General features: G+C 48.7%; 105 protein-coding genes, 7 tRNA genes, 2 rRNA genes, 2 pseudogenes and 1 riboswitch (1 of these 117 running past the window's edge). Of the genes and pseudogenes, 36 read left to right on the top strand and 80 right to left on the bottom strand.

What is annotated here, in order from left to right:
• Window positions 1-183, bottom strand: partial view of a cytochrome aa3 quinol oxidase subunit II gene (gene qoxA / locus JJQ72_RS02940; protein ID WP_138225832.1) — the beginning only. Its footprint begins 798 nt before the window's first position; 183 of the gene's 981 nt are visible here — the first part of the coding sequence; the start codon lies at window positions 181-183; its stop codon lies off the left edge, out of view.
• Window positions 184-832: 649 nt separating this feature from the next.
• Here qoxA and JJQ72_RS02935 point away from each other — a divergent pair.
• From JJQ72_RS02935 to JJQ72_RS02895, 9 genes are all read left to right on the top strand, one after another.
• Window positions 833-1,780 carry a metal ABC transporter solute-binding protein, Zn/Mn family gene (locus tag JJQ72_RS02935; RefSeq protein ID WP_208202708.1) on the top strand — a complete coding sequence of 316 codons (948 nt, stop codon included), beginning with the start codon at window positions 833-835 and terminating at the stop codon, window positions 1,778-1,780.
• Between the two features lie 3 nt (window positions 1,781-1,783).
• Entirely contained in the window at window positions 1,784-2,512 is a 729-nt protein-coding gene (locus JJQ72_RS02930) for a metal ABC transporter ATP-binding protein (protein ID WP_138225834.1), read from the top strand.
• Window positions 2,513-2,515: 3 nt separating this feature from the next.
• Window positions 2,516-3,439 carry a metal ABC transporter permease gene (locus tag JJQ72_RS02925; RefSeq protein ID WP_138225835.1) on the top strand — a complete coding sequence of 308 codons (924 nt, stop codon included), beginning with the start codon at window positions 2,516-2,518 and terminating at the stop codon, window positions 3,437-3,439.
• A gap of 1 nt (window position 3,440) precedes the next feature.
• Window positions 3,441-4,325 carry a metal ABC transporter permease gene (locus JJQ72_RS02920; RefSeq protein WP_208202707.1) on the top strand — a complete coding sequence of 295 codons (885 nt, stop codon included), beginning with the start codon at window positions 3,441-3,443 and terminating at the stop codon, window positions 4,323-4,325.
• 221 nt (window positions 4,326-4,546) lie between these two features.
• On the top strand, window positions 4,547-5,995 hold the full coding sequence (gene cls, locus JJQ72_RS02915) for a cardiolipin synthase (RefSeq protein WP_138225837.1): 1,449 nt from the start codon (window positions 4,547-4,549) through the stop codon (window positions 5,993-5,995).
• Window positions 5,996-6,169: 174 nt separating this feature from the next.
• Window positions 6,170-6,955: a hypothetical protein gene (locus JJQ72_RS02910; RefSeq protein ID WP_208202706.1), complete on the top strand. Its 786-nt coding sequence runs from the start codon at window positions 6,170-6,172 to the stop codon at window positions 6,953-6,955.
• Between the two features lie 321 nt (window positions 6,956-7,276).
• Entirely contained in the window at window positions 7,277-9,673 is a 2,397-nt protein-coding gene (locus JJQ72_RS02905) for a polyprenyl synthetase family protein (protein WP_208202705.1), read from the top strand.
• 60 nt (window positions 9,674-9,733) lie between these two features.
• Window positions 9,734-10,009 carry a hypothetical protein gene (locus JJQ72_RS02900; RefSeq protein WP_208202704.1) on the top strand — a complete coding sequence of 92 codons (276 nt, stop codon included), beginning with the start codon at window positions 9,734-9,736 and terminating at the stop codon, window positions 10,007-10,009.
• A gap of 152 nt (window positions 10,010-10,161) precedes the next feature.
• Entirely contained in the window at window positions 10,162-10,437 is a 276-nt protein-coding gene (locus tag JJQ72_RS02895; protein ID WP_138225841.1) for a hypothetical protein, read from the top strand.
• Between the two features lie 287 nt (window positions 10,438-10,724).
• Here JJQ72_RS02895 and JJQ72_RS02890 read toward each other — a convergent pair whose 3' ends face one another.
• Complete coding sequence (locus JJQ72_RS02890; RefSeq protein WP_138225842.1) at window positions 10,725-11,375, bottom strand: hypothetical protein; 651 nt, start codon at window positions 11,373-11,375, stop codon at window positions 10,725-10,727.
• Entirely contained in the window at window positions 11,359-11,862 is a 504-nt protein-coding gene (locus tag JJQ72_RS02885; RefSeq protein WP_208202703.1) for an RNA polymerase sigma factor, read from the bottom strand. The genes JJQ72_RS02890 and JJQ72_RS02885 overlap by 17 nt, the downstream gene beginning before the upstream one ends.
• A gap of 255 nt (window positions 11,863-12,117) precedes the next feature.
• Between JJQ72_RS02885 and JJQ72_RS02880 the strand changes: the two genes are divergently transcribed.
• The 3 genes from JJQ72_RS02880 to JJQ72_RS02870 all read left to right on the top strand — a co-directional run bounded on the left by JJQ72_RS02880 (window position 12,118) and on the right by JJQ72_RS02870 (window position 15,127).
• Window positions 12,118-12,324 carry a hypothetical protein gene (locus JJQ72_RS02880; protein ID WP_208202702.1) on the top strand — a complete coding sequence of 69 codons (207 nt, stop codon included), beginning with the start codon at window positions 12,118-12,120 and terminating at the stop codon, window positions 12,322-12,324.
• Between the two features lie 176 nt (window positions 12,325-12,500).
• Entirely contained in the window at window positions 12,501-12,824 is a 324-nt protein-coding gene (locus tag JJQ72_RS02875) for an ArsR/SmtB family transcription factor (protein WP_208202701.1), read from the top strand.
• Between the two features lie 5 nt (window positions 12,825-12,829).
• A complete protein-coding gene (locus JJQ72_RS02870; RefSeq protein ID WP_208202700.1) occupies window positions 12,830-15,127 on the top strand; it encodes a heavy metal translocating P-type ATPase in 2,298 nt (765 codons plus the stop codon).
• Between the two features lie 31 nt (window positions 15,128-15,158).
• On the opposite strand, the gene JJQ72_RS02865 is transcribed toward JJQ72_RS02870, so the two are convergent.
• Both JJQ72_RS02865 and JJQ72_RS02860 read right to left on the bottom strand, forming a co-directional pair.
• A complete protein-coding gene (locus JJQ72_RS02865; protein WP_208202699.1) occupies window positions 15,159-16,325 on the bottom strand; it encodes an MFS transporter in 1,167 nt (388 codons plus the stop codon).
• 12 nt (window positions 16,326-16,337) lie between these two features.
• Complete coding sequence (locus tag JJQ72_RS02860) at window positions 16,338-18,326, bottom strand: ATP-dependent DNA helicase (RefSeq protein WP_208202698.1); 1,989 nt, start codon at window positions 18,324-18,326, stop codon at window positions 16,338-16,340.
• 239 nt (window positions 18,327-18,565) lie between these two features.
• On the opposite strand from JJQ72_RS02860, the gene JJQ72_RS02855 reads away from it, so the two are divergent.
• The 13 genes from JJQ72_RS02855 (at window position 18,566) to JJQ72_RS02795 (ending at window position 33,991) form a co-directional block, all read left to right on the top strand.
• Window positions 18,566-19,369 (top strand): AAA family ATPase, encoded by an 804-nt coding sequence (locus tag JJQ72_RS02855; RefSeq protein WP_138225846.1) that lies wholly within the window; start codon window positions 18,566-18,568, stop codon window positions 19,367-19,369.
• A 157-nt stretch (window positions 19,370-19,526) separates the two neighbouring features.
• Window positions 19,527-20,759 carry a carboxylate--amine ligase gene (locus JJQ72_RS02850; RefSeq protein WP_138225847.1) on the top strand — a complete coding sequence of 411 codons (1,233 nt, stop codon included), beginning with the start codon at window positions 19,527-19,529 and terminating at the stop codon, window positions 20,757-20,759.
• A gap of 233 nt (window positions 20,760-20,992) precedes the next feature.
• Window positions 20,993-23,764 carry a glycoside hydrolase family 3 protein gene (locus tag JJQ72_RS02845; RefSeq protein WP_208202867.1) on the top strand — a complete coding sequence of 924 codons (2,772 nt, stop codon included), beginning with the start codon at window positions 20,993-20,995 and terminating at the stop codon, window positions 23,762-23,764.
• A 196-nt stretch (window positions 23,765-23,960) separates the two neighbouring features.
• Window positions 23,961-24,473 carry a hypothetical protein gene (locus tag JJQ72_RS02840; protein WP_208202697.1) on the top strand — a complete coding sequence of 171 codons (513 nt, stop codon included), beginning with the start codon at window positions 23,961-23,963 and terminating at the stop codon, window positions 24,471-24,473.
• A 35-nt stretch (window positions 24,474-24,508) separates the two neighbouring features.
• The gene (locus tag JJQ72_RS02835; RefSeq protein ID WP_208202696.1) at window positions 24,509-25,426 is read left to right on the top strand and encodes a pentapeptide repeat-containing protein; all 918 of its coding nucleotides are present in this window, start codon (window positions 24,509-24,511) and stop codon (window positions 25,424-25,426) included.
• A 68-nt stretch (window positions 25,427-25,494) separates the two neighbouring features.
• Window positions 25,495-27,480, top strand: a complete 1,986-nt coding sequence (locus JJQ72_RS02830) for a DUF1430 domain-containing protein (protein WP_208202695.1) — start codon at window positions 25,495-25,497, stop codon at window positions 27,478-27,480.
• Window positions 27,477-28,097: an ABC transporter ATP-binding protein gene (locus JJQ72_RS02825; RefSeq protein WP_208202694.1), complete on the top strand. Its 621-nt coding sequence runs from the start codon at window positions 27,477-27,479 to the stop codon at window positions 28,095-28,097. Before JJQ72_RS02830 ends, JJQ72_RS02825 begins: the two co-directional genes overlap by 4 nt.
• A 19-nt stretch (window positions 28,098-28,116) precedes the next feature.
• On the top strand, window positions 28,117-28,635 hold the full coding sequence (locus JJQ72_RS02820) for a ribonuclease FAU-1 family protein (RefSeq protein ID WP_243895839.1): 519 nt from the start codon (window positions 28,117-28,119) through the stop codon (window positions 28,633-28,635).
• 937 nt (window positions 28,636-29,572) lie between these two features.
• Window positions 29,573-30,643, top strand: coding sequence for a hypothetical protein (locus JJQ72_RS02815; RefSeq protein ID WP_243895838.1), 1,071 nt, complete (start codon window positions 29,573-29,575; stop codon window positions 30,641-30,643).
• Between the two features lie 110 nt (window positions 30,644-30,753).
• A complete protein-coding gene (locus JJQ72_RS02810) occupies window positions 30,754-31,431 on the top strand; it encodes a hypothetical protein (protein ID WP_208202693.1) in 678 nt (225 codons plus the stop codon).
• A gap of 130 nt (window positions 31,432-31,561) precedes the next feature.
• Window positions 31,562-31,990 carry a hypothetical protein gene (locus JJQ72_RS02805; protein ID WP_208202692.1) on the top strand — a complete coding sequence of 143 codons (429 nt, stop codon included), beginning with the start codon at window positions 31,562-31,564 and terminating at the stop codon, window positions 31,988-31,990.
• 508 nt (window positions 31,991-32,498) lie between these two features.
• Window positions 32,499-32,855, top strand: coding sequence for a hypothetical protein (locus JJQ72_RS02800; RefSeq protein WP_208202691.1), 357 nt, complete (start codon window positions 32,499-32,501; stop codon window positions 32,853-32,855).
• The gene (locus tag JJQ72_RS02795) at window positions 32,852-33,991 is read left to right on the top strand and encodes a serine hydrolase domain-containing protein (protein ID WP_243895837.1); all 1,140 of its coding nucleotides are present in this window, start codon (window positions 32,852-32,854) and stop codon (window positions 33,989-33,991) included. The genes JJQ72_RS02800 and JJQ72_RS02795 overlap by 4 nt, the downstream gene beginning before the upstream one ends.
• Before the next feature lie 275 nt (window positions 33,992-34,266).
• Here JJQ72_RS02795 and JJQ72_RS02790 read toward each other — a convergent pair whose 3' ends face one another.
• A complete protein-coding gene (locus tag JJQ72_RS02790; RefSeq protein ID WP_481856819.1) occupies window positions 34,267-34,695 on the bottom strand; it encodes an SRPBCC family protein in 429 nt (142 codons plus the stop codon).
• Between the two features lie 639 nt (window positions 34,696-35,334).
• Between JJQ72_RS02790 and ppk1 the strand changes: the two genes are divergently transcribed.
• Entirely contained in the window at window positions 35,335-37,416 is a 2,082-nt protein-coding gene (gene ppk1 / locus JJQ72_RS02785; RefSeq protein WP_208202690.1) for a polyphosphate kinase 1, read from the top strand.
• Here the strand turns inward: ppk1 and JJQ72_RS02780 are convergent.
• The 4 genes from JJQ72_RS02780 to JJQ72_RS20400 form a co-directional block, all read right to left on the bottom strand.
• Entirely contained in the window at window positions 37,405-38,922 is a 1,518-nt protein-coding gene (locus JJQ72_RS02780) for a Ppx/GppA phosphatase family protein (protein ID WP_208202689.1), read from the bottom strand. The two genes, ppk1 and JJQ72_RS02780, sit on opposite strands and share 12 nt — an antisense overlap.
• A gap of 108 nt (window positions 38,923-39,030) precedes the next feature.
• A complete protein-coding gene (locus tag JJQ72_RS02775) occupies window positions 39,031-39,891 on the bottom strand; it encodes a formylglycine-generating enzyme family protein (RefSeq protein ID WP_208202688.1) in 861 nt (286 codons plus the stop codon).
• A gap of 107 nt (window positions 39,892-39,998) precedes the next feature.
• A complete protein-coding gene (locus tag JJQ72_RS02770) occupies window positions 39,999-40,640 on the bottom strand; it encodes a glycoside hydrolase family 11 protein (RefSeq protein ID WP_208202687.1) in 642 nt (213 codons plus the stop codon).
• A gap of 202 nt (window positions 40,641-40,842) precedes the next feature.
• Window positions 40,843-40,962: a DUF6254 family protein gene (locus JJQ72_RS20400; protein ID WP_243895836.1), complete on the bottom strand. Its 120-nt coding sequence runs from the start codon at window positions 40,960-40,962 to the stop codon at window positions 40,843-40,845.
• Window positions 40,963-41,131: 169 nt separating this feature from the next.
• Here JJQ72_RS20400 and JJQ72_RS02765 point away from each other — a divergent pair, with 169 nt between their 5' ends.
• Window positions 41,132-41,617 (top strand): pyridoxamine 5'-phosphate oxidase family protein, encoded by a 486-nt coding sequence (locus JJQ72_RS02765; protein ID WP_208202686.1) that lies wholly within the window; start codon window positions 41,132-41,134, stop codon window positions 41,615-41,617.
• An 87-nt stretch (window positions 41,618-41,704) separates the two neighbouring features.
• Here JJQ72_RS02765 and JJQ72_RS02760 read toward each other — a convergent pair whose 3' ends face one another.
• Both JJQ72_RS02760 and JJQ72_RS02755 read right to left on the bottom strand, forming a co-directional pair.
• Window positions 41,705-42,844 (bottom strand): sensor histidine kinase, encoded by a 1,140-nt coding sequence (locus tag JJQ72_RS02760; protein ID WP_208202685.1) that lies wholly within the window; start codon window positions 42,842-42,844, stop codon window positions 41,705-41,707.
• A 125-nt stretch (window positions 42,845-42,969) separates the two neighbouring features.
• A complete protein-coding gene (locus JJQ72_RS02755) occupies window positions 42,970-44,874 on the bottom strand; it encodes a PAS domain S-box protein (RefSeq protein WP_208202684.1) in 1,905 nt (634 codons plus the stop codon).
• Between the two features lie 153 nt (window positions 44,875-45,027).
• On the opposite strand from JJQ72_RS02755, the pseudogene JJQ72_RS02750 reads away from it, so the two are divergent.
• A pseudogene (locus tag JJQ72_RS02750) lies at window positions 45,028-46,188 on the top strand (MFS transporter).
• A 181-nt stretch (window positions 46,189-46,369) separates the two neighbouring features.
• Here JJQ72_RS02750 and JJQ72_RS02745 read toward each other — a convergent pair.
• From JJQ72_RS02745 to JJQ72_RS02715, 7 genes are all read right to left on the bottom strand, one after another.
• Window positions 46,370-47,179 (bottom strand): undecaprenyl-diphosphate phosphatase, encoded by an 810-nt coding sequence (locus JJQ72_RS02745; RefSeq protein WP_138225866.1) that lies wholly within the window; start codon window positions 47,177-47,179, stop codon window positions 46,370-46,372.
• Window positions 47,180-47,287: 108 nt separating this feature from the next.
• Complete coding sequence (yedF, locus tag JJQ72_RS02740) at window positions 47,288-47,515, bottom strand: sulfurtransferase-like selenium metabolism protein YedF (protein WP_138225867.1); 228 nt, start codon at window positions 47,513-47,515, stop codon at window positions 47,288-47,290.
• Window positions 47,505-48,659 carry a selenium metabolism membrane protein YedE/FdhT gene (yedE, locus tag JJQ72_RS02735; protein ID WP_208202862.1) on the bottom strand — a complete coding sequence of 385 codons (1,155 nt, stop codon included), beginning with the start codon at window positions 48,657-48,659 and terminating at the stop codon, window positions 47,505-47,507. Before yedE ends, yedF begins: the two co-directional genes overlap by 11 nt.
• Before the next feature lie 198 nt (window positions 48,660-48,857).
• The gene (locus tag JJQ72_RS02730) at window positions 48,858-50,006 is read right to left on the bottom strand and encodes a mannitol-1-phosphate 5-dehydrogenase (RefSeq protein WP_208202683.1); all 1,149 of its coding nucleotides are present in this window, start codon (window positions 50,004-50,006) and stop codon (window positions 48,858-48,860) included.
• Window positions 50,003-50,440, bottom strand: coding sequence for a PTS mannitol transporter subunit IIA (locus JJQ72_RS02725; RefSeq protein WP_138225869.1), 438 nt, complete (start codon window positions 50,438-50,440; stop codon window positions 50,003-50,005). Before JJQ72_RS02725 ends, JJQ72_RS02730 begins: the two co-directional genes overlap by 4 nt.
• A 16-nt stretch (window positions 50,441-50,456) precedes the next feature.
• Window positions 50,457-52,511 (bottom strand): BglG family transcription antiterminator, encoded by a 2,055-nt coding sequence (locus JJQ72_RS02720; protein WP_208202682.1) that lies wholly within the window; start codon window positions 52,509-52,511, stop codon window positions 50,457-50,459.
• 59 nt (window positions 52,512-52,570) lie between these two features.
• On the bottom strand, window positions 52,571-54,025 hold the full coding sequence (locus JJQ72_RS02715) for a PTS mannitol transporter subunit IIBC (protein ID WP_138225871.1): 1,455 nt from the start codon (window positions 54,023-54,025) through the stop codon (window positions 52,571-52,573).
• A gap of 668 nt (window positions 54,026-54,693) precedes the next feature.
• On the opposite strand from JJQ72_RS02715, the gene JJQ72_RS02710 reads away from it, so the two are divergent.
• Window positions 54,694-55,005, top strand: coding sequence for a hypothetical protein (locus JJQ72_RS02710; RefSeq protein WP_138225872.1), 312 nt, complete (start codon window positions 54,694-54,696; stop codon window positions 55,003-55,005).
• Between the two features lie 56 nt (window positions 55,006-55,061).
• On the opposite strand, the gene JJQ72_RS20815 is transcribed toward JJQ72_RS02710, so the two are convergent.
• The 19 genes from JJQ72_RS20815 to JJQ72_RS02615 form a co-directional block, all read right to left on the bottom strand.
• Window positions 55,062-55,427 (bottom strand): S8 family serine peptidase, encoded by a 366-nt coding sequence (locus JJQ72_RS20815; protein ID WP_481856818.1) that lies wholly within the window; start codon window positions 55,425-55,427, stop codon window positions 55,062-55,064.
• A gap of 21 nt (window positions 55,428-55,448) precedes the next feature.
• Complete coding sequence (locus tag JJQ72_RS02700) at window positions 55,449-57,248, bottom strand: M28 family peptidase (protein WP_347880716.1); 1,800 nt, start codon at window positions 57,246-57,248, stop codon at window positions 55,449-55,451.
• Between the two features lie 233 nt (window positions 57,249-57,481).
• Entirely contained in the window at window positions 57,482-57,970 is a 489-nt protein-coding gene (locus JJQ72_RS02695; RefSeq protein ID WP_208202680.1) for a cupin domain-containing protein, read from the bottom strand.
• 106 nt (window positions 57,971-58,076) lie between these two features.
• Window positions 58,077-58,811 (bottom strand): class I SAM-dependent methyltransferase, encoded by a 735-nt coding sequence (locus JJQ72_RS02690; protein WP_208202679.1) that lies wholly within the window; start codon window positions 58,809-58,811, stop codon window positions 58,077-58,079.
• A gap of 172 nt (window positions 58,812-58,983) precedes the next feature.
• Window positions 58,984-60,510, bottom strand: a complete 1,527-nt coding sequence (locus JJQ72_RS02685) for a malate:quinone oxidoreductase (protein WP_208202860.1) — start codon at window positions 60,508-60,510, stop codon at window positions 58,984-58,986.
• 338 nt (window positions 60,511-60,848) lie between these two features.
• On the bottom strand, window positions 60,849-62,003 hold the full coding sequence (locus tag JJQ72_RS02680) for an AI-2E family transporter (protein WP_208202678.1): 1,155 nt from the start codon (window positions 62,001-62,003) through the stop codon (window positions 60,849-60,851).
• Between the two features lie 225 nt (window positions 62,004-62,228).
• Entirely contained in the window at window positions 62,229-62,642 is a 414-nt protein-coding gene (locus JJQ72_RS02675; protein ID WP_138225876.1) for a winged helix-turn-helix transcriptional regulator, read from the bottom strand.
• Window positions 62,643-62,728: 86 nt separating this feature from the next.
• The gene (gene hxlB, locus JJQ72_RS02670; protein WP_243895834.1) at window positions 62,729-63,292 is read right to left on the bottom strand and encodes a 6-phospho-3-hexuloisomerase; all 564 of its coding nucleotides are present in this window, start codon (window positions 63,290-63,292) and stop codon (window positions 62,729-62,731) included.
• Window positions 63,293-63,299: 7 nt separating this feature from the next.
• Window positions 63,300-63,932 carry a 3-hexulose-6-phosphate synthase gene (gene hxlA, locus JJQ72_RS02665; protein WP_208202677.1) on the bottom strand — a complete coding sequence of 211 codons (633 nt, stop codon included), beginning with the start codon at window positions 63,930-63,932 and terminating at the stop codon, window positions 63,300-63,302.
• Window positions 63,933-64,202: 270 nt separating this feature from the next.
• The gene (locus tag JJQ72_RS02660) at window positions 64,203-65,336 is read right to left on the bottom strand and encodes an NAD(P)/FAD-dependent oxidoreductase (protein WP_208202676.1); all 1,134 of its coding nucleotides are present in this window, start codon (window positions 65,334-65,336) and stop codon (window positions 64,203-64,205) included.
• A 109-nt stretch (window positions 65,337-65,445) separates the two neighbouring features.
• A complete protein-coding gene (gene cntE / locus JJQ72_RS02655) occupies window positions 65,446-66,642 on the bottom strand; it encodes a staphylopine family metallophore export MFS transporter CntE (protein ID WP_208202675.1) in 1,197 nt (398 codons plus the stop codon).
• Between the two features lie 71 nt (window positions 66,643-66,713).
• The gene (locus JJQ72_RS02650) at window positions 66,714-67,457 is read right to left on the bottom strand and encodes an ABC transporter ATP-binding protein (RefSeq protein WP_208202674.1); all 744 of its coding nucleotides are present in this window, start codon (window positions 67,455-67,457) and stop codon (window positions 66,714-66,716) included.
• The gene (cntF, locus tag JJQ72_RS02645) at window positions 67,432-68,271 is read right to left on the bottom strand and encodes a staphylopine uptake ABC transporter ATP-binding protein CntF (RefSeq protein WP_208202673.1); all 840 of its coding nucleotides are present in this window, start codon (window positions 68,269-68,271) and stop codon (window positions 67,432-67,434) included. Before cntF ends, JJQ72_RS02650 begins: the two co-directional genes overlap by 26 nt.
• The gene (opp1C, locus tag JJQ72_RS02640; RefSeq protein ID WP_175415414.1) at window positions 68,268-69,167 is read right to left on the bottom strand and encodes a nickel/cobalt ABC transporter permease; all 900 of its coding nucleotides are present in this window, start codon (window positions 69,165-69,167) and stop codon (window positions 68,268-68,270) included. Before opp1C ends, cntF begins: the two co-directional genes overlap by 4 nt.
• Window positions 69,168-69,177: 10 nt before the next feature.
• Window positions 69,178-70,110: a nickel/cobalt ABC transporter permease gene (opp1B, locus tag JJQ72_RS02635; RefSeq protein ID WP_208202672.1), complete on the bottom strand. Its 933-nt coding sequence runs from the start codon at window positions 70,108-70,110 to the stop codon at window positions 69,178-69,180.
• Between the two features lie 23 nt (window positions 70,111-70,133).
• The gene (cntA, locus tag JJQ72_RS02630) at window positions 70,134-71,756 is read right to left on the bottom strand and encodes a staphylopine-dependent metal ABC transporter substrate-binding lipoprotein (protein ID WP_481856813.1); all 1,623 of its coding nucleotides are present in this window, start codon (window positions 71,754-71,756) and stop codon (window positions 70,134-70,136) included.
• 27 nt (window positions 71,757-71,783) lie between these two features.
• On the bottom strand, window positions 71,784-73,091 hold the full coding sequence (locus tag JJQ72_RS02625; RefSeq protein ID WP_208202671.1) for an opine metallophore biosynthesis dehydrogenase: 1,308 nt from the start codon (window positions 73,089-73,091) through the stop codon (window positions 71,784-71,786).
• On the bottom strand, window positions 73,078-73,923 hold the full coding sequence (locus JJQ72_RS02620) for a nicotianamine synthase family protein (RefSeq protein ID WP_208202670.1): 846 nt from the start codon (window positions 73,921-73,923) through the stop codon (window positions 73,078-73,080). The genes JJQ72_RS02625 and JJQ72_RS02620 overlap by 14 nt, the downstream gene beginning before the upstream one ends.
• A 35-nt stretch (window positions 73,924-73,958) precedes the next feature.
• Window positions 73,959-74,789 (bottom strand): histidine racemase CntK family protein, encoded by an 831-nt coding sequence (locus tag JJQ72_RS02615; RefSeq protein ID WP_208202669.1) that lies wholly within the window; start codon window positions 74,787-74,789, stop codon window positions 73,959-73,961.
• Window positions 74,790-75,070: 281 nt separating this feature from the next.
• Here JJQ72_RS02615 and JJQ72_RS02610 point away from each other — a divergent pair, with 281 nt between their 5' ends.
• A complete protein-coding gene (locus tag JJQ72_RS02610) occupies window positions 75,071-75,901 on the top strand; it encodes a serine/threonine protein kinase (protein WP_208202668.1) in 831 nt (276 codons plus the stop codon).
• Between the two features lie 113 nt (window positions 75,902-76,014).
• Window positions 76,015-76,224, top strand: a complete 210-nt coding sequence (locus tag JJQ72_RS02605) for a hypothetical protein (RefSeq protein ID WP_138225888.1) — start codon at window positions 76,015-76,017, stop codon at window positions 76,222-76,224.
• A gap of 253 nt (window positions 76,225-76,477) precedes the next feature.
• Here JJQ72_RS02605 and JJQ72_RS02600 read toward each other — a convergent pair whose 3' ends face one another.
• The 13 genes and pseudogenes from JJQ72_RS02600 to JJQ72_RS02540 form a co-directional block, all read right to left on the bottom strand.
• The gene (locus JJQ72_RS02600; protein ID WP_208202857.1) at window positions 76,478-77,302 is read right to left on the bottom strand and encodes a DUF368 domain-containing protein; all 825 of its coding nucleotides are present in this window, start codon (window positions 77,300-77,302) and stop codon (window positions 76,478-76,480) included.
• A gap of 126 nt (window positions 77,303-77,428) precedes the next feature.
• A complete protein-coding gene (locus tag JJQ72_RS02595) occupies window positions 77,429-77,773 on the bottom strand; it encodes an EamA family transporter (RefSeq protein ID WP_208202667.1) in 345 nt (114 codons plus the stop codon).
• Complete coding sequence (locus JJQ72_RS02590) at window positions 77,757-78,107, bottom strand: DUF2304 domain-containing protein (RefSeq protein WP_208202856.1); 351 nt, start codon at window positions 78,105-78,107, stop codon at window positions 77,757-77,759. Before JJQ72_RS02590 ends, JJQ72_RS02595 begins: the two co-directional genes overlap by 17 nt.
• Before the next feature lie 5 nt (window positions 78,108-78,112).
• Window positions 78,113-78,814: a glycosyltransferase family 2 protein gene (locus JJQ72_RS02585; protein ID WP_138225890.1), complete on the bottom strand. Its 702-nt coding sequence runs from the start codon at window positions 78,812-78,814 to the stop codon at window positions 78,113-78,115.
• Window positions 78,777-80,102, bottom strand: a complete 1,326-nt coding sequence (locus JJQ72_RS02580; protein ID WP_208202666.1) for an ArnT family glycosyltransferase — start codon at window positions 80,100-80,102, stop codon at window positions 78,777-78,779. Before JJQ72_RS02580 ends, JJQ72_RS02585 begins: the two co-directional genes overlap by 38 nt.
• Before the next feature lie 160 nt (window positions 80,103-80,262).
• Window positions 80,263-80,991, bottom strand: coding sequence for an amino acid ABC transporter ATP-binding protein (locus JJQ72_RS02575; protein WP_138225892.1), 729 nt, complete (start codon window positions 80,989-80,991; stop codon window positions 80,263-80,265).
• Complete coding sequence (locus tag JJQ72_RS02570) at window positions 80,984-82,408, bottom strand: amino acid ABC transporter substrate-binding protein/permease (protein WP_481856817.1); 1,425 nt, start codon at window positions 82,406-82,408, stop codon at window positions 80,984-80,986. Before JJQ72_RS02570 ends, JJQ72_RS02575 begins: the two co-directional genes overlap by 8 nt.
• 212 nt (window positions 82,409-82,620) lie before the next feature.
• Window positions 82,621-83,730, bottom strand: a complete 1,110-nt coding sequence (locus tag JJQ72_RS02565) for a hemolysin family protein (RefSeq protein ID WP_208202664.1) — start codon at window positions 83,728-83,730, stop codon at window positions 82,621-82,623.
• Window positions 83,731-83,811: 81 nt separating this feature from the next.
• On the bottom strand, window positions 83,812-85,125 hold the full coding sequence (locus JJQ72_RS02560) for a hemolysin family protein (RefSeq protein WP_138225895.1): 1,314 nt from the start codon (window positions 85,123-85,125) through the stop codon (window positions 83,812-83,814).
• Between the two features lie 353 nt (window positions 85,126-85,478).
• Window positions 85,479-85,673 (bottom strand): hypothetical protein, encoded by a 195-nt coding sequence (locus JJQ72_RS02555; RefSeq protein ID WP_138225896.1) that lies wholly within the window; start codon window positions 85,671-85,673, stop codon window positions 85,479-85,481.
• Between the two features lie 40 nt (window positions 85,674-85,713).
• The gene (locus JJQ72_RS02550; RefSeq protein ID WP_208202663.1) at window positions 85,714-86,892 is read right to left on the bottom strand and encodes a GNAT family N-acetyltransferase; all 1,179 of its coding nucleotides are present in this window, start codon (window positions 86,890-86,892) and stop codon (window positions 85,714-85,716) included.
• A 130-nt stretch (window positions 86,893-87,022) separates the two neighbouring features.
• Window positions 87,023-87,178: pseudogene (locus tag JJQ72_RS02545) on the bottom strand (excalibur calcium-binding domain-containing protein); the annotation flags it as partial.
• A gap of 6 nt (window positions 87,179-87,184) precedes the next feature.
• On the bottom strand, window positions 87,185-87,721 hold the full coding sequence (locus JJQ72_RS02540) for a hypothetical protein (RefSeq protein WP_208202662.1): 537 nt from the start codon (window positions 87,719-87,721) through the stop codon (window positions 87,185-87,187).
• Between the two features lie 93 nt (window positions 87,722-87,814).
• Between JJQ72_RS02540 and JJQ72_RS02535 the strand changes: the two genes are divergently transcribed.
• Window positions 87,815-88,729, top strand: a complete 915-nt coding sequence (locus JJQ72_RS02535; protein WP_208202661.1) for a phosphatidate cytidylyltransferase — start codon at window positions 87,815-87,817, stop codon at window positions 88,727-88,729.
• A 59-nt stretch (window positions 88,730-88,788) separates the two neighbouring features.
• On the opposite strand, the gene JJQ72_RS02530 is transcribed toward JJQ72_RS02535, so the two are convergent.
• From JJQ72_RS02530 to JJQ72_RS02520, 3 genes are all read right to left on the bottom strand, one after another.
• Entirely contained in the window at window positions 88,789-90,684 is a 1,896-nt protein-coding gene (locus tag JJQ72_RS02530) for a methyl-accepting chemotaxis protein (protein WP_208202660.1), read from the bottom strand.
• A 275-nt stretch (window positions 90,685-90,959) separates the two neighbouring features.
• On the bottom strand, window positions 90,960-91,379 hold the full coding sequence (locus tag JJQ72_RS02525) for a universal stress protein (RefSeq protein ID WP_138225901.1): 420 nt from the start codon (window positions 91,377-91,379) through the stop codon (window positions 90,960-90,962).
• Between the two features lie 21 nt (window positions 91,380-91,400).
• Window positions 91,401-92,867: a SulP family inorganic anion transporter gene (locus JJQ72_RS02520; RefSeq protein ID WP_138225902.1), complete on the bottom strand. Its 1,467-nt coding sequence runs from the start codon at window positions 92,865-92,867 to the stop codon at window positions 91,401-91,403.
• A gap of 175 nt (window positions 92,868-93,042) precedes the next feature.
• Here JJQ72_RS02520 and JJQ72_RS02515 point away from each other — a divergent pair, with 175 nt between their 5' ends.
• Window positions 93,043-93,585, top strand: coding sequence for a recombinase family protein (locus JJQ72_RS02515; protein ID WP_138225903.1), 543 nt, complete (start codon window positions 93,043-93,045; stop codon window positions 93,583-93,585).
• A gap of 301 nt (window positions 93,586-93,886) precedes the next feature.
• On the opposite strand, the gene JJQ72_RS02510 is transcribed toward JJQ72_RS02515, so the two are convergent.
• The 16 genes from JJQ72_RS02510 to JJQ72_RS02435 all read right to left on the bottom strand — a co-directional run bounded on the left by JJQ72_RS02510 (window position 93,887) and on the right by JJQ72_RS02435 (window position 109,671).
• On the bottom strand, window positions 93,887-96,043 hold the full coding sequence (locus JJQ72_RS02510; RefSeq protein WP_208202659.1) for a stalk domain-containing protein: 2,157 nt from the start codon (window positions 96,041-96,043) through the stop codon (window positions 93,887-93,889).
• A 108-nt stretch (window positions 96,044-96,151) separates the two neighbouring features.
• Entirely contained in the window at window positions 96,152-96,592 is a 441-nt protein-coding gene (locus JJQ72_RS02505; protein ID WP_208202658.1) for a hypothetical protein, read from the bottom strand.
• A gap of 183 nt (window positions 96,593-96,775) precedes the next feature.
• The gene (purT, locus tag JJQ72_RS02500; protein WP_208202657.1) at window positions 96,776-97,939 is read right to left on the bottom strand and encodes a formate-dependent phosphoribosylglycinamide formyltransferase; all 1,164 of its coding nucleotides are present in this window, start codon (window positions 97,937-97,939) and stop codon (window positions 96,776-96,778) included.
• A gap of 76 nt (window positions 97,940-98,015) precedes the next feature.
• A riboswitch (ZMP/ZTP riboswitch) is annotated at window positions 98,016-98,096 on the bottom strand.
• 105 nt (window positions 98,097-98,201) lie between these two features.
• Complete coding sequence (locus JJQ72_RS02495) at window positions 98,202-98,924, bottom strand: YebC/PmpR family DNA-binding transcriptional regulator (RefSeq protein WP_138225907.1); 723 nt, start codon at window positions 98,922-98,924, stop codon at window positions 98,202-98,204.
• Window positions 98,925-98,962: 38 nt separating this feature from the next.
• Window positions 98,963-99,622 carry a bacillithiol biosynthesis deacetylase BshB2 gene (bshB2, locus tag JJQ72_RS02490; RefSeq protein WP_208202854.1) on the bottom strand — a complete coding sequence of 220 codons (660 nt, stop codon included), beginning with the start codon at window positions 99,620-99,622 and terminating at the stop codon, window positions 98,963-98,965.
• Between the two features lie 22 nt (window positions 99,623-99,644).
• The gene (locus JJQ72_RS02485; RefSeq protein WP_138225908.1) at window positions 99,645-99,989 is read right to left on the bottom strand and encodes a YojF family protein; all 345 of its coding nucleotides are present in this window, start codon (window positions 99,987-99,989) and stop codon (window positions 99,645-99,647) included.
• A 107-nt stretch (window positions 99,990-100,096) separates the two neighbouring features.
• Entirely contained in the window at window positions 100,097-100,861 is a 765-nt protein-coding gene (locus JJQ72_RS02480; RefSeq protein WP_208202656.1) for an SDR family NAD(P)-dependent oxidoreductase, read from the bottom strand.
• A gap of 48 nt (window positions 100,862-100,909) precedes the next feature.
• Window positions 100,910-101,503 (bottom strand): CDP-alcohol phosphatidyltransferase family protein, encoded by a 594-nt coding sequence (locus tag JJQ72_RS02475; protein WP_208202655.1) that lies wholly within the window; start codon window positions 101,501-101,503, stop codon window positions 100,910-100,912.
• A gap of 15 nt (window positions 101,504-101,518) precedes the next feature.
• The gene (locus JJQ72_RS02470; RefSeq protein WP_138225911.1) at window positions 101,519-102,565 is read right to left on the bottom strand and encodes an ABC transporter ATP-binding protein; all 1,047 of its coding nucleotides are present in this window, start codon (window positions 102,563-102,565) and stop codon (window positions 101,519-101,521) included.
• Complete coding sequence (locus tag JJQ72_RS02465) at window positions 102,562-103,386, bottom strand: ABC transporter permease (RefSeq protein WP_208202654.1); 825 nt, start codon at window positions 103,384-103,386, stop codon at window positions 102,562-102,564. The genes JJQ72_RS02470 and JJQ72_RS02465 overlap by 4 nt, the downstream gene beginning before the upstream one ends.
• Entirely contained in the window at window positions 103,358-104,242 is an 885-nt protein-coding gene (locus JJQ72_RS02460; protein WP_138225913.1) for an ABC transporter permease, read from the bottom strand. The genes JJQ72_RS02465 and JJQ72_RS02460 overlap by 29 nt, the downstream gene beginning before the upstream one ends.
• Window positions 104,223-105,497: an ABC transporter substrate-binding protein gene (locus JJQ72_RS02455; RefSeq protein ID WP_208202653.1), complete on the bottom strand. Its 1,275-nt coding sequence runs from the start codon at window positions 105,495-105,497 to the stop codon at window positions 104,223-104,225. Before JJQ72_RS02455 ends, JJQ72_RS02460 begins: the two co-directional genes overlap by 20 nt.
• 20 nt (window positions 105,498-105,517) lie before the next feature.
• Window positions 105,518-106,642 carry an FAD-dependent oxidoreductase gene (locus JJQ72_RS02450; RefSeq protein ID WP_208202652.1) on the bottom strand — a complete coding sequence of 375 codons (1,125 nt, stop codon included), beginning with the start codon at window positions 106,640-106,642 and terminating at the stop codon, window positions 105,518-105,520.
• Window positions 106,630-108,060, bottom strand: a complete 1,431-nt coding sequence (locus tag JJQ72_RS02445; protein ID WP_208202651.1) for a dihydrolipoyl dehydrogenase family protein — start codon at window positions 108,058-108,060, stop codon at window positions 106,630-106,632. The genes JJQ72_RS02450 and JJQ72_RS02445 overlap by 13 nt, the downstream gene beginning before the upstream one ends.
• 336 nt (window positions 108,061-108,396) lie before the next feature.
• The gene (gene pcp, locus JJQ72_RS02440; RefSeq protein ID WP_208202650.1) at window positions 108,397-109,068 is read right to left on the bottom strand and encodes a pyroglutamyl-peptidase I; all 672 of its coding nucleotides are present in this window, start codon (window positions 109,066-109,068) and stop codon (window positions 108,397-108,399) included.
• Between the two features lie 93 nt (window positions 109,069-109,161).
• Window positions 109,162-109,671 (bottom strand): CYTH domain-containing protein, encoded by a 510-nt coding sequence (locus JJQ72_RS02435; protein WP_208202649.1) that lies wholly within the window; start codon window positions 109,669-109,671, stop codon window positions 109,162-109,164.
• 645 nt (window positions 109,672-110,316) lie between these two features.
• Here JJQ72_RS02435 and JJQ72_RS02430 point away from each other — a divergent pair.
• From JJQ72_RS02430 to JJQ72_RS02420, 3 genes are read left to right on the top strand one after another with little or no spacing between them, the layout of a single operon-like run.
• Complete coding sequence (locus JJQ72_RS02430; RefSeq protein ID WP_208202648.1) at window positions 110,317-111,900, top strand: ABC-2 transporter permease; 1,584 nt, start codon at window positions 110,317-110,319, stop codon at window positions 111,898-111,900.
• Complete coding sequence (locus tag JJQ72_RS02425) at window positions 111,900-112,769, top strand: ABC transporter ATP-binding protein (protein WP_208202647.1); 870 nt, start codon at window positions 111,900-111,902, stop codon at window positions 112,767-112,769. The genes JJQ72_RS02430 and JJQ72_RS02425 overlap by 1 nt, the downstream gene beginning before the upstream one ends.
• Window positions 112,751-113,380, top strand: coding sequence for a hypothetical protein (locus JJQ72_RS02420; RefSeq protein ID WP_138225921.1), 630 nt, complete (start codon window positions 112,751-112,753; stop codon window positions 113,378-113,380). The genes JJQ72_RS02425 and JJQ72_RS02420 overlap by 19 nt, the downstream gene beginning before the upstream one ends.
• Window positions 113,381-113,618: 238 nt before the next feature.
• On the opposite strand, the gene JJQ72_RS02415 is transcribed toward JJQ72_RS02420, so the two are convergent.
• The 10 genes from JJQ72_RS02415 to JJQ72_RS02370 form a co-directional block, all read right to left on the bottom strand.
• Entirely contained in the window at window positions 113,619-113,930 is a 312-nt protein-coding gene (locus tag JJQ72_RS02415) for a putative quinol monooxygenase (RefSeq protein WP_138225922.1), read from the bottom strand.
• A 103-nt stretch (window positions 113,931-114,033) separates the two neighbouring features.
• Window positions 114,034-114,110, bottom strand: a tRNA-Pro gene (locus tag JJQ72_RS02410).
• 20 nt (window positions 114,111-114,130) lie between these two features.
• Window positions 114,131-114,202, bottom strand: a tRNA-Gly gene (locus tag JJQ72_RS02405).
• 6 nt (window positions 114,203-114,208) lie between these two features.
• Window positions 114,209-114,295 (bottom strand) — tRNA-Leu (locus JJQ72_RS02400).
• A 9-nt stretch (window positions 114,296-114,304) separates the two neighbouring features.
• Window positions 114,305-114,377: transfer RNA gene (locus tag JJQ72_RS02395), tRNA-Lys, on the bottom strand.
• 155 nt (window positions 114,378-114,532) lie between these two features.
• Window positions 114,533-114,609 (bottom strand) — tRNA-Asp (locus JJQ72_RS02390).
• Window positions 114,610-114,639: 30 nt separating this feature from the next.
• Window positions 114,640-114,716, bottom strand: a tRNA-Met gene (locus JJQ72_RS02385).
• A 178-nt stretch (window positions 114,717-114,894) separates the two neighbouring features.
• A tRNA-Glu gene (locus JJQ72_RS02380) sits at window positions 114,895-114,969 on the bottom strand.
• A gap of 32 nt (window positions 114,970-115,001) precedes the next feature.
• Window positions 115,002-115,118 (bottom strand): 5S ribosomal RNA (gene rrf, locus JJQ72_RS02375).
• Between the two features lie 134 nt (window positions 115,119-115,252).
• A 23S ribosomal RNA gene (locus JJQ72_RS02370) occupies window positions 115,253-115,343 on the bottom strand; the annotation flags it as partial.

Genomic DNA, 115,343 nt, shown 5'->3' with positions numbered 1-115,343 from the left:
ATAGATGTAAAGAACGTATACCACAGCCAGAATGCCGACCATCATGAAGATAGAAAATATGATTGTATCGGACAGGGTCCTTGCAGCCGGACCTTTCGGATCCAAGACGGTCAATGAACTACAGCCCGATAAAAGCAAGGTTATACTCATCAACAATGCAAATAACGGCCCTCGTTTTTTCATGGTGTACCCCTTTCTGACATATTAAATCTCACATTCGCTTGTCACTTCATAATCCTATAGTAATGACTATTTTCATTCGTTGCAAAACCCATTACATTGTATATTTAACATTTTATGGTTTAACTTTGACGAACACCGTAACGTTTTGTGATCAAATTGTTTCAAAAAGACCCTCAAGAAGAGCAAAACCCTGTCGTTATGCGGTTTTTAGTGAGTTCAAACTTTGTTCAAATATTCACGAGTGTTCCCAGATTCGTCACAAATCACCGCCTTCAAATACGCTGTAGTGCCTGGTGGGTAAGGGTTATTTGCCCAAAATAGCCTTGAATAAATCAGTTTGATCCTAAAGCAAATAAGATATGTAGTCCACTGTGCAGGGCTGAAAGCACATCTCAGCGAAGCTGAGTAAAAAGCTCACATGCGTTATTTAAAGCATTCACCTTCTTTTGAATCGAAAGAGGAAGTATCGGGGTCTTTGCAACGCTCAGAATTAGTTAGCGTACACTATAAATGTTGCCCATGAGAAAAATCGTTGACAAACCGCAATAATCACGTTATTTTGTTATCAAGCATATATTTTGCCCGAGGGAAATTTAATTGTTTCATCCCACACAATAATGAATAATATGGTTAAGGGGGAAATTTGAAGATGTTGTCTCAAATGAAGAAGGTTTGGATTCCTGCAATGCTCATTCTGGTGCTGGCTTTGGCTGGCTGTGCCGGCTCAAATGAGAAAAACGGCAGTACGGCTGAAGGCAAAATCAACATTGTTACCACGATCGCTCAAATTGCAGAGCCGGTTTCTGTCATCGGCGGTGACAAGGTGCAGGTGTCCAGTCTTATGGGTCCTGGTGTTGATCCTCATCTTTACAACGCTACTCAAGGTGACATCAGCAAACTCGACCAAGCAGATATTGTGTTTTACAGCGGGCTGCATTTAGAAGGAAATATGACGGAAGTATTTGAGCAGATTGGCAAATCCAGACCTGTAGTTGCGATTAGTGAATCTGTATCCGAGGATCAGCTTCTGACCGATGATACAGGCGCTATTGACCCTCATGTCTGGTTCGACCTCGAGTTATGGGAGGTTTCATTAACGGCAGCGGTCGAGGAGATGAAGACATTTGCTCCGGAGCATGCAGAGGAATTTGAGAACAATAAGCTGAAATATTTCGAAGAACTGCAGGCGCTCAAGCAGGAAGCTCAGGAGAAGCTGGCTTCAATCCCCGAGAATCATCGCGTGATCGTAACGGCACATGATGCGTTCGGCTATTTCGGCAGAGCCTATGATATGGAGGTTGTTGGACTCCAGGGACTGAGCACGGAGGATGAGATCAGCGTATCGGATATTGATCAGACGATTGATATTTTAATGCAGCATCAGGTTCCTGCCGTATTTGTAGAAAGCAGCATTAATTCCAAGTCCGTTGAAGCGGTAGTGGAGGGAGCGTCCAGTAAAGGGCTGGATGTAAAGCTGGGCGGTGAGCTGTTCTCTGATGCGATGGGCGATGAGGGAACCGCAGAAGGAACCTACCTGGGCATGTACAGACACAATGTCAACATCATCTATGAGGCGCTGGCCGGAAAGGGAGAGTAATGCATGAGTGTGATTGAGGTTCAAGGCATAACCGCATCATACCGGAAGAATCAAGTACTTAAAGATGTGAATTTTACGGTTGAGCCTGGCACGCTGACGGCCATCATTGGACCTAACGGTGCCGGGAAGTCAACTCTGCTCAAGGTGCTGCTGGAGCTTCATCCGAAGCTCTCCGGCTCCACCGCTTTCTTCGGCTCTTCTCTGCAGAAGATGAAGAAGCGGATCGGTTACGTTCCGCAGCGGGGCTCGGTGGATTGGGATTTTCCAACGAATGCATTAGATGTCGTCACCATGGGGCTCTATGGCCAAATAGGCTGGCTTCGACGTCCAAACCGCTCTCATCGTGAGCGCGCTATGGCATGTCTGGAGCAAATGGGGATGGCCGACTACGCTAATCGGCAGATCAGTCAGCTGTCCGGCGGTCAGCAGCAGCGGGTGTTTCTGGCTCGGGCGCTGGTACAGGAAGCAGATCTGTATTTTATGGATGAACCGCTTGCCGGGGTTGATGCCGCAACCGAGAAAGCGATTATGCATACCTTAAAGGAGCTTAAAGATAGAGGCAAGACCGTGATGGTCGTGCATCATGACCTCCAGACGGTGGAGGATTATTTCGATCATGTACTGCTGCTGAACCGCTCGGTATGGGCTCACGGACCCACGGAGGAAGTATTTACACAGGAGAATGTTTACCGTACCTACGGCGGAACATTGCGCTGGATGAAGGAGGCGTAACGAATGTTATCTTGGTTATCGCCGAATACACAGTGGGTCCTGCTCAGTACGTTGATCTTAGGCATGGCTGCGGGGATGATCGGCTGCCTGGCCTATTGGAAGAGACAGAGCCTCATGAGTGACGCATTGTCTCACGCCGCCCTGCCTGGCGTAGTTATTGCCTTTGCGCTCACTGGAGTCAAGAGCCTGCCCGTGCTGCTTATCGGTGCTGCAATCAGCTCTTTGCTGGGTGCGCTCATGATTCAGGGCATTCGCTCCTCCAGCAGGATTAAAGAGGATACTGCGATGGGCATTATATTATCTGTGTTTTTCGGATTTGGCATCATGATGCTGACCCTGGTTAGTCGTTCTGCTGGCGGAAGCCAGAGCGGCCTTGACGGATTTATATTCGGGCAGGCTGCATCGATGGTTCGGCAGGATGTGTATATTATGCTCGGCATGGCGGTGCTGGTCATTCTCGTGGTATTTATCGGCTTTAAAGAATGGAAGCTGTTTCTGTTCGATCCCGGCTTTGCGAAAGGGCTTGGCTTATCTGCGAGATGGATGAACAACATTTATCTATCGGTTCTCGTTCTCGTCATTGTCATCGGCATTCAAGCCGTTGGCGTCATCTTGATGGCTGCGCTCCTCATTATTCCCGCGGTCAGTGCGAGATACTGGAGCCACTCGTTCAAGACGATGGTGGTCACCTCCGGATTGTTCGGGGGCATGGCCGGGATGAGCGGCAGCCTGCTGAGCTCGCTGGGCAGCGGCTGGCCCACAGGACCGTTTGTCGTGCTGACCTCATCGGCCATTTTCCTCGTCTCCCTTGTATTTGGAGCTGAGAAAGGGCTTCTCGTTCAGGCGCTTCAGCTTCGCAGTCAGAAGAAACAATACCAGCATAGTACCTGGCAGCACAAGACCGTTCACGTGAAGGAGGCAGACTAACATGACCTATGCCATGTGGATTCTCCTTACCGCCTCTCTAGTCGGTCTTTCCTGCGGGATCATCGGGGCCCTGCTTATTCTGAGAAAGATGGCTATGATGGCCGATGCCATCAGCCACAGTGTGCTGCTAGGCATTGTGGTTGCTTATTTGATCACACGAGAGCTGAGCGGCATTCATATGCTGATTGGCGCAGTGATTGCGGGCCTGTTGACAGCCGTTCTGGTGCAGTGGTTCCACGCCCGAGGTGTTCAGCAGGATGCTTCGATCGGTGTTGTATTTACTACGATGTTCGCGATCGGTGTTGTATTGATCGCAACTCAGGTCGGGAATGCGCATCTGGATACCAAGCATGCGCTGATGGGCGAAATCACTTTTATCCCATGGGACACGATCGCTCTTCCCGGACTCGGAGAGGTGCCGCGAGCGACGCTGACCTTATCCATCGTGCTTCTGCTGGTCATTGCGGTGATTGCGCTGTTCTACAAGGAGTGGAAGATTACATCCTTTGACCCCGCGCTGGCCGCGAGTCTTGGCATTCCGGTGGTGCTTATGCATTATCTGTTTATGTCCATGGTTTCACTGACAACGGTGGCCGCCTTTGATGCGGTTGGAGCCATTATGGTTGTGGCCATGCTTATTACACCGGCAGCCTCCGCTTATCTATGGACAGATCGTCTGTCTGTAATGATCGGGCTTAGTGCCATGTTTGGTGTGATCTCGGCCATTACGGGCTACTATATCGCCGTCTGGCTGGACACGTCCATCTCCGGCTCCATGGCCTTTGCTACGGGATTGGTGTTCTTGTTCAGCTTTCTGTGCTCGCCAAGACATGGTCTTGCCTCCCGCCTTCGTTATCGTCCGAGCATGTCGGAGCAGAAGCTGTAGCATCTGCATTCAATCATCACTTAAAATCCCCTGGAGATCACGCTCCAGGGGATTTTTTATTGATCAGACAATATTGAAGGTATGAATGTCAAAACGGTTACAGGCCGCTAGTGGACAGAACCACGCTCCTATTGTTATTGTTGTATATTAGGGGTCACCGGAAAGAACCCTGGAAAACAGCATTCTTTTCATTACATAGATAAAGGAAGAGGAATGAACATATGAGCTTGTCCAGCGGTATATTCGGGTTCATTATTTTGCTTAACATCACATTTGCAATGGTTGTCATTTTTCAGGGCAGGCGGGACATTGGATCTACATGGGCCTGGCTACTCGTTCTGCTGCTGATTCCGATTGCCGGCTTTATTCTGTACCTGTTTCTCGCCCAAAATTTCAGACGCAAAAAGCTGTTCTATTGGGAAGAATATAAGAAAAGCGGCCTGGATCGAGGCCTGAAATCCCAGGTTTCCCAGTTTCGGTCCCAGCAGTTTGAGTTCCGCAACAGCATCTCGGAGGAGTACCAGGACCTGATTACCATGAACCTGCTGAACAATCAGGCTTTTCTGACTGAAGACAATAAGGTGGAGATTATTACAGATGGCCATCAAAAGTTTGAAACACTGTTCCGGGACATTGAAGCGGCGACCGATTTCATTCATATTCAGTACTACATCATGCGCAAGGACAAGCTGGGCAGGAAGCTCATGGATCTCTTGTCCAAGAAGGCGAGAGAAGGGGTTCGCGTCCGGGTTCTGTATGATGAGCTGGGCTCCAGAGGGATCGGCAAAAGATTTCTGAAGGAGCTGCGGGAATCTGGCGGCCAGGCTGAGGCTTTTTTTCCATCCAAGTTCAGATTGATCAACCTCCGGCTGAATTACCGGAACCACCGGAAGCTCGTTATCATTGATGGCAAGGTCGGCTATATCGGCGGATTTAATGTCGGAGATGAATACCTGGGGCTGGATCCGAAGTTCGGATACTGGCGCGACACGCATTTAAGGCTGCAGGGGACCGCGGTGTATTCGATTCAGACCCGCTTCGTGCTCGACTGGAATCAGGCATCACAGGAGCATGACATCACGTATTTTCCCTCCTTATTTCCGGAGGTGCCTGAAGGCGGACTTGTTGGCATGCAAATCGTATCCAGCGGACCGGACAGCGAGTATGAGCATATTAAGAATGGTTATCTCAAAATGATTACCTCCGCCAGAGATTCCATCTTTATTCAAACGCCGTACTTCATACCCGATCCCAGTATGCTGGATGCTCTGCGGGTGGCATGCCTGTCCGGGGTTGAGGTCAATATTATGATTCCGGACAAGCCGGATCATATGTTCGTGTACTGGGCCACGCTCTCTTACATTGGAGAGCTCCTGAAGGCGGGAGCGAATGTTTATCAATATAACAACGGCTTTGTGCATGCCAAGACGCTGGTTGTCGATGATAAGGTGGCTTCGGTCGGCACGGCAAATATTGATTACCGAAGCTTTCGCTTAAATTTTGAGGTCAATGCCTTCATCTATGACGAAACGATTGCCTGCCGCCTTAATGATGAATTCCGCAAGGATCTGGAGGTTTCCACACTCTTGACTCTGGACAAATACCACGCTCTCTCCAAATGGGTACGGTTAAAGGAAGCGATCTCGCGACTGTTATCACCTATATTGTGAGGGAAAGAGCTGCTTAGAACAAATGTTCTTGTTTAAGCTTGACGAGTCGTTTGAACTGGAGTATATTGGAATTCAATACGTTACTGCGGGAGAAGCACCTCGCTGAACGAGCTGATGCAGCTTGTTTGGCGGGGTGTTTTTTGTTGCGTAATGACAGTAGAAGGAGAGGATCATATGTTTATTCAAGGGCTGAAACGATGGGTGAAAGTGGGGGTAATGACCTTGCTCACGGTCGCCTTCATCGGCAGTACAGCGGGAGAAGGGAAGGCTTCGGCGTCGGCTTGGGACGCCGCCTTGCGAAGCGTTGAAGGGCTGTATGACGGATATGAGGCGGCCGAGCTGTCTCTAAAGGTCCTTAAGGGCGAGGTCAGTTACATCCGCAAGCAGAATAATGAACGCCTGGATCAGGTGAATGCGGCCGTGAAGCAGATTGACAAGAGCAAGCTGAATCAGCTGCAGACGGCCTATGAGAAGCTGAAAGAGAAGCATGACCCGCTCCTGAAGCAATATACGGAGCTTGGGAAGAAGGCGGCAGCAGCTCGAAAGGCTAAGGACAGCAAGGGCGCCCTTGTGTACGACCTCAAGCGTAATCAGATCAAGGAGCAAGCCGCGGCAGCGCGCCTTGAAATCAAGAAGAAGTATGACGAGCTGGATGCAGCTAAGAAGCAGACTGCAGCTAAAGCCAAGCTCGTGAAGGATGCGCTGCAGCCTGTATATGCCAATAAGACCAGAATTACCGCCGAGAACAAGACCATTGCTGAAATGAATAAACGCAAATCAGCTGCAGATCAACGATACAAAAGCTCAGTCAAACTGGGAGATGCGATCGGCGCCGCAATCGAGCTGAATCGGCTTCTCTCAGAGCTAAGGGGCATGTATCAGTCTCATCAGCATATTTATCAATGGGAGAAGGATATCAAGCAGCAGCTATTCCTCGCCGAAGCCAAGCTGCCCCGGTAATACCAGGGCAAGAAGGCTATGGCGCGCGGAACTCAATGTGGATAGATGGTTTGAAATTCAATGCCCCAGGGTGGACCGTGAATAAAATTGCCATTGAAGAACACGACGAAAGTCCGATCCCTAATTCCGGATCGGGCTTTTGACTTAGGAAGGTTTCATGAAGTATGTTGTTTCATGGACTCGATGGAAATGAATCAGCCCGTATTCAATCCAATATTATTCATCATTTTGAAACGGCTTCAATGTTCAGACGTAAGTTTGTTATACGTTGTAAAGATTAACAGTTCAGAGTCGAAGTCAAGGCAGTCGGGGGAAGCTTACATGACACATCACAATGACAATCAGGATAATGACAATCAGGCCGCAGGATGGTATGACAGAAAAGCAGCGCAGGCTTCACAATATTTTGAGCTGTTGTCAGCCTCTGTTCATCGGCAAGACTATGCAGAACACCTTATGGAGGATGTAAAGGCATGGAAGCAGCAGCATCACAGGCCTTTACTTTCACGGCTCCTGCAAGTCCGCAAGGAGCCGCGACCAGCGGAAAACTTCACTTATCTGAAGTATCTTCAGTATAACGGGCGGCTGAACGACTACTTGAGTCGCAGCATCACTTATATTTATATGCGAGATCTTGGAGCTTCTCCTGAGAATCCGGCAATCCAGCAAAGGATACAGAACCTGACCGTAAAAATAGAACATCTACTTGAACAGCACGTTAACTCAAATCATGAAGCTGCAAATGGCAATTTGTTCAGCTTTAAGGATCTATACCGCTGGGGACAGAAGGAACAGATTGAGCCTGTCATCATCTGGCTCATTGAGAAGCTGAGGCAAGTGCGCGACCATATTCCGGAAGGCATTCATAAGGAGCATGCCCAAAGAAAGCTGATCAAACTGATCGCAGGCGTCGTTATGCACGCCCTGGAGGAGCTGGGAGAGGACGTTTCTGCCGAGGAGCGCAGCAGAAGACTGGGCGAAGCCATCAAGCTGGGTTATTCTTACGGATTGACCTATCCTTTTATCGATGATCTTCTGGACTCCGATGTGCTCAGTCCAGAAGATAACCTGCAATATGCTCAAATGATCCGCCATGCTCTTGTCACAGGCATTGTTCCCGAACCGGGGGATTGGGCCCGGCAGCATGAGCAGCTGGCAGCATTTATTTATCGTGAGCTGAAATCAGCCTTTGAATATATTCAGTCCATTCAGCGTGACGAAACGCGAGGTGCGTTCTTTGAACAGACTTATGTGTTTTTTCATGCCCAGGAAATCGACCGGATCAAACGGCTGGATTACGCAGCGTACAGCAACGAAGAGCTTTATATTCCGATCATTCTGAAGTCTGCTGCTTCCCGGACTATTGTTCGTTCTGTTCTTGCAGCGGAAGCGAGTGCAGACTATGAAGAGCGCACCTTTTATTTTGGAATTTACAACCAGCTTTCCGATGATTTCGCAGATCTGTATGAGGATCTGGAGCATCAGTCTGTAACGCCGTACACCTATTACTTGACCCACCGAGAAAACCGCCCGGATCTGATCAATCCATTTGAATTGTACTGGGCTGTCGTTCATTATCTCATTCATCATTTGTATCAAGGTCATAAGCAGGTACAGGAGGCGATTCTAAGCAGAGCGATCAGCAGTCTGCACAGATGCCGGTCCCGGCTCGGCTATGATAAGTATAAGTTCTTGATGAAGGAGCTCGAACCAAGCCACACCCCGTTTGCGGTCCTGCTGCAGCAGCTGGTTCGTAACAGTAATCCTGTCCAATTCTTCGACAAGCTGCTACGGGATCAGCTGATCAGCTCACTGCGCAGTCAGGAGGAAGAAAAGGCTCAGTTCCGACAAACCATGGAGAATGCGCGACAAGTCATACAAGCATCCCTTCCGGTAACCTTGCCGCAAGAAGACCAAGCCTTTACCGCTGACATCATTGCTGCTGCGAATTACAGCCTGCAGGGCGAGAGCAAGCTGCTGCGCCCTGTGATTGCTTATGTCATGGGAGTCCTGGAATACGGATTTGCGGAAACGGACCTCCTGCCTTTACTCCGATCCCTGGAGTATATGCACACAGCCTCGCTTATTTTTGATGACTTGCCCTCTCAGGATAATGCAGCTACCCGGCGAGGGCGGCCCACGCTGCATGAGGTCTACGATAGTGCCTCCGCAGAGCTGGCCGGAGTCTACCTTATTCAGAAGGCGATGCAGGAGCAGGCTTCCTTGACCTCCTTTGATCCTTCCCGGGTGCAGTCTCTGATAAAATATTCCGCGGAGCGCGCGGGGGATATGTGCGCCGGCCAGATGAAGGATCTAAGCACAAGAGGCCAGACGCTGACGCTAGAGGAGCTGAATGCGATTTGCTACTACAAGACAGGTATTGCTTTTGAGGCAGCTTTGGTCATGCCTGCTATTCTTGCCGGGACACCGCCCGACGTCATCGACAGCATCAAGAAATTTGCTTACCATGCAGGCATCGCGTTCCAGATCCAGGACGATGTCCTGGACACCGAAGGCCATGCACAGACCCTCGGTAAAGATACCCAGATGGATCGGCAGAACGGAAATTCTACCTTTGTGACCATTCTTGGTGTGGAGGGTGCGCGGCAAGCCATGTGGGATCATTATTGCTCTGCCATGGAGGCGGTAGAGAAGCTAAAATTAAAAACGGCTTTTTTTCAGCATTTTCTGGATTACATTATTCATCGCAGCCACTGAAGCACAGGTTTTCCTGGATCATACGCACATTCCTTCACACCTGTCCTGGAGCCGTTATAAATGACAGTACCCAAATGCGGTGAGCCTTCATATGCTAAAGAAGATGTATGTAACAGCTTAACCATGGACAGCGATGACATTTTCTGCGTAAAGGCGGTGCTTATCATCAGCTATACCTTCAACACCTTGAACAGCAGTGAAAGCAGCCCTCAGCAGGATGCCAAGGATTTCTACATCATCCTGATCACCGCCATTGCGTTTTATCTTCTGTTTGTAGCTCCCCGTTCGACAGAGGAGGAAGGAGGGAACCCCGTTGGCAGGCACGAGAACCTCTAAAGCTCCAAACGATGAACAGCGAAGCATAAATCTGGTGTTATTTATTGTAATCTCACTCTCTTTCATTTACGGATTCGGGAAAGAATTGACGCCGGAGGCACCGGAAACAATCATTCCGTAACGGATGGATTCATGTGTAGTGGAGGCTAGCTATGGCACAAGGAAAATCGGGAAAAGGAAGCCGCAGACGTTCCAAGCCTAAGCAGGATCGGTCTCTGTTAAATAACCTAACGCCTCAGCAAATCGCGGTCATTGCCGGTTTACTTACCAATGCCTTGACCGTAGACTCCTTACTCATTGACAAGGAGCAGCGACTGCAAATCGTTCTTGGAGGCTCGCTGAGAAGGAAAACCAGGCTGGATCAATTGATTAACGAGCTGCAGGATGCATCCCTGGATGAATTGCTGGATTCACTGTTGAATCGGTAATCCAGCTGCGGAAAATGTCAGCTTCGAGCTTTTAGAAACTTAAAGGGCGGCCCTATAGTCAGGGCTTCATCACAACGATTCTGGAACAAGGCACATCAGCGAGAGATCGGACGAGCCTATTTTTGTGTCACCGGTTCCGGTTGGATTTGATCGATCACAAATTCATTCTTTGAACTGTCAAACTTATACGTAACCAAGAATCTAGAAGTTAATTTTTCTGAGTGATCTTTGTTTTTATCTGTCCGCGAAGTATCCTCCCCTTATCTTTATCAATCTAATAACCCAGTTCATTCATAGATTAACTTTCCTTTGTATATGATTTGATCTTCCGATTTGATCTCAATCTTAGTGCTACCGATCTTTGTACTATCCTTGTAGGCGTTTATCTCAAGGATACTGTCAGTTGTCGCTGATTGAGAAGGGTCATCATTTACCAAAGGAGTCCAATAAATATTTTCACCTGATTTAATGGTCGCTTTCTTTCCCTGCGGTATCACCTTAGAATCCTCTGGATTCCATAATAACAGTTGTCCCTCTGAGGTTTGTAATTCAATTTTTTCAGTACCTTCAGAAGCAATGGTTACAGGAAAGCCTGGCACACTGCTCATTAACATAGAGTATTCGCCAAGCGGGAATTCTACATCTGGTTTTACCACTAATGGTGCTCCGTCTGCTGCATAAGCAGTAACCACGAACCCGCTAAATAATGTAGATGGATTAGCTTGATCCCCATTGCGAAGAACAAGCGGTCCTCCAATGGCCAGAAGAAGGATAATCAAGCAGGAAACGGTAATCGTAGCGACCGTTTTGCGAAATTCCCGAGCTGCGGTATGAGGAGCATTGGCACTCGATTTGGCTTTGCGGATGATTAATTGTTTGAGATCATCATCCGCCTTTACTTCGTTCATACCGTTCACATACTTACTTCTCATCATCATCGTCAAATCCCCCCGTTATCTTCATCTTCAGAAGTTCTTTAGCTCGTTTTAGTTGTGTCCGAATCGTACTCTCTTTTATATTTAAAAGCTCGGCGATCTCGGCTGTTTTGTAGCCTTCATAATAGTAGAGATGTATGACTATCCGGTATTTCCGAGGAAGCATAAGAATAAGGGACACGACCTCCATGTTCTCTGTATGATTATTTGGCAGGGGTACCTCCTCGGATGGTGAGAACCATTTCTTCCACGGACTTCTGATCACGTCCTTACACGCATTTATCGTTACTCGTATGATCCATGCCTTTTCATGCTCAGTGTCGTTAAAGGAACGTTGGTGCTTAAAGAACTTGATATAGACCTCCTGGCACACATCTTGCGCATCTGCTAAATTGCCGAGGTGGGCTAGTGCCAGCCGTAGTATCATATCGGCGTATTTGTTCACTATACTTGTGATGTACTCATGTTTGTCTAGCTCGTTAACTCCCAATTGCTCTCCTCCTTTCACCCCTAACACGTTGGTAAATGAGGAAATGTTTCATCCCTCAAAAAAATAACTGCGTAGTTAAGCAGCATGATTTAAGTCAGTAGTAGCCATCAGGCACTAGGCAACGCACTAGGTGGGAAGCTAGCGACTATTGTACTTACGGCTGACATTTCAGAGGTAAACAGTCTTGTTCCTAAAATTGAAAAATGGATCACAGAGCTTAATGATTCCGATGGTGTTGGAATTTCTCAATATGAGTTGATCATTGATGATAAAACGACTTTATTATATTTGACAACAGATTTAGTGTATCGTGATTTCTATTGGTGGCAGTCCCCAGCTTTAGGCGATGAAGTGTGGACAAAAACTAAACCAGAGAGTCAGGAGCCTGCTGCTAGTAAAGACAAAGTTCCGGCAACACTTGAAGAAGGGATTACAACTGGTCCATCTGGAGTAGATTCATAAATTTACAATATTATTACAAATATTGGATAGCAATATAAGAAACATACATAAAGAAAAGGTGCTGCAATAAAAGCTGCGGATTTTTTGATTTGATTTATCAGATTAGATTATGCTAATATGTTTTCAACATAACATATGCGTTTAAACTAATATGATTGAGGAGGAGAGTGACTCACGTGCATACAATAGATCTGGATCTCAAAACAAAGTTTATCCGCGGCTTCTCCGATAAGACGCGTCTGCAAATCCTGAATATATTGAAAAGCGGAGAGAAGACGGTGTCTCAGATTGTAGAGGCTGTGCAGGGCAATCAGTCCAACATCTCCCAACACCTGGCATGCTTGAAGGGCTGTGGCATTATTGTCGGAAGACAAGAAGGCAAGTATATCTACTATGCCCTGCGTAACGAGCAGATTTTGTCACTCATCCAGCTGCTGGATGAGGTATATGAGCAGGTTCAGAACGAAACGATCGCTTGCGATAACCCGATAATGGAGTGATGAGCATGAATGAGGAGAAGAAAGAGTCAGGCTGCTGTCAGGATTCTTCTTGTACCACGAAGGAAACGGTGCAGCCTAAACATCAGATCAAGGTTGACCTTCGGCCAAAGGTGCAGGTCCGTGAACGTGCTGACGCTTGTCAGGATGATTGCTGCACAGCAGCACCTGCAAAGGCTGTTGAGAGCATTACACCGGCTGCACACATGAATGCTTCCTCGAAGATCAGAACCTATGCTATAGAGGGCATGGATTGCGGTGCATGTGCTGCAACGATTGAGAAGCAATTCAGGGGCGATCCGGCGGTGCAAAGCGTCAGCGTTAACTTTTCCACCGGTAAAATGCAAATGGAGCACGATCATCCGGTAGAGGAAATTATCAAGCGGGTGTCCAAGGCCGGGTTTCAAGCCACCCTGTTGACCAAGAAGCAGCAGAAGGCACCGGCGGCACCTACTGCCAAGCCATATCCCCTGATCCTTTCCGGCGTGCTGCTAGCGCTAGGCTTGATCAGCTCATTTACTGGCTTCTCTCCTGCATGGAGTACATTTGCTTATGTCTTGTCGATACTCACCGGCGGCTACAAGCCGGCTAAAAGCGCATATTACGCCCTCAAAAGCAGAGCTTTAGATATGAATGTGCTGATGACGGCTGCCGTCGTTGGCGCGGCCCTGATTGGAGAATGGCTAGAAGGAGCCACGGTCGTCTGGCTGTTCGCCCTTGGCAACATGCTCCAGACCGCATCTATTGAAAGAACTCGTCAATCCATCCGGAACCTGCTGGACCTCGCGCCGCCTGAAGCATGGGTTAAGGAGCAGGATAAGCTTGTCAAGGTGCCGGTCGAGGAGATGAGGTTGGGACAGATTATTGTAATCAAACCCGGGGATCGTATTCCGCTGGATGGCAGGGTCGTGGTGGGAGAGTCCAGTGTTAACCAGGCTCCCATTACGGGTGAGTCCATTCCGGTCGATAAAGAGATCGGGGATGCTGTCTACGCAGGAACGATTAACGAGCAGGGTACGCTGGAAGTAGAGGTTACTGCTCTAGCGGAGGATACAACGATCTCCAAGATCATCCATCTCGTAGAAGAAGCACAGGAGAAGAAAGCGCCGACGCAGGCTTTTGTCGATCGCTTTGCTCAAATATATACGCCTATTGTGTTTGCAGCAGCCTTGCTCACCATGGTGCTGCCTCCGGTAATCGGGCTGGGAAGCTGGGGAGAGTGGTTTTATAAAGGGCTGGAGCTGCTCGTGGTAGCCTGTCCTTGCGCGTTGGTTATTTCTACGCCGGTTGCCATTGTTTCCGCCATCGGAAACGCTGCGAAGCATGGGGTGCTCATCAAGGGTGGCGCATTTTTGGAAACGGCTGGCCGCATTAGTGCTATTGCTTTTGACAAAACAGGCACCTTGACGGAAGGCAAGCCCTCCGTATCTCACCTGGAGGCCTGGAAGGTCAGCGAATACGAGCTGCTCTCCATTGCATACACACTTGAGGAGTACTCAACGCATCCGATCGCTAAAGCGATCACGGCCTATGCTCAAAGCAAAGGCGTCGTCAAACAGAAGGGAACCGGATTTAATAACAAGGTAGGACGCGGTGTCGAGGCAGTAATGAACGGAACCACGTATTGGGCCGGGAATATGAAGCTGTTTCAGCACCTGCATATGCCTGACTCCATACAATCCAAAGTACAGAAGCTGGAGCAGGAAGGGAACACCTTAGTATTGATCGGCACAGCGGATCGGCTGCTAGGGCTGATTGCGGTGTCGGATCGCCTTCGGCAGGTGACCGTAGATGCACTGCAAGGTATTCGGCAGACGGGAGTGCAGGAGCAGGTCATGCTGACCGGGGATAATGAAGGAACCGCAAAGCATGTGGCTGCGAACTCCGGGGTATCCCGGTATTTTGCCGAGCTGATGCCAGAGCAGAAGGTAAGTGCTATTGAGAAGCTGCAGCACGAAGGCCACCGCGTAGCGATGGTCGGCGATGGAATAAATGATGCTCCTGCTCTGGCTGCTGCGGATCTCGGCATCGCCATGGGCGGCGCCGGGACGGACACCGCTATGGAAACCGCAGATATTGTGCTGATGGCCGACAATCTGGAGAAGCTGCCCCATACGATCAAGCTCAGCCGTAAAGCGCTCGGCATCATCAAGCAGAATATTTGGTTCTCGCTGATCATCAAGGCTGCTGCGCTGGTCCTAATCTTTCCTGATATATTGACACTATGGATCGCCGTGTTAAGCGACACGGGGGCCGCACTGCTCGTAATCTTGAACAGTATGAGACTGCTGCGAGTGAAGGGATAGAGCCATCTATCCCTTTTTGGTGTATCTGTATTTAGGGTAAATCACTAGTTCTCCATTTAAACAGCTCTCTACTAAGAAGCAGTCCCGCACTACATGCCAACAGCAAATACGGGAAAAAGGAGAACGAAATAAAGCTCAGCAGCTGACCCATACCGGGAGCGACAAGTGTCGTTCCCGTATAAGCACAAGCCATCTGAGCTCCCATGGCTGCCTGTGCGTGTTGACCGTAATACTGCGGCGTCTGATGCAGCATCGAAGGGAAGATTGGAGCCAGGCCACTGCCCACCAAGATGAATGACGTCAGCGTGAATGGGGTGGGCAAGGGCAGGAGCATGACGATAAAACCCAAAAGCGTCAGTACACTTCCGAAACGGATTAAGGTCTCGTTGCTCCAGCGGCTGGAAATCCATCCGCTTAGCATCCGCCCGGCCGTCATGCCGAGAAAGAATAACGATACCCAACCAGCTGCACTTTCCGGCGAAACCTGCTCCTGCTTCACCAAGTACGTCGAGCCCCACAGCATCATGGATGCTTCGATCGAAGCTACCAGAAAAAAAGATAGCAATCCCCACAGGGCACCTCTGCGGCTTAAAGTACTCAGCAGCGCCGGTTGCCTTTTATCCTCGGCTTCTCCATGAATGGAAATGGGTGAGGCTTCAACCCTCTTCCACACTGGAAGTGAGAATACCAGCAATATTACTATAGCCATTTGCAGCGAGGAGATGGTCAAGTATCCGCCTCTCCACGTATTTCCCTCGAACAGAAGTACAGACATGAGCAGGGGAGCCAGCATGGCTCCCACTCCCCAGAATGCATGAAGCCAGTTCATGTGCTTGGCCTCGTAATGCTCAGCTACAAATTTATTCAGCCCTGCATCAACGGCCCCAGCGCCTAAGCCTAGCGGTATTGAGCATAACAGCAGCCACAAAAATGAGTGGGAGAAAGAGAAGCCAAGCAGCGCAATGGCGGTCATGAACACACTTGTCAGCGTTATTTTCCCTGTACCCCATAACGAGATCAGGGAATGAGAGAAAAGACTGGAGAGAATCGTTCCCGAAGTGATTATGAACGAAACAAGACCTGCACTAGCGGTAGAGACCCCCAAATCTGAATTCATTAGCGGCCAGGATGAGCCAAGCAGCGAGTCTGGTAATCCAAGACTAATAAACGTCAGATAGATCAGAATTAGAAATAACATATGCTTCTTCCGCTAGCTATAGCTCAACAAAGCTTCAATCTCAAGAGCCGCTCCCGGCGGCAATACGGCTTCGATGCGTTCGCGGACACCATGGTCCAGCACCACCTCTGCGTCGAGCATGGCTGCAATGCCTTGATCGGTCGAGGTACGAATCAGCCTTCCCAAGCCTTGACGCAAGCGGAGCAGCATATAGGGAAGGTCAACCTCCTCAATAGCTGAAGCAGCCGCCTTCCGTTTTGCCGTAAATACGGGGTCCTGCGGCGGGTAGGGCAGTGACCAGATGATGACGTTAGATAATGAAGGCCCCGGTACATCAAGGCCCTCCCACAGGCTCGCTGCACAGAGCACGCTCTGTTCCTGCTGCTGAAATTGTGTAATCAGGCTGCTGATCTCCCGGTCCCCCTCATACAGCATGGTATAGGCTGTGAGCTTTGGATGACGCATTGACGCATGCTTGAATGCCTTGAGCTCATCCATGGTTTTGAATAACAATAGAGCTCGTCCGCCGGTCCGTTCAATCAGCTTGGCTGCCAGCTCCAGCTTCTGCATCAGCTTCTCTTCCTCCGTCATAGAATCGCTGTGCATAAGCTCCCGCGGCGCAAGCAGCTTCATCTGCTTCTCGTAATCATAAGGAGAGGCTACCGAGAAGGAGATATAATCCGTTATACCAAGGCTCTCGGCCACGTAGTCAAAAGATCCATCCACTGACATCGTGGCGGACGAGAAGACAATCGGCATTTTCAGTCCGAACACGCGCTCCTTCAGCACCTCTTTGACCGTCTGCGGCATCATGGCCAGCGTAGCCTCACCATTCTGATTCATTTCCGCCCAGCAGATGAATCGGTCACGCTTCTGAAACAGCTGCAGCGCAATCTGGATCATCTCCAGGTGCTCCTCTACAATGCGCAGCTTATACTCATCCAGGGTATGCAGTCCACTCTCAAACACCAGCTCCTCATCAATTTGCTCAATCGTGCTCCGCCAGCGATTCAGTTCAGAAATCAGCTTCTCATCCACGTCAATTTCATAACGGTCGGATCCCGGAATGGCTTTGGCCTGCTTGGCAATGAGGTCAAACACCAGCTGACTCTGATCCAACGAAGCTTCAATGGACTCGGCCAGCGTCTCCCGAATCTCGCCATCCAGAAGCCGGGTGATAATCTCCTCATAAGCACTATGCTTCAGCTTGTAGCTGAGGGCTTGCTGCGCCGCGGATTCCAGCAAATGCCCCTCATCAAAGACGACGGAGCTATGCTCCGGCAACAGAGGGAGCTGGCCTTCACGCTTGCGCCCCTCATATGTCCATACATGCTCCATGTAATAATCATGGGAACAAATAATGAGGTCGGTCGATTTGCGATAATGATCCCGGGATAAGGTCATGCCGCAGCGATGTCTTTTTTCACATACAAAACAGTCCTGGAATGAGTCCCAGTTTATCTTCTGCCACTGCTCATTACTCAAATGAGGATATTGCTTTCGGTCACCATAAGGATAGAAGGCCTGCATCGTACCGGGAGCATGAACAAAGTCAGGGAGGCTTTCGTGCACCTCTTCAATGAATGCTGCATCCTCATCCTGAAGACGAGCACCGTCTATTTTACGGAGACACAGATATTGATCGGGTGATTTACCAAGCCTTGCGTCAATCTGCAGATCCAGGTAAGAAGCCAGCTTCGCCAGATCTCCTTCCTGCTTCACCAGCTGCTCGATCAGCGATTCATCCGCGCAGGCAATGACAGCCGGCTTGCGGGTATACCTCGCATAATTGATGGCATAAAGCAGATACACCAGGGTTTTCCCTGTACCTACACCGGCTTCAGCAAAAATGGTCTGTTGCTCTGCAAAGGCACGCTCCAGCTGATAGGCCATATAAATTTGTTCATCCCGGATCTCGAACCCATGCTCCGGCAGCACATCATAAAAAACATCCGCCACCCAATCGCCAACCTGCTTGACGAACGGTTCTGACGGATTATAGGAAAAAGGATATCGCTCCACGCTCACGCCTCCGACACAATTTAATATCGTTTAATGTAAACATCAATCTCATTACGATTTGGAAAACATCAATTATCTCATGGAGTAACAGGTTTAGCAAGATAAAGTTGAATGAACTACACTTCCGACGTTTAGCAAAATGGTTGACAACGGCAAAACAAATTGCATATACTTCATTTATTCGTAATCATTACAATTAAATGAATGTCATCATTATGATGGACAAGGGAGAATGAAGCATGGGCAAAACGTCATCCAATCAACGGCTGCCACGGGCCAAAGGCATCGACATGGCTGCTTATTATACGGTTAAAGAATGTGAGAGCAGGGTAAAGCGTATTGTGCTGCCGGATCGAAACCGGCAGATTGTGGAGGAGTTCATTACCATTTTGGGCATGAAGGAAAGGTTTAAGGAGCATGATGTGCCGATTCCCAATAAGATTGTGATGTTTGGGCCTCCCGGGACAGGCAAGACGCTGACCGCGTTCTATGTAGCAACCCGGCTGGAGCTGCCTCTGCTGCTGGTGCGTCTGGATGCTGTTATTCATAGTCATTTGGGAGAGACCGCGAGCAATGTACGTAAAATTTTTGAATATGCGAAGGCCACACCTTGTGTCCTGTTTCTGGATGAATTCGACGCCATCGCGAGAACGCGAGAGAACAACGATGAGGTTAAAGAAATGTCCCGGGTGGTTAACACGCTTTTGCAATGTCTGGATGAGTTTGAAGGCGACAGCATCTTTATGGCGGCAACCAATCTGGAAACCGAGCTGGATCACGCAATCTGGCGGCGGTTTGACACCAAGATGGCCTACAGCCTGCCGGATGAGAAGGAACGGGATCAATATATTTCGCTCCTGATCGGAGGTTTCGGCCAAGAGGATCACCTCCAGTCGATCGCTGCATCCATTCTTCAAGGATCAAGCTACGCAGAGATGGAGCAAATTGTTCTGAAGGCCAAGCGAAAGGCAATCATCGAGGATAGCCTGCTGCGCGCAGATCATATTGAAGAAGCTTTTGCGGAGTACCAGCCCAAGCGTTAACCTTTAATGGAAGAAGATCTGAAAATCATCGGCTTCCTGATCCTGACCGTCATATCAAACTTGAAATATCCAGGAACTGCGCATAAACTAAAATGCAGAACATGTGAGCTTTGATGCAAAGTGAGATGGACAAGTACATAAAGGATAAGGAGCAGACATGAAAACATACGATTTTCTACCCATCATCCTAGGAAGCGATGAAAACGCATATGGCAATGCCCGGCTGATTCATGAAGCCTATCAGATCAAGCCTTTACTGCTGTGCACCCGGCTGCTCATTCCAACGATGAACAGTCAGTTGTTTCACCTTGTGCAGATCGACAGATTTGACCATGACGAGGTCTTTCCCGGAGCGCTCTTATCCATTCTGGAGAAGCACGCTGCCGACAATCAAAAAATAGTGGTCATCCCATGCTCAGACTACTATGCCAGCCTGCTGACCCGTCATTATTCCAAATTCAAAGGGCTGATTGCGAATCACTTTATTTCTGAGGAGCTGCTGGATACCTTTGATACAAAGGATAAATTCTATCAGCTGTGTGAGCGCCATGGACTTGACTATCCCAAGACGATCGTATGTCAACCGCATGAACGCGAAACCGCTTTGGATAAGATGAGCTTTGACTTTCCGATCGTAGTAAAGCCGGAGAACAGCAATGCCTATGACTACCTGCATAGTGATTTTGAAGGCAAGAAGAAGGTGTTCTTTTTCCATGATAAGAATGAATATCTCAAGATGGTCACAAGCCTGAATCGTTCGGACTATCAAGGAAAATTAATTATTCAGGAGTTCATTCCCGGCGGGGATGACGCCATGCGAGTCATGAACAGCTATTCGGATGAGAACGGCAAGGTCAAGCTGATGAGTCTGGGACAGCCCGTCCTGGAGGAATACGCTCCCAAAACACTCGGTAATTATGCCGCCATTATTGCTCGCTCCGACATGAAGCTGTACCAGCAGATCAAGACCTTTCTGGAGGAGATCGGTTATGTGGGCTTCTCGAATATCGATATGAAATACGATAGCCGAACCGGAAAGTATATGATGTTTGAAATCAATCCGAGAATGGGAAGAAGCAGTCTTTTTGTCAGAGCGGCGGGCCTGAATATGATCAAGGTGCTGATCGACAATGTCGTCTATGGCAAGGAAGAGGAATGTGTCTACGGCAATCAGACAGGAATGTGGACCAATGTTCCTAAGAGCGTACTGAACAGATACGTATCGAACTCGAAGCTGCTTCAAGAAATCCATGAGCTGTATAAACAAAAAAAGGTTCTAAAATCGCTCTGGTATCCCCCGGATTTGAACCTCAAACGAATCATTCGAATTGCAAGATACAATAATGGACATGTGAAAAATTTCCGCGAGCATTATTTTGAGAAGCAATAGGAACATCACAGCACTCCGTAGTCATAGGGTTTACGATCAAACAGCAGCTTGGGCTAGGTCCAGGCTGCTGTTTTTTTGGGGAATATAGCGGATCTATACAGCAGGCTTCACTCGAAAATATTGAAATTGTAGCATCTATCTTAAATTGTTGGTATGTCCTGTTGTCTGAAACCCAAGTACAATTTACATAGTATGAGATTATGATCATCGGAGGGAATGCTTTGCCAAAGAATATGAACCAGAAACCATCACAGGCCTTTGCAGACTTCAGCCGCAAAGCCGCAACAGAAGGAGCCGTACTGCTCCAAAATCACGAACAAGGTCTGCCGATTGGACAAGGGAAGGTTGTTTCGGTGTTCGGACGCTCCCAGATTGACTATTATCGCAGCGGTACCGGCTCTGGCGGTAGCGTCAATGTAGCCTATACAACGAATTTGTTAGACGGTTTGCGCAGCAAGCCGCAGGTTAAAGTCAACGAGGCTCTGGCAGGTATTTACGAGGAGTGGATCAAGGAGCATCCGTTTGATAACGGCGGCGGCGCTTGGGCGGCAGAGCCTTGGCATCAGCAGGAAATGCCTTTAAGCGATGACATCGTGCAACATGCCCGCAGCCTCTCGGATCAAGCTATCGTTGTTATTGGCCGGACCGCTGGCGAGGATCAGGATAACGCACATGCTCCTGGCAGCTATCTGTTAACGACTGCGGAGCAGGAAATGCTCACCTTGGTCAGTAGTCATTTTGAGCGTATTGTGGTTGTCTTGAACGTGCCCAATATTATAGATATGAGCTGGCTGAAGGACAGCGGGCACAAGCATCCTATTTTGAGTGTGATTTATGCCTGGCAGGGTGGTATGGAAGGCGGCAATGCCATTGCGGATCTGCTGGCCGGGGATGCTGTGCCGAGCGGCAAGCTGACTGATACCATTGCATATACGCTGGAGGATTATCCGTCAAGCGCTAACTATGGCAGTGATACGAAAAACCTGTACCAGGAAGACATTTATGTCGGCTATCGGTATTTCGAGACCTTTTGCCCGGAGAAGGTTCAATATCCCTTCGGCTATGGTCTGTCTTACACCACGTTTAGCATCGAAGGTGCACAAGGAAGTGTAGTGCGTGAGAATGGTGAGGACATCATTCAGGTTGAAGCCACCGTGACCAATACCGGAGCTGTTTATGAAGGAAAAGAAGTGTTCCAGGTGTATGTGGAGGCTCCGCAAGGCAAGCTGGGTAAGCCTGCTCGCGTGCTTGCCGGTTTTATCAAGACCGGATTGCTGAAGCCCGGATCATCCGAACAAGTGACGGTGCGAATACATGCTCATGCGCTGGCGTCCTACGATGACAGCGGTGTCACCGGACATCGGTCGGCATATGTGCTGGAAGCGGGGCATTATCGCTTCCATGCGGGATGCAGTGTACGTGAGACCGTGCCAGTCCAGCTGGATGGATTGGAGGGCTATGAGGTGAAGTCGCTGCAGGTGGTCAAGCAGCTGCAAGAGGCAATGGCACCCACTGAAGGCTTCACCCGCATCGTGCCGGGAGAGCGGAAGCAGGACGGAACCTACGAGCTGACCTATGCAGAGGTGCCTACGCGTCAGGTCGATATGGCCAAACGTATAGAAGCTGGACTTCCGGCAGAAATGACACCGACAGGGGATCAGGGATTTAAGCTGCAGGACGTGCAGGCGGGCCGCGTGACATTGGAGACGTTTATTGCTCAGCTGAGTGATGAAGATCTCGCTGCGCTTGTCAGAGGCGAAGGCATGAGCAGTCCGCTCGTTACACCCGGGACTGCTTCAGCCTTTGGCGGAGTAACCGAGCAGCTGCTTCACTATGGACTGCCCGTCGCCTGTACGGCAGACGGCCCATCCGGCATCCGAATGGATAGCGGACATCTGGCCACCCAGGTTCCGATCGGTACGCTGCTTGCTGCCAGCTGGAATACAGAGCTGGTGGAGGCGCTGTATGTATGGGAAGGACAGGAGCTGCTGGATTACCAGATTGACGCTCTGCTCGGACCGGGGATGAACATCCGCCGGCATCCGCTGAATGGACGTAACTTTGAATACTTCTCGGAGGACCCACTTCTAACTGGTGTTATGGCCAGTGCATCAGTGCGGGGAATTCGAAAGGGCGGCGCTCATGCGACGCTGAAGCATTTTGCTTGTAACAATCAGGAGCATCAGCGTCATTTCGTCAATGCCGTAGTGTCTGAGCGCGCAATCCGGGAAATTTACCTGAAAGGCTTCGAAATCGCGGTGAAGGATGGCGGCGCGACCTGCATCATGACTGCTTATAATCCGGTGAACGGCTATTGGTCTGCATCCAGCTATGATCTGAACACCACCATCCTGCGGGGCGAGTGGGGCTTTACCGGGATTGTGATGACGGACTGGTGGGCCAAGATGAATGACCCCGTCCTGGGCGGAGCGTATGATGAGAAGAACACGGCCGCCATGGTCCGGGCACAGAACGATCTGTACATGGTTGTACAGAACTACGGAGCTCCATTCAACGTCATGAACGACAACACGATACAAGGCCTAGCAGATGGGCTCGTTACACGGGCTGAGCTGCAGCGGGCGGCCAGCAACATCTGCCGTTTCCTGATGAATGCTCCGGTATTTGCACGTGAACCTCAAGCGGAGCCGCCTGTCGCAAGAATGGCTGCGGCAGAAGCTTCTGCTTCAGCAGTACAGGTGCTAGAAGGCGAAGGGCAGATCGTTCCTAACGAAACCGAGTCCATCACATTCCGCGTAGAAGAGGCCGGGATCTACCGTCTTGTCGTTAAGCTGAAATCCGATGCTGTACGCTGGGCACAGTGTGCCTGTAACGTGTACTTGAATGAGGAGCTGTTAACGACCGTGCAAACCAGCGGTACAGAGGGAAGCTGGCTGCAGCAGCGTCTCGGCAAGGTGGAGCTGGAGCAGGGGTATTATGAGATGAGGCTGGATTTTGTGAAGCCAGGAATCGAGCTGGGCTGGATTGCATTCAAGAAAGAATAATTGAGAACGCCATAATGATCATTGAGCATCATTAACTAGATTGAGGAGCTTATGACAGTCTTGGAGACTGCTGTAAGCTCCTTTTTTGCGCAACTGTACCTTCGATAACATGGCATTAGAATAATAGGAATTTTATTAAAGATCATCATCGGAGTCATATTATTCCAATAACTAGTTCAATTTGGTATTATATAAGATGAATGATTTATCATTGGGTGATAGAAAGTTGGGTTTGACCATGCAGGATCAACAAAGAAAGAAATCTAAACTGAAAAGTCGTTATTGGCATATAAGTCATTGGATTCAAAAGGTGAATTATATATTTATCTTATTGCTCCTCGTATTGACCAGCGTGGCTTATATTTTGTTTTCGGATAACAACGATAAAAGAAATCTATCTATTTCGAACCAGAGCGACATACAGTCCATGACCATTTATAAGAATGTCTATATGTCCAATCAAAGCAGCCAGACGATCACGGATTTGCAAACGATTCATAGAATTGTCAACCAGATAAATAGCTCTGAACGAGTAAAGGCCACAGAAATAGTGTTTGAAAAGGGCCCTGAAGGTTTGCTTGTCTTCAAATTTATGAATGACGCTTCATTACATATTCCTTTTTTTCAAAATAGCGGGGATGTGCTGTATAAAAAAACTCTCATTGATGCAGATCTGGTGAAATGGATATCAGCCGCTCAATTGCGATAAAGCACAAATCATATAGGTAAAGGGTGAAGGTGCAGATGAAATGTTTGAATGACGGAAACGTCCAGGTCAAGCAAGAGAAGGACGGCGAAGATCTTCGGGCAGATTGTGATCATTGTTTTGGGCTATGCTGTGTCTCTCTATGTTTCTCAGCTTCTGAAGGTTTCCCCATTGATAAAGAAGCAGGTCAACCGTGTATCCAACTGCAGCATGACTTTCGTTGCAATATTCATAAAAGCCTGAGTGCCCGTGGTCTTAAGGGGTGTTTGGCATTTGACTGTTTCGGAGCGGGGCAGAAGGTTTCTCAGATTACGTTCCGCGGGCAAGACTGGCGCCAGTTTCCGGACACAGCTAAGTCAATGTTTAACGCATTCCTGATTATGCTGCAGCTTCATGAATTGATGTGGTATTTGACAGAGGCAATGACGCTTCAAGCGGGAAAGCCTGTTCATGACGAGATTCGCAGCTTGCTGGAGATGACAGAGCGATGGAGTCTGCTCCCAGCTAACGAGCTCCTGGAATTAGACATGATTGAACACCGTGCACACGTAAATACACTGCTTATGAAAACCAGTGAACTAGTGCGTGCGGAGGCTCGAAGTAAGCAAAAACATGGAACGAGGCCGAAAAAAGGGGGTTCCGCTCGTAAAGTGAAGATGGGTAGAGGGGCCGACCTCATTGCCGCCGATCTGAGAAAAGTGGACCTGAAAGGAGCTTATTTGAGAGGAGCGTATCTCATTGCTGCTGACCTGAGAGGAGCGAATCTGAGGGGGGCAGATCTCATCGGTGCAGATTTTCGTGATGCCGATATTAGGGGAGCTGACCTCTCCAAGAGCATTTTTCTAACTCAATCTCAGATCAATGCGGCTAAAGGCGATGATCATACACGATTACCTTTGGCACTCACACGTCCACAGCACTGGGACGATCCTTTTGTGGACGGAGCTTTCAGGTGAAATTATGAATAATCAGCCCATCGAGCCGCTGGTTAAACACTAGCCAATATGTCTGGAGGTTTGTACCTTTGAAGGGAATTAAATACATCATTTGTTTCTTTGTTTTTTGTTTTGCGATGGTGATTGTGGCTGAAAGTCAGATTTTTCGTCTGGATCAGTTTCACAGCCCATACCGGTACACCTCTTTGTATCTTCAACATGGTCAGGACGAGAAGGATATGGTTCAAGATATTCTCCGGGCTGCAGACAGAAATAACGTGAAGGTGTTTACCTATATCAAAACTCCGACTGGCAATTACGATTCCATAAAGCTATATGGTACGCCAAATTACCAGCAGCACCTTAACTTTGAGCTCAGTATATATGATAAGCACTATAAAAGCTTATTTGTGGGCGACATACATTTCAGCTTTCATTCGCTTGAAGAAATCCAAGGTCTTAAAGATGTCCATGATTTTTATATTATAGGGGGTAAAGATGAAGCCGATCAATTTAAGTCTGAGCTAATAAATACGTATGCCGGTAATTTTCCCCGGGAAGGCTATCAGAACCGAGATGCACAGTTTACCGTGTTTGCAATTTGGGGGTTAGTAGCAGGCATTGTCCTCTTGCTCACGTACTATGATGTACTTCGTCAAAGAAAGGAAAATCTGATTCGCATTTCGATGGGCGAAAGAGTAAGCACGATCTTGATTAAAAATATCATTAGCGACACCCTGGTTTTTGCGCTTATGTTTAGTATTATATTCATAGGATTAAATCGCCTCACGTCTATTACACATCAATTCACGGAGTCACTCTTATGTATAGCTGTTCTTCTTGTCTTGAATGGATCGGTTTATTTAAGTCTTCGTACCACGCACATCAAACAAGCCTTCTCAAATACTAGCAGCAATACGAGGAGACTTCTCACGCTTAATTATGTCTTCAAGGCCTTTACCGTTATAGTAACTATAACTATTATTTCCAGTAATCTTGTTATGATTCATGATTCCTATCAGCTATATAAACAAAAGCCATTTTTCGAAAAGCATGCTCAATTTTCTTATATTTACATACAATATAGACCGTATGTTGATCAAAACGGTACAGCTCATGCAATGTTTGAAGAAAGCGAGCTATTACAATCCGAATTCTATTCGGAACACTTCAATTCAACTAAGGCTACATTAATTTCGGTGGTTTACAGCCCTTTGTCCACATCGCATCCAGCCGTTATGGCCAATCGAAATACATGGAGCTATTTGTCAGATCAAATGGACCCGCTGAAAAGCGAGCCCTTGGAGCATGATTATTACTTTATACTTCCAGCAGATCTGTTGAATGATTCCCGCATTATAGAAGAATTAAAGCAAGAATATTTATTTTTCGAGAATAAAGGCATCCAAGAAAATCAATACAAAGTCATTTATTATGATAAAAAGGCTTATGTTACAGCAATCAATGAAAACAACAACTACGGAAGTGAGCGTCTGAAGAATCCCGTTATTATGTACGATAATACGGTACCTGAGTCGCAGCCTCTTCATGTTAGTCCCCATCGAGCCAATTACATCAGAGAAGTGATGTATAATATTACAGACGAGGCGTTCGATCAATTTCTTGTGAAGCATCAGCTTACTGAATCGAATGCCATACTATCTAAAACCAATGTGATGGACAAGTTCAATAACCAGTGGAATGCTGCCAAGAAAATTCTTTATATAAACCTTGTCTTTAGTTTACTAGTGCTCATATTAGAATTCATGATTATCCTCTCTTTAATCAAATTAGAATATGAAGCAAACGCAATCGAACTTTCAGTAAAAAAAGTACTCGGCTTCAGCGTTTGGGAGAAACATAGAAAGATGATTCTCATTACACTCATTACAACGATTCTAGGTACGGCCTCTGCTGCAGCCATTACCATGTTGATGAACTATCAGCTTGTCGGTTATTTGGCAGCTGCTGGCGCAGTAATAATGATGTTAGAGTTGATTGTTATTTTCAGCAACATTAAGCGTATTGAAAAAGCTAACATACAACGAATCTTGAAAGGGGGGAATGTGACATGATATCCATTCGAAACCTCAATAAGTCTTTTGGCGGCAAGACATTATTCTCCAATTTTAATATGGAGATACAAGCTCAAGATTTTATGATCATTTCGGGTCCCAGCGGTTGTGGTAAGACCACTCTTCTGAATATGATCGGTGCCATAGAGTCTGTTGAGTCTGGCATCATCGAGGTAGATGGCGTTGATATCAGCAAGAAGAACAATCAACTTCATTATTTTCGCACCAAAGTAGGTTTTTTATTCCAGAATTTTGCATTGGTAGATCACAAAACAGTGCGTGACAATTTATTAATGATTCGAAAAAATTCAAGATCAAATCTTTCCATAGAGGAAGCCTTGCAAAAGGTGGGCCTCGAAGATAAATTAAATTCCAAAGTGTACACTCTTTCGGGAGGTGAACAACAACGGGTAGCACTTGCTCGTTTGATGCTTAAGAAATGCGATGTTATTCTGGCCGATGAGCCTACGGGCTCCCTAGATCATAATAACGCAAAGACTGTTCTTGCTATTCTCAAAGAGTTCAATCAGCAGGGCAAGACCATTGTACTTGTCACACACGATGAGAAGATTATACATCAAGGGAACAAAGTGGTTTCTTTGAGCGAAAATAAATAGAAAGCTTGGTGTCCTTCCCATGACCCGAATGATGCATCTTCAAGCCCTCAAGCACCCCAACCGTCCTCATTACGAATGGAGCGGGGAGCGGCTTGAACAGAACGACGAATATGTTATGGTCTTGTGCCAACCGGGCCGCAAGCTGATTCACCATACCAAGAAAAGTGTATTCATCATGGATAATACTTCACTGGAGCTGTTTTTTTTAAAGGAATGGTTCACCGTGGCTATCGGCATCGAGGATGGAAAGGCGGTCTCGTACTACTGCAATGTAGCGATGCCGTCGATCGTTACAGAAACAGGGATCTCTTTCGTAGATCTCGATCTGGATTTAATCAAGCAGCCTGGCGAAGATTGGAAGGTGGTTGACGAGGACGAGTTTGCTTCTAATAGCATCATCCTCAATTATTCAGCAGAGCTGCAGACCAGTGCCAGAGCGGCACTGGCACGCTTGCTGGAGCGTGCGGTCAATGGAATATTTCCATTTGACGAACATGTACTCGGGCAGCTGCCTGCCGGCTTTAACCATCAACAATGACAAGCCCTTGGAATTTAAACTCTGGTCTTTACCGTTGCTCTAGGCTTTATGGAGAACGAAGCCAGGTTACACAACTTCAAACACGGATCAGAGCCTACAATAAAGGAGAGAATGATGTTAAAATTGGGTGGCAATGAAGTAAAAATATCTGTACCTGAGTCAACGTTTAGCTTAGTTCAAAAGAATAAAACCTATTTCATAACATACCATCATAATTTCTTCAGAGGTAACTATATAAAAAATCTCAATCTATCTGATCCACCCAAGTAATACATTAAATGCAGCGAAGATCGTGAGCAGAAACATTTATATTTTGAATCGATCTCAATCTACTTATAGAAAGTCGCTAATATTCTCAAGAACAGACGCCTATGCGACATTCCTATTTTGATAAATGAGCATGTATAAAGTATACAGAGGAAAAGTGATAAACAGAAAGAAGTAGTAATTACTACCAATAATAAAATACATTGTTACTAGTAATACTATACCTGCTAAATTAAGAATAACGATCCGGTACATGGTTTGAACGAGGACGTACTTACCTATGAGAAAACTCAAACTGCTTGCAACAAAATTGAATAGATGTGCAAACATACTTAGGAACAAAAATGATAATAACCACTGACCACGATCACGATGTAGAGAGGAATTCATTTCTGAAGTTGCCATTAGGGCGCCAATAAGAACGCTTATTAAAAATGAAACAAGAGTTACACCAACAACAAATTCCTTTTTTAATTTCTCCATAATACACTCCTTAAATATGTAATTTATCTTTTATAATAATACATACATACTAAAATACCAAGGATTACATATTATACTATATATGACACTAAATAATAATAAAATCAATGAATTATGAAACTTTTACTATAGCATGGGTGTTATTATAGCTGAACGGATTATTTAATCGGTTATAGGAGAAATTTATTTGAAAAAAACTCAGATCTCATTTTGGTTATTGTGTATTGCAATGTTACTGGTTTCATGTTTTTCTTCTAAAGAATCAAGTTCCGAAACATCAAATACAGCCTCCCGTGCTCCTGCTGCTAGTCCAGAGAAGCAATCACCGGCCCCTACAGCAGATTACATTACATTGACTTATTCAGAATATGCGACTACAGATGAGAATGGAGCCATAAAGACACAAATACTAAGCTATGATACGGATACAAAGAAAATAAAAACAGTCTTTCAATTCGATTATACAGCTCAATATCCATTAGGCTTCTATGATAAACCAAATCAATTAGTATACTATACTCAAAGGGTAGGAACAGACAAGGATCATGGAGATCAAATCTTTGTCAAAGATTTATTGAGTGAAAAAAACACTCAACTTACAGATAACTTATTTGCAGTCAACTATATTATTCCCTCAGGGGATCAATTGTTTTTTGTGGCTAATGTTAAAGGTGAGCAAGCCATACGATTAGGAGCTGTTGATCTAAACTCCATGGAGATGACACTATGGGGTGATGATGACATGTTGGTAGAAGCTATTACATTAGATCAAAATAACAAAAAAATATATGCTTCTGCGTACTCTTTGAAGGAAAGGCAATATAATCTGGCACATCAAGATGGACCCGTGGGACAGAATAATTTCAAAATGCCAACGTATACGATATACGAAACGGATTACAATTTAAAAGAAAAAACAAAGCTATTTAGTAACAATTATTGGATTCGAATGCTCATGAATAAAGAAGGTCATGTTATTGCATTTGGTGATAAGAAATATAACCAGGGGCAAGTACCCTCTATGGTTGTTGATTACGATACTGGAAACAAGACTATTAGTTTGAGTAAGTGGGGAACTACAAGATTACAAAGGGGAGAGGCTAATTACTCTTATGACGGCAGCAAAATATATGCGATAGCAGTCGTTAAAAATGAACGTGGATTATTTGAATATGATGTGAAAAGCAATAAATTCACTGCTCTATTTACACCTTCGGCTGGGTTCATTAATAATATTCAGGTTGTAAGAGGATTCTAATACAAAGTATTACGGTAGAGATCGTGGACTGGATATGGGAGCTGGTGCTCCGGCGCCATTTTACCCATGAAATAAAGGAGGCGGATTCATATGATCCAGAGGTGGCTAATGTGAGAAAACAACGATGGTTTTGGAAGACATCTGCAGCAGCGGCAGGTATTACTTTAATTGGATTTATCGTATTTGCTTGGTTTTTACCGATGAATCTGACAAATCCGGCTGCTGACCCCGCCATTGATCAGACTTTAAGTCAGGTCATTACAGAAAGGTATCGCGCCCTAAACGTATCGGGTTTCGACTTAGATGAAATCGTACATAAAGAATGGACCGACAATGGTGTACTTGTATTTTATACAAAAGATTACGGTCAAAATGATGATGAAGACGTGGATTTGAACTTGGAATATTGGAAGAAGACACTTACGGGCTGGAAATGGGTAACAGGGGGCGGTTATCAGTTCAGCAGCCTGAAAAATTTGAAGCAGGATGAGAGCCTGATCTTTGAATATGTAACAGGAACTGAACCGGACGGATCGGGAGAACCGCTGCTACCGATCGTCTATGGGGAATCGTTTAAACCGGATGTAGTTAATATTGAATTGACTGATAAACAGAATCAATATAAGCAGGTTGCGAAAATGATTCATATTCAAGACGACCGCACGATCTGGTTTGCCCGTTTTCCAATTTCCATGGGTATGAACATCGAAATTCAAGGCCTAGATGAGTCCGGAAAAGCCGTGGTAATAAAAAACATGGATATTCCGGCTACGCCTATTGAGAAGTGAATTAGAAATTAAAAAATACTTATCCCTTCTCCCGTTTTGATATAGAGGGAGCACTACATGCCCAGTGGGCTGAGTTCGAAGAATTAAGCAATGCTCTATGAGTTTTTCAGGTAGAGGTTAAGGGGGGAATATGATGAAAATAAAATTATTTCATATCTTAATATGCGCTTCATTGTTGGTCTTGATTCTAAGTAGCTGCCAAACTTCTAATCAGTCCGATATGGTAGGAGTAAGCAAGGAATCAAAAGAACTAGAGACCTTCTATCCTAGCGACATTACACTGGTTGATTCTATTGAAATAATGAGTGGCGATAATGGTACAAAAAAAACAACTACAGATCAAGTACTAATTCAGGAATGGATCGAAAAGGTGCGCCACTTGAAAATCATACTTGATCCAGACCGAGAAGATTCATCAGGGGTTTTGTTCCATGTCACTATGTTAGAGCAAGGTGAAAAAAAGTTGTATATGACGCCAATCAATATTAATCATTACCGGATGGAGACGCAATCGGAATTAGCAGACCGAATGACAGAGCTTTACGATTCTATAAAATAAGGTGATAATACCACTAAAGTCATGTGTCGGGTGACAAAACATAGTAATATAAAAAGCCGCTGATATTGCGGCTTTTTATATTTATGTTATCAAGTTCTTGTCAAAACACAATGATTTTATAAGCGAGCAGTCCCGAGCCAAAAAGGGAAATGATATTTTGGATGAAGGAACTAAACCCAATGATTGTGACACATGTAGATTGACACAAAAGTACCCTTTTAAAAATCCTTAGTCTATAAGATTTTTTTTAATTATGAGGGGAGAATTGTGTCATTTTTTTGTGACACAAATATCCCCTTATGCTTGGAGATTGACACAAATATCCCCTTTTGTTCTACGGTAGTGAAACAAAACCCCCTTTTACTTAGCGGAGATATTTATAGAAAAGCAGTGGAAGGGACAACAGCAGGCTTCTTCTACCTGAATAGGGGGAAGATCGCAAAAAATAGAGCTAAAAACGAACTTAAGGAGATCCAACTGATAGAGAAATCTCAAAAGGATGAGACATATGCACCGAAAATCCATATCTCCTCAAACAAATGAACTGGAATGGCTTCAAGCATCATACGACAAGAAGAAGAACCGGTCACTTGAAAATACAATTCGTAAGAACCAAAAGCTTTATAATCATTTTCTTCAGCACAGAACAACCAAGGTTTATAAGCCGCGCAATAGGTCATCTAAGCCCTTAGATAATGATCTGGATGCATTCAAACACATTAAACAGGATCGCGACATAGATCGAGTCAGACAGCATTATATGCAGTTAACCAAGCCAGATTTGCTGATTCGGATGGAACAATATATTGCATATCAGAATCAGCATTGGTTGAAAAACGAATTTGAAAAGTTTATCAACGAATGAATCCTATCTCTTTAACAAGCAATAACCATCAAAAGAAAGGGCAGATTAATTATTTTCTGTCCTTTTCAGAATTTAACAAAAATGTTACTGTTAACAAGAACAAACATTCCCATTTAGAGGTGAAAAGGATGGATATCTTTAATAATCTGGATCAATATACAAATCAAATCAAAGACCGTATCGCTGCTTCTGCAGCAGCAATATGCGTAATGAAAGACAACAAGATTATACATGAATGGTATTCTGGTTTTCATCATTTCCATAAAGGAGCTAGGAAGGTCGATGAATCTTCTCAATTTAATGTTTATTCAACAAGAGTTACGTATGTGGGGCTTGCCGCTGCTATTGCCATAAATGATGGTGCAATAAAAAGCCTGGATGAGCCAATAAGTAATTATCTTAAGAACTACGATCTTAACATTCTCGGTAACACCACAATAAGACACCTGGTCACAAGAACAACTGGGTTACAATTCCAGGGAAATGGAGTAGTTTTACGTAAGTTTGCAGAAGGTACATCATTTGAAGGGAAAAAACCTGAGGTTTTGGCTGAGATTATTAAGAAAGCTACAGGAAAAACAGTTGCAGAAATAATTACTGAACGAGTCTTTAAACCTTTAGGATTAACTCAAACGGAGTGGAGAACAGAAGGGAAAGAAACTCTGGTTTGTGATATAAATGATCCTAATACATATCCTACTTTAAGACTCGAGTCAAATGAAGGTAGTGATCGTAATCTTTACATAACAGCGAGAGAACTTGCTTTGTGGGGGAACTTGCATCTGAATAAGGGAGCAATACAAGGACAACAGATTCTTCCTAAGGCTTTATTCGAAGATGTTACCTCTGTTAAGACTCCCAACTCACTGCCTGATCAGTTGCCTAGAATAGGATATTTTTGGTGGATACAAGATAAGAAGGTTGCGAACTCCGAAATTGGACCAGATCTTCCTGAAGGAACATACCAAATCCTAGGGGCATCGGGTTGTTCATGTGCTGTAATCCCTGAACACAATGCGGTGGTTGTTCGAATGACGAATAGTCTATGGACTTTTGGCGGAAAGAACGGGTTCGATTACGTATCTGATATTCAAAGCTTTGGTAATCTTATTACACGGGCTTTAAACCAGCTTTAAACCAACCACAACACTCAAATGTATCTTAATGATCCAAGAAAGGCTGCCAATTGACTCGGCAGCCTTTTTGTATGGTGTGGTTTATAAATGGGGGTAATTAGCAACTTATTATTTTAAACATGAAAAATAGGGTTATATAATGTGTGACACCAAATAGAAATCTAATAACAACGGGGTTAAAATACATATGTACAAAATACGAGTTTTGTGTAATTGATCTTTAAATTTCTTTATTATTGTTAATTTCAAGTAGTTTTTTGAGTCTCAAGTCATTGTCACTCATATTCATGAGCATCTGGCGCTTTATCTGAAATCAAATTTAATTCAACATTATGCTCCAACAATGCTTTCAACCCACATAACACCATTGTAAATCCACCGACAGAGTCCATACACTGACGAATAATTTCATCATCGCTGCCTGTAAATCCATAGTTTTCAATTGTAACGAACGTCTCGTGATCTGCTCTTGATGTAAAAACCCAATCAATGGTAGTACCATCGGACGATTCGACAATAATTCGTTTATGCTTGTCAAGCTGTTTCACGAGTATTTCATCCCACACACCATACATTTCCCAATCCCACCGAACGCTTTTACCCACCTCTAATCTTCCGCTACTTTTGGTAAACCAAAATTTGGTAGTTACCTCCGGGTTAATAAAGGCTTCAAATACTAATTCTACAGATTTTCTGATCAGCATTTCTGCTTTTGCAACAGGCCCCTGATTATAAATTACCAACTTGATCCCCCGCTCCCTGGATTCGATAATGATTCCTTCACTTACCTTCTCGGAAGAATAGCCTGCTGCTTCTCGCAGTTGTTGTTTAACCTCAGCTTCCGTCACCTCCACGGTGACGTTAGGGTGGGAGTCACGCGATGATCATTGATGCCCTACTTGCGCGGCAGACGGATTAACGTAAATCTGCTCTTCCGGACCGTCATGGGTTCCTTGTAGAATTCGCCATTGAGAATCAAAGTCCCTCTTCACTGTCCAACATTTCCTAATCTACATTTTGTCTCTACCATTCAAAATAAGAATGATTCCTGTGTGACACGGGAGTCATTTTTATTTTTCACTCGAGAAGAATCCGTATCAAGGTAATGTTGTCTGACATCCTCTCATCCATCTGCCCCATATTGTTTCGGGCAGTGATTCTCTTTATACTATAACTATATAAAAAGTCCTTTTTTTGCTAGCAGCGCATCCAGCTTTTATGCAAATTTGCACATTTTACATTGGCTTTACTTTGCTTTTACATTCTTCTGATGAATGATGTTTTCTATACACGTACAATAAGCATAAGGTCAAGTCTGGATCTTAACGGAGGTTGCTAATGTTATGTTACAAGAAATCATAAAGCAAGGAGAAAAGGGCGTGTCGAACCGCTACTTGAACCGCGATCTGAGCTGGATCGAATTTAATCGAAGAGTGCTGGAGGAAGCTCAGGATGCTGCAACTCCCCTACTCGAACGCGCCAAATTCCTGGCGATTGTAGGCAGTAATCTGGACGAATTTATGGCGGTCCGGGTCGCCGAAACGAAAGAGAAGACAAAGGCAGGCTTTACTCATAAAGATTTTACCGGCTATTCCCCTGCCGGCTTATTTCGTCGTCTGCGAAAAAGAACAACCGCTATGGTCACCGAGCAATACCGCGCTTATCGGGACCTGTCCCGTCAGCTGGTCAAGAAAGGGATTGTGATGCTGGGCTATCACGATCTCAATGCCACCCAGCAAAAAGCAATGGATACATACTATCATGATATTGTATTTCCGGTTCTTACCCCCATGGCCGTGGATCAGAGCCGTCCTTTTCCACTCGTTCACAATAAATATGTGTATTTGGCCGTTGTATTGCGTCAGCATCATAGTGATCTGGAGGATGAACGCTTCTTCGCCATTGTGCAGGTGCCCTCCAATATACCAAGGGTGATTCCGGTCCCCCACCGCTCCAACAGCAAGAAGCGGTCCTTTATTCTTATTGAGGAGCTGATCAAGCATCACATCCAGTCGCTGTTTGGCGGTTACTGGCCTGAGGCAGTCCACGGCTTCCGGCTCACCCGGAATGCGGATCTTACAATTAATGAAGAAGAAGCCGAAGATTTACTGGAAGAAATTGAGAAAGAGTTACGACGCCGACGCCGAGGTGCCCCGGTCAGGCTGGAGGTGGAGAAAGGCATTCATCCGTTTGCACTGGAGCATCTGCAGGAGGAGTTCGGTTTGGCTGATCATGTGTTCGAGGTCGACGGACCACTGGATCTCAGCTTTCTGATTTCGTTCGCGGACAGTATCGAAGGCATGTCTCATCTCCGTTACCCGTCGATCAAGCCGGTATACCCGCAGGAGCTTCACACCGAGCAGGATATGTTCAGCTTGCTGCGTGCACAGGACCGCTTGATGTACCACCCATATGAGTCCTTTGATGCGGTCACTGACTTTATTATTGAGGCAGCAGAGGACCCGCAGGTCATGGCGATCAAGATGACGCTGTACCGCGTCAACGGCGACTCCCGCCTGATCCCGGCACTCGCCCGGGCAGCGGAATCCGGTAAACAGGTCACGGTTGTTGTGGAGCTTAAGGCGAGATTTGATGAAGAGCGGAATATCGCCTGGGCCCGCACATTGGAAAAAGCCGGCTGCCACGTGGTCTACGGACTCGTCGGCTTAAAAACTCATGCTAAGATCATTCTCGTCGTACGGCGCGAGAATCAGGTGCTGAACCGGTATGTGCATGTAGGAACCGGCAATTACAATGAAACAACAGCAAGAATCTATACGGACATCGGATTGCTGACCTCCAATCCAATCATCGGCGAGGATGCATCTGCGCTGTTCAACGAGATTACAGGCTATGCCGCTCAACGAGAGCTGCAAGCCTTCAGCATGGCTCCCACAGGCATGAAGGACAACCTCTTCTCGCTCATTCGCCGGGAAGCGGAGCATGCCGCCGCCGGAAGGCCGGCAAGAATCATTGCCAAGATCAATTCCTTATCCAACCAGGAAATGATTGATGAATTGTATGCCGCCTCCCAGGCCGGAGTGCATATTGATCTGATCGTGCGGGGAGTCTGCTGTCTTCGCCCCGGCATTCAGGGCCTGAGCGAGAATATTCGGGTTCTTAGTATTGTGGACCGCTTCCTGGAGCATTCCCGAATCTTTTACTTCCAAAATGCCGGTACGCCGGATGTATTCCTCTCCAGTGCGGACTGGATGACGCGGAATCTGACACGGAGAATCGAGCTTATGTGCCCCGTGTTCGATCCCAAGCTCAAAGATATTATATGGAGCATCCTGGACCTTTCCTTGCGGGATAACGTGAAAGCCAGAATGCTCCTCCCTAACGGAAGCTATACCCGCGTGAGCAGTGATAGCCAGCTTATACGCAGTCAATTCGAGGCGATGAATATTGCCTCATGGAAGTAAATGAACGGACCAGGATAGGTTGACGTCCCAGGCCTTCTGCACATCCTTCGCAGCGGCCTCCAGCTCGCCCATCTCCAGAACCGGTTCTGTTTTGCAGCTTAGCTGCAAATGCACAGAGCCGGTTTTTGTTTGCGCCGTCACCTCGGTGATACTTCCCAGTTCACTGCGGTCCAGTGCAGCAGCCAGCTTAACCAGTGAGCCCAGGCGGTAAATTCGCATATCATCAGCATCGTGAAGGATGTCTTTGAATTCTTGGATCTGCTCAGGCGTCCTTGCCTTGGGATGATAATCGGCAATCAGGGCCGTGAGCACAGCCTCCCGGTGCGTCATTCCCCGAAGCCCGGCGTTCAGGAGCCAATAATACGTATGCCGGCTGTATTGATAATAGTTAAGCGCAGCTCCGGTTTTGTATAGCCTGCTGGACACCTGGAGCAGCTTCTGATCAAGCTCAAATGGAGCCGGCTCTAGAGCGGCGTAGAGCTGCCTGGCGTGAGCGGATACCCGCTCCAAATGCTCAGGCGGCACGGGCGTGTTAAAGGCAAGAATGTTCTGCAGACTGATCTCCAATGGATCCGGTACGATCGGATGCTCCGGAGTGATCAGCTCCTGAAATAATCCATCCCGCAGGCCCGAGCCGCAGATCATCCACTCTGAGGCCTGAGCGGTGCGGTAGATGGTCTGCATGATAATGACGCCAGGGATAATAATATCGGCGCGGCTTTTGGAGAGACCCGGGATTTTCTTGCGCTGAAGAACCGTCATGCTAGGCAGGCTGTGATAGAGCTCCTCTACATCCTCACCGCGCATCTGATAATGATGCGTGACCGGCAGAGAATAGCGGTGCTTCTTCTGATTCATCTTGCCCACCGTACGGATAGTTCCGCCCAGGCCGATGATTGGCAGACCCGGATTCGAGGCAATCCATTCATGCTGCAGCAGCTGCTCCCGGATAAATTGCTCCAGAGCTTGAGTGTGCTTGGCTTCCCACTGACCGTCTCCACTGAACCGAACATTCATGTTCACCGCTCCAAAAGGAAAAGAGTACGTGTGAATTAGCTGTCGGGACCGGAACAGCGTGACCTCTGTGCTGCCCCCTCCGATATCGATAATAATCCCGTCCTGAGCGTTCATCGTGTTCACAACTCCAAGAAAGCCTGCGGCCCCCTCCTGCTCCCCGGAAAGAACCTCAATGGCCACGCCTGTGTCCTGATAGAGCCATTCAATAATCTGGCTGGAATTCTCGGCATTCCGAATTGCGGCGGTAGCGGCCGCACGCAGATGAGTCACCTTGTATAAATCACAGATGCTTTTGAATTGGCGGATGATGGGTACGATCTTATCCACCGCTTGACGGCTCATGTACCCCTGCTGATCGATTTTCTCGCTGAGTCGGGCGGATTCCTTGCACTCCTGGATGACCCGATAGTGGCCTTGCTCTGTGACCTCATAGATCACTAATCGAATGGAATTGGATCCAATATCCATAATCCCGGCTCTGATGTTCATCGTTCATACTCCTTATCTGTGTCATTGGCAGCTTAGCCATGGGTTGGAATCGCTATTGATATTGTATCAACCAAGCTGCGAATGAACAAATCAGGAGGCAAAAGATGGTTACAGCCTGCTCCGGGCCACCCGAAAGCCCTGATCCGGACCGAAGCCACTGGGTTCGAATTTCCCTCTGAATTCAATGGAATGACTGCCGAGATCACCGATCCACCCGCCACCTTTGACGATGCGGTATACTCCCTGCGGGGTCCCCTCATCGGCCATCCAGTCCTGGACCCATTCCCGCACATTCCCCGACATATCATAAATGCCCAGCTCGTTCGGGAGCTTGCTCCCTACAGGCCGGGTCTGACTGTTATTATTCTCGATGAGAGGCCAGCTCCAGTCTCCGGTCAGGTAGCGGGTACCTGAATTCCGCCAATACCAGGCAACCTCATTGAGATTATGACTGCCGCTATACCTGAATCCCAGGCTCCCAGCTCCTCCGCTAGCCGCATATTCCCACTCCAACACAGTAGGCAAGCGATAACCGTTCGCCTCAGGTTGAATTGTGACGCTCCATTGGAGGGGATCATTGGGGTTGTGATTTTCAGAATCCTGATCTTGAGGATGGATGACATAATACGGCTCCAGGCCCTCCAGCAGGCTTCTTTTATTACAGTATTCAACCGCAGCATACCAGCTCACTCCCTCCACAGGCAGCCCTTTCCCGCGAAAGGCAGATGGGTTATCCTCATAAACCTCATTCCACTCCTCCTGCGTAACTTCATAAGCGCCAATATAAAAAGAAGGCACCTCCACCGCTCGCTCCAGCCCAGTTCCGGATTGGGAAAACGAGGGGTGCTGGAATGTTCCTCCCGGTACAAATATCATAGAGTGCTCCTCGGCCGCCCCCTTACGATCCTCCGTAAATGAGGTCACCAGGAGCATACTTAACACGCACACCATGCCTATGATCCGATTCATAGGACGCTCCTTTCTCCACTCTGTTGATGGATTCTTCTCTTTTCTAAAAAAAAGAAGACCGTCGATCCTGCCAACGGCCTTCCGTCTATAATGCAGCTATTCCGGCATCACCATACGGTGACGTTAGAGCTGCCGCTGCTCTGATAGCCTTCGGTGGCCATGACCTGATAGGACCAGCTCGTTCCGAGATTCATGCCTTTACTCTTCCAAGCATTCACGTGATTGCTGAACGTAATGGCCGCATTGTTACCGGTAGGACGCTTCGATTGACGGACACTCCAGTATTGTTGAAAGGTTTGTGTGCCATCAATGGAAGGAGCATTGTACCGCATGGTCGTGTAAATATCATAGGTGCCGCCATCGCTGGTGACAGTTCCTTTATAAGTGCCTGTCGGTCTGTAGGTGCCCCAGCTGTCCACGACGTAATATTCAATCAAGGAGTTTCGGGTCCAGCCGTACAAGGTAAGATAGCCGTTACCCGATGGCGCCCAGACCCCGGCATTATAGTTCACGACACGATTGGCTGTGCCCGTCTTCCAGCCTTTGCCGACGACAAAGTTCCCGGTGTTTGTCCATTGAACACTATAATTTCCGCCAGCGCCGTTCGTTGCATTGACGGTACCGCCTCCGTCTGTCCAGTTCTGCCAGTAATCTGTAGCCGCATAAGTCGTATGACCGAATACCACCAGGCTCATAGCGGCGGCCAGCATGACGGTGACCCATCGTTTACCTTTTTTCATAACATTCATTCCCTTCATCTTTAATTGGAGTGTGTTATGGACTGCTCGATGCAGCCCGGATTCTTAGCAGCCTCCCTCCTTTCATCCTTATTGTAAAATGATAGCGCATTCATAAATAGTTCCAAATTAAAGCTCCTACCTGAGAAATCTCAGCATTTCATCGCAAAGACTGCCGCATTCACCATGCGGCAGTCCTCTTCGGTCACGAATTCTAATCCATCTTTTCCGCTTCGGAAGCCAGCTCCTTCAGCGATTTGATCTTGCCGTGGGGATGCTGATCCTGCTTTCGTGATTTCCAGGCAGCCTCTGCTCTTCTCTTTTGTTGAGACATCACAGTACCCTCCTTGATGGATTCAAATGAAATGACCTCCATTAGCATTCCACCCCGATTACATTTTCATGCCATCCCTTCTTGCCGGAATCCATGGTTTGTGTCTCAGTCAAGCGTGTAATACTAAGCATATACCTATACATCTACATGGAAGGGAATGAGCTATAGCATGAGTATGACGAAACATCCGGAGGATATTCAAAAGGTCGCTAAGCTGATCAAGGACATCGACACGGCGATGCTGACAACGATTTCTGAAGACGGACTCGTGTCCCGCCCTATGAAAACGCAAGAAGTAGAGTTTGACGGAGATCTGTGGTTCCTGACCAAAAAGGATACTAGCAAGTTTCATGAAATCCTGCATAACAAGCAGGTCAATGTAGCGTATGCTGACAAATCCTATGTCTCGGTGCGTGGCAATGCCGAGCTGATCGACAGCCCGGAGAAGATCAAGGAGTTCTGGAATAAGGCCTATGAAGAAATTTTGGACTGCAGCTATGATGATCCGAGCCTGGTTCTGATCAAGGTGCATGCAGAGACGGCGGAGTACTGGGATTCCGGCAATAAATTCAAGATGATGACGTACATGCTGCGCCGTGCTGTTGGCCAAGATGTAAAGGCTTCGGATATGAATGAGGAAGTAAACCTGAAATAACGCGTTGCCTAAAGAATCAATCTCAAAGATGAAAAGAAACCCCGAGAGCGGCAAAACATTGCAGCTCTTGGGGTTTTGATGCTCACACTAGTTTATGGACTTGAACTTCAGCTCCACGGTGAACGTGGTTCCTGCATCGACTTCACTTTCGACGTGAATCTGTCCTCCCATTAACTCTGCGAGCTCTTTGCAAATGTTCAGGCCTAAGCCGCTGCCGCCAAAGCGGCGGGAGTGGGAAATGTCCGCCTGGACAAAGGTCCCAAACAGACTCTTCATCATGGACTTCGGTATGCCGATCCCTGTATCCTGCACGATAAATGTGATCTCCGCAGACTCGTTATGCTGCTTGACCAGCCTGGCCTGCAGCTGAACACGTCCAGACTCTGTAAATTTAATCGCATTGCTCAGCAGGTTGTCCAGAATCTGCCTTAACCGAAGCGGATCCCCGATCAACACCTCCGGCAGGCTAGGATCAATATCTGTGGACAGCTCCACCTGCTTAAGCCTTGCTGCCGGCTGATGGATCTTGAATAGCTGCTGCAGCAGCTGATCGGGCCTGAATTCGACCTCTTCCACCTTCATTTTTCCCATGCCAAGCTTGGCCATATCCATACTGTTATTTACAAAGCTCAGGAGCACCTCCGCAGATTGCTGTGCAAGCTCCAGATATTCCTCCTGCTCCTGCGGGGAAGCATCCATCCCGGCGAGCTCAATCATATTCATGATGCCGTTAAGCGGCGTTCTGATCTCATGGCTAAGCTTGCCAATGAACTCCATATGCTGTCTGGCATTGTACTCCGCCATTTGTATTGCTAATTGCAGCTGCTGCTCGGCGAATTTACGCTCACTGATATCATATTGAATACCAACGAAATACAAACACTCTCCAGCTTCGTTAAAAATAGGGTCGATGTTCAGCTCGTTCCAGAATTTACGGCCGGCTTTAGTGTAGTTTAAAATCTCGACCTTCGTAGCCTTCTGCTGCTGAATGGCCTGCTTGATCTTGTCCACGGTCTCGCGATCCGTCTCAGGTCCTTGCAGGAAGCGGCAGTTGCTGCCTACGGATTCCTCTACCGAATAGCCGGTCAGCTCCGTGAAATGCTCATTGACATAAATTAAAGGCAGTATCGGATCCCTTGCATCCACTACCGTAACCGAATATTGCAGTCTGGCGATCAGGTATTCCCACGGGATCAACGTGTTTTGCGATTGGGCTTGCTTCATCATGGACCTCCTGTATACTGGCCTCTAGAATCCCTATCATAACATTGAACCTGCAAGCTTTCCACATGGATCTTGGAAAAACGACAATAAAAGCCAATTCCTGTACGGCTCAGGAATTGGCTTGGTGTTTACATCAGGTGCTTCTGCTTCACGAATTGTAGTGCCTTATGAATCGCGTCGCGGGACACAGGCTTGCTAATATACTCGTTCATTCCTGCCTCCAGGCAATGCTCCCGGTCCCCTTTGAGCGCATTGGCCGTGACAGCAACAATGTACGGCTGCCTATCCTCGGGAATAGATTTACGGATTTCCTGGGTTGCAGTCAAGCCGTCCATCACAGGCATATGAATGTCCATGAATACAATATCGTACGGATGACGGGTTAGTGCTTGCAGCGCCTCTTGTCCGTTCGTAGCCACCGAGACACGGTGGCCCATCTTCTCCACCATTTTGCTAAGCACAAGTCTGTTAATCTCATGGTCCTCGACTATAAGTATTCTAGCAGGCTCCAGGTCTTGGTCATAACCTTCCTCCTGAGTCTTGGCGACTTTCATCTTCCCTTCCTTTAGAGGAAACGTAAAATGAAAGCGTGAGCCGCTCTTGCCATCACTATCCGCACAAATCTGTCCGCCCATCATCTCCACGATCCGCTGACAGATGGAGAGTCCGAGTCCGGTTCCCTCATGCCGCTTCATCATGAAGCTGTCAATCTGTGAGAAGGGCTCAAAGATTACCTTCAGCTTATCCGGAGGAATACCAATGCCAGTATCCGCTACCGTGAACAAGAGCATGTCGTCATCGCCACGGCGAGCCTTTGAGACCGCTACCGAGATTTCCCCGCTCCCGGTGAATTTCACCGCGTTACCGAGCAGATTCAGCAGCACCTGCTTTAGACGATCCGCATCACCGAGCAAATGCTCGGGCACATCGTGCTGGATGGAGTATGACAGCCTGAGCTTCTTCACTTCGGCCTTAGCCGACACAATGGAAAGGCATTCCTTCACGATTTGCTGGACATCGAAGATTTGCTCATGCAGCTCACTTTTCCCCGCTTCAATCTTCGATAAATCCAGAATGTTGTTGATAATGGAGAGCAGCGATTCCCCGCTCTGGCGAATGATGCGCAGGTACTCTTTGTGCTCCTCCTCCAGATCGGAATCCAGCAAAATATCCGTCATCCCGATGACACCATTCATCGGTGTCCGAATTTCATGACTCATCATCGCCAGAAACTCACTCTTGGCCTTATTGGTGGCTTCTGCGGTCTCTTTGGCCATAATCAGCTGCTTCTGCTCCGACATGTCCTTGCAGATCATATAGAACCCGATATTCTGCTCATTCACAAAAATCGGCGCAATACTTGTAAGCACTTCCACAAAGTGACCTTCCTTGGTCACCAGGGTATCAATTTCCTGCTCGACGGAGCTGTCATGCAAGGATTCCGTTAAAATGCGGTACACATGGCTCGGACCAATCAGATTGGCAAGCTCCATCCCGATCAGCTCGGTAGACACGTTGTACCCGGTCAGCTTCTCCGCCATAATATTCGCATTGATGATGTTGCCCTTCAAGTCAAAGGATACTACAGCATCGTGATTGTATTTTTTTAGAGAGGTGTAACGCTCTACCGATTCCTGCAGGCGCTGCTCCGATTCTTTTTGCTTCGAAATATCAATCATCTGTGCTATATAGTACATCGGCGCTCCTTGATCATCACTAAACAATCGCACAGAAAACAAGCCCCATATCAAATGGCCGTTACGGTGGATAAATCGCTTCTCAACCTGCAGCTCTGTCTCTGTGCTTCCGGTGAGCCCGAGAATTTGGTTCATAAGTGGAAGAGGTTCTTCCGGGTATGTAAACTCGGCAAGATGCTTGCCGTCCATTTCATGCTGCTGGTATCCAAACATACGTTCGAAGGCCGGGTTAACTGATAATATCAGCCCTTTATGATCCATCAGTGCAATTCCGAATGAGGCGAATTCAAATACTTGGCTATTCAGCGTTGGCTTATCCAGGTTAACACGGTGCATATGTGACCTCCACATGATCAGTGTCTCTCGCATGGTAGAAATAATAGGCTATATACCCAACAATCCGAGGGCTGAAACACACCTTTCAATCTACCTGTCTCATAGGATTGTAAGGGACTCTGTGATATTATGCAATCATGGAGGTTTAAGATGATAAACATACAGCGTTGGATGAGTCGACAGTATTTAAGCTTTTTTGTAACCTGGGGAGTGTTTCTTCCCTTCTGGACCGGGTGGCTGATGGTAGCCAAGGGCTTGAGTGTAGCCGAAGCCAGCCTGATTATGAGTCTGGGTCTAGCCATGAGAGGGCTGTCCACTCTGTTTTTGTTTCCCTGGCTGTCGGCCAGATACAGCAGTAATACCCTGCGGATCGCGATGTCGATCGCGACGCTGCTGGCTATTCTCACCTATATTCCGGCAGAATCCTTTATAGAGCTCATTCTTGCGACGGTGCTGGTGCATATGTTCTACCCAACCATTATGCCGGCGCTCGACAGTGCGGCAGGAATCCTGATTCAGCGCAAGCTGCTGAACAATTATGGACGAAGCCGATCCTTTGGCTCGGCAGGCTTTGTGATGGCGGGTGTGGTGCTTACTTTTTTTACAGGAACGTACGGTGACGGCGTGGTCTTATGGGCACTTATTCTCGGGATGTTTGTATTTGCCGTGCTGAGTCTGCTGCCTGCCCCTGAAGCCCTGCAGGAAGGAACCTCACTGCACCGCTCCCGTAACGGCATGCTGCAGCTGTTCCGTGTTCGTTATTTCGGGATCGTACTGGCTGCCGTCGTTCTGCTGTAGGCGGCCCATGCCTCGTATTACAGCTATGGCTATATTTATTTGCAGCATATTGAGGTCCCTACCTACTGGATCGGGATCATCATAAACATTGCAGTGGTTGCCGAGATTATTTTTTTCGTGGTAGCCGACCGTTATTTTCAGAGCTTCTCTGCCGGGTCTCTGTTGAGTCTTGCGGCGATGGGCTCTACCGTGCGGTGGCTGCTCGTGTTCGCTTTTCCGAATGTGGTGGTGTTCTCGATCTCCCAAGCCCTGCACGCCTTCTCGTTCGCCATGGGTCATTATGCATTTATGCGATTCATCACGCACCATATTCCTCAGTCGCAAATTCCGAATGCTCAAGGGATGTACGGTGCGCTGGCATTAAGCTGGAGTACGGCGATATTAACGCTGTTCGGCGGGTTTCTATATGAAATTCAGCCCGGGTTTGCGTTTCTCGGTATGATTGTGTGTACACTGCCCTCCTTGCTCCTGGCCCTGATGTATCGATCTCAAGAACGCAGAGCTGCTCTAGTATAAAGTAATGCCCTCGGCAGCAGAAGCTGTCCCCCAAAAAAAATGAGGTCATAAACTCAAATAAAGACATGGTAGAGTCTGGGAGGTTAGCCCAGCACCGCCATGTCTTTATTTTTGGTTTCATTTTCACTCAAGGAAGACGTCTCGTTGAGCAAGAAGCTGATCCTTAAGAGATTCTCTTGCTTTATAAGATAAACAATAGCAAAATCCCGACCGCAAAGCAGTAATAGGCGAAATACTTCAGGTTTCCTTTAGCCATCACGTTCATCAGCCATTTCATGGAAAAATAGGTCGTTACCAGTGAAGCTGCAAAGGCAAGTACATAAGGGACCGCCATTGAGGCTCGTTCCGGGTTCTGGGTCAGATCGGAAACACTGAGAATGATCCCGCCGACACTGATCGGAATATAGAGCATGAATGAGAAGCGCAGGGCCGTCTCCTGCTTCATCCCTACCGCCATAGACGAAATGACCGTAGCGCCGGAGCGGCTGATGCCTGGAATCAAGGCAACCGCCTGGGCTAGACCCACAAGCAAGGCGTCACGGACGGAAAGGTCACCGTCTCTTTTTCGTCCCCGTAAATTTCGGATCAGCCATAAGGCGACCCCTGTAACAAGGAGTGAAATGCTGACCGTATGTATGGAAGAGAAGAATTGCTCGATCTGACTCTTGAGCAGGACTGCGGCCAGCGCCGCCGGAATCGTCCCGATCACCACATACAGGCTGAACATGAAATCGGACCGGTACTCCTTCTCCCGCGTAAGGATGAACTTCACAGTGGAAGAGATCAGCCGCGCAATGTCCTGCCTGTAAATGACAGCAATCGCAAACAAGGATGCCGTATTCGTCAGCACTTCAAAAAACAGGCCTTCTTGCTTAAGGCCCATCAGCTCCTGCACAATGACCAGATGACCACTGGAGGATACCGGGATGGGCTCGGTAATGCCCTGTACCATTCCTAGAAATAAATACTTTAACCATAACAATACATCCATTGAACACTCTGCCTCCTGCTTCGTCTTATCGACAATGATGATTCTCTCATTCTACATGAGACAGAGTTAGGACTTCAAATGGTCCGTTCAATGGGTGCTTCCTGAAGACTATACGGTAATAAACAAGCTGAATTCCTGACCCTGCTTCTCGGGCTCCTGAGCCATCGTATAACCATGCTTCACGGCTTCCTCCGGCACGTTACGAAATGCCGACGGACAATCCGAGATCACCTGCAGTGTCTGGCCCTTCTTCATTCCCTGCAGCGCCTCTAAGGTATAGATAACGGGATACGGACAGGATTCGCCGCGTAAATCCAGTGTGAAATCAACGGACATGGGTTGCACCTCCTTTCGTAAAGCCTTTTCCGAAGCGGTAATGCCGCTGCCATACGGCTGCAATAGCGTAGAAGACAGCAAGGACTAGCAGAGTCAGGAGCAGTGCCGCCGCCGGACCCATCACTGAAATCAGATTGACAGGGGCTCCGCTTTCACCCAGATAGCGATAGACTCCCAAATGATCCCAGGAATAAGCAAGCGCCGTGGCGCCCAGAATATTTCCGATAAAGACGGGAACAAAGACGATCTGTCCCTCCATCATCCGGTACATCATCCCGGTTTCACAGCCCCCGGCCATGACGATGCCAAGACCGAACAGCAATCCCCCCACCAGCGTGCTGGGTGCCGCCAGCTTCGTGACCGGGTCCAAGCCCGCCACTAAAATGATAATCAAGGTGGCAATCGCGCTGACGGCCATACCAAGCGTGATCGCCTTGGTCATGGTCGCCCGGCCGCTGATCCACAGATCGCGAAATGCTGAGGTAAAGCAGATCTGACCGCGCTCGATCAGAATGCCAAAAACGGCGCCGAACAGCGCGGCTGTGCCCAGCATAAATTGATTGCTGGCGTAGAAATAAATGATGAGACCAAGATATAAAAAGCCCAGCATCGTCCCCCCTATGGGCTGACGTGATTTTTGCTGTCCGGTTGGCTGAGCCGTACCGCCAGCGCGCAGGACCGGCTTGCCTTTCCACCATTTCATATTCACAAGCTTCGCACCCAGATAAGTGCCTCCGGCGGTAGCGACAATGAACAGCCAGGCGTGCAGAGAAAACTGCGGTACGCCAGTAAAAAATGCAGCCAGGTTGCAGCCCAGCGCCATCCGCGCACCGAAGCCGGCAATGATGCCGCCGGCGAGAGCCTGCACGTACCGTCTTTTTTGACGAGGAAAGCGGATCTTGAAATTACTGCTCAGAAGCACGCTGATGAGCGCACCGATGAACATCCCCCAGACGATCCACCCGTCAGTCCGGCTCCAGGTAGAGCCGTCCAGCTTCACGAGACCGAAATAAGCCCAATCCGATACACCCACACCGAACAGCTCCAGAATATGACCTCCGAAGCGGGTAAACTCCCCGGTCACGGCCCACACCGTATGCGTAATGCCGAAGTACAGCGCACTGAAGATTCCTGCCAGCGCCATTACCAGATATGGACTCCAGTAATGTTTAAATCCGAAATAATACCATTTGTTCACGTTGCTGCTTCTCCCTCTCTCCTTATAAATGCTTCATCAGAAATTCATTTTACTATATTTTCGGAGAAGAGGTTGAGATTTTTTTCCATGCAGGACAAATCAAAAAAAGTCGCTTCCTCTACGGAAACGACCTCTGATCCTAAATTATAAACGATGATATTGATTCACAATTTCCTGATGGACGGGATGGTCCTCAAGGATTCCGGTAATCTCGGTAATTGTCGGAGTCAAGCCACGCAGTCTCAGGCTTTGCTGAATTTGAACCGCCTCTTCGTCCTCGGCTGCGTTAAAGCGGAGTGCTGCTGCCATGGACTTGGCTAGTCCTTGATACGGTAAACCGCGCTCAAAGGCCTGTAAAGCGGGAGAGACGAGACGGTCATTGGGGGAAAGCTTCCGAATTGGAGATCTGCCAATCCGCACAATGTCATCCTGCAGCGCCGGATTCCGAAAACGCTCCAGAATCTTCTGGATGTAGCTATCATGCTCCTTGGGGTCAAAGCCGTGCTTCGCTACCAGCACGGCTCCCGACTCCTGCAGGACCTGAACCAGCTCGTCTTTAATGTCCTGATGGGCCATCGCCTGCTGAATCGTGTCCAGCCCCTTCAAGTATCCACGGTATGCGGCAGAGCAGTGGCCCGTGTTCACGGTGAAGAGCTTGCGCTCAATATACGGTGCAAGCTCCTTTACATACAGCACGCCTTCTACCGGTATGTAGCCTGGCAGCATGCCGGAAGCATCCACGACCCACTCATAAAATGGCTCCACCTCTACCATCAGCGGATTTTCATGCTGCTGCAAAGGGACAATACGATCTACAGCCGCGTTCGGGAAGGCGACAAGACCTTCAGCCTTCTGAATAATTTCACGAGCCAGCAATGGCTCTACATGCTCTTTCAGCTGCGTACTGCCGCCGATCGCATTTTCACAGGCGATAATATGAAGCGGCTTCGGTGAAGGCTCAGCCAGCCGCTGCGATATGGCTGCCGCAATCGTCGGTGCAATATGCTTCAGCACGTTGACGCCGACCGCGGTTGTAATCAGGTCCGCTTCCGCCGCGGCTGCAATCGCTTCAAAGGGCTCCATGGCGCTGTTAATTCCGCTAACCCCGCGGACGATGATTTGCTGCGGCTGATCATCTGCCAGGACGACCGGATACTCTCCCTCCTTTTTCAGGGCACCCACTAACGTGTCATTCACATCGACAAATGTAACCTGATACCCGGCCTGGGATAGCAGCAGACCGATAAAGCCCCTGCCGATATTCCCCGCCCCAAAGTGGACGGCCTTCTTCATCCCTCCAAGCCTCCTTCAAAGATTGAAATGATCTCATCAGCCGTTGCTGCATTCATAATATGCTCCAGGCTCTCCTCTTCGCTGAAGATCATCGCGACATTGGTCAAGATTTGCATATGGTCTCCACCTGCACCTGCAATACCGATCACGACAAATGCCGGCTCATCTCCACCAAAGTCCACGCCTTCCGGAAAGCGTACTACAGAAAGACCCGTAGAATGAATGAGTGCCTTGCCTTCCTTCGTCCCGTGCGGAATCGCCAGGCCGCTGCCCATGTAGGTGGAGGCGATGTCTTCACGCTCGACCATCCGATCAACGTATTCCGGATCAACATGACCGGCTTGAACCAGCAGCTGTCCGGCCATGCGGATCGCTTCATATTTATCATTGGCTTTGGCGTCAAGCACTACTTTATCTGCGGAAAGAATACTCATTATGAACACACCTTTATCATTTATTTTTGAAAAAGCTCAGCAGCTCCGTGGACAGAAACAGCTTGATTTCCTGCTCACTTCCTTGCTCCATTAAAGTGACAAGCTCCGGCCGGAGCAGCATGGCACTAATCTCGCTCAGCACCTCCAGCGCTTCCTTCGGCAGCTCCTTCGGTGCCAGCATTAGCAGTATCACACGCATATGGTGTCCGTCCCCCATCGGTAAAGGCGCTTGGAAACGGAATAGAGCTACAACAGGCTCCTGGATATGATGACTGCGCGTATGAAAGAGGGCCAGAGAGCTGTCCGGGATGAGCAGACTGCCCTGCCGCTCCCGCTCCAGCAGTAAATCGGTGACGGCAGCGGGATCCTCCAGCAGCTGCGCTTCCCACAGCTTGGCACAAGCGGAGATCAATACCTCTCGCAGCTCATGGCTCTGTGAATCCAGACTGTAGCTGTGAAATCGCTCCAACAGCAGCACCATTTCCTGCAGCGTATGCTGCAAGGAAATCATTTCATCCATGGGCTGTACCGTAAAGATCTGCTCTTTTCTATTACCCGGGCTCGTACCCGCAATATTCATCTGGTGAAGCGTCGTGGTTCTGATATACTCCATCAGCTGCTCCAGATTTTCCCGGCTCAGCAACGGACTTAAGCGAATATAGCGCTCTTTAGGAAGCGGCAGGTCTATTGTAGAAATGATTAGATCATATTCTTCCTCCGGAATTCGGGCCGCTTCATACCAGGAGCTGTTACGTATAATCTGGATTTGAGGAATTTCCTTCTCCAGCCTCGTGGCGAGCAGCTGAGTCGAGCCAATGCCGCTGCTGCATACAAGAATGGCCCGTACCTCCTGCTGGAGCTTTTGCAGACGCTCTAAGGATGCACCAAAATGCATCGTCAAAAATCCGATTTCCTCCTCCGGTACGTCCAAATCCCACTGCAGTCCTGCTACCGCCTCCTTCACGGTGAGAAACAGGTCTCCATAATCCTTGCGAATCGAGCCCAGCAGCGGATTACGGATGCTTGCACCTTCACGAATCCGTTTCAGCGCGGGATCAATATGCTGCAGTAATCCCTCGCGCAGCGATTTGTCGCCTTGCAGCGGATAGCCTGTCATCTGTGCGACCCTGTGAATGAGCTGATGAATTTGTTCCAGCAGATGCAGATCGGTATACATAAAATAAGGCGATGCCCCTTCTAGCTGCAGGGTGTGAAGCAAATATGCGATATGCTCTACCTCTGCCGAGCTGATGGGAAGGCCGGTGTCCGCGGCTAGCTGATCTGCCAGCGCCTGAGCCTGCGGCATATAAGCTGATGAGCCGGCTTTAGAAGCTGGTGACGCTTCAACCTCCTGACCCTGCTGAATCCTTTGCAGCGACACAGACAAGGACAATATCAGCTGGGTATAGGCCTGTTCACTCAGCTCGTTTACCCACCCGGAGCTGCTGGACCATAGAATATGCTCTGCATTCAGGACAAAGGGCTGTCCTGTCAGGGTCAGCAGATGCTGCTTCAGTGGAGGCTGCTGCTCTCTGCCCGCGATCCAGTCCGAAGGCTCAAGATGGTCCTTGGCGAGCTGACAAATGGCTTTGCGCTTGTCTTCCTCCTGGCCGCCGATCTCAACGCCATATCCCCGCCGGCGTACCAGCTCCAGCCGAAATTTGTGCAGCCATACCTCCAGCTCGTTCAAATCATGGGTGATGGTTTGCGGCGTTACCTTTAAGGTATGCGCCAGGGCGAATAGCTTGAGCGGCTCATTCGCCTGAAGCAAGAGCAGTAAAGTGACGAGCCTTCGCTCCTCAGCAGAGTAGTGAGCCGTCATGCTCTCAGTCAGAGCACTGGCAAGGCTGCTTCGCGCCTCCGGTGTTCCTTCCAGCTCAATGCCTTTGCCGGACTTTTTCTTTAATGTTATTTGAAAACGGGAAAGGAAAGGCTCCAGCCCTTCCATTTCCCGGTATATGGTGCGCACGCTCACACGAAGATCCAGCGCCAATGCAGATGCTGTGATTTCGCCGTCGTGCTCTAGCAGCAGCTGAATAATCTGTCGCTGCCTTGCTGTCAGTTTGTTCAACAACGATCGCCTCCAGTATGGCGGACCCTGCCGGTATGATACCGGCATGTACACATCCGTTACCCTTTAAGACGATCCACCAGCTTGTCATATTCAGGGCTTTTCAGGAAATTTTCGATGGAGATATGCTCCGCCGCAGGAATTTTTGATTTCGCCCGATCAGTCAACGTTTTTTGCGTAATGACGATATCTGCATCATCCGGGATTTCACTAATGGCTGAATTAACAACGGTCACATTGACGTCAGCCTGCTGCATTTTCTTACGAAGCACCGAAGCTCCCATGGCACTGGAACCCATACCGGCATCACAAGCGAATACAATCTTGCGCACTTCTTCGCGCTTCAAATGCTGGGCCGCCTCTTCTACGGACTCCGCAGCACCGGTTGCAGCCGCTGTGCTATCACTTACCCCTGCCTGCTTCATATCCTTCAGCTTGGCCGATGCTTCTTCAATATTGCCGTTTTCCTGCTTCTTGCTCGTCTTCAGGAAGAACACGGAGAGCAGGAACGAAACGACAGCCGCCACAACCACACCCGCGATCATCGCAGCATAGCCGCCTTTAGGTGTCACTAGCGCATAGGCGATGATGCTGCCTGGGGATGCAGGACCTGTAAGTCCGGCACCGAGCAGCTGGAATACGAACGTACCAGATACACCGCCCGCAATGACAGCCAGGATCAAACGTGGATTCATCAGGATATAAGGAAAGTAAATCTCATGAATGCCGCCCAGGAAATGAATCACAACCGCGCCTGGCGCCGATTGCTTCGCTGCACCTCGGCCAACGAGCATATACGCCAGCAGGACGCCGAGACCCGGACCCGGATTCGATTCCAGCATGTACAGGATCGACTGGCCGGCACGAACGGATTCCTCCACCGCGATTGGACTCAGTATACCATGATTGATGGCATTGTTCAGGAACAGCACCTTGGCCGGTTCAATAATAATATTCACCAGCGGCAGCAGATTCGCGTTCACCAGGAACTGAACACCGCCGGACAACAGGCTTGTCAGGGCTTGTACAGCCGGTCCAATTCCGGAGTAGGTGCCCAGCATAATCAGTCCGCCGATGATGCCGATCGAGAAGTTATTTACGAGCATCTCGAATCCTGCACGAATTTTGCCTTCAACAGCTTTGTCGAACTGCTTCAGAATCCATGCTGACAGCGGACCGACAAGCATTGCGCCGAGAAACATCGGAATACTGGAGCCGACAATGACCCCAATTGTAGCGATGGAGCCGATGACCGCGCCCCGCTTGCCGTGAATCATCTCCCCGCCTGTGTAACCAATTAACAAAGGCAGCAGGTACGTAATTGCAGGACCTACCAGCACCGCTAAATATTCATTAGGGATCCAGCCCGTCGGAATAAACAGCGCCGTAATCAATCCCCAGGCAATAAATGCACCGATATTCGGCATAATCATGCCGCTAAGTAAACGACCAAATTTTTGAACACCGACTCTCAACCCGCGCGGTTGATTTTCGTTTACTGTGGATGTTGCCATCTTGGAGCCTCCTCAATACAAATGAAATCAGGATAAGCTTACATACTACGTAATCTGTAAGCCCTTTGCATTTATGTTAAATCAAAAGTGACCTCTCTCACAATGAAATGAAAACACACTTTCGTCATGAATATTGTTGACAACTTTTAGCGTAACTAATGAGACAATTTTGTCCATGAATAGAGGGAGCAGCACAGCATGATTGACGAGCCTGTGACCATGAAAAAAAAGGGCTATCCCAACACTGACCGCTACCGCATCGTTCACCAGTACTACGACTCTAACCGGTAGTATAACCTTCACTTCCAGCATGTTAAAGATCATAATCAAATCGGAACATCGAAAACAGTAGGAAATAGCGGAACAAAACCAGTTAGAGGTTGCAAAACATTGATTGGATATCCGAGATACGAAGAAAAGACTGGCGACCTGTGGGAAGATGATCCATGGTTTGATGATTATATTGGCGACTACGAAGCAGAAAGACTTCATACCATTTATTATGAAGCAAAATCGATGTAAGTTTGGCTTAACTGATGAATCCTTGGTCTAGGTATAAAATCCTGGACTAAGGATTCATTTTTTCATGTATAATCGAATTCTCATCACATCCGGTTATGAAATTCTTTTATAATATGTATATTGATATTAAGTAAGGAGGAATCTTCGTGAGATACCGTTTAATCGGTTTCCTCTGCATTGTTACCGGAATATGCTTGGTGGCAAGTCAGCTTTTACACGATCAAAGCGAGCAGGGATATGTCTATCCGCCCAGCGCTCAGGTAGACCCTTATCCTGCAGAAAATCAATCTTCGGATCGTCAAATGATTGCTGATGGGTGCTCGCCTCCCTATAAGACCGTCACGACTGAAGTGTCGGAGGCTGAGGCAAAAAAATTACGCGAAGAAGCTGGCTATTCATCCGAAGGCGTAAGTGGAGGAATCATTGTCGAGTCCAAAGAGACCGATTCTTGCTCTTGAACAAAACTGAGCGATCAGGTTCGAGCGTTCGCGCTTGAGCTATCTAACAAGCCGCCTCAATAGCCATTCTTATGGCACATTGTGGCGGCTTTAAACAGCTGTATTAATATGAGGAAAAGTGCATCCGGAATACCTGATCCATATTGCCTGGGACTTCCGAGCTTTTCAGCGTTCTTACTCAAGGCTGCTGAAATTTGTTTATTGGAGCAATGAGGATACTTCTGCTTAATTAGTGCTGCAAGCGCGGTTACATGAGGCGTTGCAAAGGGAGTGCCATTTTTAAGAACGATCTCATCATTAAGATCCAGCCTGTAAACATTAACGTCTGGTGCAACTAAATCAACTTCTTTTCCTGTGTTGCTAAATGGTTGACGAGCCTGTGACCATGAAAAAAAGCCTGCATCCCATTCACGGGAATACAGGCCGATTCTTACCCTAAAGGCTCATTGCGCATGATCATATTCAGTATAAACGGGCCGATCCGGACCAGGCTCTGCTAAAGACCACGCAGCACCGAGAAGCACCACCGCAGAAACGGTAAAAACCGGGATGACCCATTTCCAGGAAAAGGACAGCATACGGATCGCAGGCGCCATCATTGCTAAGACCGGAGCTATAATAATCATGCTAAAAAGATGAATGGACGGCGGGAGCATGAGAAATACGATATGCAGAATGGAAGTGAATAGCAGCAAGGGCAGAAGTGACGATCCGAAAATCACTAGCAGGGAGCCCTCTGCTGCAGAACGTCCGGACTCCTGAGTTCGTGCCGACAACCCCATCAGCAGCAGCAGACCGGCTAGCGGAACCGCAAACAAATAGCTTGCTCCCGTCAGCCATAGGGTTGACGCTGCGAGCAGGATCAGAACAACGACGGAACCCCCCAGCATCATTTCGAGCGAAGAGGATTTAGGCTGCAGCCATCGGGTACAGGCAATATGAATGGCTGCTGTAAGCAGCACGAACACGAGACTGTACAGAATGGAATCGTACACCGCTCCTGTAAATTGAGTCATGGAGCTTGCCCATAGCTTATGAACTGCCAGCCACACCAAATAGCATACTCCCGTAGACATCAGTCCTGAGAATAACGGAATGGCCGCTCCCCAACAGCTTCCACGCCAGTGAGCCCGCTTGCTTCGCAGAAGCCAGACGGCAAGTCCCAGCCACATTAGAAACAGGAATACAAGGATACTGATTGCAAGGCTTGAAGGATAATGAAATAGCATGCCGAACAGATTGAAATAGATCTGATTGTCCTGATTCTCAAGTGAAGAGAGGTCCAGATTGCCGAAATGCCGGGCGATGGACAGCACATTCTCGCCGTGGTGCTGCAAGGTATGTAGTGAAACCTGATCTATATTGTCCAGTGGGGTGTGGTAAGCCTCCCACCCTTCTCCAAAGGCAAAATTGATGCCGGGATGACCGTACTCCAGCGCGACGGTAAGGTCGGTGTCGTTCGGCATTTTTTTGTACAAATCGACGAGCACGGAATTTCCAACCGGCTTGGAAGCCGCCTTGGCATACTCTTCAATCAATCCGCGATTTCCCTCGCTGGTCTGAAACATAAAGCTGGCCCCTCTGGAGCCGCGGGCTTCAAAATTTGCAATCAGTCCAAAATCCTCTTCCTCATGCTCCTTGAAGAAGCCCTTCGCCCCAGCAAGCCCAATCTCCTCGCCGTCAGTCAGCACAATCCAGATGTCATTGCGTGGAGCAGGTCCTTGCTGCAGGACTCTCGCCGTTTCCAGCAAGGCTCCGACACTTACTGAAGCGTCATTGGCACCAGGCGCGGTAGGGACGGAGTCATAATGAGTCATGAGCAGCAGGGGCTTGCCGTTCTCCGTTCCGGGAATCAAGCCCCGCAGGTTCGTGAGCTCCATCTCGGCATTGATTCGCCGGGTTACAACACGGGAGGTAAAGGTGTGCTGCTCCGGATTCAGTCCCAGCAGCTCCATTTGTTCTACCAGATAATTGCGCACCTTCAGGTTCTCCTCAGAACCGCTCGGGTGAGGCTCTTGGGCGATCTGCTGAATATGACTCATCGCCCGTTCAGCTGAGAACTGATCCAGTGGAGCACTGGCCGGTTTAGGGGCTGTCGGGGACTCTGCCCACAGCACGGTGGTGATGATTAGAACCGTGGTAAGAAGAAACACAATCGGTGTCCATGGCCTATAAGGGGACGTCGTTACAGCGGCTGCAGAGCGCTTGCCGAGAGCTTCGTTTTGAACTTTGACAGTCTTCACGGTCATCATCTCCTCGTTTTTTATTTAAAAGCCATAGATGTCATTTCTAGTTTGTTTATTACAAATTTAGCATTTGATGATGAGGTTATTATACCAAACATATCAAACCATAAATACCATATATTATTATTTTACAGAAGACTTAAGTAATATTTTCTTTGCATATACTCACAGCAAACAGGCAGCCCATCTTGGGCTGCCTGTTTATACTGATGCAATTAACAACGGAGTGATTACCCTTGTTCCGCCGCAATAGCATCGGCGCGGGTCACATGCACGGTGCCGTACGGATGCTCGGGTGGAGCATAAATTACGTACAGCTTGAGCGGCATAGGGCCAGTATTGGTAATATTGTGCCAGGTTCCGGCCGGTACGATAATGGCATAATCATCACATGCCATCACTTCAAAGTCCAGCTGGTTTGCAGAGGGTCCCATCTGAACCAGACCCTGCCCTTCTTCGATCCGCAGGAATTGATCTGTGGAGGGATGCACCTCCAGACCAATATCTTCTCCGGGAAGAATGCTCATTAGCGTGACCTGAAAATGGTCTCCCGTCCACAGTGCCGTGCGATACGTCTGATTGCGCTTGGAGGCCTCATCGATGTTGATGACCAGCGGTCTTTTGCCATAATCGACGAGCTTAAGCTGGCCGTGACAGGAACAAGTATCTTGATATGCATGCGGATGGCCGGGATGATACGGATGAAAACCAGGATACATGACGCACTCTCCTCACTCTTAAGGTCATGAAAAAGCCGTTAATGTATCCTATGCATATGCCCAGCCTATAGACTCATGGATTTACAACAATCGGAAATGAGATCACTTAACCCTTCTGTGTGGACAATGGCTTTTGAGCGGCAAAAAAGACTGTATTTGCATGAAATTCGGTCGGCTCCTCATATTTCTCCTCTTGGATGGAGACCTCCTTCTCTTCGTCCTCGAGAATACGCCATCCGTGGTAAACCTCTGCCAACAGTGCTTGAGCCTCCGATTCGCTCATATTGAGCTCAATTTGGGCGGCTTCCTCTTCACCCGTAGACAATTGCTTTTCCCGAACCTCTGTATTCATAGATAAGCAGTGAATGCCTCCTGGCTTGGTCGCCTCCTGGAGCCTTGCAATCACATCCCGCAATGCGGTCTTAGAGGATACATGCTCTAGACAGCCGCAGGCCACAATATAGTGGTACGATTCGGCTTCATATTGTCCATCCTCCACATCGGCCTGCATGGCTTGAATAAAAGGCTGTACATCGTATTTGACTGCGTTGTCCTGCAGCTTGCTGACCGCTTCATCCAGCAGGTCTGTACCGATGACCCGGCCATGTCCGGATTCCTTCAATCGCTGTGCCATCGGGATTGCATTGCGTCCAGGACCGCTCCCCAGATCCAGCACGACCGGATCTTGATGCTCCTGAAGCACCTGCTCCAGCAGCTCCATAACGATCGGGACAGGCTCAGACATCCAACTGCCCGGCTCAAGAATATCCTTGCTTTCATACAGCTTGGCATGGTATTTCTCTTCGGATTCCCGGGCTTGTTCAAATTCTGCAGATGACATCCGTATTTCCTCCTTCAACAGATCATAGTCTTGATTCTTTAAACGTTACATACCCTCGCATGTATAAGCTGTAACAAAGGCCATCCGGATATCCCAACAAATAAAAAAAAAGAACCGCTTCAATAGATCACAGGATCTATTGAAGCGGTCATGCATGACTTAATGGCAGCAGCTACAGATTAATAATAGATGGCGCTTTATGATTGACCGTGGAATCAGCCTGAGCAAGACCCAGTGTCATAGCTGTTGAAGCATGAATTTCGTGGAACAGCTCCGGGTTATCGGTCAGCGACATGCCATAGGAAGGCACCATCTCACGGATCTTCGGCTCCCACTTCTGCATATGCTGCGGGAAGCATTTCTGCAGCACCTCCAGCATGACGTGCACCGCCGTGGAAGCGCCTGGCGATGCGCCGAGAAGTGCGGCCACCGAGCCGTCGGAGGCGCTGACGACTTCTGTACCGAACTGCAGGGTGCCTCTGCCTGTTGGGGTATCCTTAATAACCTGAACGCGTTGTCCGGCAACGACCATTTCCCAGTCTTCACTCTTTGCGTTCGGAATGAATTCCCGAAGCTCCTCCATGCGCTTCTCGTTAGAGAGCAGGACCTGCTGAATGAGATACTTCGTCAGGGCCATTTCCTTCGCGCCAGCAGCAAGCATGGTCAGGAGGTTGTTCGGCTTCACAGAGCCGATCAGATCGAAATAAGATCCGGTCTTCAGGAATTTAGGGGTAAAGCCGGCAAACGGTCCAAACAGCAATGATTTCTTATTATCAATGTAGCGGGAATCCAGGTGAGGCACGGACATCGGAGGCGCACCTACCTTAGCCTTGCCATACACCTTGGCGTGATGCTGCTCCACAACCTCCGGATTGTTACATACCATGAACAAGCCGCTTACCGGGAAGCCGCCAATTTGCTTCGATTCCGGGATGCCAGTCTTCTGCAGCAGTGGAAGGCTCCCCCCGCCTCCGCCGATAAAGACGAACTTGGCCGAGTGCTGCTCTACCTGGCCGGTGTTCAGATTCTGCACCTTCAGGTCCCAGCCGCCGCTTTGGTTGCGCTTTAAATTCTTGACAGCATGCTTGTAATAGGTCTTCACGCCCTGCTGGTTCAAATGCTGAAACAGCAGGCGAGTTAATGCCCCAAAGTTCACATCCGTTCCCGAGTCAATCTTCGTCGCAGCAATCTTCTCCCCGGACTTTCGGCCTTCCATAATCAGCGGAATCCATTGCTTCAGCTGCTCCGGATCCTCTGAATACTCCATTCCTTGGAATAACGGATTGGTCGATAAAGCTTCAAAGCGCTTTCTCAAAAACTCAACGTTCTTGTCCCCCTGCACCATGCTCATATGGGGAATTGGCATAATGAAATCCTGCGGATTCTGAATCAAGCGATTCTTCACGAGAAAAGACCAGAACTGCCGGGATAGCTGAAACTGCTCGTTAATCTTGATCGCTTTGCTGATGTCAATGGATCCATCGGGCTTCTCCGACGTGTAGTTCAGCTCGCATAATGCAGCGTGGCCGGTACCCGCATTATTCCACTCATTAGAGCTCTCTTCCCCTGAGCTGCCCAGCTTCTCGAACACTTTAATCTCCCACTCCGGAGATAACTGCTTCAATATGGCGCCCAAGGTTGCGCTCATTACGCCGGCACCAATCAAGATCACGTCTGTTTTTTTCTGTACGCTCATGATTACCTTCCTTATCCATGTATTCGCAGTAAAAGGCTGTCTCCCTGTTCCCATGTACAGATCAAATCAAGCTAAGAGAGTGCAGCTTTCCTGTGTAAAATTAACTCCGCTTCTCGTTCTACTCATATTAATTCATGGCATGAAATATGAACTCTTCCTTCCTATTATAAACCATTTAAAGACGTTAAAAAAGATAGATATGACAATCTAAAGACAATATACGGACATTTGGGCCCTGCACCTGCTGTCCGTACCGTTTTATAGAGCATGATTCCGCTAGAATTTCGTAGCAAAAAAAGCCCCTCTCCTTAGCGAAATAACGCCAGGATCAGGGGCTATTCTTACTTCAAACGAGGGTCTACGGGCGGCTCATACCAGCCTGAGGAGGATTTAAACCATTCAAACAGATGAGTCACACATACTTTAAGCACTGCGTATCCCGGTACGGCCAGCAGTACGCCCACTACGCCGAACAGGTTGCCTGACGTAAGAATGACAAATATAATCGTGATCGGATGAATCTTTAACGTTTTTCCCATAATCTGCGGAGAAATGAACTTGCCTTCAATCAGCTGCACAATGGTCCACACCGCAATCATCTTGAGCAGCATAACGGGGGAAGTCACGATGGCTACAACCAACGCGGGCGTGATGGCAATGGCCGGCCCGAGATAAGGAACTACGCTGGTGAATGAAGCAATGATCGCCAGAATCAATGCGTAATCCAGGCCAATGATCATGTAGCCGATGTACAGCAGAATGCCAATGCAGAAGCTGACAATAATCTGTCCGCGAATAAATGAGCTGATCTGGCGGTTGATGTCCTGCAGGACATGCAGAATGCCGGAGCGGCTGTTCGTAGGCAGAAAGGACAGAATCTTGACCGGCAGCTTTTTGCCATCCTTCAGCATGTAGTACAGGATAAATGGCACCGTAATAATCGACAATACCGTTTCCGTGAATGCGCCCAGGAAGCCCCCCAGTCGGGTCCAGGTATTCTTGAAGAGCTCTGTCGTTTTCTCTGTGACGGTGCCCCACCATTCCTCGGAATTGACATTTAAGGCACCCTGAAGCTGTCCGAACAGCTCACTTCCTGTTAGATCCTCAAACTGCTGCCGAACGGTTTCACTATAAGCCGGAAAATTGTTAATCAAGCCCATAATCTGATTGCGCAGCACGGGAATGACCGCCAGCACCACAACAGTCAGAATCCCGGCGATGGCCAGAAACAGAATCAGGATCGACCAGACACGCTTGATCTTCCACTCCTCCATCACATTGACGAGCGGATTGAGCAAATAATACAAAATACCGGACAACACAATCGGCAAAATAATCGTCTTGATTAATACGTTCAGCGGATACAAAATAAACGTGATCTTGCTTAGAATAAATATGTTAAGGCTGGCCAGCAGCAAGATGAACAGCAGAAGTACAAATTTATTGTTCAGAAAAAATCGTTTAAATCGATCCGGCCAAATGCGGGGCTGCTCCATATACGTCCTCCCTCATCTCATCATACCTATAGCAGGCCATGCTACTCAGCGAGCTTTGCTCCTTTAACTATAATGTTTCACAAGCCGTCATGTCCAGTTTGCGAAAGATCAAAATGTGCAGGCTCCGCCATAGACAACCTCATTAGATCTATATGCGGCCTGTACTAGATTTATAGCCGAAACACAAAAAGACCCGGGAATCCCGGGTCTCGCCTGATATTAAGGTTATGAAGAAAGGGATGAACCTGCACGCTTGCCGGATTTCATCTCCAGCGAGTTGACCTCGCCTTTCCAAACCACCGTCTCGCCATATTGCTTGCCCCAATCATACATCAGATTGAGTATCGGCATCAGGCTTTGACCGTAAGGAGTCAGCGAGTACTCGACCCGCGGCGGAACCTCGGGATAGACTACACGCTGCACAAGCTGGTCTTCCTCCAGCTCCCGAAGCTGATTGGTCAGCATTTTTTGCGTAATATTCGGGATGAGGCGGTCCAGCTCGCCAAAGCGCTTTACGCCTTCGAGTCCCAGATGCCACAATATAATCAGCTTCCACTTGCCGCCAATAACGGCAAGCGTCAGCTCTTTATGACAGTTAATTTCCTTCAGATTGATTCGGTCTTTGACTTCATGGGCCATATAACGCCCTCCCTTCCTCATCAAGTATACCTTGAAAGGCAGGTAAATCTCAAAACAGGGCGTGCGCACCATACTGCAAGCGACGGCTACTCCAGATTGGCATGCTGAACAAACATGTTTTCCGAAGACAGCTCCTGCATCGACATCAGCTTTAGAATCATACCATCCAGTACAACAAGCAGCGTCTGCTCAAAGAGGGAGGCCATCGGCTGCCGGGTTGTCCCTGTAACACCAACCTGATCCTTTGTGGCTCCGGGAAGCTTCAGGACAGCATCCGCCAGCTTTCCGATGGTAGAGCCAGGCTGAATCGTGATGAGTGCCAGCGAGGCGTCAAGGCTCTTCGCCTTGTTCGCCATGGCACATAGGCTTTGCGTTTCCCCGGAGCCTGAGCCGATCAACAGCAGATCCTCTGGACCAATGGCTGGTGTCACCGTCTCACCGACTACGTAGGCCTGGCACCCCATTTGCATCAGCCGCATGGCAAAAGCTTTCATCATCAAACCGGAGCGCCCGCCGCCGGCGACGAAGACGCTTCTGGCTTGCATAATACGCTCTGCCAGCTTCTCTGCTTCCTCTGTGTTGATCTCTTTCACAGCAGTGCTGATTTCGCCGCTAATTGCTAAAGCTTGGGCAAAAGAATTACTCATCATCTTGATATCAGCCCTGCTTGATCAGATCGTTCATGCGAGAAGCGGCTGCCTGAATGTCTGCTTCACCCGTAATGCCGCCGCCAACGATGACCAGATCCGGCTGAGCCTGAATGACCTCGGGCAGCGTATCCAGCTTGATGCCGCCGGCAATTGCAGTCTTCGCATGTTTTACGACTCGCTTGATGGCGTTCAGCTCCTCGAAGGAGTTTTTGCCCTCAGCCTGATGGTCGTAGCCGGAATGCACACAAATATAATCTACGCCCATAGCATCAATCTCTGCGGCCCGCTCTTCCATGTTCTTGACATTGATCATATCCACCATAACCTGTCTGCCCTGCTTGGCAGCTTCCGCAACCGCGCCTTTGATCGTGGAATCGTCAGATACGCCCAGAATTGTAATAATGTCTGCCCCTGCCTCTGAAGCCTTCATCACTTCATAGCCTCCGGCATCCATCACTTTAAGGTCAGCGAGTACACGCAGCTGAGGAAAGGCTTCCTTCATGGCTTTGACGGCGTGCAGTCCTTCATTGATCACGATCGGTGTGCCGATCTCAACAATGTCAATATAGTCGGCGACCTGTGCCACCAGCTTCTTCGCTTCCGGAATATCGACCAAATCTAGTGCGAGCTGTAGTTCCATATGTTTACTCTCTCCTTGTCGGTTCATTTCAGTTTCTCAAACAAGGATATTGTAGGTCCAGAGCTGTCCTTTATGGAAGTACGTACTTTAAAGTCAGATACTTACGTCAAGGTTAGAATTGCGGCGCAGCAAGGATTGGAGACGGATGTAATCCTTCATTGTTTTGCCAAGCCGCTATAAGATAAAAAAACCTTCCAGCGGATCAAGACGTTCTGAACCGTTCCGGAAGGCTTCTTTAACATGCGTAAATACGAGATACCATACAGCCCTTCATTCTGCTTCTGAAATTGCATGAGTGAGATCATAAGGGGAAAGATCCAGCTCCGGCTCTTCACCAAGAGCTAACCGGGCCAGCTGCCGTCCGAGAAACGGACCCACTGTGAGGCCTGAGGCACCCAGTCCATTCGCGGCTAGCAGCCCCTTCCAGCCTGGCATGCGGCCGATCACGGGAAGAAACCCAGGTGTAAAGGGTCGAAAGCCAACACGAACCTCCTGCAGCGTGCTGCCCACCAAAGCAGGTGCCAGCTCGAGACCCTTGTTCAGTATTTCCTGCATGCCTCCGGCGGTCACAGCGGTATCGTGCAGTGATGCGTCATTCTCGTGCGTCGCACCCATGACGATCCTTTGCTCGTCAAAAGCCAGAAGGTATTGATCCGTGGGCGGTATAACTACCGGCCAGGTCCCGGTTTCGGCTATGGAGTTCACCTTCAGATGCATAATTTGCGCCTTCTGATGTGAGATTTGAAAAGGGATACCCAGCGGCTGCAGCAGTTCATCCGCCCAAGCCCCTGCACACACAAGCACTTCATCGGCGGAATACGATGCCTCGCCCACACGGGCGCCGGTAACCCGGGCTTCGTGAACCTCAAGCACCGCTTCCCCATGCAGTAGCTTCGCCCCATGATTTCTGGCTGCGCGCAGCAGCGCATCGCGCAGGGCACGGCCATCTACACGTGCCGCGCCGCTAATGTGCACAGATCTGTAGCCTTCCTTCAGGAGAGGAAACATAGAACGGGTCTCGGCCTCTGAGAGGGAGCGGATCTGTCCGATCTCTGGTGCCTCGCCCTTGCGGAGAGCCGCACGCTCTTGCATAAGTCGAATTTTGGCTTCGTCCTCATGGATGCTGATGGCTCCAACCTGAGCATACCCGGTGTCACTTTCCCCTTCCTGCTCCAGAGCCTGCACCAAGTCAGGATAAAATGCTGCTCCAGCCTTTGCAAGCTGATACCAGGCCTTATTTCGGCGCTGGGAAAGCCAGGGACAGATTATGCCCGCAGCCGCAGCCGTAGCCTGTCCAGGATCAGCCCGGTCGATGATCAGCACCTCAGCACCCTGGCTTGCAAGATGATAGGCGGCCGAAGCGCCAAGAATGCCGGCGCCGATTACAATTGCTTTTTGTGTCATAGATGTGTACCTTTCTTGAAAGCTTGACTCATCTTCTCAAGGTACGACATCTCCCGTTAAAACACAAGCTTCCTGCCTCTGATCAAGGCATTGCCAGCTTCCTTCAGCTCTATACAGGCTGCTGTGGATTCCGTTCCCGATGTGGAGCACCGAAGGCAAACAAGATCAAGCTGCCGCCAAGAACGGCACAAACACCATACATAACCCCATAAGAAAACAGGTCTGCAAGCGGCCCCATCAAGACGCTTCCCATAGAAACACCCAAATCAGCGGATGCAATGAACCATCCGATGAGTACGTTGCGCTGCTCCGCCGGCAGGACAAAGGTCAGGTAGGTGGTGAGCGAAGGGTAGATCATGGCCTGGGACACTCCCATCAGTAAAGCCCCCGCATAAAAGACTGCCGCGCCCAGGCTGGAGGCAGCCCCCGTGCATACGGCTGCTAAGGTCAGCAGCAGCAAGACCCATGCTACATAAGAAGCATGCCAGCGCCCATCGGAAGGAATCTTCTTCCGAAGTGTGAAGCGGGAGGCGACGACGACCGCGGCTTGCAGCATCAGATACAGCCAGGCTTCGCCATGCTTCACCTCTTGGGCATAAAGGGGAATGAATGTCGTGACCGCACCAAAAATCATGGATGCTACCAGCATGATAATGCTGCACCTCAAAAGGTCCCGATTCAGAAATACCTGTTTAAAGGATGCGCCGATCGAGGTTTTTTTCGCAGAAGACTGTTCTTTGTCTTCAACCGGCTCCTCCTTGATGACCACCGTAAAGCCCACCCAGCCCGTGAAGACTGCGATCCCAATCATCACGAAGGCAAATCCGCTCATACTGCCCGTCTGCCAGAGTCCCAGCGCCAGCAGCGGACCCAATATTCCAGGAATATAAGAGCATAAGGAATACATGGAAATGCCCTGCCCCCGGTCTTTCTCAGGCAGAGCATCCATAATGGCAATCTGGAGAGCCATGGAGAAAAAAGCGGTCACGGCGCCTTGCAGCATTCTTGCGACAAAGTAACCTTCAAGGCCCGATATCGTGTAGAGAATAAGGGCGGCGCCGTTTATTATCAGAATGCTCCGCAAAATGGTCACCGGCCCGTATTTTTGAATCAAGCGCCCCGCCCAGGGACGAAACAGCATTGTAGTGAACAAATAAGCTCCCATTATTATTCCGATGGCCGTATTACTGGCGCCCAGTGCGTTTCCCTGCAGTGGAATCATCACATTCAGCACGGCATTGGCACTAAAATACAGCAGGGTCAGTAAATAGAGGCGCATAAAGGGCCAAGCGAGTGCACCCGTCAAAGTGCTTCACTCCTTTCTACAGCTATAATGCAAGCTAGCTGGATTCAATGCTGATGCTGATACAGATCTTCCTAATACATACTCATGCTCAGCAAGGTTCGAGTATAGTCACTCTGAGCGTGCTGCAGCTCGGATACGTGGAGGTTCTCCTCAATTCGGCCCTGGCGGAACACAAGGATACGGTCGCAGAGGAACGCTGCGGCCTGTATATCATGCGTGATGAAGATGTATGCGGTATTCAGCTGCTTGTGCAAGCCTTTTAACAGCTCCAGAACCTGCAGCTGCACAGATCCATCGAGCGAGCTAACCGCCTCATCCATGACAATCAGCTTCGGCTGCGTGGAAATCGCTCGGGCAATGCATACCCTTTGAGCTTCGCCTCCGGACAGCTCATGCGGTGCCTTGTTTAGATAAGCCGGACTTAAACCGACCTGAAACAAGAGCTCCTTCATCCGGCGCTCCCGGTCCTCTTCCTTCCTGCTCTGCAGTCCGAAAGGCTCCAGCAGCGCTTCCCGCACCGTGAAATAAGGATTCATGGAGGAGGTATAGTTCTGAAAAACCGCGCTCATATTGCCTCGTCTTACTTTGGCTTGAGAAACAGGCTGTCCTTCAAATAGCACCTTGCCGCTGTCCGGCTGATCCAGTCCCAGGATCAACCGTCCCAGGGTCGATTTACCGCTGCCGCTCTCTCCGATAATGCCCAGGCATTCTCCAGGAAGACAATGGAAGGAAACGTCATGCAGTACCTTTTGAGGCTTGCCGGTTAACCACCCGCTTGCTTTGAAGCTCTTATGTATGGACTGGACTTCCAGCACGGTCTTCACCCCCAAGCGCTTGTTGAAATGCCTGTGACAGCTTCTGTTTCGTCGAGATCAGGTACCGGGTATATTCGTGCCCGGCATGGTCAAATAGCTCTGAAGTCTTTCCGGCCTCCACAATGTGCCCCTTCTTCATGACGAGCATATCGTCGGCCAGCTTCTGGACCATGCCCAGATCGTGGGACACCAGAATCATGGAGCATCCCAGCTCCTGCTGAAGCAGCGACAGCTGCTCCATGACTTCAAACCGCGAGATCGTGTCCAGCGCCGTTGTCGGCTCATCTGCCACAATTAATTCCGGCTTCAGCACAAGCCCAAGGGCAATCATCATCCGCTGCAGCATGCCACCGGACAGCTGATGGGGATATTTCTGAAGCGTATCCTCCGGCTGATTCAGCATGACCTTGCGCATCGCGTCACTCATCTGCTTAAAAGCCTCCTGCTTCCCCCATCCAAAATGCTGCTTCAGCACATCCTTCACATGATGTCCCACGGCTCTCGACGGATCGAAGGCGCTCATCCCTTGCTGCAGAATCATGTACATATGACGTCCCCGCATGCTCCTCATCTGGGAACGGGACTGCTTATTCAGATCAAGACCCTTGAACATCATCGTTCCCGAATGAGCTAAGCTTGAGGGATTCAGCTTCATAATCGATTTGCAGGTCAAGGATTTGCCGCTGCCGCTTTCACCGACGATGGCAAGACAGCTGCCTTCCCTCACGGAAAAAGAACTGCCATGAACGAGCATCTGCTCGCTGTGCCGATCCCAGATCTGGAGCTTGTCGACGGTCAGTATATCCTGGCTCATCCAGCCACCTCTCCTTTCGCGAGACGCTGATTTCCAGTCGCCGTACTGGCTTCCGGTACCGCTCCATTCGTACTGAGCTGGGGATTTAATGCCTTCTGCAGTGCATCTGCAAGGAATTGTACAGAAGATACCGTAATGATAATGGCCAGGGCAGGAGCGATCACAAATTCCGGCTTCGTAAACAGAACATCCCGAACCTCATTCAGCATCATTCCCCACTCGGCATGAGGGGCCTGAATCCCAAGGCCGAGAAAAGAGAAGCCGGAGATCTGCAGGATCATGGAGCCAAAGGAGCCGCTTGCAGCAACAGCGAAATCCGGTAGGGTCACCGGAATGATATGCTTGGTCATAATCTTGGATGTGGGCACTCCTATAACCTTGGCAAACTTCACATACTCTGATTCGGTGTATTGCAGCACGGAAGCGCGCACAACTCGCGCGAACCAGGCCCATTTTAACAGGATAAAGGCAAGCAGAATGTTTTCCATCCCCACGCCCAGCATGCCGACAATAGCTAAAGTCATTACCGTGCCGGGAAAAGAAAGCACAACATCACAGGCGCCCATAATAACGGCCTCTGTTTTACCCCTCAGAATACCGGACACCAGACCGAGCAGGGCGCCGAAGAGAGCAGAAAGAAGCAAAGTCCCAAACACCCAGATCACACTGGGGCGAATGCCATAAATGAGCCGTGACAGAATACATCGTCCAAGATGGTCGTTCCCGAGCCAATGCTCCATCGAGCTGCCGGCATACCGGAGGCTCATATTCACTTCATACGGATCATGGGGGGCAAAGAAAGGCGCAAAGGCCCCGGCTGTCATAATCAGGGTAATTACACCCAGTGACAGAGCCGCAAGAGGATCACTCAGCAGGCGCTTCAGCCTTAACCTCATATTCATGCAGCTACATCCCCTCTCTGGATTTCGGATTGAGCACAGCATTAATCGTGTCGGAGAACGTATTAAAGATGACAAAAGCCGCAGCCAGCACGAGCACAAAGGCTTGAATAACCGGGAAATCTCGGCCAAGGATGGCCCGAACGCTCAAGCTGCCTAGACCCGGCCATGCAAAAATATTTTCGACCACCACCGTGCTGCCGAGAATAATCGGCACCGCCATACAAAATACCGATACCGCCACCTGTAGTGAATTTCTTAATACGCTCAAGATAATTTTGGATTCCGGAAGCCCACATGCTCTGCCGTAAAGCACGTAATTTTGGTTCAGATTGTTAAGCATTGAGGTCCGAATGACGCGGAAATAAAGTCCGGCATAGGTCGTTGTAATGATGATGACAGGAAGCACATAGCTTTGGATGGAATCCATTCCGCTTGTGGGGAGCAGATCCAGTCGAATCGAGAACAACCAGATCAGCAGCGCAGCGAGTGCATAAGCCGGCATCGCAGTCAGAAAGAAAGAGACTGACCGCACCGAATGATCCACCCATGAGCCCGCTTTAAGCGCACAGATTACGCCAAGCACAATGGACAGCGTCACAATCGCCACCATGGACACGAGCGTGAGCTTAAGTGTGTTCCACAGCGCCGGACTAAGCATTGACCATACGGTTTGCCCAGTGACATAGGAATCGCCGAAATCAAGCTTCAGACAGGACAGCAGCCAATCTCCGAAGCGAAGCAGAAAGGGGCGGTCAAGCCCCAGCCTCTGCTCTGTTTCGATAATCAGCTCTTCTGTAATAACCGGTACCCCTTGTGCCTGCAGGACGACCTGCGCCGGCTTCATCGGTGATAAATGGATCAGAATAAAGGTTAGAAACGAAATAATCACAAGCAGCGGAATCGACAGAATCCATCTGCGGCTAACATAACGAAGCACAGCAATCCTCCTTTAGCCGTTCATTATTTGAAGCTCATCCGCTCAAATGGCAGCTCGAACTGCGTCTGCTTGAATGCAAGTCCGGTTAAGTCGCTTGGGGCAAGAACCGTTACACTTCCGTGTGTCAGAGGGATAAACACCGCTTCTTCATGAACCATGTTCAAAATGTCGGCATATAGCGCTTTCGCTTCGGATTCCTCTTGCGCGGCCCGAGCCTGTTCGATCTTGGAGTACAGGACATCTGCGTCCTTCATTCCTTTAGTCGTGTGCAGGTACGAAGATTCCAGAGCAAATGCGGCGATCGTGCTCTGCGGGTCGTAAGCAAGTCCCCAGGTTTGATTGAACAACAGGTCATATTCGCCCGTTCCGCGGCGGTTGGCAATGGAAGAGGATTCTTCGCCCACTAGCTCCAGCTGCATACCGATTTCCTTCAACGTGCTTTGGATATATTCCGCCTGGATCTTCTGCGTACTGGAGTTAATGTCAAAATTAACGCTCATCGCAAGCGGCTTACCGTTCTTCGTACGTACCGCCTCACCTTCCTTCATCACCCATCCGGCTGATTCCAGCAAGGACTTGGATGTTTCCAGGTCAAATTCCCGTTTCTTGAGCGGCAGGTCGGCTGCGTACACATTCGCAGAGAAGAGCGCTTCTGCCGGCCCTTCAGCGCCATTCATAATCTGACTGCTGATCGTTTCGCGATCAATGGCATGCCAGATGGCTTCCCGTACCGCCAGCTCACTAACCGGACTGTCTGTCTTGCCGCTGTTCGCTGCGATCATCTTCGTATTCATGGGCTCGCTGCGCTCCAGCTGATATTTTCCTGAGGCAACCAGAGCCTCCATAGCTTCTTCATCCAGGCTGTCAGCACCCCGGTCATCGGTAAACACAAAGTTCACTTCACCCTTTTGCAGGGCCAGGAAGGTGGTTTCGCCGGCTGGAAGCACCTTGGAGGTGATTTTCTTGACGGCCGGTGCGCCGTTCCAGTACTGCTCGTTGGCTTCAAACACGGCATATTGATCAACCTTATGCTCGGCAAGCTTGTAAGGGCCCGTCCCGTGGTAGCTCTGTACGCCATCCTTGGTCTCGCCATTGATAAAGCTTTTTGGAGAGATGAATACAAACGGCCGGGTCATCGCCAGCTCATTCAAAGCCGGCTGATAGGCTTCCGTGAGCACGAGCTCGACAGTAAACTCATCAATGACATTGCAGCTTTCAATCCGGGTTGTCAGTCCGATCCAGGAATGCTTGGCCGCATTGCTCAAGACAGCCTCGAGGTTCTGCTTCACCGCTTCTGCATTAAACGGCTCTCCATCATGGAAGGCTACGTCCTCTCTCAGCTTGAACGTGTACACCTTGCCATCCTCGGACAGCTCCCACGATGCAGCGAGCAGCGGAGCGATTCCTTCTTTAGTGGTCTCTATCAAAGATTCGTATACAATGCCCTGTGCCGGCATGGAGCCTGCATAAAGATGGGGATTCATATCGACAATATCCTTTGCCGTTGCATATACAATCTCTTTACTCTCTTTGTTCTCTGGATTTGCTGCCTGCTTCTCGGCTTGCTCTGAAGAATTGCAGGCGGATAGCAGCACCATAGCTGCCAGGGTTAGCATCGTTATCCAAAATGATCTTCTTTCTCTCACAGTAAATCCTCCTTGTTGTATATCTGCCTAAGCTTTGCTGGTTTCAGTTATTAAATCCTGGCAGATGCTATTGATATCCTCTTGAAAGCTCTGAACATTAAACCCGCCTGAGAGCGGGAAGGCTTCATTTGCTGAAGCGGATTGGATCAGCCAGCGTTCATATGTAGCAATAAAATGATCCGCGGCAGGACAAGGGATTTCCAGATGCCTGGCCATTCCCTGAATGATCTTGATGCGGTAATAATCCTCTTTGGGCATTCTGGGAATATCCAGCTCACCCTCTTTGTTCACATACACAGGACGGATGGGAACAGCAGAGAAATCATAATATCGTCCGTTCTCGTCAGGCTCTGAGAAAGGATCAATCAGTAACGACACATAGCGCACATACAGTAAATATTGCTGGTGAATCGGCTCCAGAGCAGGAAATTGCTCAATATCCTGTCTGCTGAGGCTCTCGGGGCGTACCGGATAATTATCATCGGTCATAAATTGCAGTAGATTCATGCCGGATAAGCCGAGCTTCGATAAGAGCCCCTCAATCTCATGCCAATACGCAAGCATTCCTGATATCAGATCCTGGGTGATCGGTCCTTCCGGAAACATTTTGTACACATATCTCTGCGGCTGGGGCTTCTCAAAAATAGCAGAAAGCGCAACATCATTCATGAACAGCGGCGGATGGACAATTAACGAAAGATTGCGAGTTTCCGCTTCCAGCGGTGAAGACAGCCGAACCAAATCCACCCCCAGATTGCGATACATCTCTGTTAGATGAGGTATGATCACAGAATTGGAGTCTGTGGAGCTGATATACAGTCTCTTCTTCACTGCAGCGGTCAGAACCTGATGTCCCGGCGATCCGCTTTCCCAGCGGGTATCCCCAAGGTAGGTGGAGAAGCTGATAATCTCAGCCGCACTTCCACTGCTCCGTACATAACGCTGAACCAGTCGGTTGGAGCCAAAGGTTGGCGACAGCAGCACGATGGTTGTCAGCGAGCTCAGCACCTGCGGTGGAATTTGCTTCAGCACCTGAAGGTAAGCGTCTGTAGTCACCGACAGGATGAGCATATCCCACGTTCCCGTAATGGTCTCATAGCCCTGAAACACTTGATCCAGGCAGCATTCTCCGGCTAATCGGCGGTGAGCTGGATTCTGTACCTTTACCGCAATGCATGAAGAGCTTGCCTTTAGAGATGCATAAAAGCCTTCAGACCGCAGCGACATCCTCCCGGCAATACCGGTGATGACATGTCCAGCATGCTTCATCATGACGGCCAGCTGAATGGAGGCGGGGCCTGTTCCTGCAATCAAGACGCGGTTAACATGATCCATGGAATTCTCCACGCGCTGAGCTGAATGCGGTGACAGCTGCGCTTTTCCGGTACAATGCCGTCTCAAACACCTGACCCGGCTGACGAACCTGCTCCGAGAGCGTCCATAGCGCCGGACTGACTTCCAGCAGCGGGTAATTAAATAATGATTTCAATCCGTTGCCATACCGCATGGCGATGATCACATCGGGATTCGTTAGATCATGAAGCTGCTGCAGAAGATCAAACTTCTCCGGAATCGTAGACGCAAATATAATGTGCGTGGCCTCCCGGGTGAAGCTGAGCTGATCCACGGTAAGCTGCTCGATCTGGATTTCTCTGCACTCCAGCTTTTGCAGCACCTGCACAGCAAGGCGGTTGGCTTCAGCATCGATGTCAATGCCGACTACCTGTGCACCTGTCCGCCGCTGAATCAATAAAGGAGTCATCGGAAAGGCACCAGAACCGATCATTAGCACCTTGGAATGCTTGTTCATGCCAGCACCTTGAAACTCTGCTTCAATACAGTCTTCAATGTTATGAAAGTAGTCTGCAATATCAGGACGGTTTTCCAGCCAGGCTCTTGCCCGATGCTTCTCCATGGCCCATACACAATGACAAGCTTCCTGCCGCAAATCTTCCGCCAGCTCTTTGAAATGCTTCGTTTGCTCAGGCATGGCGCTCCAGGCGGCCTCGTGTTCTGGATGAACGATAAACGCAGTATACTGCCCGATCGTCTCCTCCATCTCACTATAGCTTTGATCGTTAAGCTCGAAGGCCTTGTTCAATTGACGGAAGCGGGATAAAAAAGATTCCATTTGCTGCTGTAATGAGTCTTTTTCGACCGAAATCATATGGCGGATCTCCTTTCGTTGAACAGCTTGCCAGGTTAGATATACGCTGTTCCGGACGCAGAAATATGTACCTGCCCCTGAATGGCCAGGCGGGTAATTTGCCGATTTTCAATCTGAGCCCAAACGTCCATGGTTCCTCCAGGCTGCTTGATCTGAGTATGTATATGACGCTGTTGTTGCCTTGCAAGCCAGGCGCCTATCGCAGCGGCTCCCGAGCCGCAGCCCCGCTCCCACACCAGGCTATTGGCAGCCGGGATGTATACGAGCGGCTCCATCTCCTGCGTATCCGGGCAGTAAAGCATAATCCCGACGGCCTGCTCATCGCAGGTGGCTGCTAAAGACTGTACTGCCTGTTCGGCAATAGATCGTAAATTCACTTCTCCAGGGGCAACCTCAAGGATCGCGTGGCAAATACCAGGGTAGCGAACCAGGGCAGCAGAAATCGTGAGTGCTGATTCACGAAGCAACAGAACTGATGGCTCGATACTTAACGGCGGCGGCAGCTCCAGCCTGCAGGTATATCCGGGAGCCGCATCTGCCGTAACCCTGCACGATAGCAGCTGATCTGCACCAGACACCTCCAGCGGAATGTCAAGACTGCGCCCCAGCGGCAGATTCCATTTCCATGCCATCACCGCTGCCAGTGACATGGCCGCATTGCCGCAAAATTCTCCGGACATCATCTGCAGTCTGGCCCAGGCCTCCTGACCTTCAGCTTGCTCAATAAATCCGACCTGCTCTGCAAAAACATGATCATAGGACATCATGCGCTGTGCCACTTGTCCGTAATCCTCGCGGCCGTGACGGCTCTCTACGAGGATCGTCATATTCTGGGTGGGATTCGTCTTAATAAACTTGACCTCCATTTCTACCTCTTTCCCCCCTATTCCCCGTATAAATATATTCGTCGCTGCCTAAGATAGTAATCTTTACGATTAACAATAACTATAATGACAGTGATTACCATTGTCAATCATCATTTTCTGAAAAATATTAAAAAACAGCGGAGCCGATTTCAAATCAGCTTCGCTGTTCTATTATTTTACCGATATAGATTCCGAGACTATTGTTTCTCCGATGAGCCATGCTTTACACTGTAAGAAATGTCGTCAGCTTCGTCAGTACACTTGAACAAGGAGCAGAATGTATGCGTTTATTTCACAGAATGCGGGAGTTTATGATGGCCTGGAGAGATTACCCCCTGCAGCCTGGAAGTATGCTCCACGAACGATATCAGGTCATGTCTCTGCTTGGAGAAGGCAGCTATGGCTTGACCTATCTTTGTCACGATCAGGATTCCGGTAATCAAGTCGCCGTCAAGCAAAGCCGCCGCAGCAAGGGATCATCCTCACGCCTTCTGCTTCAGCGGGAGGCCCGGATGCTGCGGCTGCTGCATCACCCGCGGATTCCAGCTTATCTGGATTGCTTCCAAGCAGAACGCTGCGATTTTATGGTCATGACATATTTGGAAGGCAGGACACTGGAGGAGCTCATCTTTGAGCAGGGGCATACATACGGAGAAGCCGAATGCTTCGCCTTGGCTCAGCAGCTATTGGAGCTGGCTGTTCACGTTCATGATTGCGGCTTTATACATCTGGATCTGCGAATTCCGAACGTGATCATTCAGGGGGATGAGCTGTATCTTATTGATTTCGGGTTAAGCCGCCAGGTGGGAGAAGAACTGCCCTCCATCCATCAGAAGCACCGGCCTGCCTTCTGGCGAAAGCCTGCTGCTGCAACCGGCATCAAGGTGGCTGATGAGACAAGCGATTTAGAGGACATCGGTCATTTCATGCTGTTCATGCTTTACTCGTCTTACGAGCCGGAAAACGGCATAACCGCTCAGGAGTGCAGCTGGAGAGAAGAATTAGACCTTTCAACTCAAATGAGGCAGTTCCTTGACTCCCTCTTTGGGCATTCTCACCCTTTTTCTAATTCTAGGGAAGCGTTAGCGGCAATTCGACAGCGGCAGTCATAGTTTGACGTTGAAAGCAGCAGCTTGATTATGATACGATGTTAGAAATTTAAGGTAATTATGACTGGTCATTATCCTTTATTCCTGCTATTCACTCGAAAGTGAGGCTGAAACAGATGTTAAGAAAAATGTTTGACAAGCTTCTTCACTCTGCATCCCACAGCCGGGGCAAACGCCACTACAGCAGCTCCGATCAACGCTACAAGAAGCGTTACAGCAGCAGCTACGGTCATGCCCGGAGAAAGAGCTCTTCCTCCGATTACAAGCGTAGACATGGCAGTATGGGACACGGATACTACAAAAGCCGCAAGTACAGCTCCAGCTGATCACAGGCACCAGCATATTGACGAAAGGGGCTGTCCCAAAGTAGTTTCTTGTTTAACGAGACAGCTCACTTGAGTGAGATCTGAAGCAAAAAATAAAGACATGGTGGAGTCAGGGAGGGTATCCCAGCACCGCCATGTCTTTATTTTGGTCTATTGCGACCTTCTTCAACAACAAACGAGGCCATCCCGCAAGACCCTAAATCTCTTGGAACAGCCTCTTTATTCAGATGATGAGTCCGCACAAGATTAGAAGCTAGCTTTTCTGCACTCTCTTGGAGGAGCCAAAGTATATCGCAATGCCGGCTCCCGCCAGGAAAGTAAGAAGGCAAATCACTATGGAGCCAAAGCCTGCCGGAACACCCGGGAATATGACGAGTACCGAACCGGCGATCAGGCCGATCATGACCGCATACATCATGTTTGGAAAAGCAGACATCAAATACCGAATCCCTTTACTGCTGAAATAAAAGCCTGCCAGCACACCGGCTCCGATCACAGCAATGACCGGTACATCCAGGTTAGACAGTGCATTAATGGCTGTTGGGTATACCCCAACCATCAACAGCATAAAGGAGCCGCTGACACCCGGAAGCAGCATGGCCATGCTGGCCAGCCAGCCGGCAAAGAACATGCCGATGCCATTCACGACGTTGAGGTCAATCAGCACCCCGCCCTCTTTGTCACCCTGGATGAAGCCAAGCAAGGCCATCAGCAGAATACATACAATTAAAACCCCGATGTGCGGACCTGTAAAATTCCGTTTGACCTCCGCCAGCCGAATGAGCATTGGAAGTACCCCGAGAATCAGTCCCGTAAAGAAAAATTGAGTGGGTGCGTAGTGATGCTCCAGCAAGTATTCAATCAATCGGCTCAACGATCCGATTGCGAGCACCATCCCGATGCCCAGCGGGATCAGAAAGCTCCACTGACGCTTCCAGTCTTTACTGAATATGCCGCTGATTGCTTCTAACAAACGCTCGTATATACCGAGTACTACGGCCAGAGTGCCGCCGCTGACCCCCGGTATCAGATCGGTGGTTCCCATCACAAAGCCGCGATAAAGATTTCTCCATTCCATCATGTTCTCTCTACACCTCATTAACAATATCCGAAATAAAAGTTCTGTTTTTGAAATATTCAGCAACTAAGTCTATCATATTTCTGCATTTTTTACGAACGAAGAGCGAATGGTTACGTGGCTTGTTTATTTGACTATGAAATAAGCACCGGTGATGATGAGGGCGATCCCGATCAGCTTCGAGAAGCTCATGGTTTCATGAAACAGGAAGAACGCCGGAATTAATGCCAGCACATAAGCGATGCTTTGCAGAGGATAAGCAATGCTCAGCGGCAGCCGTGAAAGCACAGCAAACCAGATCACCGTTGCGGCGCCATAGAGCACGAGACCGCTCCAAACATATATGGACGTAAACAGCTTCATCCACTGCAAGCCGCCGCTGCTCTCCAATCCCAGCTTGAACAATATCTGGCCCGATACTAGCAGCATGATATTCAGGAATAACAGCCCGTAGCTAATGAATATGCTCATTGTGAGATGCTTTCTCTCCTTTCATGATGGCAATCTCCTGCGTAAGTCGGAGCACCTGAGCGCTCAGCTTTGTAATGACTAGCGTCAAGTGGAGAATCAATACAAAGCAGAACAGCAGTCCAAACAGAAATAAAAGCGCTGGCGCATATTCAATCTGCAGAAATGAAGCCAGCCGCTCTACTCCCTGTACATTTACAGATATGATGAGCAGCGTGAAGCCCATCAGAATCCATAGTAAGGAATATTGCTCTTTTAGCCTTCGTCTTCGGACCAGTTCAATGATCATGACGAGGAATATAATGGAAAACATTACGGAAAGAATATATACATTCATCACAGCTATGCTTTTCCCTCCCGGTAGCGGACTGCGCTCATCAGCACAGATAATGTGACCTTGACCATATAGTACGCAGACTTCAGCGGGGTAATGGAGGACTTGCCGGTCTCCCGCGCCCGCATTTCAGCTTTAACCTCCATCAGTCGGCAATGCTTGCGGGTCAAATACACGATCGACTCTACCTCAGGATAATCCATCGGATAGTACTCGGCATATAAGTCAATGACCTTCGCTCCGGCAGCACGAAAGCCGCTTGTCGTGTCAGTAAAGCGCTGCCGGGTCACGAGACTGACCAATCGAGAAAAAAAGGTAATTCCCACTTTTCGCATTACGGACGACTTATATGAGGTTTTTTCCAGAAAACGTGAACCGATGACCAGATCACAGTCGCGAACCTTGCTTAGCAGCCGAGGCAGATCAGCTGCAGCGTGCTGACCGTCCGCATCCATCTGCACGGCCACGTCGTATCCGTGCTTCTTGGCATACATGTAGCCGGTTTGCATGCCGCCGCCAATGCCTACATTAAAGGGCAATGTCAGTACTTTGGCTCCTGCCTCCATAGCCACTTGTGCTGTCCGATCTCTGGAACCGTCATTTACAACAAGAATATCGGCAGACGGCATATGATTACGAATGTCCTGGATGACGTAGGGGACACTACTCTCTTCATTGTAAGCCGGAATGATGACGAGTACCTTGAGCATGTGCAGACTCCTCCTTGTTCGTTTCCGGCTTGTTCGTAATCGCTCCGTATAATTGCATGAATGCATATCCACTAAAGAGGATAAACACAATACTCGTTGGATAGCCGTATCTTGACATTGCGACAAAAGGAAGATGAATGAGCGTAAAGTATATCAGGAGCAGCAATAACGGGAGCATGGACTTCCCTACTTTTCGAACAGAAGCCCATACGATACCGGCTAACCCCGTATACACAATAACCTGCTGCATGATTTGAACGAAAGGCTTCGGAATCGAAAATAGATCCTTGAGATAGAAAGGCACCAGATACAAAGCTTCGAAACGACCGATACTGTAATGGTACAAATAAGTCAAAGGCTGAACAGTAAAGCCATATTTTAAAATATCCATTCCTTTTTGAATAGCGGCAGCATCTGAACCCTCAAATACCGTCTTGGGATCATACTGCGGATAGGCTGTAAAAAAGCCAGCAGGCGGCAGCTCATATGAAATCATGGTCCCCAGTAGAAAGGGACTTCCGGCAGAGCTGGTGAATAAGATAAACTCACCGAAGGTCACCAGGTTACGAATCCACCATGGTATGAGCAGCAGGATATAGCTTCCTATAACGACTAGCGTGAAACGAACAATCTCTTTAAGAGTATAGCGATGGGCAAGCCAAATGAACAGCAGCATACAAGGAAATAGAGACGCCTGCGGCTTGAAATAAGCGGCGGCGGCTGTAAGCAAGCCGACAGCGAGGTACCAACGTATCTTTTTGGTATGAACGGCTGTAATCATGGCACATAGAAGCATTAGAATAAGGGTTCGAAAGCTGGACTCTGTTAAGATGGAGCCTGATGTAAAATAATCCGGTATGTATAGCGCAGCAATCATGACTCCAAGCATAGCCACTTTGTGATGGCTGAAGGTATACCTGGACAAGAGATAAATAAGGACTATGGATGCTGCTTGCAGCACGGACTGAAATACTCGGAAGGCTGTGACGCCGCCCTGCTCCTGCCCGAAGACAGCCATAAATCCGCTCAATAATAGCGGAAGACCCGGCATGATGAAGGCCGACGGGGCTTCTCCCGAATTGTAGACGAGTGTACCTTCATTCAGCAGCACCCTTGCCGTATGTATGTATTTAACGTCATCATTGTTCAGCTTCTCGGGATCTCCCAGAAACAGTCCATTTCCATGATACAGTACGACAACCACGGAAATGAGAAAAACGGCAAGAACGACAGGATATAGCTGCTTCTTGACGCGGTCTTCTTGCAAATAGCTGTATAACAATTTCACGCCCTCCATCCTATTAATAGGTATATGAAAACAATGACCTCATCAAATAGTAATTCAATTTCCATTCATTTACAAGGGATAAACACAGAAGTGATCTTCTACCTACGCACTATAAAAAAGCCGGTCTTGACAAGCAGACCGGCTCCTTAAACATGATAGACTATAGTACCTTATCCAGGAAGCTGATCGTGCGCTCATGCTTGGGATTCCCGAATACGTCCTCCGGGGCTCCCTCCTCAACAATATACCCGCCATCCATAAAGATGACCCGGTCAGCCACTTCGCGGGCGAAGCCCATCTCATGTGTCACGATCATCATCGTCATTCCTTCACGGGCCAGATCGTTCATGACGCCGAGCACCTCGCCAACCATTTCAGGATCCAGCGCTGAGGTCGGCTCATCGAACAGCATAATATCCGGATTCATGGCAAGTGCACGCGCAATCGCGACCCGCTGCTTCTGACCCCCGGACAGCTGGCTTGGAAATGCTTCAGCCTTATCGGACAGGCCGACTCTGTCCAGCAGCCGTAAAGCCGTCTGTTTGGCTTCCGCCTCACTCTGCTTTCCCAGCTCGACGGGGGCAAACATAATATTCTTAAGAACATTAAAATGAGGAAACAGGTTGAAGTGCTGAAACACCATGCCGATGTTCTCGCGAACCTTATTGATGTCAGTCTTCGGGTCATTAATATTTTTCTGATCAATGATCACTTTGCCGCCGGTCATCTCGTCCAGTCGATTAATACAACGCAGAAAGGTGCTTTTGCCGGAGCCTGACGGGCCGATGACACAGACGACCTCTCCTTCATGGACTTTCATATCAATACCCTTGAGCACCTCGTTATTGCCAAAGCTTTTCTTCAAGCCTTCTACGATAATTTTAGCCATGCTGCCCCACCTTTCTTTCCAGACGGTTGGCGATCTTGATTAATACTGTGATGACGATAAAATACATCAGCGCGACCATCAGCCAGATATCGAAGGATGCAAAGGTTCTGGCAATGATGATTTTCCCGGATTGCGTCAGCTCTACCAGGCCAATGACAGACAGAATGGATGTATCCTTCAAGGTGATGACGAACTGATTGATAAACGACGGAATCATGACCTTGATCGCTTGTGGAATGATAATCTTGAACATAGCTTTGCGGTAAGGAATTCCCAAGGAGCGTGCCGCTTCCATCTGTCCCCGGTCAATGGATTGAATACCGCCGCGGATGATCTCAGTCACATAAGCGCCTGCGTTCAGGGTCAGCGTCAGCACGGCTGCAAGAAACAGCGGCATGGTAAAACCGAACGCCTGCGGAATGCCAAAGTAAATGAAGAACGCAAGCACGATCAGCGGAATTCCGCGGAAGACATCCACGAACACGGTCGCTATCCCCCGCAGCCATGCATTTCTGCTCACCTTCATGAAGCCGAAGATCAGGCCTATAATGAATGCAAAGAACAAGGAAATGAAGGTGTACAAGATCGTTTTGCCCATACCTTCAAGCAAAGGCAGGAAGGAAGCTTGTAGCAGCTCCATGCGGGTGAGTGGAGCCTTGCCTACGGCATTCTCACCAAGATATTTTTCCAAAATCTCTTCATGAGCTCCTGTGGCCTTCAGGTTCGTCAGTCCGGCATTGAATTTCTGCAGCAGCTCCTGGTTCTCACCTTTGCGCACCGCAAAGCCATATGAAGCTCCCGGTTCAGGCTCTGTAACCAGCTTAAGCCCGATGTTTTGCTGTTCACCGTAAGCCAGTACCGCATGATCATCGAAGCAGGCTGCTGAATTCCCGGTTTTGACGTCCTCATACATCAGGGCGGATTCGTCAAAAGGAACGAGAGTAAATCCATATTGAGACGCAATGGATTCCGCGAAGGAGTATCCCTCTGTGCCGGTTTTGACAGCGACCTTTTTGCCACGAAGATCCTCATAGCTCTTGATCTCTTCGTTATCCTTGTCGATGCCCATAACGACGCCAGAATCATAGTATCCTTCGGAGAAATCGAATTTCTGCTTCCGTTCCTCCGTTATGCTCATTCCGGCAATCACACCGTCTACCTGATTGGCCTCCAGCGCCTGTACAGCAGCATTGAAGCCCATAGGCCGGATTTCGTACTGGAAATTCTGGTCCTCCGCAATCGCCTGGATCAAATCCATATCGATGCCGACAAAATCGCCATTGATGTCCTGGAATTCGAATGGAGCAAATGTAACATCCGTGCCAATGACATAAACCTTGCCCTCTGCCGGCTCTGCAGCAGCCGTCAAGCTCCCAGCCCCCCAGCTTGCCGCGATGAGCACGACCAGGGTCAGCATCAGATGGAGACTTCGAAGTAACCTCATGACAAACCTCCTCTATGTAAACAACTATTTAATTAGTTACCCACTTCGACCCTGTATCTAACATTTACTGTCAACTTATTGACATATGCCACTGCACACTAAGCTTATTTTGCACCAGAACGCGAAAAAAAACCGCTGAACAAGTCAGCGGCTTGTAATCCTAAGCTTCAGCTCTGTAACAGCTGTTATCTTACGGTGCGCGGTAACTCCTCGCGCATTTTCTTGACTACTGGACGCAGCGGAGGCTTCGGATTCATACCGACCTCATCCTGAATGTCACCGACGATTTCCTCCAGAATATCCTCCATTGTAACCATGCCAATCGTGGCTCCGCGACTGTCAACAACCGCCGCCATATGAATCCGATCCTTCTGCATGGTGCTCAGGATGTCCTGAATCAGAGCATCCTCCGGATACTCCGGCATATCGTAGATGAACTCATTCATCACAAACGCTCTTCCCGCCGCCAGATGTGTCAGAATCTCTTTCGTGTTGATCACTCCCTTGTAGTGACCAGGCTGCCCGGAATCCTCCACCGGATAGCGGGTGTAAACGTAGCTGTCCAGGCTCTGCAAAATCTCTTCAACCGATGCATTCTCAGGCACGGTCACGATTCTCGATTTCGGAATCATAATATCCTGAACCTTCCGCTCATCGAAGGAAAAAATATTTTTGAGATAATCCAGCTCCGTTTGGTTGATCTCGCCGCCCTCATAGCTTTGCGTGACAATCAGCCGGATCTCCTCCTCCGAGTGAGCGGTATCATGACCGGCCGGCTTGACACCGAACAGCTTCAGCAGCAGCTGCGCCGAGCCATTTAAGGCATAGATAAACGGATACATCAGCTTTCCGAATCCGTACAGCGGCGGCGCGAGCAGCAAGGTCATGCGTTCGGCATATTGAATCGCCAGCGTTTTGGGAGCCAGTTCCCCGATGACGACATGCAGAAACGTAATGACCGAGAGTGCGATCGCATAAGAGAGCACTGTGGATAATGCTTCCGGTACCTCAAAGCGTTCGAACAACGGGTGCAGCATTCTCTCAACGGTTGGCTCACCCAAGGCACCGAGCACGAGAGCAGTAATCGTAATCCCCAGCTGACAAGCTGACAGGTAGTAATCCAGATCCTGCGTCACCTTTTTTGCTGTGAGCGCCTTCTTGTTGCCTTCGGCAATCAATTGATCAATTCGAGTCATGCGAACCTTCAGGATCGCGAATTCAGCCCCTACAAAGAACGCTGTAAGACCAATAAATACGGCCACCAAAAATAAGTTTAAGGCTATTGTCCCGTCCAATCATTTCCCTCTAGTGGAGAGGGTTCACCTCCGTTAAAATACAAGTTAGGATATAAGTCTGGCCGTCGGCCCAGTCAGCGTTTACTCAGTCCCCGGCTCCGGCAGCTTCATCATCACTTGCTTGATTTGATAATTTTCGGTCTCCATGACGGTCCAGATGATATTATGCTGTTCAATGACATCACCAGGCTCTACCGTTTCCCCTTTACGGTACTGAATCCAGCCGCCAAGGGTATCCATAATTTCATCCTCTTCAAATACCAAGCCGAACTGCTTCTCCAGATCGTCCAGCAGCACTCTGCCCTGAATCAAATACTGGTTCTCGCCAGACTGCACGATATCCTCAATTTCATCCTCGTCGAATTCATCCCGGATCTCCCCGACGATTTCCTCCAGGATGTCCTCCATCGTCAGGATGCCTGCCGTTCCGCCGTATTCGTCGATAACGAGGGCCATGTGCACCTTCTCCTGCTGCATTTTCAGCATCGCATCCTGAATTCGGGTGGATTCGAATACCATTGGCAGGTCGCGGATGAAATCAGACAGCTTCGGATTTTTGCCCGAAACAATAAATGGCAGCATTTTCTTAACATTGACCATCCCGATGATCCGGTCCTTATCTCCTTCTTCGGAGATCGGATAGCGAGAGTATTTGAATTCATCCAAAACCTCGATAATTTCTTGCTGCGACATGGATTTATCGAGAGAGATCATTTCCGTACGCGGAATCATGATGTCCTTGGTCACCCGCTCATCAAAAGAAAATACATTTTCCATGTAAGCCAGCTTCGTTTCCTCAATTTCACCGGCCTGATAGCTCTGGGTCATAATGATTTTGACCTCTTCCTCGGAATACACCTGCTCATGACCGGCCGGCTTGACGCCGAACCCGCGAAGAATAACTCGGGACGCGCCATTGAGTGCCCAGATAAACGGATACATGATCTTACCAAACCAATAGAGCGGCGGGGACAGCAGCAAAGACAGCTTCTCAGAGAATTGAATCGCGAGCGTCTTTGGCGCCATTTCACCGACCACCACATGCAGGAACGTAACGAGTATAAAAGCAATGGCATAAGACGCTACAGAAGAGTTGGCTTCGCTCATATTCAGCGCTTCAAATACAGGAAGCATAATTCGCTCTACCGCCGGTTTACCGAGTGCGCCGAGTCCCAGCGCGGTTACGGTGATGCCCAGCTGACACGCTGATAAGTAATAGTCCAGATCACTTGTCACTTTTTTGGCAAGAACGGCCTTCTTGTTTCCTTCTTCAATGAGCTGATCCAGCCTGGACGCACGAATCTTGACAACCGCAAATTCAGACGCCACAAAAAACGCCGTTAACAGAAGCAAAAGTGCAAGAATGATTAAGTTGATAATCGTAAGGATGTCCAATCCATCCCCTCGTAAAGAGGGATTCACCTCCGGTATAGTTCTTAATGAGTTGATTGTTACTTGTAACGCTGCTTACGTCCGCTTCGGGAGATCGTACTGCTGAGACTTCCAAAGCTCCCTGCAATGACCCATACCACTTAGATTTATATTAGCCAGCTTACATGCAAACAGAATCGCCTTCCCAATGACACGACCTCCCTCCCTTAAATTTAAAAACAAGTATATCACAAAGTAAACCCAACCATCCAGTTTCACGTTATGGTTTGGAATGTGCACAGGAAAGCGCTTCAAGGTTGAAGCGACCTGATCTAGCACAAAAACCGCGCAGGGCGCGGTTTTTATCAGTCATACGCTTAATCAAAAATCATCCAGATCGCGACAAAGGCAACAATGGAGAGCCCATAAATTACACTCAGCATGATGATGTTCGCTTTCGTCTTTTTCTCATACTTCGGATTGGATTTGCTGTTCTCCTGCGACATTCCGACCCACAGCGTGGCGATCAGACCGATGACGATTAATGAAATGACGACGATATACATCCACATGACGTTGACTTCCTTTCTGCAGCGTTCTAAGTATCATTCTTTAAAAAAAGTCCATCAGCATCGGCGGGCGGACCGGAATGGAAGCCTCCAGCCGCTGCAAGGCCGTCTCATCGCCCTGCAGTCTGCCGGAGCGAACCAGCTCCGCAGGCTTTACATAGCCCAGCAGCAGGGCGGTTAGTGCTCCAATGTCCAGATGAAGCTGGTCAGGACTTGAACCCTTGACGGCTTCTTCGACCTTCTGAACGATGATTCCGGTGTCAGCATTGCTTTGAATGTTCCACACTCCATCGTTCCAGAGCGCTGCCTCATCAGAGATGTGAAGTGTCCATCCTTGGCCGGTAATATGATGCAGCGGATATGATCTCAGAAAAGCCTCTACATCCACAATCCTCGCCATGAAATAAGGAAAACGCTCCTGATGAATTCGGGGATCAGGCAGCATGAACGGCAGCCGATCATCTCCCGGCACCATAGTCAGAGTCACTTCTTCAATCCGAGCGTCATGGTTGGAGATATACGTCCATAGAGCGCTTCGAGCCTGTTCATGTAAGAACACGAACTCGCTGCATATCAGCTCTTTATCCTTCAGCTCGTAAAAAATATATCCCTGCGGCTCACCGTCCTCTGCATAGTAAACGGCGGTATGGGCTTGGTCTTTAAGCACGGAATGCTTCCACCACTCGGTTGTGCGCACCAGTGTACCGTTGTAGCGTTCAGCAAATGCCTCATAGAGAGAGCTTAGCAGATTTATATCTGCAGCTCCGCGAACAATCCGCCCCGGAACGGAGGACTTGGGGGGAAGCTGATGCATCTGAAGCTTGTAGGTTAAGGTATCCGTATATACCTCCCAGCCAAATTTGCGGTAAAAAGGAATGGAGAACGGGTGAAGAAACGAAATGGCCTGTCCTTCTGCTCTCATATGCTGAAGGGCATGCTTGAGCAGCTTAGCGACATGTCCTTTGCGCCGATTCTCCGGCCAGGTAGCTACACCGGCAATGCCGCCCATGCTGAACTTCTGGTTGTGCAAATAAATCTGAAAGGGCAAGATGGTCAACTTCGCCTGCAGCTTCCCCTCCTCAAAGCATCCCCAGAACTGTTCTGGCCGGAACAGCTCTCGTTTCTTATCCTTCTGCTCTTTAGTTAATGTGTACTGAAAAGCATACTCCGACAAAGAGATGCTGTCCTCAAACTCATCCATGCTTAGGTTTCTCATTTCCATAGAGATCGTGCTCCTTTCCATGCTGCTGTCTGACAACATTGTCTACGCTTTCCCATGTCTCTGTCAAACATGAAAAAAACTGCACCGTGTCAGCCTAAAGGCTCCCCGTTGCAGTTTACGCTAGGCCCTATTATTTCTCGCAAGCAATCCCGTCTTTGTCACGGTCCTTCTTGTCATTCGCTTCATATAATGCTGCAGATACAAACGGCTTGTATTTCGTCTTGCCGCCCTTGTTCTGAATCCCTGCTTTTTTGGCGACGCCGCCTTTGTACACCTTGTTCAGCTCCTATTATCAAGGTTCATAATGGCAGAGCTTGCCCTCGTAAATGAGCGTCAGTTGGCTGCATTTTCGAAAATCGTCCGGTGTCACCAAAGCCGGCAGCTTGTCCCACAGCTTGATGCCCGAGCGCTGCAAGATTTCGGCTACAAACTGAGAGCAGAAGTAAGAGTTGCTGAATTCAACCGGTTCCTGAAGAGCAATGCCGATGACACCTAATATATTGTAGAGAAACTTCTTCTGGCTGCGGATGAAGATGTGCAGGACACGCTTCATTTTCTCAATTTCCCGCTCACTGACCTTTAGCTCATAAATGACACAGGTAGTATCCGGGAATTTACTGAAGGTGCCTGTCGCAACGTCCTCCTTGACGAACCCGCCGTGCAGCGGATTTCGCGGATGCTTACGTCCAAAGCTGTACATTTCTGATAATTCACGGTTAAATGAAATGGATGCGTGGTTATAAGGTGCTCTCGTATAGCTTTGAATGAGCTGTGTGAACAAGGTCCCTGTATTACTGAGCATAATATAGACCGATGATGGTGAAGCCATAGTAAATTACCCCTTATCATTGAACAACTATTGCTTCATAATAACATAGGATTCTATTCTTGAAATCATTTCATAGACAAGTTGGTGATGGTGTTGAACAGCAGCGCTTCTACTTTAATTGTAATCCTGGCAGGCCTTTTGCTCGTACATATTCTGTTTCTTATTCTCGGTCGGCTCCAGCCGGACCGTGATTACTCTCGTATCGGTCATCGTATTAATACCTGGTGGGGCATGTTCTTTGTCTTCTGTCTGGCCGCGCTATTAAATCCGGTGGTTTCCCTGCTTTCTCTGATGGCCTTGTCGTTCTTCGCTTTAAAAGAATATTTCTCCATGATCCGCACTCGAAAGCATGATCGGCGGATTTTTCTGTGGGCGTATCTATCGATCCCGGTTCAATTTTATTGGATCTATATAGGCTGGTATGGCATGTTTATTGTGTTTATCCCGGTCTATGTGTTTCTGTTTCTGCCTCTTCCCCGTTTGATCAACAAGGGTACGCTCGGTTTCCTGCGCAGTGTCAGCTCGACCCAATGGGGGCTGATGCTGATGGTGTTCGGCCTGAGCCATCTGGCTTATTTCCAGGTAGCCACCCCGCAATACGGGGCCGGCCTGGTTCTGTTTCTGGTCATCCTGACGCAGCTCAATGATGTGGTTCACGAGATCTCCTCCATTTATCTGGGCAAACGCCGGATTGTACCGACTGCCAATCCGCTGCTGACCTGGGAGGGCTTTGTCTGTAGCTTTCTGGCTACAGCCGCCGCGGCTGTATTCCTGACTCCATACCTGACGCCCTTTGATCTTAAGTTCGGTGTCATATCCGGGATGCTGATCAGCCTTGGCGGATTCTTTGGCAGCCTAACCGTCTCTGTATTAAAGCGTGATTTGCTCATTGGCGATGATGAACGCTTTGAAGCGTTGAAGAAAAGCTACCTGAGCCGCGTCGATAGCCTGGCTTATACCTCTCCCGTCTTTCTGCATTTCACACGCTACTTTTTTGACTTTATGTAGGTGGAGTATAAACAGGCCCTGTCATAAGCGACAGGGCCTGTTTAACTATTCATTTTAGACTACGCATTACGATCTAATACAAATTGAGAGGAGCTGTCATCCAGCTCTTCTGCGATTCGCTTCACGTGATCGGCCTGCTGCATAGTCTGCTCGACGGCTGCCGACTGCTTGGCGGCTTCCTGCTTCATATCCTTGCCGCTTTCAGAAGATTTCAAAGCGATCTGCGAAACCTCTTCCAGTGCGGCACTGATCTCCTCGGTTCCTGCCGACATTTGCTCTGCAGCTTGAGAGATTTCGGAAATTTGAGAGGATACTGCACCAGCCGATTCTATCAGCTCTTCAAAAATCAGGCTGGTCTTCTGCATCATATTCACGCCGACTTCAATCTCGTGAGAGTTGCTTTGAATCGATGAAGCCGTTTGCTCTACCGAATCCTGAATGTCGGTAATCAGCGCGGTAATCTGCTCTGCGGAGGTTCTCGACTGCTCCGACAGCTTGCGGATTTCCGAAGCGACGACGGCAAAGCCCCGTCCGTGTTCTCCCGCTCTCGCGGCCTCAATACTGGCATTCAGCGCAAGCATCTGGGTCTGAGAAGCTACACCCTGCACAACCGAGGCCATTTCACCAATATGCGCGGAGTGCTCATTGAGCTTCAAGATCGCTTCCTGGGCAAGCTGTGCCGCCTGATTGACTTCGTTCATTTGCCCTACTGCGGCTTTCAGAGAACGTCCCCCTTGCTTGGCCCCTTGATTCATGAACAGCGCCGCCTGGTTTACCGTTCCCGCAGCTTCAGCCACTTTTGTCACGGATTCAGCCAGCTCCTCCATCGCCCGGGCACTTTCACGCAGAGCCTGAGACTGATTCTGAGTGCCCTTCACGGTGTCATTGAGAGATTTCGATAGAGACTCCGTAACCTCACTCGTTTCTAGAGCGGACTGGTGCAGCTGCAACGAGCTGGCATTCAGCTGCTGTGTGCTTTGCTTGACCCGTGTCATTAGCTGCTCCAGATGATGAATAAAGCGATTAATTTCATTAGCCAGCCCGGCAAGCTCGTCCTGTCCCTTCACGCGGATTCGATATGTCAGATCCGCCTGGCCGGAATTTAAATTTTGGGCAGCGAACAGCAGCTGCTGCAGCTTTTTCCCGATAATATAACGGTTTAATATGTAAATGAGCACCAAAACCATGACGAACAGCACACTGAATTGCAGGAGCACGCTTTGCTTCTGCTTGGCAGCCATAAGGTCAGAGGCATCCTTTGAAAGTGCTACCCGGACCCCACCCCAGTGCTCGCCATCAATGTAGAGCGGATAAGAGATATCCCAGGTCTCCACCACTCTGCCGTCAATGACCCGAGGGTATTTCTGCAGCAGCACCTGGGATGTATCTGTGTTTGCCGCCGCAGCATAGCCGGTCTTGTCGTTAAATACCCGATTAGCCCGGTATTTCTGACTGAGTAATCCGGTATCTCCCCAGGGATCTAATGAAAGCTCGCCGGTTGGAGAATATGTCGTGTTGTGAGTCGCTATATAGCCGGCCGCCTCCGGATTATCCGAATACGCAGCCGGAATTGCAAACACAACCGAGCTGTCTACAAGGAAGCTGTCAATAACAGACTGCCATTTGTCATCAGTATAAGCATCATATTCACTACTATACTTTAGCTCATATTGCCACAGCGGAATCTCACTCCCGTCATGCAGCAACTGAAGCTTGTTCATGGCATCCGGCTCATTCTCCATTCTTTTGCGGGCAGCTTCTTCACTTTCAGGGAGTACAGACAGCTGATCATTGAAGAGCCGAGTTCTCAACTCCTGTCCGGTATACGCTTGCCCGTTGCTTAACGTGACTCCATTTCTAAGATCATCCTCCGTTAAAGACTGAAGCGTCTGCGCTAAAGATTTGGCAAGCGCACTTCCCTTATCCAGCAGCTGCTGCTCCACATCCTTCTCCATTCGATCCCATTGCCTCATGACAAAGAGAAACATAACCAATAACAGTGCGACGGCCATCACGAGAATAAATTTTGCACTTAACGTATGTAGCCAGCGAATGGTAATACTCTCCTCTCTTTTTCTACAATATTCTACAATGTACTTCTATTCACATTCTAAACCTTTGTGATTCATGTTACAAGCGGACATTTTATTAAAGTAACATGGTAAAGCGATGTAGAAAAAGACCCTTTTCCTCTCATCCAGGAAAAAGGTCTTTACATGCTTATCTGTCCTTATTTAACAATCAGTACCGGACATTGAGCCCGCTTAACTACCTTATGACTAACGCTGCCAAGGACCATCTCCTGAAGAGCATTGAGGCCACGGCTGCCAATCACGACCAGGCTGGCTTTTTCTTTGTTGACATAATCTACAATGGCAGGCCCCGGCTCACCATGGAGCACCTTCACCTTGTACGTGATCTCTTCCTGCTGAAGCCACTCCTCCACGCTTGCTAGCTTCTTCCGGCGAAGCTGCTCTACCTCTACATGGCTCTGGGCATGAAGTATTTCGCTTTTGGCCTTGTCGAAGTCAGCGACCAGTACAACCTCCACGGTAGCGTTAGCCGAAGCTTTAGCCAGCTTGCCGGCTTCCTTCGCCGCTCGTAACGAATTCTGTGATCCGTCAGCAGCCAGTACAATACGTTCATACATGGAATATCACTCCTTGGTCCATTAATGTGCACTTCGGTTTGCTGCTTGAGGATCTTTGTATACCGCCAGCTTATCTACGATTTTTTGACTTGCTGAATTGAGGCCTTTGACAGTCACTTTATTGTCGTTCTCTTTGTATTTGATGACTACCCGGTCAATGGCTCCCACTGCGGAGTCATCCCACACATGGGCGTTGGAGAAATCAATGACAATATTCTGATTCTGTGCAGTCAAGTCAAACTTATGAACAAAGCTGTCAACGGATGCAAAGAACAGCTGACCCTCCACCTGAAAAATCGTACTGTGTTGCTGCTTCGATTCCGTAACCTTGATGCGCGAGATTTTGGAAACGAACAGAACGGCACTCAGAATGACCCCGGCAATAACGCCTTTGGACAGGTCATGGGTGGCAACGACAATAATAACAGTGACCAGCATGACTGCGGCATCGCCGCGCGGGGCCTTCACAACATATTTAAAGGAAGACCAGTCAAAGGTGCCGATGGATACCATGATCATGATTCCGGCAAGAACCGGCATCGGGATCTGAACCACATAATTGCCGAGCACGAGGATCAGGAACATCAGGAATGCACCTGCCACAAAAGTAGACAGCCTTCCTCGTCCGCCGGACTTCACATTAATGACCGATTGGCCAATCATTGCACAGCCGGCCATGCCGCCAAAGAAACCTGTTACAAAGTTTGCAATTCCCTGTCCCCGGGCTTCCCGGTTCTTGTTACTGCCTGTATCCGTCATATCATCTACGATTTGAGCGGTCAGCAAAGACTCCAGCAGCCCCACGATCGACAAGGCAATCGCATAAGGGAAAATAATCTGCAGCGTCTCCAGATTTAACGGAACATCGGGAAACAAAAAGGCAGGAAGCGACCGGTCGATATGTCCCAAATCGCCGACGGTTCCCAGGTTAGCACCAGACATCACCGCGATCACCGAGAGCAGGACGATTGCGATAAGTGGTGCCGGGATCGCTTTGAAGAAACGTGGCAGCACGTACACAATCAGCAGCGTCAAGCCGACAAATAAATACGTCATCATCGAGATATTCCAGAAATACGGTACCTGAGCCATGAATATCAGAATCGCCAGGGCGTTGACGAAGCCAATCATGACTGCTCGTGGGATGAACTTCATTAGCCTGGCTACCTTGAAGTAGCCAAGAAGAAACTGAATAATCCCTGTCAGGATTGTAGCGGCGAGCAAATAGTTCAGGCCATGGTCTTTCACGAGTGAAGCGATCACTAATGCCATCGCACCCGTAGCTGCGGATATCATTCCCGGACGGCCGCCTGCAAAGGATATGATGACAGCGATGATAAACGAAGCATACAGCCCCACCATCGGATCCACATTCGCAATTAAGGAAAAAGCAATGGCTTCCGGGATGAGCGCGAGCGCAACTACGATGCCGGAGAGCAGATCTCCCCTCACATTGCCGAACCATTCATTTCTTAATCTTTCGGACACTTGTATTCCACCTCATCCAATATATTGGCTTTTACGATTGATATAGGATATGATTACATCGTATTCAGCCTGTTCACAACCAACAGTTTATCACCGCTAGTCCCGAAATGGAACCTTTTTGGGGCTTTTATTTTTCATGAAGGATATACCGTGTTTTGCAGTAAGGAGCCTGGTTATGATTATTGGATATATGCGACCTTTTTATGAAGACCCCGAGTGTGAATGCCAGACAAAGCAGTTAACGGACCATGGCTGTCAGCATATCTATCAGGAGGAGCATGCCGCACCCAAGAGACGCACTGAGTTGGAGCGGATGATGGAGCAGCTGCAGCCGGGCGACACCGTCATCGTAACAAAGCTGTTCGTCTGGGCCGATTCAACCCGGCACCTGGTAGAGCTATTAGAGATGCTGGAGCAGAAGCAGGCGGTCTTATTATCCCTTCAAGAAGGAATTGAGACTGATCCTGCCTTAGCGTACCCGTTCCAGACCATTGCCAAGCATTTGGTGCAATTCCAAAGCGATGCCATGAGCGAGAATACGCGGCAAGGATTGCTGCAGGCGAAGGAAAAAGGCAATGCCCCCGGTCGGCCGCGTAAGCCGGATCAGAATGTACAGCGCGCGATTGAAATGTATCAGAGCAAAACATACTCGCTTGCCCAGATCAAAGATGAGACCGGCATCAGTAAATCAACGCTATACCGGTATTTGGAGCAGTGATGCTGATCTCCACGTACCTTCAATCCACCGTTCTTTTGCAGAGCCTTGGGATCTCGTGCCGGCTCTGAGGAGAACGGTGTTTGGGTTGTGCTCCTGATATTTTGCCGTTGTTATGTGCCCCCTTGGCGGGGTTCGAGCCTCCGTTGTGACGAATATCTAATGCTTTATTATTTTGAATTTTTCACATGTTGTAATTGTATAAATAGATACGATAATAGAGTCCTTCCCATGAAAAAAGCTGATCGAAAGGCTTACGCCTCAGACCAGCTTGATGGATAACGAATATGAGTTCTTCTCAGCCTTATTTCTTAGCAGGCATGGGGGTAAAGAGCAGGTTGACGGGAAGGTTGCTTCCCGGAGCAGCAGTTAACATGATCTCAACACTTTGCTCGTAGTCGCCAGTACGGTACAAAACAGCCTGCTCATTTGGAGCGCTGACTTGTCCATTCGAATAAATGGCGGTGATTAACCCATTGACCATAGCATATCCCGAATACTTTCCGCCGCGGGGATTGAATGAGATCAACGTATTAGGTGCCACTCGTTCCAGACGAATCTTGTAAAGAACTCCAAAATTGCCTGCGTTGGAGGTAGGACTGTTGTACATAGGATCGGTGCCCATTAAATTCGGATCGTCTCCATCATCTCCCAGCAGCAAACGCTCTGGCTTGGCGCCCACTTCTTCGAAATGTTGAATGATTCGGGTCGAGTTCGGGTACGTTCCGCGATTATGCACGCCGTCTTTATCAAGCAGTGGAAGCTCCTTCCACACCTTCAGCGGTTCAGCCTTCTCATCAATCATGATGACGTCAAACTGAATCGGAAGGTCACTGTAAAGATCTGCAAAGAGCGAAATAACATCACCCTGCTTCATCCGCGTCTGGCTAAGCTCGGTCATGACCAGTCGGCTTTCCCCTGGCGCCAGCGTGATCGCAGACTGCTTGGAGCCATTCTGCATCGATTCAAAGTAGTACAATACAGATTTCTTCCCGGCTGCCGTGGCAATATAGGTCGGTCCGGCAAAGCCCAGATTTTCTGTGTTTATCACAGCTGGAGATGCATTATTGTTCGTAGCAACCACATACATTTTGACATTTTTATTTACGTTGTTTACATGATGAATCATGAAACGCATGTCCCCGGAGGCCGTCTCGCGATAGACATTGCCGAGCTCATTCACGGTTTCGGGGCTGTTGCTGCGGATCAAGGTGCTTGGCTCGTCCAAATACTTATAGAGAATTCGGTCACGGCCTGTCACTTCAGATCCATTAAACGTAAACTTCTCTCCGGCCGGAATAAACAGCTTATTGAAATCATCCTCTGCATACAGCGTTTCACCTGTAATGTTGATGATTCGGGTCGCCGTTGTGCTTACCCCTTGCTGGTCAGTCACGGTCAGATTAATCGTCTTGGGGCCCGGTGTGAAAAAAGCATACGCATTATTGTCCCATTGCACAGACTTGATGCCTTCATCATCGTAGCTCTGGTCAGTGTATGTAATCCACTCGCCCATTTTATATTCTGCTTTATCGGTTGTAAATGCGGCCACTGGAGGCTGATTCGGCTTCAGAACCTTTACCGTCTGAGTGGCTGGTTCACTCCAGGCTCCACTGGCATCCTGAACATAATACGTTACCACGTAATCTCCAGGCTGGCTAAACACGTCCTGCCGCCCCTCCCAGCGCTCATTCACGATCGGAAGCCCTGTAGGAGACGTGGCTTGCGTGCTGTAGGTTACTAGCGTCTCACCCGCATAAATCTCCTTCGGTCCTATTGTAAATGCTGCTACAGGCTTCTGCTCCAGATTCATAATGATGCGCTTGCCAATGTTATCCACTTGGTACTTCAGATTGAGCGCTTGTGTTATGGACGTCAGCGGAACCATGAAGGTTCCTTTGGTCTGATACGATGCCCCTTTCATTGACTTTACAACATCATTCACCGTGTAGCTGGCGCTGTCTGTCTTGAAGCGCAGCTCGGTATCCCCCTTCAGAATCACGGTTTCCTTCGTCTTGGCTTCATAGCGGAGCTTGAAACCAACACGGTCAACCAGCGTCCGGATCGGAACATAAGAAATACCTTTATTGACCAGCAATGGCTGCGGCGCTTGATACACCTGTCCGCCTAGCTCAAGCTTTGTACTATTATAATAAAAAATGAGTTCGTTCATGGACACCGGCGTTGGCGCTGGCTCCGATTCCAGACTGTTTCCAGCCCCTTCTTCTGCTTCTTCTGTACCTTGCCCTGGTACAACGTCCTTGTCCGCTTCTACTTTTTCCACTTCTCCTTGAATAACTTCTAGCTGTCCGTTCTTCTCACTTTGCGGTGCTTCATAGACTTCGCCGGTCACTGTGCCGGGTACGGGTCCCGTACTTACAGACTCAGCTCCTGCAGGAAGAACTGCAGCAGCCTGTACGACGACCAGCAAAGCGAATATCGTTAACTTTTTCAAATTCATACCTGTGCTCCCTTAAGTTTCTCGTTTTATTTTTCCAGCTCCCTAGTATTAAACGCACACTTTGGTAAAAAGTTCTTGTCTAAATGGTTAAAACCTCGCCACAGATCTTTATTTTCTACGAACAAAGAAGATTAAAGCCATACTTATGACAGTCTGAAGCCCCCAGAAAAGAATCGCAAGCAGGATCGTCATCGACATTTGGAACCAATGCTGAATCATTAATCCTCCCAACCATCCACCAAGCATACCTAACGCGCCGTACACGAATAGGGATACAATAATTGTGATGAAATGCCTTTGTTTTTGACGTAAGGTATGAAGAATTCTCGCAATGGTCATATCTGCTAGAAGCGATAATGGCAGAAGGAATAATAGAGTGAACGGAAGAAAGAAGACGTAACCGGCTGCAAATATATAACCGGTGGATGAGCTAACCTCATGACTTGGCTGGATCTCAAAGGATCTTTGAAGCGTAAAGAAGAACGAGACCATGGCCGGTGTCAAAAAAGCCGCAAGCACTTTACCAAAAGCATTCAATGTGTACCTCATAACCCCACTCCTTTTGTCCCTGATCATTGTGCAAGCCGTAATTTGTAGGAATGGAAACAATATACCATAGATTCTCCGTGTTGTGAATTAAATCACTTGATGAAGGTATGAAATACCTGAAGGGGTTTATCAACAAAACAAGCGTGCTGCCTCATGATGAGATCGCACGCTTGTTTGGCTTTATCATTCAGAAGGTACAATTTGCATAGCATCCAAGGCCTGCTTGGCGTGAGTTCTGGCCTGCTCTACACTGTCCGCTGCAGACAATGCGACCGCCATCCGGCGACCGATCTTGGTCACCGGCTTACCGAAGATCCGAACCTGGGTACGAGGGACAGCAAGGGCCTTCTCGACGCCAGTCACTTCATAGTTCTCCAGCTCGGCCGCAGCCTTCAGCGGCCGACTGGCGCCAGGCGTAATCAGCTCAATCTCAGGGATCGGGTAGCCCAGAATCGCCCGGACATGAAGTGCAAACTCTGATAGATTCTGGGTAACCAGGGTCACAAGTCCAGTATCATGAGGCCGTGGGGAAACTTCACTGAAGTAAACCCGGTCCTTGGCTAGAAACAGCTCGACCCCAAATAAGCCGTAACCGCCAAGCTCATCAGTGATAGCCTGAGCAATTCTTTTGGCCTCGGCAAGCTGGTCTTCACTCATGGCATGAGGCTGCCAGGATTCAATATAATCGCCGCTTTCCTGAATATGTCCAATTGGTGGACAGAAGCTGGTTCCACTGACCGAGCGAACGGTTAACAGTGTAATCTCAGATTCAAACGGGATAAATTCCTCAATAATGACTCTTCCGTTCTGCACACGGCCGCCTTCCATCGCCATATTCCAGCAGGACTGAATGTCTTCTTCACGGCGGCATACACTTTGTCCTTTACCTGAAGAGCTCATGAGCGGCTTGATCACGCAAGGATAGCCGGTTGACTTGACCGCAGCATCGAATTCTTCGTATGTGTCGGCAAACTGATACCCTGCCGTAGGCAGACCCAGCTTCTCGGCAGCCAGACGCCGAATGCCTTCACGGTCCATGGTCAGCCTTGCTGCACGCGCCGTCGGAATCACGCGGTGTCCTTCCGCCTCCAGCTTTTCCAGCTCGTGGGTGGCCAGGGCCTCAATCTCCGGAACGATCAAATCCGGCTTCTCTTCCTCAATGATCTGACGCAGCCGGGACGCATCCATCATATCAATCACATAGTGCCGATGAGCCACCTGCATGGCAGGTGCATGGCCATAACGGTCTACCGCCACCGTCTCAATACCTAAACGCTGTGCCTCCAGAATAACCTCTTTGCCCAGCTCCCCAGAGCCAAGCAGCATCATTTTGCGGGTCTTTAACATGGTAATCTCCTCGCTTTGTCGAAATGATCCGGCAGAACCGAAATTACAAAAAAGAGGCAAGGAGAAAGACACTCCTTACCTCTGCCCAGGCGTACGGCGATATCCACGATGATGCTCCCCCATGGTTTCCCATGCTACGCCAGTTACATCTCCGTGCTGAATTATAGTTCTATCATACGTATTTTAGAGTCATCCCGCAACTATTAAGGCAACTGACTCCTATTCTTTGTATAATTGTTCTACACAAAAAGTGAGTTCATGATTACTCCTCGTCATACTCCACGTTGTGGTATACCTGCTGCACATCCTCCAGATCCTCAAGCGCATCGATCAGCTTCTCGAATTGTGGAATGGAATCCTCGGGCAGGCTGACATAGGTTTGAGGCAGCATGCTCAATTCAGCAACCGTGAATTCAGTAACACCGGCTTGCTTCAGCGCCTCCTGGACCTCGTGATACTGATCCGGCTCTGCGTAAATAATGACGACATCATCCTCTTCCACGATGTCACGCACTTCGATGTCGGCCTCCATCATAAGCTCGAACACCTCATCCAGCGATTTACCGGTCATACCAAACACGGCCGTGGAGTCGAACATATAAGCTACCGATCCGCTGACGCCCATATTGCCGCCATTCTTGTTAAATGCAGAGCGGACATCTGATGCCGTCCGGTTCACGTTATTCGTCAGCGTATCGACAATGACCATAGCGCCGTTGGGACCGAAGCCCTCATAACGAAGCTCTGTGTACGTTTCTTCGCCGCTGCCCTTTGCTTTATCCAATGCCCGATCAATAATGGCTTTAGGCACGTTATAGGTTTTGGCCCGCTCCAGAACGACCTTCAGCGCTCGGTTCGACTCCGGGTCCGGCTCACCCTTCTTTGCAGCCACATAAATTTCTACGCCGAATTTCGCATAAATCCGGCTCGTATTTGCATCCTTGGAGGCTTTCTTTTCCTTAATATTATTCCATTTGCGACCCATACCGCTCCCGCTTTCTCTATGAATTTAAATCTGTTAGATTACCCTTCAAAAGGGTAGGTCCAAAAGCTTTCCACACCAAATCGCAGAACCATATCTTCTCGGGACAGCTTCTTGTCGCCCACGAGCTCCGGGGCTTGAAACTGCGAACGATGTGCTGTAATCGATTGGATCTTCTGATCTATATATTCCTCAACATCCTGATATACATCAGGCTCTCCAATGTAATCCCGACAGCCGTTGGAGAATGCAAGGCAATGCACCTCGGGGCGCTCATCCTTCGGCAGTCTCTGAATCGTCCGGATAACAGAAGCCCCTGTAGAATCATGATCCGGATGAACGCTGTATCCGGGATAGAAGGTAATCACCAGCGATGGCTTTACCTCATCCAGAAGCTTCTTCATTTCACCGTCGATCACTTCCGGCTCTTCAAATTCCACCATCTTGTCATGGAAGCCCAGCATTCTTACATCCTGTATTCCGATCGCCTTGCAGGATTCCTCCAGCTCCAGCTTACGAATGGCCGGAAGCGTAATCCGATTGGCAAAGGGAGGCACCCCCATGTTCCGGCCCATTTCGCCAAGCGTAAGACAGGCATAGGTGACCTGCCAGCCCTCGTGAATCAGCTTCGCCAATGTCCCGGAAGTGCCGAAGGCTTCATCGTCCGGGTGCGGAAATACAACCAGGACCCTTTTTGTCATCATGTCGTTCATCTCCTGTTCCTTAAAAAGGCTCCTGGCTGAGCTGCAATGCAACGACCAGTTTGCCCTGACTATCATGGCCTGCCAAAATCAGGCGTTCTGTATCGCTCTCCTCAAAGTGCGTGAGTCCTTCCGCGTAAACCCAGCCCTCTTCGGTCTTCAAGCCAACCCGGTAGGGTCCTGCTCCAGAAATTTTTCCACTGGAATAGCACACCTTGGCATTGGTTATAAAATTAGCCGCAGGATGTCGGGAGCTGTCCACATGCGCAGCATATGCACCTGTAGTCAGCTCCAGATGGACGTAAAGCTCCTGATCCTGCAGCTTGTTCAGCATCTGCTGTACTTCTGATAAATTAATAAGCTCCATGGTACCCTCCGGCTCAAGTAAGTTAGTTCATGTTCAAGTGCGAATATGACTATTCTATCACATTTAAGCCGAGATGAAAAAAGGTTCAGGACGCCTCCTTGGAATGACTAAATGGCCGGCATGACGTTACCGCCGCAGACGGGTATGTACGCGCCTGTCGTAAAAGAAGCCAGATCTGATGCAAGAAAAGCCACCATATTGGCAATTTCCTGATCCGTACCCCGGCGCCGCAGGGGAACCTGCTGCTCATAAGAGGCGTTATGCTCTGTCCCTTGATCCCGATCCCGGTCACTGACCGTCCATCCCGGGGCGACCTGATTGACCGTAATCCCCTGCTCCCCGACCTCCTTCGCCAGTACGCGATAGACGCCGTCCATCCCTCTTTTTCCAGCGGTGTACGCTGATTGGTTCGGGAAATTCTGCATGGAGCATTCCGTATTGATCCCGATAAACCTTCCGTAACCTCTCTCGGCCATGGAAGGAACAAAGGCTTTGGCAAGATAAACGCTCTGCATCACACAGCTGTCGAACTGACTCTGATAATCACGGGGATCCTGCTCTAGAACCGAGGTCCAGGCGTACTGCTCGACAGCATTGGCAACCGTAATATCTGGAAGCCTGCCCAGACTGGCTTGAATCTGCTCCTTCATCTGCATCACGGATTCCTGGCTCGTCATATCTCCTTGAACGATCATTGCTTTTCTTCCGGTCTGCAGAACCTCCTGAAGCAGCTGATTCGCTTTCTCCGCATTACTCCGGTAATGAATGACGATATCAGCTCCGCACTCCGCGAGTGTAGAAATCATTACCCGACCGAGCTGGCCCGTACCCCCAGTGACCAGAGCCATTTTCCCTGTCAAATCAATACGCATATTTCCCTCTCCCTTACATGTGAAATAGAATGCCGCCGTGCTAGCTTTTTAAGCCCCATGGCGCTTTAACCAGGTGTATACATCCCACAGATGCTTGATCGCAGTAAGCACTAACAGGCTGAAAAAAATCCAGGCCGCGGCAAACGCCACCGAAGAAAACAGCATCATCACGGTAAAAAAAGCAAAGGATTCCGTCCGCTCCAAGATCCCGGGGTTATAATGAAACCCTTTTATGCCTGAATTCTCAATCACATTTCCTGTCACCAAAAAGGTTGTCACCACGACCAGTATTCCAGCCAGGCTCAAAATTAACGGTGCATTTGCACCGGGATACGCTAGAACCAGGGCGGACATCATAGCCCCTTCAACGATACGATCAAACACAATATCCAGCACATTGCCCCATTTGGAGGGCTTGGTCATGCGTGCAATGGTTCCATCCACAGCATCCAGATAGCCGGAAAGCCATAACATCACAACAGCGGCAGCCGGATAGCCAGCCAGGAACACCGCAGCACTCCCCACTCCGAGCGTCATTGCGATCCAGCTGACCGCATTCGCCGACAGGCCGGCTTTGTGAAGGACGATGGCGCCCCGATGGATGATCGGCTGAACGGTATTTCTAGCATAAGAGTCCAGCATTTTCTCCCCTCCTTCTTACATGGGAAAGCACCACAGCTCATCCCGATTGTATTGAATGCCTAACCGCTGACCGGGAACATGCTGCACCAGTCCGGGCAGCTTCATCACCAGGTGCTCGTCTTGAGCCTCCAGCTCCAGCAGCGTATGATCTCCCCGAAAAGAAACACGCCGCACCTCTCCCTGCACCGGAGATGAAGAATCCAGAATCAGCCATTCGGATCTTAATGCAGCCTGAACCGGTCCATCACGTAATGAAGCCAGTGAGGGATGAAGCGGCAGCTCTCCAAACAGGGTACGCACCCGGCTTCCCAGCTTGATCCCTCTCAGCCTGTTGTCCATCCCCATAAATGCCGCTGCCCACGGGCTTGCCGGACGATAGTACAGATCCTCCAAGGTCCCGTACTGCTCTCGCTTCCCCTGATTCACCAGGAGAAACCGGTCGCCCAGCGTCATGGCCTCTTCCCGGTCATGCGTCACCATGATCATTGGAACCTCGCGCGTACGCTTGAGATCTGCAAGCCAGCTGCCCATCTGCCTGCGAAGCAGCGGGTCCAGCTGGCTGAATGGCTCATCGAGCAGCAGCAGCTCCGGCTCAATGATCAATGACCGGGCCAGCGCTGCGCGCTGCTCTTGGCCACCGGATAATGAAGACAAGGACCGCGAGTAAAAGCCCGCAAGTCCCACCTCCGCCAAGAGCTGCTCCGCTTTGGCTTTTCTTTCCTTCGGCTTTACGCCCTTCAGCTTTAATCCGATTTCAACATTATGTCCGACGCTTAAGAACGGCAGCAGGTAAGGCTTCTGAAAGATCATGGACAACCCCCGCTTCTCCGGTGGAAGCTGATGAATACGCCGGCCGCCCATGATGATGCTGCCCCGCTCTGGATGAAGAAGACCGGCCAGCAGCTGCAGCAGCGTTGATTTTCCGCTTCCCGAAGGTCCCAGGATCACGAGCAGCTGTCCTTTCTCCAGCGTAAAGGATTGTTCGGCCAGAGTAAACGATGAGCTGTAGCTGCAGCCGATACCGGACACCTGCAGGAACGGCTCTTTTGTAATGGCGGTCATGCCGCTTCCCCCTTTTCAGCAAATTGATCCACCTGTGTTTCTCTTGCACTGTAGATCACAACCAACAACGCAGGAATAACAAATACCATGCTTAAAGCTCCCATCAGACTGTAATCGCCGCTAGAAAGTGTGCTGAAGAGCAGCATCGGCAGTGTAATCAAGCTTCCCCCGCCGATGAACAGCGTAAATAAATACTGACTCCAGGAGTTCAGAAAGCTGAACAGAATACTCAGCGTGAGCACCGGCTTCAACAGGGGCAGCTCAGCCTGAACAAACGACTGCCAGCGCGTGGCACCCAGCAGGCGCAGCTGCTTCTCATATCCGGAATCATAGCCGGCGTAGAAGCCGTATAGCAAATAGATCGAGTATGGCGCTGCCGGAATAAGATGAGCAAGCAGCACACCCAGCCAGCGGTCAGACAGCCCGATCTGAAGAAAAAACACATGTACCCCGACCGCAATGGCAATGCCGGGAATCAGAATGGGGGCAATCAGTGCGAGGCGAATCCAGCGATTCCCGCGTTGAATATACAAGCCGAGAGCTCTTGCTGCCGGATACGCAACCAGCTGCGAGATCGCACTTGTCGCTGCTGCAAGCCCCAAACTGTTCAGAATGGAGGTCCATACCTGGGAATGAGACGAGAACACATAGGACCATGCACGGAGACTAAAGACTGGCAGCAGCTCCGGAAAGCGCCATTGCAGCGAGAAGGACCAGATCAGCAGCGGCACGAACGGAAGAATAAACACGGCCAGCAGCAGGAGAAAGACCCCGGCATACCCGCTCCTTTGCTTAAGACTGCTGTACCGTATGATGTTCACCCCATTTCAAGTATAAGAACACTAACACCACACTAATCAACGTAATGACCATGTTGATCGCCATCGCTTCCGGGCGATAGGTCAAATCCGGATTGGTATAGGCCTCATAGGCAAGAATCGGCAGAGCCGGCTGACTGACCGACCCTAATATGTACGGCACCTCAAAGGAACCAAAGGTATAAGCAAATACAATGATTGATGAAGACAATAACGGCGGCAGCATGAACGGAAATGTCACCAGCCTGAAGCGCTGCCAGGAGGATGCGCCAAGAAGCCGCAGCTGACGCTCGTACGGCAATACCCAGGCTTTTAATATACTGATAATGGATACCGCAATGAAAGGAACTTCCTTCCATATGTACTCCAGTATAATGCCGGCGCCCACTTGATCCTGTACCAGCACCGGAAATGCAGCCGGCTCTTGAATTATGCCTGCCCAATATGCCAGTCTCGACAAATACCCGCTCTGACCTAACAGCATCCAGATCGCCATCGCTCCCACCACATGAGGCAGCGGCAGATTAAACTGAATCAAGAATTGCAGCCACTTGCTCTTGTTCACATATCTTCTCAGCCAAAGTGCCAGAAGTACCGCCAGGACGGCGGAGATGAGCGTAGAGAACAGAGATACCATGAGCGAGAAGCTGAGAGAGCTATAGAAGATTCGCGACACGAACAGCTCCCGGTATACATCCAGAGACAGCTCCGTTTGGCCGATCAGCGGAACATAGCCCAGGCTCTGTTCGCCCGTAATCCACAGTCCTGCACCAACAGGCACCAGAATGACCAATACGGAGGGCAGGAGCATCCCCGCGAGGAGCCAGAGGCGAGCTTTTTTACTTTTGGAATAAAACATACTTCCTCCAGCCTTCCTCCAACGCCTGATTGTACGCCGGCGACAGATCCGGCAGCTTATGCTTCAGCAGATCCTCTGCCGGCACCGCGGTTTCACCGGCGTCGCTTTGAATCTGCTTGTACTGGCTTGCAGCCTCCCCTTCCAGCTTGGCAGGATGGATTCCCAGACCGTCTCCCCAGCCCTCCTGCGTCCCCATCTTCTTAAACTGCATTTCCGGCTCCAGCAGCAGATTGGCCGTCACCATCGCCGCTGCTTTATGCTTGGCGTTATAAGGAATGGCAACATAATGATAATCTCCAATCGTCCCGGTGCGGAATACATAAGGCCTTGCCGTCTCCGGCATTCTGCCTTTGTTAATCTCGGCCTGAATGCCTCCTAGATCCTGCACAAACGTAAAATCGACCTCATTGTTGTTAAACAGCGTCTGCAGCTCCGCGATGGACTTCGGATATGTTTCACCACCCCGCCATAAATGCGGCTTGATCTCATTCAAGTAGCTCCAGACCGGCTCAACCGCTTTTTTGAATTCTGCTTGGTCTAGCGGCTTTTCCCACTGCTCATAGCCTCCGCTTAGCTCATAGAACAGCTGCTTCACAAATCGTGTACCGATAAAATCAGGGGGAGCATTGTATGTAAACCGACCCGGATTATTCTGAATCCACACCTTCAGCTCTTCATAGCTTCGCGGCAGTTCATCCGGATCTACGGTGCTTGCGTTATACACGAACTGAAACTGGGCGCTTCCCCATACCGATTCCATGCCCTCTGTATCGTTTCCAAAATCCTTTTGAATGGCAGGATTACTGTAATCGACGTATTGTGCGTTAGGAAGAATCTCAGCAAAAGGACCGAACAGCGCTTCTGCCTGCTTCAGGGTATTGAAATTTTCTCCGTTAATCCAAATTAAATCGACGCTGCCTTCCTCATGCCTTCCTGCCTGCTTCTCATTCAGAACCTTATTAACAGCTTCAGCCGTATCATTGACCGGAATCCGCTTCAGCGTAACTCCGTATTCGTCCTTCAGCACGCGGCCAACCGTCTGATCAACATACGAATTGATCACATCACTGCCGCCCCATAAATACCAGTTGACCTGCTGACCTTTAGCCTCATCAACCACCTGTTCCCAGCTGGAGCCACTAAGAAGGCTTGCATCCTCCGCACTCCTCACGACTTCCAGACTGCCGGAGCTGCAGGAGGATAGGATCATCGCCGCTGACAGCCATAGAATTAGTGCAGCCATAGGCTTTTTCATATGCAGCCACCCCTTTCTATCTATCTCTTATATAGCCGCTGATACTGCCGTACAAAGCGTTCGTCAATCCAGCGTTTTAGCTTCCAGCACCATCGCCCGTAGAGCAACACCTTCTTATATAGCAAAATCGCCTTGCGGTTCCCCGTCGACATCAGCGACAGATAGTCACGCTGCGGTGAATATGCCTGAAGCTCCGTGCCGCTGAAAAATGCGCATAGATTGCTCCACAAATACGGAGCCTCCCTGACGGCATACACCCCGGCTTTGGGGAGAGGGCGATGTCCGTCCAAGGCGGCGCAATCACCCGCGGCAAAAATCTCCGGGTAATCCACGGACTGCAGCTTTGGCGTCACCAGCAGATAGCCGCCGTCGCGGACCTGCAGCCCTGAAGACATAAACACGTCCGGTGCTTTGGGACCTGCTGCCCAAATCAGATGTTGAAATGGAACCTTGCGGCCGGATGTTAATATCACGATGCCTTGATCCACCTTGAGCGCCGCATCGTTTTCATACAGCCGTACATTTTGTTTGGCAACAATCTGTGTAAGACGACGGTGTATGCGTGAGCCTGTCTTCATCCCAAGTAAAGAGCCTGCACTGATTAACGAAACAGAGCCGCCTTTTGTCCGGTTACGAGCCTGCAGCGCCAGGCTGAGTTCCAGTCCAGCAGCACCTCCTCCGACCACGACCGCGGCTTCATCCCCATGCTCCTGGACCGCCCATTTCATAAACGCCTCTAAAGGCTTGACGGGAAGCCCGTATGACAGGACGCCTGACGTATCTGTGCCGGCACTCTGCGAACCGATATCAAAGGAGAGAGCATCATATGAAAGCGACTCCTGCGACGCCAGGTGGATTACTCTGGACTTGGCATCTACGGAAATGACACGGTCCTGCACCAGGCGCACGCCGGCCGTTTCAGCCAGCTTTCTTAGGTCTACTCGAATTTCGTCCAGGATATTGGTGCCTTCGATATATCCAGAGATCAGTCCGGAATAATATTGAAATGGCGATGGCGAAATCAGGACAACCTCTACATGTGGAATCGGCTGTCGGCTGAGCTCCTTCAAAACATGAAGATGTGCATGTCCCCCACCCGCCAGGATCAGACGACGCTGGTCTCCTGCAGCAATCATCGGAACCATTTAACGTAAGCCTTCAGCAGCTTGTAGACCGGACCGTCAAACAGCTTCTTTTCCCAATACTGCCCTGAAGCCTTTTTCAGAGCCTCGCCATGGGTCGGGTAAGGATGAATCGTTTCGGCAATGTGGCTCACTTTACAGCCATGCTGCTTCGCAAACACCGCCTCCTGCATCCAGTTACCAGCCCCTTTGCCAACAGCATGTGCTCCCATAATTTTTCCCTTTTGATCTGCAATGATTTTGACGAGTCCTTCCGTGCTGCGGTCGGTAATGAAACGGTCTACCTCCTTGAGGTCTGTGATGTATATCTGTATATCATCTCCCGCCTGTTCTCGGGCCTCCTTCTCCGTCATGCCCAGATGAAAAATTTCCGGCTCCGTATACGTCACCCAAGGCACCGCATCATAGCTCACCTTGCGTCTTAGACCGAATACCGCGTTAGACACGGCAACCTTGCCCTCCATGCCAGCGGCATGGGTAAACGGAAACGGCTTAATGACATCTCCAATCGCGAAGATAGAGCGCGCCGTCGTTCGTAGATTTTTTTGAACAGCGATATGATCTCCGTCCAGCTCCACCGAGGTTCGGTGCAGATCCAGCTGGTCTGTATTCGGCATCCGCCCGGTGGCAATCAACAGCCCTTCTGCCTGCCAGGTATGCTCATGTCCGTTTATGCGGCCGTAAATGGTTTTGACACCGGCTCCGTCTGCCGCTACCTTCTGCACCTCGGTATGATAGACGATGCTCATTTCCTGTTCCATTAATGACTGGGCCCGGGCCGCAATATCATGGTCTTCTTTCGGGAACAAAGAATCTCCCTTGACCAGCAGCGTAACCTGCGAGCCCAGGCGAGCCAACGCCTGAGACAGCTCCAATCCCACCGGTCCGGCGCCGATGACCACCAATCTCTTGGGAAGCGACATCATGTCAAACACACTTTCGTTCGTCAGGTAATCAATATCCTTGAGCCCCTCGATATCAGGCACTTTGGCTCTGGAGCCGGCAGCAATGATGATTCTTTTGCCCTGCAGTGTCTCCTGACCATCGATTTGAATAGCATGATTATCTAGAAACTTGGCATGTCCCTGGTACACATCAATTCCCATACTTTCAAAATGCTCTGCCGCATCATGATGCGCAATGACCGCCTTTGCCGCCTGAACTCGACGGTAGGCTTCCAGATAATCGGCTTCGCCGGTAAGGCTGAGCCCATATCCCTCCGCGGTCTTGCGCGCGTCATGTAAGTCATTGGCCGCCGCAATGAGTGCCTTGGATGGAACACAGCCCGTATGCAGGCAGTCTCCACCGGGCTGGGCGTCCTTATCAATCAAAGCAACCTTAATTCCGAACCGGATCGCGCCAACGGCAGCGGTAAGTCCGCCGGAGCCGGCACCGATCACGATCAGATCATATTTTTTCATCTGGCCCCTTCCTCCTCTCGATGCGCTAAGCATGTACATCCGAAGCAGTGAGCTCCCGCAGCGTACAGTGCTATATGTGAAATTTCGATGTATTTAAACAAAATGCCTACTAACTTGATTAACCTCAATCCTGCTAACCCAAACAAACGATCCCGCTTCTGCAGCAGCTATACAAAGACTTCAAGCATGTTACGAAGGTTATAGAGCATTACGATCACCTTTCAGCCAACATCAAAGAGACCAAGTGAAGGCTTACCACCTGATCCCTGGGTGTTTATTATGATCTGCCATCCTGCACGTATTGACATGATCTTGCGGCTGTGAGTTAGAGCTTCTTCACATGGAGCAAGATCCACCCTGACGCTGGGGATGATGTTCCAATGCTCGAAGCTCCTCAATCGTGACTTCAATCATAAGCTTAAGCCCTCTCAGCATGCTTTCCTGACTCATAGAAGGCATGCCAGGCTTGGCTGCAGCCATCTCCGGTGACGCCGGAAAATGAATAAAGCCGCCAAGCATAGCCTTCGCAGTCTTCTTGATTTCATTCAAAAGCACATACATTGTATTATTACAAATATAGGTTCCGGCAGAATAAGAAATCGATGCGGGTATTCCAGCTTCTCTCATGGTCTTCACCATCCGGGAAACGGGCAGCGTGGTGAACAAGCCATCCGGACCGTCTTCCTCAATGGGCTGCTCATGGGGTCTCACACCTGCGTTATCAGGATACGGTGCATCCTCCGCGATGTCCTTCATATTAATGGCGATCCGCTCTGGTGTTATGTCAGCACGTCCCCCGGCTACACCGCAGGCGAGGACTGCGTCCGGCTGAAAGGACCGGATTTCCTCCATCAGGAGTCTGGCACATTTATCGAATACCACGGGGAGTAATACAGTACGAATTTCTACCCCTGAAAAAGACAATGACTGCAGATCAAAAATCAGCTGCTCTGTCGGGTTAACCCGGCTGCCGCCGAACGGTTCAAATCCGGAAACTAGTATTTTCATAGACTCTCTCTCCTTCTCGTCCTATCATATCAGAAACCGTAAAGGGAACACCAACCTGACCTCGTGATATAATGGGAATCCAGGCTGTTGTAGTCATTCCGTCGGAGACTTCTTGTTTTGAAGCTCACGCCACACCTTTTTATTACTATACTGCTTGTCCTGGCTGATGTCTGGGCCAAACCAGACCGGAGGCTCAAAGCGCTCAGCCTCTTCCAAAGAAGAGAACTCCACCTCTATCACGCGGAGCTGAAGCTGAGTGTATTCGTCAATTTCCACCACTTGCCCATTCCATACCGCCGTAAGTCGTGTTTTTATTAACGGGACTGCCTGGTGAGCTTCAATAACCTGTTCATAGAGCCCTTCAGATATTGCAATCTCTACCTCTTCACGGGCAATGCCCCATCCTCTTTTAAACGTATGTGTGTATTCCAGCAAACCGGTCTGCAGGTCCTCAAGCTTTCTTACACGCAGCTCCTGATCTCCATCCAGAGCCAGATAGGTTTGTTCTATGCGCTGCTTTCGCCGCGGCTGTAAGCTTCCATCTCGGACGAGCTCCTCCGGGTCTTGATCAAGCAAAAATTTTTTTTCAATTTCCATGTGCATATGTAAGTCCCCCTATACGTTCTATAGTAATCTTTATCCTGTCATTATAAATCCATCTGTACAAAAAAGAACCCCCTGCCTGATGTGCAAGCAGGGGATCCTTAAGCGGGAAACGGTTATAGTCTCACCAGGCAATGGTTCATTGCTCCAGATTCTTACCTTTGTGCATCCAGGGAGTACATGTTGCTTACTCCCGTTGAAGATGGTCCATCGGAATCAAATCCTTTCGGAATTCAAAAGAAACTGTCAGTTAACACACCTGATGCTGCATCGGAATCAGATCCTTTCGGTTTCATCTTCGTCCAAGCCAAAGCTGCTCCATTGGAATCAGATCCTTTCGATCATATCAATCAAGTCTCATTCAGTTCAGTGTACTTCCGTCTCGGGCAATATCCTCAACCGTTTCCCGCTTGTTTTATATATACCACATCGGCAGAGAACGAAACATTGAAGCTGCGTTTTAAGCTGGGCTATGAGACAAATGTATTCTCTCCTAAATTTTGAAAATTACTGACTTAATATTTGAATATTGATATACTAGAGAGGTAATTAATGGTTTTATTATAAGATACATACAAAGTGGAATGTAAAAACCATCACTAAGCACTTAAAAAAATTATTGTTGGAGTAGGTGAAGCGTCAGCTATGTTTAGACTCATTATTTCTGAATTTAAGCAGCTAACTAGAAAGCCAATATGGCTTTTTATTTTTGCTGTGACAATTGTCGTCTCTATTTTTTTACCAAGATCTAGTATCACCCATTTGACGGTTATTCCAGGTATGGTCTACTTTATCATGATTATGTCCCTGTTATTGTCTATTTACGGGGCGGAATCAGCCCGTGCAGACAAAACTTATCAGGTTGATGAAACTCTATCCGTGACACCTTTATATCGGAAGTATTTTATGGCGAAGCTTATTTACTGGCTAATGCTATCTGCTTTTATTTACGTTTTATTTTATGCAGCGGTTTTAAGTTATATTGGTCTCATTCACAGCAACATCACCTCTGAAGATGTCTATCGTTCATTGGTATATACCCTCTTAGTATGGTTTATACCGTTCTTCTTCTCGATTTTGATTGGATATATCATATATAGCTGGCTCCCCAGCTTCTACAGTTATCTATTCATCGTCGTCATTTGGTTTTTAACTATGCCTTACAATTCTATGATTGGCCTTATTCCACGCAACTGGTCTGGCTGGATCATCAATGGGGACCCAAATATCATTCAAATTTTCTCTACAAATCCGCTAGAAAGTTTAGAGATCAACCGAGGATATTTCATTCAGAGAATATTTATGTTTCTTATTTTGTTCTCTGGCTATCTATTAGCGAAATATAAAATTCAGACCAAAATAAGAATAACAGCTGCGTTGTTACTAGTTATTTCTGTTTTGCTGCCTTTATTCTCACCCTATGTCCCTTATATTACTGGTGGAAACAGCTTAAGCTCCTCATCCGTAATTTTTCCAGAAAATAAAGGGCAGAGTCAATCTGGATATAGGATAACCAAGTATATATTTCATTTAAACCATGGACAAAGCAACCATGAATTGAAATACACCGTAAATGTTGAAATAGAGGCTGAACAAGATGATATAGAGTTTGCCTTGCTAGATGATTTTAAGATCAACTCAATACACATGAATAATAAAGCTGTAGTCGTGAGCCGGTCAGGTAATCTTGTTAAATTACAAATTCCTGAAAAAACCGGAATACTTCAGATGGATATAGAAACCGACTCCTTTATTCCAATTGGACCTTCTACCATTCAATTAGTCGCTACTACAGCCTGGTATCCCATGATCCCTGACGAAGCAAGGGACCCATACAATAATGCTATTAAGGAACAATACGAAGTCCACTGGGAACCTGCTAATCATAAACAAATCAAATCAAATTTACAGCGTTTGTCTCGTTCTCATTGGTCGGGTACCGCATATGGTCCAACATTTTTGATGGGGAGGTTTACTGAAGTGGACAATGTGATATTTCCTAAATATCAAACTGCGGAAAAAACAGAAAGAATTAATAGGGGGTTGGCAGAAATCTTTGATAACAATAACAAGAAGTACAATAAATCAGAACAATTGCCACCATATGTTTATTACGTTTCGACATTTTATGGAATGCAGGCTAACCCTGATGAAGCATATGTATACCCTAATGTTTTCCCAAATCAAGAGATTTTAAATCTATTCTATTTAAAAAAAGGTGAAGAATAATGTTACAGATATCTAGTATAACGAAAAAGTTTGGAAAAAAGGTGGCTCTTCATAATACATCTTTAACTCTGGATAAGGGGATTATAGGTCTCTTAGGTCCAAATGGCGCTGGTAAAACGACTTTTCTACGTCTATTGTCAACTTATTACGTTTCTGATTCTGGTGATATTACGCTGAATGAGCTCAGCTGGAGTAAAGACACAGAAAAAATAAGAAAAACGATAGGTTATCTACCTCAACAGACAGGTGTATTTCCTAGTTTAAAAGCGAGAGAGTATTTAGAATATATGGGCATATTGCGTGGGATGGATTCCGGACAGTTGTCTAAGGAAATTCCTTCCGTTTTGAAAGAGGTTAATCTTGAAGAGAAGGCTGATCACCTTATCGGATCATTCTCGGGAGGTATGAAACAAAGACTTGGAATCGCTCAAGCCATTCTTCATCAGCCCTCATTGTTGCTTGTTGATGAGCCTACAGCCGGTCTTGACCCCGAAGAACGGATACGTTTTCGAAATCTGATTAAACGATTAGGAAAAAATAGGCTGATCATTCTCTCTACTCATATTACAGAGGATGTTGCAATGACCTGCGATCAAGCTCTTCTTATGAAGGCTGGAGCTATTGAACAGTTTTCTTCAATACAAGAAATTATTTCGCTCGCTAAAGGACAGGTTTGGGCATTAGAGACCGATCTTTCGACGTATGAAACGATAAAGAGCAATTCAAATATTCTCATCACTCAAACCTCAATATTAGAAGAAAATATCATAGCTTTAAGATATATTGCCACTGAGCCTATTTACCCTAAGGCTAAGATTGCTGTACCTGTTTTAGAGGAGGGATACATGGTTTGGTTAAACAAGAAATAATGTATTGGCAATACCTATGGAAAACGCAATATATTTTGTTACTCCTTCCGTTATTTTTTATGGCTTGTTCTATAATGGCTGCACAATATAATGCAGATTTATCCATAAATTTGTTGTTGTTTGTTACATTTCCCGTTTTAATATTCCCTATGATCGCTACATTATATCAGATAGGTTCCTTACATCATAAAGAATTGCTGTTGACATACCCTTTAAATGTAGTCTTGTTCGGATGGATCCGTCCAGTATTATTGAGTTTAATCTATTCACTCTGCTTTACAGCATCCTTAATGCCTATTAAAAATTATGCAAATGAGGAATTAGTGGGTGCTTATACAGCTGCAGTACTTTATATGAATCTTGCATCTTTTATTTTGATACTCTTTAAAAATATTGGTATGGGCATAGCTCTTCCGCTGGCGTTTCTATTTTATGGCATGTTTACTACTGGGAGCGGCATTAGCAGCTTTTATTTAATGCAATGGAGCAGGCCTAGCCCAGACACCACGCTTGAGGATTGTATAATTACTCAGGGATTCACTGCGATTATCCTCAGTCTTGCAGCAGTTTATTGTTTAAAGAGCCGCAACAAATATCATTGGAACATTTAATACACTGACATTCAGTTTTGAATAATCGGTAAATTTAAAAAAAGAGCCGGCAATAATATGGCCGGCTCAAATTAATTACGATTAAATTTATGAGCTCTTTTTTGAAACGGACCGCTCATTGTCACTGACTAACCATCCCGATCTGCATTCAGCTGGGCACAATCCATACCCTGGAGCCTTAAAGTATTCCCCTTTAAAAGACACTGCAGGCGTCTTTTTTTATCTTCACTGAGAAGAATTAAGTCGATTTAAGTCCCTTACCACCTAAGATCCGGAGCTTGTCCCCTTCCATGTTCGCAATCAGGGGCAGCCCTTTTTGAATTATGGATCTTGTTGACTCAAGGGTTAATGATGCAGCATGAGATGCTTCATCTTTCCAAACTTCTGTCACCCAGACGGTATCCGCATCCGTGTTGGAGATGCTTACTACATAGGATTCGCAGCCCTCGAGTGATTGCATGGACTCCGCCGCTTCAAGTAATACGTTCGCCAACGCTTCTCCTTGACCATCCTTTGCTTTTAGCTTACCGCATACACCAAATGTACTCATACCGATCGCCTCCTTATAGTTAGAACACTTAAGTCATATCATAATCCATACTAAAAAACCACGCTAATCCCAATAGGATAACCGTGGTGTAATGTATTCAATATGGTCGGGACGACACGATTTGAACATGCGACCCCCTGGTCCCAAACCAGGTGCTCTACCAAGCTGAGCTACGTCCCGTTAACAGATATAAGACTAAAAGCGGACGACGGGAATCGAACCCGCGACCCTCGCCTTGGCAAGGCGATGCTCTACCGCTGAGCCACGTCCGCAAAATTTGGTGCGGTCGAGAGGACTCGAACCTCCACGGGGGTTAGCCCACACGGACCTGAACCGTGCGCGTCTGCCAATTCCGCCACGACCGCGTAATCATATGAGCCATGAAGGACTCGAACCTTCGACACCCTGATTAAAAGTCAGGTGCTCTACCAACTGAGCTAATGGCTCTTAACTATTTAAGCTGTAATAAAGTAATAAAATATTAAAGATGGCGGAACTGACGGGATACTCTCTCTTCGTTCGAGACTGCGAAGCATATGCTCCCGAAGAGTATGCTCCGACGAACCCAATTTCGGATTCTCATCCCTGGAGCTATTTAAAGATGGCGGAACTGACGGGATTCGAACCCGCGATCTCCTGCGTGACAGGCAGGCATGTTAGGCCTCTACACCACAGTTCCATAAGACATGATCGCTAAGCGATGTAAAATTGGTTGCGGGGGCAGGATTTGAACCTGCGGCCTTCGGGTTATGAGCCCGACGAGCTACCGAGCTGCTCCACCCCGCGTCATTATTAAACAATCTGATGCCAGAACCATCGGGATTCTCATCCCCAGAAGCTTATAAGGAAAGTGGTGACCCGTAGGGGATACTCTCACTACGTTCGAGACTGCGAAGTGTTCCTCACGACGCTTATGCTCCGACGAACCATCGGGATTCTCATCCCCAGAGGTTTATAAGGAAAGTGGTGACCCGTAGGGGATTCGAACCCCTGTTACCTCCGTGAAAGGGAGGTGTCTTAACCCCTTGACCAACGGGCCTTATTAAACAATGTTTAATATATGTAGTTCACGCTTGGCGGTGTCCTACTCTCCCGGGACCCTGCGGTCCAAGTACCATCGGCGCTGGAAGGCTTAACGGTCGTGTTCGGGATGGGTACGCGTGGAACCCTTCCGCCATCACCACCAAACGTGATTCAGGATGCGGCATAGCCATATGCCGTAATCAAGATGTCTTGAAGGTGCCACTTGTACACCATCAAGATGCTTTGATCACCTGAAAACTAGATACGAAACGAATGTGCGTTGTTAGAGAATGATCTTGTAGGATAAGCCCTCGACCGATTAGTATTGGTCAGCTCCATGCATTGCTGCACTTCCACCTCCAACCTATCTACCTCGTGGTCTTCAAGGGG

Origin of the sequence: Paenibacillus sp. F411, assembly GCF_017582705.1 — a bacterium.
In the GTDB taxonomy this organism is placed as follows: Bacteria; Bacillota; Bacilli; order Paenibacillales; family Paenibacillaceae; genus Paenibacillus_AQ; species Paenibacillus_AQ algicola.
The sequence above is the reverse complement of the archived record's forward strand: the minus strand, read 5'-3'. Positions and strand labels throughout refer to the sequence as shown.

What these genes read in the sequence shown, in the direction of transcription:
- JJQ72_RS02525 (WP_138225901.1), bottom strand. Translation starts at nt 91,379, where the DNA reads ATGTATGAACGTATTGTACTGGCTGCTGACGGATCACAGAATTCGTTA.
- JJQ72_RS02770 (WP_208202687.1), bottom strand. Translation starts at nt 40,640, where the DNA reads ATGAATGTTATGAAAAAAGGTAAACGATGGGTCACCGTCATGCTGGCC.
- JJQ72_RS02620 (WP_208202670.1), bottom strand. Translation starts at nt 73,923, where the DNA reads ATGATTTCGGTCGAAAAAGACTCATTACAGCAGCAAATGGAATCTTTT.
- JJQ72_RS02615 (WP_208202669.1), bottom strand. Translation starts at nt 74,789, where the DNA reads ATGGAGGTCAAGTTTATTAAGACGAATCCCACCCAGAATATGACGATC.
- hxlA (WP_208202677.1), bottom strand. Translation starts at nt 63,932, where the DNA reads ATGGAACTACAGCTCGCACTAGATTTGGTCGATATTCCGGAAGCGAAG.
- JJQ72_RS02610 (WP_208202668.1), top strand. Translation starts at nt 75,071, where the DNA reads ATGCGTTTATTTCACAGAATGCGGGAGTTTATGATGGCCTGGAGAGAT.
- JJQ72_RS02445 (WP_208202651.1), bottom strand. Translation starts at nt 108,060, where the DNA reads ATGAAAAAATATGATCTGATCGTGATCGGTGCCGGCTCCGGCGGACTT.
- JJQ72_RS02855 (WP_138225846.1), top strand. Translation starts at nt 18,566, where the DNA reads ATGGGCAAAACGTCATCCAATCAACGGCTGCCACGGGCCAAAGGCATC.
- JJQ72_RS02600 (WP_208202857.1), bottom strand. Translation starts at nt 77,302, where the DNA reads ATGGAATGGAGAAATCTTTATCGCGGCTTTGTGATGGGAACCACCGAT.
- JJQ72_RS02925 (WP_138225835.1), top strand. Translation starts at nt 2,516, where the DNA reads ATGTTATCTTGGTTATCGCCGAATACACAGTGGGTCCTGCTCAGTACG.
- JJQ72_RS02470 (WP_138225911.1), bottom strand. Translation starts at nt 102,565, where the DNA reads ATGACCGCCATTACAAAAGAGCCGTTCCTGCAGGTGTCCGGTATCGGC.
- JJQ72_RS02515 (WP_138225903.1), top strand. Translation starts at nt 93,043, where the DNA reads ATGATTATTGGATATATGCGACCTTTTTATGAAGACCCCGAGTGTGAA.
- JJQ72_RS02895 (WP_138225841.1), top strand. Translation starts at nt 10,162, where the DNA reads ATGGCACAAGGAAAATCGGGAAAAGGAAGCCGCAGACGTTCCAAGCCT.
- JJQ72_RS02850 (WP_138225847.1), top strand. Translation starts at nt 19,527, where the DNA reads ATGAAAACATACGATTTTCTACCCATCATCCTAGGAAGCGATGAAAAC.
- JJQ72_RS02760 (WP_208202685.1), bottom strand. Translation starts at nt 42,844, where the DNA reads ATGATGAAGCAAGCCCAATCGCAAAACACGTTGATCCCGTGGGAATAC.
- JJQ72_RS02570 (WP_481856817.1), bottom strand. Translation starts at nt 82,408, where the DNA reads ATGCTGACCCTGGTCGTGCTCATCGCGGCAAGCTGGGGGGCTGGGAGC.
- JJQ72_RS02530 (WP_208202660.1), bottom strand. Translation starts at nt 90,684, where the DNA reads ATGGAGAAGGATGTGGAGCAGCAGCTGCTGGATAAGGGAAGTGCGCTT.
- JJQ72_RS02540 (WP_208202662.1), bottom strand. Translation starts at nt 87,721, where the DNA reads ATGGCTTCACCATCATCGGTCTATATTATGCTCAGTAATACAGGGACC.
- JJQ72_RS02505 (WP_208202658.1), bottom strand. Translation starts at nt 96,592, where the DNA reads ATGAGGTACACATTGAATGCTTTTGGTAAAGTGCTTGCGGCTTTTTTG.
- cntF (WP_208202673.1), bottom strand. Translation starts at nt 68,271, where the DNA reads ATGAGCCAGGATATACTGACCGTCGACAAGCTCCAGATCTGGGATCGG.
- JJQ72_RS20400 (WP_243895836.1), bottom strand. Translation starts at nt 40,962, where the DNA reads ATGTCTCAACAAAAGAGAAGAGCAGAGGCTGCCTGGAAATCACGAAAG.
- JJQ72_RS02935 (WP_208202708.1), top strand. Translation starts at nt 833, where the DNA reads ATGTTGTCTCAAATGAAGAAGGTTTGGATTCCTGCAATGCTCATTCTG.
- JJQ72_RS02605 (WP_138225888.1), top strand. Translation starts at nt 76,015, where the DNA reads ATGTTAAGAAAAATGTTTGACAAGCTTCTTCACTCTGCATCCCACAGC.
- pcp (WP_208202650.1), bottom strand. Translation starts at nt 109,068, where the DNA reads ATGAAAATACTAGTTTCCGGATTTGAACCGTTCGGCGGCAGCCGGGTT.
- JJQ72_RS02835 (WP_208202696.1), top strand. Translation starts at nt 24,509, where the DNA reads ATGAAATGTTTGAATGACGGAAACGTCCAGGTCAAGCAAGAGAAGGAC.
- JJQ72_RS02755 (WP_208202684.1), bottom strand. Translation starts at nt 44,874, where the DNA reads ATGCACCGTGTTAACCTGGATAAGCCAACGCTGAATAGCCAAGTATTT.
- JJQ72_RS02840 (WP_208202697.1), top strand. Translation starts at nt 23,961, where the DNA reads ATGAATGATTTATCATTGGGTGATAGAAAGTTGGGTTTGACCATGCAG.
- JJQ72_RS02510 (WP_208202659.1), bottom strand. Translation starts at nt 96,043, where the DNA reads ATGAATTTGAAAAAGTTAACGATATTCGCTTTGCTGGTCGTCGTACAG.
- JJQ72_RS02485 (WP_138225908.1), bottom strand. Translation starts at nt 99,989, where the DNA reads ATGGAGCTTATTAATTTATCAGAAGTACAGCAGATGCTGAACAAGCTG.
- purT (WP_208202657.1), bottom strand. Translation starts at nt 97,939, where the DNA reads ATGTTAAAGACCCGCAAAATGATGCTGCTTGGCTCTGGGGAGCTGGGC.
- JJQ72_RS02795 (WP_243895837.1), top strand. Translation starts at nt 32,852, where the DNA reads ATGAATCCTATCTCTTTAACAAGCAATAACCATCAAAAGAAAGGGCAG.
- cls (WP_138225837.1), top strand. Translation starts at nt 4,547, where the DNA reads ATGAGCTTGTCCAGCGGTATATTCGGGTTCATTATTTTGCTTAACATC.
- JJQ72_RS02725 (WP_138225869.1), bottom strand. Translation starts at nt 50,440, where the DNA reads ATGAGTATTCTTTCCGCAGATAAAGTAGTGCTTGACGCCAAAGCCAAT.
- JJQ72_RS02695 (WP_208202680.1), bottom strand. Translation starts at nt 57,970, where the DNA reads ATGTATCCTGGTTTTCATCCGTATCATCCCGGCCATCCGCATGCATAT.
- JJQ72_RS02905 (WP_208202705.1), top strand. Translation starts at nt 7,277, where the DNA reads ATGACACATCACAATGACAATCAGGATAATGACAATCAGGCCGCAGGA.
- JJQ72_RS02450 (WP_208202652.1), bottom strand. Translation starts at nt 106,642, where the DNA reads ATGGTTCCGATGATTGCTGCAGGAGACCAGCGTCGTCTGATCCTGGCG.
- JJQ72_RS02900 (WP_208202704.1), top strand. Translation starts at nt 9,734, where the DNA reads ATGACAGTACCCAAATGCGGTGAGCCTTCATATGCTAAAGAAGATGTA.
- JJQ72_RS02455 (WP_208202653.1), bottom strand. Translation starts at nt 105,497, where the DNA reads ATGAAAAAGCCTATGGCTGCACTAATTCTATGGCTGTCAGCGGCGATG.
- JJQ72_RS02475 (WP_208202655.1), bottom strand. Translation starts at nt 101,503, where the DNA reads ATGCTGGACTCTTATGCTAGAAATACCGTTCAGCCGATCATCCATCGG.
- JJQ72_RS02460 (WP_138225913.1), bottom strand. Translation starts at nt 104,242, where the DNA reads ATGTTTTATTCCAAAAGTAAAAAAGCTCGCCTCTGGCTCCTCGCGGGG.
- JJQ72_RS02585 (WP_138225890.1), bottom strand. Translation starts at nt 78,814, where the DNA reads ATGCTCAAGGTACTCGTCATCATTCCGGCTTACAATGAAGAGAGTAGT.
- yedE (WP_208202862.1), bottom strand. Translation starts at nt 48,659, where the DNA reads ATGGCGCTGGCAGGAATCTTCAGTGCGCTGTACTTCGGCATTACGCAT.
- hxlB (WP_243895834.1), bottom strand. Translation starts at nt 63,292, where the DNA reads ATGATGAGTAATTCTTTTGCCCAAGCTTTAGCAATTAGCGGCGAAATC.
- JJQ72_RS02675 (WP_138225876.1), bottom strand. Translation starts at nt 62,642, where the DNA reads ATGGCCCATGAAGTCAAAGACCGAATCAATCTGAAGGAAATTAACTGT.
- JJQ72_RS02555 (WP_138225896.1), bottom strand. Translation starts at nt 85,673, where the DNA reads ATGTGGATGTATATCGTCGTCATTTCATTAATCGTCATCGGTCTGATC.
- JJQ72_RS02930 (WP_138225834.1), top strand. Translation starts at nt 1,784, where the DNA reads ATGAGTGTGATTGAGGTTCAAGGCATAACCGCATCATACCGGAAGAAT.
- JJQ72_RS02790 (WP_481856819.1), bottom strand. Translation starts at nt 34,695, where the DNA reads ATGCTGATCAGAAAATCTGTAGAATTAGTATTTGAAGCCTTTATTAAC.
- JJQ72_RS02690 (WP_208202679.1), bottom strand. Translation starts at nt 58,811, where the DNA reads ATGTCATCTGCAGAATTTGAACAAGCCCGGGAATCCGAAGAGAAATAC.
- bshB2 (WP_208202854.1), bottom strand. Translation starts at nt 99,622, where the DNA reads ATGACAAAAAGGGTCCTGGTTGTATTTCCGCACCCGGACGATGAAGCC.
- JJQ72_RS02765 (WP_208202686.1), top strand. Translation starts at nt 41,132, where the DNA reads ATGAGTATGACGAAACATCCGGAGGATATTCAAAAGGTCGCTAAGCTG.
- JJQ72_RS02425 (WP_208202647.1), top strand. Translation starts at nt 111,900, where the DNA reads ATGTTACAGATATCTAGTATAACGAAAAAGTTTGGAAAAAAGGTGGCT.
- JJQ72_RS02590 (WP_208202856.1), bottom strand. Translation starts at nt 78,107, where the DNA reads ATGAATGTATATATTCTTTCCGTAATGTTTTCCATTATATTCCTCGTC.
- JJQ72_RS02805 (WP_208202692.1), top strand. Translation starts at nt 31,562, where the DNA reads ATGATGAAAATAAAATTATTTCATATCTTAATATGCGCTTCATTGTTG.
- JJQ72_RS02745 (WP_138225866.1), bottom strand. Translation starts at nt 47,179, where the DNA reads ATGGATGTATTGTTATGGTTAAAGTATTTATTTCTAGGAATGGTACAG.
- ppk1 (WP_208202690.1), top strand. Translation starts at nt 35,335, where the DNA reads ATGTTACAAGAAATCATAAAGCAAGGAGAAAAGGGCGTGTCGAACCGC.
- JJQ72_RS02575 (WP_138225892.1), bottom strand. Translation starts at nt 80,991, where the DNA reads ATGGCTAAAATTATCGTAGAAGGCTTGAAGAAAAGCTTTGGCAATAAC.
- JJQ72_RS02820 (WP_243895839.1), top strand. Translation starts at nt 28,117, where the DNA reads ATGACCCGAATGATGCATCTTCAAGCCCTCAAGCACCCCAACCGTCCT.
- JJQ72_RS02435 (WP_208202649.1), bottom strand. Translation starts at nt 109,671, where the DNA reads ATGCACATGGAAATTGAAAAAAAATTTTTGCTTGATCAAGACCCGGAG.
- JJQ72_RS02595 (WP_208202667.1), bottom strand. Translation starts at nt 77,773, where the DNA reads ATGAGCATATTCATTAGCTACGGGCTGTTATTCCTGAATATCATGCTG.
- JJQ72_RS02480 (WP_208202656.1), bottom strand. Translation starts at nt 100,861, where the DNA reads ATGCGTATTGATTTGACAGGGAAAATGGCTCTGGTCACTGGGGGTACG.
- JJQ72_RS02495 (WP_138225907.1), bottom strand. Translation starts at nt 98,924, where the DNA reads ATGGGTCGCAAATGGAATAATATTAAGGAAAAGAAAGCCTCCAAGGAT.
- JJQ72_RS02430 (WP_208202648.1), top strand. Translation starts at nt 110,317, where the DNA reads ATGTTTAGACTCATTATTTCTGAATTTAAGCAGCTAACTAGAAAGCCA.
- JJQ72_RS02415 (WP_138225922.1), bottom strand. Translation starts at nt 113,930, where the DNA reads ATGAGTACATTTGGTGTATGCGGTAAGCTAAAAGCAAAGGATGGTCAA.
- opp1C (WP_175415414.1), bottom strand. Translation starts at nt 69,167, where the DNA reads ATGAGGTTAAGGCTGAAGCGCCTGCTGAGTGATCCTCTTGCGGCTCTG.
- JJQ72_RS02660 (WP_208202676.1), bottom strand. Translation starts at nt 65,336, where the DNA reads ATGACACAAAAAGCAATTGTAATCGGCGCCGGCATTCTTGGCGCTTCG.
- JJQ72_RS02780 (WP_208202689.1), bottom strand. Translation starts at nt 38,922, where the DNA reads ATGAACATCAGAGCCGGGATTATGGATATTGGATCCAATTCCATTCGA.
- JJQ72_RS02680 (WP_208202678.1), bottom strand. Translation starts at nt 62,003, where the DNA reads ATGGAGCAGCCCCGCATTTGGCCGGATCGATTTAAACGATTTTTTCTG.
- JJQ72_RS02800 (WP_208202691.1), top strand. Translation starts at nt 32,499, where the DNA reads ATGCACCGAAAATCCATATCTCCTCAAACAAATGAACTGGAATGGCTT.
- JJQ72_RS02775 (WP_208202688.1), bottom strand. Translation starts at nt 39,891, where the DNA reads ATGAATCGGATCATAGGCATGGTGTGCGTGTTAAGTATGCTCCTGGTG.
- JJQ72_RS02625 (WP_208202671.1), bottom strand. Translation starts at nt 73,091, where the DNA reads ATGGATCATGTTAACCGCGTCTTGATTGCAGGAACAGGCCCCGCCTCC.
- JJQ72_RS02870 (WP_208202700.1), top strand. Translation starts at nt 12,830, where the DNA reads ATGAATGAGGAGAAGAAAGAGTCAGGCTGCTGTCAGGATTCTTCTTGT.
- JJQ72_RS02730 (WP_208202683.1), bottom strand. Translation starts at nt 50,006, where the DNA reads ATGAAGAAGGCCGTCCACTTTGGGGCGGGGAATATCGGCAGGGGCTTT.
- JJQ72_RS02715 (WP_138225871.1), bottom strand. Translation starts at nt 54,025, where the DNA reads ATGGCAACATCCACAGTAAACGAAAATCAACCGCGCGGGTTGAGAGTC.
- JJQ72_RS02845 (WP_208202867.1), top strand. Translation starts at nt 20,993, where the DNA reads ATGAACCAGAAACCATCACAGGCCTTTGCAGACTTCAGCCGCAAAGCC.
- JJQ72_RS02890 (WP_138225842.1), bottom strand. Translation starts at nt 11,375, where the DNA reads ATGATGATGAGAAGTAAGTATGTGAACGGTATGAACGAAGTAAAGGCG.
- JJQ72_RS02910 (WP_208202706.1), top strand. Translation starts at nt 6,170, where the DNA reads ATGTTTATTCAAGGGCTGAAACGATGGGTGAAAGTGGGGGTAATGACC.
- yedF (WP_138225867.1), bottom strand. Translation starts at nt 47,515, where the DNA reads ATGTCCGTTGATTTCACACTGGATTTACGCGGCGAATCCTGTCCGTAT.
- JJQ72_RS02920 (WP_208202707.1), top strand. Translation starts at nt 3,441, where the DNA reads ATGACCTATGCCATGTGGATTCTCCTTACCGCCTCTCTAGTCGGTCTT.
- JJQ72_RS02825 (WP_208202694.1), top strand. Translation starts at nt 27,477, where the DNA reads ATGATATCCATTCGAAACCTCAATAAGTCTTTTGGCGGCAAGACATTA.
- JJQ72_RS02550 (WP_208202663.1), bottom strand. Translation starts at nt 86,892, where the DNA reads ATGGAAATGAGAAACCTAAGCATGGATGAGTTTGAGGACAGCATCTCT.
- JJQ72_RS02865 (WP_208202699.1), bottom strand. Translation starts at nt 16,325, where the DNA reads ATGTTATTTCTAATTCTGATCTATCTGACGTTTATTAGTCTTGGATTA.